This window comes from Salinisphaera sp. Q1T1-3 (genome assembly GCF_003602005.1).
Classification (GTDB): Bacteria; Pseudomonadota; Gammaproteobacteria; order Nevskiales; family Salinisphaeraceae; genus Salinisphaera.
This window is the reverse complement of the sequence record NZ_QZWD01000012.1, coordinates 1-115,343: the sequence shown is the minus strand read 5'-3', so window position 1 is coordinate 115,343 and position 115,343 is coordinate 1. Positions and strand designations below refer to the sequence as shown.

Sequence of the window (115,343 nt, the reverse complement as noted above, 5' to 3'; positions counted from 1 at the left end):
TCGGTCTTTCAGCGCGGCAAGGCGAGCTATTACAGCGATGCGCTGGCCGGGCGACGCACCGCCAGCGGCGAGATCTATCGACCGTCTCGGCTGACAGCCGCCCACAAACGGCTTGCCTTCGGCAGTCGCGTCCGAGTGACCAACCGGCTCAACGGCCGCTCGGTGGTGGTGCGCATCAATGATCGTGGGCCGTTCGCCGGTGGTCGCGTCATCGATCTATCACGTGCGGCCGCGCGGCGGCTGCACATGATCGGCCATGGCGTGGTTCCGACGACGCTCGAACTGGTGCGGACGCCGCCCGCGCGTTGAGACGGCATGGCATCATGGCGTATCGCTTTTTGCAATCAAGCACGTCATGGACGATCAGACCCGTATCGAAGTCGAAGCCGCCGCGTTTCGCGGTCTCGTCAAGCATCTGCAGAAACGCACCGATGTGCAGAACATCGATCTCATGAATCTGGCCGGCTTCTGTCGAAACTGCCTGTCGAAGTGGTATCTCGCCGAGGCCGAGGCCCACGGTGTGGCGATGGACTATGACGAGGCCCGCGAGCGGGTCTACGGCATGCCCTACGACAGCTGGAAACAGGCCTATCAGGACGAGGCCAGCGAAGCACAGAAAGCCCGTTTCGAGGCCAGCCGCGCCGATCACGCGGATACCTCGGCAGGCAATTGAAAGGACGGCCGGCGGCCCGTCGCTGCCGTGTCGGCGACGACGGGCCGGTTCTTCGTCAATTGATGCCGATCCGGCGCAGCGGCTTGCCGGCCATCAGATTTTCTTCGATGCGCTCCAGTGAGATCCCCTTGGTTTCGGGGATGAGCAGGAGTGTGAAAACGATGAACAGGAAATTGAGCGCGGCATAGAGCCCGAAGGTTCCGGCATTGCCGGCGACGTTGAGTAGGGTCAGGAACGTGGCGCCGATGACCATGTTCGAGACCCAGTTCGTGACCGTCGAGCAGGTTACCCCGAAATCCCGGCCCTTGAGCGGCTGAATCTCGGAGCACAGAATCCATACCATCGGCGCGGCCGACATCGCATAGCTGATCACGAACAGGCACAGCAGACCGATGGCGACATACTGGGCCGAGGCGCTGTCCAGGCCGTATTCATAGAGCGTGCCCAGCAACACCATGCAGATGCCCATCACCGAAAACCCGGTGTAGAGCAGCGGCTTGCGCCCCAGGCGGTCGACGAAACCGATGGCGATGAACGTGGCCAGCGTCATCAGCAGGCCGATCAACACCGTGCCCCAGAGCTGTTCTCGAGCACTCGCGTAGCCGGCCAGTTCAAGAATGTGGGGCGCGTAGTAGAGGATGACGTTGGCGCCGGTGAATTGCTGCATGAACTGCAGCAGCATGCCCAGTCCGGTGGAGCGCCGGAAATTCCGGTTGCGTTTGAAAAGCGACCAGCCGGCCTCGGACAGGTTCGCACTCTTGCGGATCAGGTCGATTTCGGCATCGATGCGTCTCGCGTCGTCGCCGCGCAGCTGTGCCAGGACCTGTCGTGCCTCGTGCTCGTGGCCGGAGTCCATCAGCCAGCGCGGGCTGCGCGGCAGGGCGGCCATGCCGATCACCATGGCCAGTGCCGGCAGGGCGATGACGCCGAGCATCAGGCGCCAGCCGCCCAGGTCGACGAATACGGCGTTGACGAGATAGGCCGCGAGAATGCCGCCCATGATCATCAGCTGATAGAACGAGATCAGCCGGCCGCGGATGTATTCCGGTGCGATCTCGGACAGGTAGATCGGCGCGATGTAGGACGACATGCCGACCGCGATCCCGAGCAGGATGCGGGCCCCGACGAGTGCACCGGGCGACCAGGACAGGGCACAGGCGATCGCTCCGAGGGCGAAGACGAGGCCGCTGATGAGCAGGGTGCGACGACGACCGTAGCGCCGCGAAATGGTGCCGCTGCCGGCGGCACCGATGGCCGCGCCCAGCATCATGGCGCTGACGATCATCTCCTGCATGAAATCGCTGATCGCGAACGCGTCCTTGATCAACGGCAGCGCGCCGGAAATGACGCCGATATCCATGCCGAACAGCAGGCCGGCGAGGGCGGCAACGAAGCCGATGGTCCAGATCGTGCCGCGAGCGGCGGGGGTACGCTCCGGCGCAACGGTCTGTGATGTGCTCATGGGTTTCCTCCGTGGACGCAGGGGCGCTGCGCTCGGCGGAAACAATCAACTTATGCGATCAAATGTTCAACATAGACTTTGGGTTGAGACCGGCATGGGCGCGCCGTCCCTCGGGGTCAGTTGGGGGTCAGATCGTGGTGCTCATGCTTGAGGCCGAGCGCATGGCTGGTGCCTTCGAGCACGGCATAGGCCGCGTGAAAGGCGGCCTGCGGCTGACGCATTCGAATGGCCTCCATGAGATCGCGATGGCGTTGGAGGCTGTCATCCGGATCGCGTGCGCTGCTGTTGGATTCCACGACGAGCAGATCGATCGACGGACGCAGGATATGCGACAGCTGAGCCCAGACGATGTTGTGCGTTGCACGGTAGATCGCCACGTGAAAGGCAACGTCGGATTCGCTGTGCAGCCGACGAGCCTCATTCTGGCCGGCACCACGCATGTGCCGGGCCATGCCCTCGAACGCTTCCTCGATGGCGACCAGATCGCGGGCACTGGCGTTGCGTGCGGCCACCATCGCGACCTGGGGCTCGACGGACAGGCGAAACGACAGGATTTCGCGCTGGATCTCCTCGTTCGGGGCCGCGTAGCGCGACAGCCACCGCGTGACGAGCGGATCGAGGATATGCCATTCGGAGACTTCACGGACACGCGAACCGTAGCCGGAGATCCGCTCGATCAGGCCGCCGTCGACCAGCTGGGCCAGATGCCGGCGCACGACCGTGCGACTGAGCCCGGAGGCCTCGCAGATCTGCATTTCCTTGGGGATGAAATCGCCGGGCTGATATCGGCCGGCCAGAATGTCGGACGCGAGCTCTTCGCTGAGATTGCGTTCGGATTGCACGGCGCGTCGGGACATCGGCGAAAACGATTGTGATCAAGACAGTCTGACCGGACATGATATCACCCGCGTGATCGAAGGCCGTCCGCGGGTGATCGGAACCGGTCAACCAGCTCCGACGAAAGTCGGTCTGATGTAAATGTTCAACAAAAAATAGTATATGTCGAATAATTAGCCGAGGAGCGCATCATGACACGTCGATATTCGCGGCTCGCCGGGGCGTCGCGGCAAGCCGCGCGCCCCCTGCGAAGATACGCGTCGTGCAACGGCGCTCGTCTCGGTTGCATGCCCTTGTCTCGATTCGATACGCCTCCGAGCCGCTTAATGCAAGTCGCAGCGGCCGGCTTTATCGACGAGCGCCGGGGTCTGCGGCGCCGCGTTCGGCCTCGGTGCCGGCCCGGCCCGCTGTGTCGGTTGCCGACCGCGAGGCGCGCAACGCGATCCCGGCATGACACGCCGGTCCACTCAATTATCCATGGAGCCCCCTATGCCCTACACCGCACAAGACTGGTTGATTTCGGCCGCGTTGTTGCAATTTCCCGGCACGCTCGACGATGGGCGCCACGTCAACGAGGCCGACGTGGCGCACTGGCGCGATGTATTCGCCGAAGTCCGCGATGCCGGCTTCTCGGATGTCGATCTGTTCGACGGCTGGGTCCGGCCGGGCGATCTGTCGAGCGCACGGCTGACCGCCCTGAAGGAGGCCGCCGACGATGTCGGTGTCGGTCTGCCGGCGATCTCGGTCGTGCGCAGCAGCGTGATCGATGCCGCCAACGGCCAGGCCAATCTGGACTATAGCCATCGCACGCTCGAAGCGGCTGCTGCGCTCGGTTCGCGCGTGGTCTCGGTCGGGCTGCATCAGGCGCTCACACCGGCCCAGAAGGCCCAGCTCTGGTTCTGGACCGTCGAAGGTTACAAGGACCCGGATGAGCGTGAGGCCTGGGATCTGGCGGTGGCTCGTCTGCGTGAACTCGGCAAGCACGCCGAGGAACTCGGGCTGATTCTCTCGCTGGAAATGTACGAGGACACCTATCTCGGCACGGCCGACTCCTCGGTCGCCCTCGTCGAGGCCATCGACCATCCCTGTGTGGGCCTGAATCCGGACATGGGCAACCTGATCCGGTTGCATCGGCCGATCGAGAACTGGGAGGCCATGGCCGAGAAGATCATGCCCTATGCGAACTACTGGCACGTGAAGAACTATCAGCGCGACGAAGACATCGCGCGCGATATGTATGTCGCGATGCCGGCGCCGCTGGAATCCGGCCTGATCAGCTATCGCAAGGCCTTCCAGATCGCCATCGCCAACGGGTTCCAGGGCGTGATCTGCTGCGAGCACTACGGCGGTGACGGTCTGTCCGTCTCGGCTTCGAACCAGCGTTATCTGCGCGAACAGGTGCTGCCACGCAGTGCCGACTATGCACTCGGCGAAAGCCGCGTGCGTCAGAACTGATCCTCACCGACAAGGAGCAATACATGACCGACAAGATCGCTATCATCGGCTCGGGCTACATGGGCGGCGGCATCGCCCAGGTCATGGCCCTGGCCGGCTACGACGTCCACATCGCGGATGTTTCCTTCGATGTCACCAAGGACAATCGCGCGCGGCTCATGAAGGAAACCGCGGATTTCGTCGCTGACGATCTGTTCCCGGCCGACGCCGTCGAGCGCATCGAGGCCCGGTTGACCGCGGCCAAGGACATCGAGACCGCGGTCGCCGACGCCGTGCTCGTCGAGGAGGCGGTGCCCGAGAAGATCGAGATCAAGCACGAGACGCTGCGCCGTATCGCCGCGGCCGCCCCGGGCGACGCCATCATCGCCTCCAATACGTCGACGATCTCGATCGGCGCGCTGGCCGAGGCGGTGACATCGCCCGGCCGGTTCCTGGGCGTGCATTTCTCCAACCCGTCGCCGTTCATTCCGGGTGTGGAAGTCATCCCGCATGCCAGCACCGATCAGGCCACGATCGATCAGGCCTGTGCGTTCGTGCATGAGACCGGCAAGGAGACCGCGGTCGTGCGCGACGTGACAGGCTTCGTGCTCAACCGTCTTCAGTATGCGCTGTTTCATGAGGCGACCCAGCTGCTCGACGAGGGCGTGGCCACCGCCGAGGACATCGATACGCTCGTGCGGACCACCTTCGGTTTTCGGCTGCCGTTCTTCGGGCCGTTCGCGATCGCGGACATGGCCGGACTGGATGTCTACAACTTCTGCTACAAGTCGTTGCAGACCGATTTCCCGGAGCGCTTCGCGACGCCGCGCGTGCTGTCCGAGCTGGTGGAGTCCGGCAAGCTCGGCACCAAGAGCGGCGGCGGCTTCACCGACGTGCCGGCCGAGCGGATTCCGGAGCTGATCGCCTATCGCAACAAGGCCTATGTGAAGCTCAACGAGCTGATGGCCGAGCTGGGGCCGCCGCCGATCGACTAGGGTCTGTTATTAATCCGGCACCAAAACAGCTGACGACGTCAGCTGTTTTCAACGCCATCGAAAGAAACGCCGGCCCTTGTCCGTCTTTTTATTTTCAATGGCTTCACGGCCGTTGGCCGTGGCGCGCGTGCTGTCGCACACGCGCATTATCAACCCGAAAAATCATCTATTTTCATGCCGGGTGAATAACACGTCCCGCGTGCGCCGCGCCGGCGCTCGTTTGGTTGCAAGGCAAGGCATCGGGCGCGTACGGCCGTCCTGTCGGGTTGCGCGTAAAAACCGGCCATGCGCCTTGCGTGGCCGGTTTTTGGGCGGCAACGCGGCCACGCCCGAGGTGTTGACAGGCCCTGGATCACGATGCGACTTCGCGGGCGCGCGGCTGCACGTGCCCGCCCGGCGCCGGGCAGCGGATGCGGCGGATCGATGCCATCGATACGCCCTGCAATCGATCCGCTTGACGGTGGTTTCGGTACTGTTTGCACAGGCGGGCCGCTCGCGAACCCGGCTTGGCGCGGCGTATTCGAGCCGGCCGGGCGTTCAGCCGTGGTCTCGGAAACCGGGCCGCGCGTCGGGCCGATGCGCCCGGCAAGCCGCCGTATCAGCTGTTGGATCGGCTGAAAGCGCCCGCGACGGCGAGCGCCTACGCTGCTCGCTGCTCAGGCCAGCTGGGTGAGCCAGCCGCGCGTATCGGCGCTGTGGCCGTACTGGATGTCCAGAAGCTGGCGCCGCAGTCGCTGGCTGACGTCGTTGTTGGTCTCTGGCGTCTCGATGGTCTCGTCTTCGGTGACCAGCTTGCCGATGCTCGTGATCACGGCAGCCGTGCCGCAGGCAAAGACTTCCACGATCTCGCCGCTGCGCACGCCGTCACGCCACTCGTCGATGCTGATCGGACGTTCCTCCGGAGTCAGATCCAGATCGGCGGCCAGCGTCAGCACGGAATCGCGGGTCACACCTTCCAGAATCGTCCCGCCGGTGGGCGGGGTAACCAGCCGGCCGTCGGCATAGACGAAGAACAGATTCATCCCGCCAAGTTCCTCGACCCATTTGTTCTCCGCCGCGTCGAGGAAGGCAACCTGATCACAGCCGTGGTCGATGGCTTCCTGCTGGGCAACCAGCGACGAAGCATAGTTGCCGCCGGTCTTGGCAAAGCCGGTACCGCCGGGTGCGGCGCGGTTGTAATGCGACGACAGCCAGATCGAGACCGGTTTGCCGGCGCCCTTGAAATAAGAGGCGGCCGGTGAGGCGATCACGTAGTAATCCACCTCCGCGGCCGGTTTCACACCCAGAAATCGCCCGTTGGCGATCATGAACGGCCGTAGATAGAGGCTGCATTCGTCATGCGCATCGCGTGGGGTCGGGACCCAGGCCGAATCCCGGGCGACCAGCGCCCGCAGTGACTCAATGAATGTTTCGTCGTCGAGCTGCGGCAGTGCCAGACGTGCGGCGGAACGACGGAACCGTGCAGCGTTGCGCTCCGGACGGAAACACCAGACCGAACCGTCTGCATGCCGATAGGCTTTCAAGCCCTCGAAGATTTCCTGTGCGTAGTGAAAGACCGGTGCGGCCGGGTCCAGGGCGAGCGGACCATAGGGCACCAGTTCCGCGCCGTGCCAGCCGGCATCGCGCGTCCAGCGCACATGACTCATGTGATCGGTGAAATACTGGCCGAACCCGGGGGCGGCCAGAATCGACTCGCGTAGATTGTCTGACACAGGCGTGGTCGTCGCGCGGATCTCAAAACGGGGGCTGGGCACTGCGTACGTCTCCGATTGCTGGGCATCGCTCATGGGCACCGAGCCACATGATAAACGACGGGTCGGGGTACGTCCGTCGGCGTGGCCGGTCGATATCCTGTGTATTGTGCATCATCGATGGTACCGGAGACGAGCCGCCGATCGTGGCGTGCCACGATCCGGACTGAAAACGCTGCAGGGCAGCCATTGTCGATTGTTCGTGAGCGGCGCGCCCCTTTCGGACAAGCGCCCTGGGAGCAGCAACACGACGGCCATCCAGCGTTCCCGCACGCTGGCACCGAATGACACGCTAGGCGCGCTACGCCCTGTCTTGCCGGCCGTCGTCGATTGCAGTGCGCACGGGGCGCGGACACGCACGGAACATCAACAGGCTCTCGCGTGCCCGTGCCGGCCTGGCTCCGATACCCGGTGGGGCGGCACGTGCCACGGGCCCGGTTTCAGGCGCCCGGCTGGCTGCCGCCGAGCGCGGCCTGCAGGGCGCGCGTCGCCGTACCGAAGGCGGCCGGCCAGGGCGGCAGCCAGGGGACGAGCGCGATCGCCGCGCCTGCCATCAACACGGTGGCGATCGGGCGTCGATAATCGAAAAGCTTGAGTGCGGTACCGAACGAGCGCTTCAGACGCGCACCCTCGAGATCGATCGCAAAGCATTCGTCGAGCAGCAGATGGACGACCATGCCGAGCGCCATGGCGCCACCGTCCAGCCAGGCAGCGCGTGCCGGCTGGGCGAAAAAGCGATAGCTGATCACGCTCGTGGCCACGGTGACCCCGGCGGTTGCGAGCAGCGAGTGCCAGCTCGCCCGGTGGCGGGTCGTCATGCGGAAACCCACGCTCACGCCGTCACGAATCGCGATATAGAGCCCGAGCGCCAGACATAGCACGCCCATCGTCGACAGATAGCCGCGCCCGATCGACAGTGCGATGAACGCGGCCACCACGGCCAGCACGGTGAAGATCAGACGGACCGAATGCGACTTGTCGGCATCGATATCCGGCATGATGCCGCCGAGCGTGGTCAGCAGCACCAGACTCGGCGCGTGCACCAGCGTCCACCATCCGGCATACAGGCCGTAGCTGGTCGCAGCGGCGCCCACACCGGCCGCCACGGTCAAATGAGTGCGAAAGTTCGCCACGGCGTAGGCCGGTGTATAAACGTGCAGTTTAATTCGGAAAAAACCATTTGCCAACAACGCATTGGCGAATCCGGCGTCATGGCGATCGAAAGATCGTCTGCGCTGGCGGCGACCCGAGCGGGCCGGACTGTACCCGCGGGCCGAACAATCCGTGCTCAAGGCCGGCCGCGCCCCGGATTGTCGTCGTCGGGGCAGTCGCCACGTACAATGGCGACAAGCCCCGAACCCGGCGACCCTGATGCCCGGATCACCCGAAAAAAACCGCCACTGGCTCGACCGCTGGGTCTTCACGATCTGGACACCGGTCGTGCTGGCACTCGTGCTGTGCCCGATATTCTGGGCGGCCCGCGGCGGCAACCTGACCGCCGGCTATATCGTGACGATCGCCATCGAGACACTGGGCGCGTTGTTGATCGTCTCGCTCGCGATCAAGATCTGGCGCGACCAGAAATCGCGCTAGGGCCTGTTGATGTGTCGTGCGAGTCCGCGCCAAGTGCGCCCTGAAATTGACGATGGGCGGCAAGACGAGGCATAGCACGCATAGCGTGTCATTCTGCGCCAGCGTGCTAGAACGCTGGATTGCCGTCGTGTTTTTGATTTTGGGGCGCTTGTCCCTTCGGGTTGGGCCGCCCATGAAAAATCGACGATGGGTGCCCGGCGACTCGCGCCTTGCCGGACACACGGCGGTCTCTCGACGAAAGGCGCTCGAACGAAACATCAACAGACCCTAGGATGTTTCGTGTGAGCGCCGCGTTGGCGCTCGCCAGTTGTATTCTGCGATACGCAAGTCGTGGACCCCGGCTTCGTCGGACCACATGATCAGCACCACAAAGCGCCGCTCCGGCCGCCCGGCGTGCCCGTCTGTCGGCTCCGTGAGGCAGTGTTGCGATCCTTGATCCGGCGGGCGCTGCACTGGATGGGCCGTACCATGTGTCGGATACGTCCGCCGAGGCGGCAATGTAGTTACCCTTCGTCAGCGCAACATGCCCCGAGCCCGCCAGCTGGCGGGCTCGGCCATGAAACCATTGAAAAACGGACGACGGGCCGATGCCGAAATGGTCTCGACGGCGCGTACCTTGGTCGCTGCTCGGCTCGTCGAATCGACCGGGCGGGTCGGTGGGTGAACGACTCCGGGCGACGCCGTTGCGCGACACGTGGCATCGGGCCGAGGACGGCACCGAAAGACGGCCGTCGATATGCTGCCGATGGGTGCGGGCTGTGTCCGGTCGGCGTTAGTCGTGCTGTGCGCAGCGTGCCTGCGTGATGACGCTGCCGGGGGCGACGTCGTGTGTCAGCCAGACGTTGCCACCGATCGTCGAGCCAGTGCCGATCGTCACTCGACCGAGGACTGTGGCGCCGGCATAGATCACCACGTCGTCCTCGACCACGGGGTGTCTTGCCTTGCCCTTGACCAGTTGCCCACCGGTGGTCGTCTCGAAGCTCTTGGCACCGAGTGTGACGGCTTGATAGAGCCGGACGCGATCGCCGATGCGCGCGGTCTCGCCGATCACCACGCCCGTGCCGTGATCGATGAAGAATGCACGCCCGATCACCGCGCCGGGATGGATATCGATCCCCGTGGACGAATGCGCGAGTTCAGTGATGATGCGCGCAATGAGCGGTAGGCCCAGTTCGTGCAGGACGTGCGCCACGCGATAATGGAGGAGGGCGTGGATGCCGGGGTAGCACAGCAGGATCTCGTCGACGAATCGCGCGGCGGGATCCCCCGCATAAGCCGCATCGATGTCCTCGTCGAGCGCCAGTCGGATGTCGGCCAGGCGTTCGGCGAATCGTCGAACCCGATCCACGGCCTCGCGGCGATGAGCGTCGCCCCCCGAGCGTTCACGACAGTCGAGTTCCAGGCGTGCTTCCTCGACCAGGCCGGATAGCGCGAGGTCGATGGCATAGCCGACGTAATGATCCTCGGCTTCCCGCTGCAGATCGGCCGGGCCGAGCCGCAGCGGGAACAGCGCGCCGCGCAGTTGCTTGATCAGTCCTTCGATGCGCTCGACGGAGGGAAACTCACGGTCGCCGAGATCGGTCTCGCGATCGACATGGGCCCGCCACTTGCGGCGTGCCTCGCGCAGATCCGCGACCACGGTCGCGACGTCCCAGCGTCGCGGCATCGATTCAGACATCTCGGGAGCGGTGTTCGCCATCGAAAACCTCATCATACATCGTCGGCCGCGTCGCCGATCGACATGTCGAAAAGCCCGCGCCGTCGATTGGGGATGGGCGAAAAAAGCGCCGATCCGAGGTGCATGGTGCGCCCGGTAGGATTCGAACCTACGACACCCGGCTTCGAAGGCCGGTGCTCTATCCAGCTGAGCTACGGGCGCGTGGTGCTGATTCTAGGCCCTGTCGTCGTTTTGTGCGAGCCCTGATCGTCGTTTTCGTCTGGGGATAGTGCCTGGCGGGCATGTTGAAACCCGCGCAACCGCGATCGACGGCCCGCGTCGTCACTTGCGGTTCAGTAACGCTGTGCGGTGATGGCGCGGATTTGATCGAACCGAAGGCGAAAGCTGGCCACCGCGGCCTGGCGGTCACGGTATCTGGCAGAATCTCGCCGGTTCAGAAATACATGCGCAGACCGCCACGAGATCGATCGGTGGCTGCGTCCGTTCCAAAGAGGATGAGATGAACAAGTACACGCAAGCCGCCGCGATTCTTCTGGCCGGCGCGCTGGTTTCGACGACGGCCAGCGCCGGTGCGCTCGACAACCTGAAGAACAGTGCCGATAACGCCGTGAACGGCGCATCGAATACGCACAATGCAGCCGGCGGCAGTGCACTGCTCTCGCAGCTGACCACCGGTTCGCTCAATCTGGGCAACGTGAACAGCGTCGCCGGGGTGCTCGGCTATTGCCAAAAGCAGGGCTTCACCGAGGGCCCGGTGGATCGCGTCAAGAGCCAGCTCATGGGCAAGCTCGGTGGTGATCAGAACGCACAGAACGATGCCGATTACCAGAAGGGGCTGTCGGGCGTGCTCAACAGCAAGCAAGGACACGGTTACTCGTTGACCGGCATGAAGGCAGAGGTCGGCAAGCGAGCCTGTCGCCTGATTGCCAACAAGGCCGCGTCCTCGTTTCTGGGCGGCTAGGTCGAGCTCCGGTCCCGGCCGTTCGGCCGGGACTCACGCACGCATTCGGCCGGTCTCGATGGCAGTCGGCCCTTGAGACCGCGCCGTCCACCGACGCATCCGTTTGTCGGTTTGGCCCATACGATGGAATGAAAGCGAGTCGTCAGGAGATCGGCAGTCCGCCAGCGGCAGGAGGCCGCGTTGCGGTCCGGCGCGCCACGTGCTGTCGCCCGCGCCTGGCCTGATACCACCGTCGCGGTCAGGCCGCTGCCGATCTATTGACGATTTGCGCTGAAAGCCAACCGGATGCCATCGATGCGAAATACCGACGACCGTCGCGCGACCTATCATCAAAGCCGTCAGAAAGCGTTGGCTCAGGCCGACAATCTGCTTGCCGTCGAGGCCGTGCGTCTGCAGGCCGAGGCCGTCGTCGCCGTGACCGGCTGGTCTGAATTTCAGGCGCTGGCCGAGGCCGCGGTCGAGAAACAGCAGTCGTTCGAGTCGGATGAGGCCGCGGCATCACGTCTACCGCCGGTCGATGCGGGCGACGTGAACCACGAATGACACAGACGCCGGGCTGTCGCCAGCCGGCTGAGTCCGCGGATGCGGCACACCGTGCTGCCTGCCATCGATAATCGCACGGTCGCTGAGCGGGCGTCGGCAGTGAGGGCCACGAGCCGGGACATGGCACGGCCGCGTGCACGGCCGGAATCCGAGCCGCTCTTCAGGGCATGAAAACGGCATACTCGAACGAGCAGAGCGGGTTCGTGCCTGCTTTTCGCGCGGCCGCGCATTGCGCGTCGGCCGAATTCATTTCCGGATCCTGGTTGTCATGCCGCATCTCTTCACGAACCGGCCGCGTGTTCCGTCGCGCGAGCCGGATACCGAAACACTTGATCTCAGCTGGCTCTGGGAGACCCGTAACGCACTGCTCTACGAACTCGGCGGGGTGTTGTTCATCGTCGGGAGCGCGCTCTTCCTGCCGCGTTTCGAGGCCTGGCAGGATATCGGGGCCTGGCTGTTCTTCGTGGGCTCGCTGGTCTATCTGGTGGTGCTCATCGATGACCTGCTCGAGACCAGTCATTTCTGGCCCAAGCCGCGGCCGATCTCGATCAGCCGTCTTCTCGAGGTTGCCGCACTGTGGTGCTACATCGTCGGGACGCTCCTGTTCACGGCGGGCAGCCTGTTCTTCCTGTCGTGGTGGGGCTGGCGAACGACGGGCGCCTGGACGTTCGTCATCGGCTCGGCGTTGTTCGTGGTGGGTGCGTGCCTGAACGTGTTGATGATCATTCGGGCCTCGTCGGTGATCACCCTGCAGCTGATGAATCTCATCGCCGTGATGTTCATCGCCGGCTCGCTGTTGTTCCTGGTCGCTTCCGTTCCGTATCTGTGGCAGTTCGAGGCCGAAGCGGACCGACAGGTCGTGCACGGATTTCTGGCCTGGCAGTATCTGGCGGGCAGCGGGTTGTTTCTGATCGGCGGGCTGCTCAACCATTATCGATCGCATCTGGTTCTGAATCATCGTCGTCAGGCGATCGCCCGCGATCCGAAGGCCGATGAGCGTCTGATGTCCTTCCTGCGGGGCGAGATCGACGAATACGAGTTCGAGCATCAACAGCGTGGACCGCGGCCCTGATGGGCTCGACGTACGTGTGTTCGCTCGGCCGTTGGCGAGCGGCCGGCGCGGCGTGGCCGGCTTGACAAACCGATACAGCTATCGGGGGCTGTCCGGTATCTGAACAACTCACAGAAGCTGTGGATAAGCCGGTGGGCGGATTGGTTCTTTGCCTGCAAGCACCTCGCTCCGAGCGGAATGGTCAAAAATTCGTCATCCCCGCGCTGACGGTCGCGATCCGCGGGCGGTGCCGGGCTGGGCAGTCCTATCGACGACGAGACGCGTTTCGGGCGGTTTTCGCGTCGCCGCAAGCCGGTACGTCCATCAATCGGCCCGCGACACCGGGGCGATCAGGCCGGTGCGTCGTCGTCGCCCGCGTGGTCGCGGTCCCGCGCCTCGGCTTCGAGCTGGGCGTTGAATTCGGCTCCCATCAGAACGGTGACCACGGTGACGTAGGTCAGCGTCAGCAACAGCACCACGCCGGACAGGGAACCATAGACCGCGGTATAGGAATCCGAATAAGCCAGAAAGACCGAGAACAGTATCGAGGCAATGGCCCAGAACAGCACGACCACGCCGGCGCTCAGCCGCACCCAGCGCCAGCGCGGCGGGTGCGTGCGATCCGGAATGAACCGATACAGCAACGCCAGTCCGAAGAACAGGACCAGGCCGCCGAGGGTCATGCCGATCGCCCGGGCCATTTCCGAGAACCAGATCGGTTTGCCGAGCGACTGGGCAATGACCGGCGCCCCGATCGCCAGCATCGAAACGAGCAGCAACCCGGCGATCACGGCCAGCGCCAGACCGAGCGAGCGCAGGACATGACCCCAGGTGCCGACGTCCGGCCGTCGTTCATAGGCCGCGTTGAAGGCGATCATCAGCGCGCCTACGCCCTGTTGGGCGCACCACAGCGCAATGATCGCACTGAAGAAACCGGCCACCCAGAGCGTGCGTGTCGCACGGGTGGCCACGTCGTGCATCTGGCCGATGAGATTGACGACCACATCGGCCGGCACGAAGCCGGACAGGGCACGCATGTCCGCAACCACCACGCCCGGATCGGCGAACAGGCCATAGAACGCCACGAAGGCAGAAATCGCCGAGAAGATCGCGAACAGGGCAAGGAAAGAAATCGCCGCGGCATCCACGCTGACTTCGTGACGGGCCAGGGCCCGCATCACGCTGCGCAGGATCGACCACCACCCGGTCGCAGGGATGTCGCGCGGCCAGACGGATGCGCCGTCTCGTCGTGTGAATTCGTCACGGCGCATTGAATCGGGCCGGGGGCAGTCATGGGCGGATGCCCATCATGCCTGAGCGGCCGCCGGGCGGGCCACGCCGCCCGGCGGTCTCGGCTCAGTGGGAGGCCGATTCAGGATAGGGATGATCGATCGCGTGGGCGTCCGGTCGGTGAAACAGCAGTGTCAGCACTACCGACGAGGCCGCCAGTGCGGCCAGCACGATGAAAGCCTCGGCGAAGCTGTCCTGCCGGCCGACCACCCAGCCGGTGACGGCCGGGGCCAGAAAGCCGGCGATGGCGAATCCGAAGTCCATCACGCCCAGTGCCGTGGCCGATCGGTCCGGGGCGATGTCGACGTTGATCGCGTAATAAGCCGAATTGGCGCCCATCGAGGCCGCCAGTGCGATCGTGATCAGGACCAGCGACAGCGTCAGACTGGGCGAGAAGGCCACGGGCACGATGGCGATGGCCGCGACAGCCTGCGTGCCCGCGATGAGATAGGTCCGTGCCACGCGCAGACGGTGCGTGCGCGCCAGCAGCGCGTCCGAGACATGGCCCAGACAGAACAGGACAACGGCGGCCGCGGCCCAAGGCACGACCGAGAACCAGCCGATCTGCTTGACGCTGAGATGGAACAGCGACTCGAGATAGCCGGGCAGCCACGTCATGAAGAAGAACAGGAAATAGCCGAACACGAAGAACGCCCAGTAATTGGCCAGCAGGGTCGGATTGGTCGCCAGACGTTTCCAGGACGAATGTATCGCGCCGTCGCTGCGGGCAGGCCGGCGACGACGATTCGCGCCGGCGGTGCCGGCCTCGTCCGCCGATTCTCGATCAGCGATGCGGGCCAGTTCTCCGGCGTTGACGAAGCGCGACTGGCGCGGTTCGTCACGAAACAGGAACCACCACAGCGGCAGCCATAGGAAACTGATCAGCGCCAGCACGTAGAATGTGCCGCGCCAGCCGAAGGCCGCGATCAGCGTGGAGATGATCGGCGCGCCGATGGCCAGCGAGACCGGCACAGCGGTCAACGACGATCCCATGGCCTTGCCGCGCTCGCGCGGCGACAGCCAGCGGCTGATCGCCCCTGTCATGCCGGGGAACATCGGGCCTTCGGCGAGACCCAGTGCCGCCCGGGCGACCAGTGCCAGCGCGAAGCCTTGCACGAGGCCGGTCACGCCGATCGAGACCACCCACAGGGCCACCGAGAACGCCAGCACGATACGGGCGCCGAAACGGTCGACCAGGATGCCGCCCAGAAACGTCGTCAGCGCATATCCGATGCCGAATGCCCCGAGTACCAGACCGCGCTGGGCGTCATCGAAGCCGAGATCGCGCGCCATCGGCCCGATGGCATAGGAAATCGCGGAACGATCGATGTAATTGATGACGATGATCGCGAACAGCAGCGCGACGACGACCCAGCGATACCGGGTCGGATTCGAACGCGCCGGGCTCGAGGCGTGCGATGTGCGGGCCATGCGGGAAGCTTCCTGGAATGGTTGAATCATGCAGACAATAGCACCCGCCGCCAGCCCGTCTGGCGGTTGATCCCGCTGAAGTGCCGTGTCCGGCGCAGACAAACGGGCGTCATCGCCGGCCCTTCGGGTGGCCCCGTCGGGGGCGCCACGCCGCGTTTCGCTGATCGGGCCCCACGGTCAAGGCCTGCAATACCGCATGGCGCGCCCACCGGTGCGAGGCCTTGTCTCACGACGACAGACCCTAGCGACGTCGCCCCGTCGCCCCGTCGCCACCGTCATTCTTTATGTCCGAGGACGATAATCGACGGTCGCGGGCCATATCACAGTGGTTTAACATTAGCCATACAACGAACGGCAAATGCGTGGTTGGGTCCACACCGCGCCGTGCCGCTATCCGGGCCGGGGGAGTTCGGCTCGATCCAGAACGGTCGTCAGGGAGTTTCGACCATGCCGCAAGCCATAAAACCGTCCAGACTGGGCGCCGTCGTGCTGGGTCTCAGCGCGCTCGCCGGTCTGATCATCGCGTTGTACGCCTATCTGGCGCCGTTGACCGGTGTGACCGGCACCCTCGGCGCACTGCTCGTGATCGGCGTCAGCGCACTGCTCATCGTCATGGCGCTCGTGCTGATGGCGTTGTCGGCCGGCGGCGGCCGCATCGCCTGGCGCGTGCTGATTCTCATCGCGCTCGCCGGCAACGCCTTTGCCGCGGCGCTGCTGCACGAGTGGTGGCTCTGTATCGCGATGGGCGTCGGGCTGATCGGCCTGATCATCGACATGTGCTCGCCCGCCCGGGCCCAGGGAGTCTGAAATCATGACGCAACGTCACGCTTCTCTCGTCCGCCGTTTCCGACATCTCGCCGTGGCCGCCGCGCTCGTCGGCGCGAGCGCGCCAGTGATCGCGGCCGGCAATGACAGCGCCGATGCCGTCGGCAGCTCGATCAATACCGACCAGCCGGTCTGGAATAGTTTCCACGGTCAGCTCAACGCCCAGAAATACAGTCCGCTGAAACAGATCACCGCCGACAACGTCGGCCAGCTGGAAAAAGTCTGGAGCTACCATACCGGCGACGTGTCGGACGGCAGCGGGGATGTGCCGGCCACGGTCTGGTCGGCCACGCCGGTGTTCGCCAACGACACGCTCTACATCGGCACGCCGTTCTATCGGCTGATCGCCCTGGATCCGGCGACCGGCAAGAAGAAATGGTCGTTCGATACGCATACGCCGAAAAAGGCGCTCACGCAGCCGGTGCTGAAGAATCGCGGCGTCGCCTATTGGGCCGCGGATGATCCGGTGCCCGGCAAGCCCTGTCAGAAGATCGTCTACATGGGCACGATGGATGCCCGGCTGTTCGCGATCGATGCCGATACCGGCAAGAAATGTCAGGGTTTCGCCGACAACGGCGTGCTCGACGTGAATCAGTGGAACACCACGCACGACAAGTGGCCGTTGTCGCTGCTGCAGCCGCCGACCGTGGTCGGCGACCATCTGCTGCTCGGCTGGGCCGGCAAGGACTGGGCGTTCGAGCAGGCCCCGCCGGGCACGATCTGGTCGATCAATGCCCGTACCGGCAAGCGCGAGTGGACCTTCCAGGCCCTGTCCGACGAAATGCGCGAAAAGAGCGGCACGGCCAACGTGTGGACTCAGATGTCCGCCGATCCGAAGCTCGGTCTGGTCTATCTGCCGGTCTCCTCGCCGTCGCCGAACTACTGGGGCGGCAACCGGACCGAGAAGGCCCCGCTGGCGACTTCGACGACCGCGCTCGACATCGAGACCGGAAAGGTGGTCTGGTCGCGTCAATGGGTTCATCACGATGTCTGGGACTACGACATCAACGCCGCGCCGACGCTGATGGATATCACCGTCGACGGCAAGAAGATTCCGGCGTTGGTCCAGGCCACGAAGATGGGCTTTCTGTTCGTGGTCAATCGCAAGACCGGCAAGGATGTCTGGCCGATCGAGGAACGCCCGGTGCCCGGCGGTGACGGCTCGGTCAAGGGCGAGAAGCTCGCGCCGACTCAGCCGTTTCCCACCAAGCCGGCGCCGCTGCTCGACCAGTCGAAAAAGCCCGATGTCTGGAAGCTCGCCGATATTGTCGGCGGCGGTCAGTGCTCGCGTCTCTGGAACAAGCTCGAATACCGCGGCATGTACACGCCGCCGACCACCCGTGGCGAAGGGACGATGGCCTTCCCCGACAGTGCCGGGGCGGTCCAGTGGGGCGGTGTCGCCTTCGATCCGGCCAGTGAGACCGCGATCGTCAACACCTCGCGCATCGTGCAGTACATCAAGCTCTACGATCGGGCTGCCTACGACAAGGCGAACAAGAGCTCGGGCAACGAGTCCGGGTTTTCGCCCCAGACCGGTGCGCCGTACGGCATGCGCCTGAAGGTCGCGCGGAACTGGCTCGGCATGCCGTGCTGGAAACCGCCCTACGGCGAGATCGTGGCGATCGACATGCACACCGGTGACGTCAAGTGGCGGCATCCGGTCGGTGCGTCGCAACAGTACGGTTTCTTCATGCCGGAAAGCTGGGGGTCGCCCACGATCGGCGGGCCGGCGGTCACGGCCGGCGGGGTGATCTTCATTGGCGCATCGATGGATGCCAAGGTACGGGCGTACTCGCTGGCCACGGGCAAGGAACTCTGGTCCGATCAGGCCGAGGCGCCGGCGGTGGCCAATCCGGCGGTGTATGAATACAAGGGCCGGGAATACGTGGCCTTCGTGGCCGGTGGCAACACGATCCTCAAGGATCAGGTCGGCGATCAGGTGGTCGTCTACGCCTTGCCGAAGAAGCAGTGATCGAGCCCGGCCTCGGACCGCGCAGGCGGGCCGGGGCCGCGACGCGCAAGAGGGCCGGGGACGTGTCGTCAGCCGATCGGCAGCCGCGCCCCGGCGGACCCCGGACGGCGGCACCACAGGCCATCGCGAGTGCGGCCTGGTAGAGGCGCTAGGTGAACGCGCGATAACGCCGGCTTGCCGGCGCTTGGCCGCCCTTGGCTCCCCGGGTTATTCCCGCCGGCAGCGCCATGCTGCGACACCCCGCGGGGGCAATGCGGCGCGCTTTGTCCTGACGACGCGCCCCAGGGCTTGTTAATACGTCTTGCGTGCGCCGCGCCGGCGCTCGTTTTTTTGCAAGATCAAGGCATCGGGTGCGTACGGCCGTCATTCTGGCCTAGCGAACGACAACGCCGGATTGCCGTCGTGTTTTTGATTTTGGGGCGCTTGTCCCTTCGGGTTGGGCCGCGAATCCCGTCCGGCGGCGTTGCGAGCCTTGATCGTGGCACGCCACGATCAAGGCTCGCGTCTTGCCGGACACACTGCGGTCTCTCGACGAAAAGGCGCTCGAAGGAAACCTCAACAGGCCCTAGAAGACGATCGCGGCCAGACAGACGGCCGTCAGATATTGCGCCACTGCGAAGATCAGATGGCCGATCAGCATGTTGCGGATCGCGGTCTTCTGATCCGCCAGCCCGGCGCCGGCCACGCCGGCGCCCAGCCCCGGCAGAAAGATGAACAGGCCGGCCAGCGTGGCAATGATCACGCCCACGATCAGCGGCGGTATGAGCGTCGGATGCACCGCAAACGCCGCGCCAGCGATGAGAAACAGGAAAAAGCCGTAGACGATGCCGACGCCGTAGTGGAACAGCCACCCGACGGTCCGGTCGGTCGCACTCGGCGCCGCGGTGCCATCCCGCAGCACCCATTCGCCGCGGCTCAGCCCGCGTACCCAGCGCCCGGCCGTGCCCCAATCCGGTGCCGGTACGCCCGCCACGCGTTGCTGGATCTGTGCCCAGATATCCAGAACCAGCGTCGATACGATGCCGATGATCAGCGAAAAGACGATTATCGTGGCCAAGAGGATTCCTTTGAACGGGGCATGAATCAAGTGGGTCGCCGAGTGTAGCAGCCGTCGTTCGGTGCGCCGCGGCAAGGCCGGGCAACTGGGGCGACCCGGAACCGTCGTGCCGAACGGTCTGCCCGCGGCCGTCGATTGTCTGTTACAACGACAGAAGTCCGACGCGCGCGCAGGAGACATCGTGACCGAACGCATGAACGCGCTGGCCAGCCGCGACAGCCTGGCGCCCTTGATGCCCGTACTCTACGTCGCCTGGGCCGACGGCGAGCTCGTGGTTTCCGAAGGCGAACGCATCCGCGAGATCGCCGACGGGATCCCGACGCTCGACGCGGCTGATCGTAGGGTGCTGGATGCATGGCTCGATCCCGGCAGCGCCCCGGGCCCGCGCGAGATGTCGCGCCTGCGACGCTGTATTCGCGAGCGTGTGGCGCACCGACAGGGGTCGCTGGCGGATCTGAGTGCTCGCCTGGAGACGGCCGAAGGCGCCGGTTCGGGGATTGCACCAGCCGTGGCGGCCTATGCGCGCGAGCGCGGCATCAGCGGCGTCGGCGTCTCGGCGGAGATCTTTCAGGACGCCGGCGCGCCGGTGTGCATGACGTTCGACGAGTCGCCGACCGGATTCAATCCGCGCGCGGTCCAGGCCGTGCTCGAAGGCGACTATGCAGGCCAGTGGGCGGATGTTCGTGCGGTGCTGGCCGACGATGTGTTTGCCTTTGCCTACGACGAAACCGGTGAACAGCAGCGTGCGCGTGTCCTGGGCTGGCTTCAGCATATCGCCGCCCATCGCGGGATGGCGCTGGAAGCGCTGCCGGAAAGCGTGGGCGGGCGTGGCGACATGGCCGGCTTCATCCATGTGTTCACCGCACTGGCGATGTTCGATCTGTCGCTCGTGGTCAAGTTCGGCGTGCAATACGGGCTGTTCGGCGGCAGCATCATGTTTCTCGGCAATGAGACGCACCACCAGCGTTATCTGCCCGATATCGCCTCGCTCGATCTGCTCGGTGGTTTCGCGATGACCGAATCCGGGCACGGCTCGAACGTCCAGGAGCTCGAGACCACGGCCACCTACGATGCCGAAGCCGGGGAGTTCGTGGTCGATACGCCGAGTCTTTCGGCCCGCAAGGAATGGATCGGCAACGCCGCACGTGACGGTCATGCGGTGACCGTGTTCGCTCAGCTACGTACCGCCGGCGAGAGTTTTGGCGTACATGCGTTCGTGGTGCCGATTCGCGATGCCGCCGGACGGCCGATGCCGGGCGTGCGCATCGAGGACTGCGGCCCGAAGATGGGCCTCAACGGCGTGGACAACGGGCGACTCTATTTCGACCACGTGCGCATCCCACGTGAGAACCTGCTGGATCGCTACGGTCAGGTCGCGCCGGACGGGACCTACGAAAGTCCGATCGCCAGCGACAACAAACGCTTCTTCGTCACGCTCGGTACGCTGGTCGGCGGTCGCATCAGTGTCGCTTCGGCCTGCGTGACCGCGGCGAAGAAAGCGTTGTCGATCGCGACCCGCTATGGCGCGCTGCGGCGTCAGTTCGGCGGTGCGGATGGCGGCGAGCTGTGCGTGCTCGATTACGTCACGCATCAGATGCGCCTGTTTCCGAAGCTCGCGCATACCTATGCGCTGCATTTCGCCGTCGAGGATCTGATCGATCGGTTCAAGCACCGGACCGAGGAGACGGCGCGCGAGGTCGAGACACTCGCGGCCGGTCTCAAGGCGATGGCCTCTTGGCATGCGATCGACGCCAGTCAGCAGGCACGCGAATGCTGCGGTGGCCTCGGATTCCTGTCCGAGAACCAGATCGCCACGATCCGGCGCGACATCGATGTCTTTGCGACTTTCGAGGGCGATAACATCGTGCTGCTGAACCTGCTGGCCAAGAATCGGCTGGCCCGCTACGCCCGGGGTTTCGAGCAGAATCTGGTGATGACCGTCGCCCGCGAGCTTGCCCGACAGGCGCGCGATCAGTTCAAGGAGCTCAATCCGGTCACGGGCCGGCGTACCGACGAGGCCCATCTGCGCAGCGCCGATTTTCATCTCGAGGTCCTGGCGCTTCGTGCTCACAACCTGCTGGTCTCGGCCGCGCGTCGGCTACGCAAGCGCATCACCGACGGCATGGATCCATACATCGCGTTCACCGCGATTCAGGATCATCTCATGGCCTATGCCCGCGCCGAGATGGATCATCACATCGCAAGCTGTTTCGCGAGTGCGGTTGCCAGCCAGCCGGAAGGCCCGGTTCGGGACGCGCTGGAGCGCATGCGCCAGCTCGCCGTGATCGACACGCTCGTCGAGGATGGCGGCTGGTATCTTGAAAACGGCTATTTCGCCCCGGCCAAGACCAAGGCGCTGCGCAAGCTGCGAATCCGATTGCTCGGCGAGATCCGTCCGGACGCGCTGGGTTACTGCGAGGCATTCGCCATTCCGGAGGGTTGTCTATCGGCGCCGATCGCCTTCGAACACTACATCGGTCGCGAACCGCTGAAAAAAGACGCGACCGAGGCGGCCGGTGCGGCGGGCATCGACTGACGGGATGCCCGCACGCCGGCTACCGGCGTCAGCCGGCCGGGCCGGGCAGACGTTTCTCGATGGCCTCGAAGAGCTGCGCCGCGATGTTGATGTCGAACTGCGCCTCGAGTTCGCGCACGCAGGTCGGGCTGGTGACGTTGATCTCGGTCAGTTTGTCGCCAATCACGTCCAGGCCGACGAACAACAGGCCCTTGTCACGTACGTAGGGCCCGACTTCGCGCGCGATACGCAGATCGTCCTCGGTCAGTTCGCGGCCGACGCCGCGCCCGCCGGCCGCCAGATTGCCGCGCAGCTCGCCCTGGGCAGGCACCCGCGCCAGCGCATAGCCGACCGGCTCGCCGTCGACCAGCAGCACGCGCTTGTCGCCGTCGGTGATCGCCGGCAGATAGGCCTGGGCCATCGCATAGTTGCTGCCGTGCTCGGTCAGCACTTCGAGAATCACGCTCGTGTTGTCGTTGCCTTCGGTGACCCGGAAGATGCGCGAGCCGCCCATGCCGTCAAGCGGTTTGAGGACCACGTCCTTGTGTTCGGCGATGAAGCGCTTGAAGGCATCGGCACGACGGGCGACCAGCGTCGGCCCGCACAGATGAGCGAAACGATTGATCGCCATCTTTTCGTTGACATCGCGCAGTGCATCGCAGCGGTTGACCACCAGCGTGCCTTCGTTTTCGGCCAGCTCGAGGATATAGGTCGCATAGATGTATTCGGTGTCGAAGGGCGGGTCCTTGCGCATGAGGATCACGTCCAGCGCCGACAATGGGATCGTGTGCGACTCGCCGGTGTAATCGAACCAGTGATCGTTGTCGTCGGCGACCGCAATGGGGCGTGTGGTGCCGTAGCCGACGCCGTCGGCGACGAACAGATCGCTCATGGTGAAGTAATGGATCGTGTAGCCACGCCGCTGTGCTTCCAGCAACAGGGCCAGAGTGGTGTCCTTATAGGGGGTGATGTCCTCGATCGGATCCATCACCACGCCGAGCGAATAGCCCATAACCGTCATCCCTTGGCGGTCGCTGCCGCCGATGCTTGCATATTGTCGCGCATGGTAGGCCTTGTCGTGCATCGGCACGAGAGTGCCGGCGCCCGCCGCGGGGCGGAGCGCTTATCAGACGACAAGATCGCCCCACTGCGTCTGGAGCGCGGCCAGCGCGGCCATGCCGGCCGTCTCGGTGCGCAGCACGCGCGGCCCGAGCGTGATGCCTTGCCAGCCGGCGGCCGCGGCGCGGACGATCTCGTCGTCGGCCAGGCCGGATTCGGGGCCGATCAGCAGGGCCGCCCGGGTGCATCGCCCGTGCGCGGATAGCGGCTGCCCGGCGTCCGGGGCCAGCATCAACGCGCGTTCGACGTGCATCGGCAGATCGAGCACCTCGGCCAGGTCGGCGGCGGTATCCACGCACGGGCAGACGAGTCGGCCGGACTGCTCCGCGGCCGAAACCACGACCCGCTGCCAGTGAACCTGTTTCTTGGCCAGCCGCTCGCCGGCCAGCTTGACCTGGCCGCGCGCGGTGAACACCGGCTGGATACGGGTCACACCCAGCTCGACCGCCTTGGCAAGGGCGAAATCCATGCGATCACCGCGGGCGATCGCCTGGACCAGCGTGACATCCAGGGGGGATTCGCGCCCCGGTGTCTCGGCGGCAGTGATCTCGATCTCGGCCCGCTTGCGATCGGCGTGGACGAGCGTGGCCGTGAATTCGCAGTCGGTATCGTTGAACAAGATGAGCGGATCACCCGCGCGCAGACGCAGTACGGTGGCCAGATGATGACGTTTGTCGTCGGGCAGGGGCACCCGCTGGCCGACGGCCAGGGGCTCGGGCAGGTGGACGCGTGGGATGTGTCGGGCACGTGCCATGGCTCAGGCGTTGTCAGCGAGCGGTTTGATGAAGACGGTCGAATTGCGCTGGTAGTTGTAGAGCGCGCGCTTGGCCAGCGGCAGATCCTCGATCGTCGCGGCCGAGAATCCGTGTTCAATGAACCAGTGCGGGGCCTTGGTGGTCAGCACGAACAGCCGGTCGAGCCCGGCCGCCCGGGCCCGTCGCTCGGCCTCGCCGAGCAGGGCGCCGGCACGATGCTGACCGCGATAGGACGGGTGCACGGCCACGCACGCCAGCTCACCGATCGCCTCGTCGGCGTAGGGAATCAACGCACAACAGGCCGTGATCAGCCCGTCGCGGGCCATGACGATGTAATGGCCGATGTCCAGCTCGATGGCCTCGCGCGAGCGTGGTACCAGCAATCCGGCCGCGGCCAGCGGTTCGATCAGGGCCAGTACGCCGCCCAGATCCTCCGGATTGGCCGTGCGCAGGGCATCGTAGGAATCGGCGGCGACCATGGTGCCGATGCCGTCGCGCGAATACAGCTCGCGCAGCAGCGCGCCGTCGGTTTCGAACGAGACCAGATGGGTGCGATCAACGCCGGCCTGGCAGGCAGCAATGGCGGCCGCCAGGCGCGCACGGTCGGCGCCCGAGAGCCGGTCATCGTCCGTGGCGAGCAGGCGCCGCGCGGCTTCGATCGACAGGCCGGGGGCGGTATCGCTGAAACGGGCGTGCATGGCCGCACCGGGGTGCAGCAGCACGAACTTGTCGGCGGCCAGCGCCGTGGCACTGGCCGCCGCCACGTCCTCGGCGACGAGATTGAAGATCTCGCCGGACGGCGAATAACCGATGCACGAAAGCAGCACGATATGGCCGCGCGCCAGATGCGCGTTCAGGCTGGCCGTGTCGATCCGACGGACCTCACCGGTATGGCCGTGATCGACGCCGCCGGCCACGCCGACCGGTCGGGCGGTGACGAGATTGCCGGAGACCGTGGCAATGCGCGCGCCGCCCATCGGCGTGCTCGCCAGGCTGGTCGACAGATGCGCCTCCAGCGTCATCAACAGGCTGCCGACCGACTGGCGCACGCAGGCCAGGGCCGCCGAATCGGTGACACGCACGCCCTCGATGAAGCGGGTGGGGACATCGTCGGCAGCAAGCGCGGCATCGATCTGGGGGCGGGCGCCGGCCACCAGGACCAGACGCACGCCCAGGCTGTGCAGCAGGGCGATGTCGTAGATCAGGTCGGCGAAGCGCGGTGAGGCGGCGGCCTCGCCCGGGATATGGATGACGAACGTCCGGCCCCGATGGGCGTGCACGTAGGGGGCCGAGGCACGCAGGGCGGCCACCAGGCCGGTATCGTCGGAATCCGTAGCGGGCGCGGGTGTCCAGGCCATGGCAATATCAGTGGGTGCGAAAAACGGCGGTGCGGCGGCCGGATCGTTTCGGCCAGCCGCCGATCATACCGGGTTGCGACAGAATCGATCGATGAGCCCGTGCAATATTCGCTGCGTCGGGGGGATGCGGTCGAGCGCCAGATATTCGTCCGGCTGGTGCGCGAGTGCGATGTCGCCGGGCCCGAGGACGATGCTTTCCATGCCCATGGCGTTGTAGAAGGCGCCTTCGGTGGCGAAATCGACCGCCGCGGCGGTCTGCCCGGTCAGTGTTTCGCAGGCGGCGACGATCGGCGAATCGGCCGGTGTCTCGAACGCCGGTGTGCCGGGAAACAGCGGTGTGAAACGGACCTGACAGTCGCTGCCGGCCAAGGCGCGGTTCACGCGCGAGCGCAGTTCGTCGCGTAGCTCGTCGATTGCCATGCCAGGCAGAAAACGCAGATCGATGTCCAGACGGCAGCGCGCCGGAATACGGTTGGCCGCGTCGCCGCCGCGGATCGCGCCGGCGTTGAGCGTGCTATGGGCCACTGGAAAGCCGGCCGCCTCACCTCGTGCGCGCAGCGCATCACGAAACGAGAGCACCGCGCCGAGCGCCTGATGCATGGCTTCGATCGCATTCGCGCCATGCGCCGGATTGCTCGAATGGCCGGCGGCACCCAGCGTTTCGATGGTCTCCATGAAGATACCCTTGTGCTGGCGAATCGGCACGAGCGAGGTCGGCTCGCCGATCACACAGAAGCGCGCCGGGGCGGCCGTCTCGGCAAGCAGACGGGCGCCGTCCATGCCGCATTCCTCGTCGGCCGAGACCACGATCGACAACGGCGCGGCCAGGGGCGTTGTCGCATATTCGCCGGCTGTGGCCGCGGCCAGCGCGATGAAACCTTTCATGTCGGTGGTGCCCAACCCGTAGAGTCGGCCGTCGCGTTCGGTCAAGCGGAACGGATCGCTCGTCCAGCCATCGATATCGTAGGGCACCGTATCGATATGACCGGCCAGGGCCAGCCCGCCGGGCGATCTCTCGTATTCGTCGCCGCCCAGCGTCGCAACCAGATTGACCTTGTCATCACGTCCGGGCAGCGGCGTGAGACGACAAGTGAAACCGGCGTCGGCCAGTTGGTCGGCCAGCGATTCGACCGCGGTCCGATTACCGCAGTCCAGCGCCGGGTCGTCGCTGCTGATCGTGCGATGAGCGATCATTCGTTCGAGCAGGTCTCGCCAGTGCAGGGCCGTCATGGCATCGTGATTCGATAAAGACGTGGCGTTCATGATACGCGTGCCGCGCCGGTCGAGGGCGCAGTCCGTGCTATAAGACGTACGTTACGAACGGACAATCGGAGCGAGGCCCGTGATGCAGCGACAAGGCTATCGATGGCTCGGCATGGCCGCAGCGGCGCTCGGGCTGCTGATGGTCGGATGTGCACATGCCGAGGGGCAGGCCAGCCAGCAGCGGATCTATCTCGATCCGGCGACCGGCGACGTGATCGACGCGCCCGGCGAGGCCCACGGATCCGCGCAGCGCGCCACGCGCACGAACGATGGCGATTCGCCCTACAAGGCCTGGCAGACCGAGGACGGCACGAAGATGCTGTCGGTGGCGCCGGGTGGCGGTGCAGCCGAAACCGTCGTGCATTGCCCCGATGGCAGCCTGCGCATGGGCCATGCCGGCGATGGGTCTGACGAGGCCGATCGCAAAGCGCTTTGTCGCGCCGGCGGTGCGCAATCCGGCGACTGACGCCGGCATCCACACGCAGCCGGCCGAGATGAACGGCCGGTGGCCGGTCATGTCGAGCGGCCATTGCAAGGCGGGCCGAGTCCGCCCACGAAAATCAAGATAGAGCGGTCCGCGCCGCTCCGAGGGATGAACAATGAGGCGAGGGGGAAGCCGTATCGCGCTGGCGATCGGTCTGTTGGGGCTGGCCACCGGCGCGGCGGCAGCGGATTTCAACATCACGAGTCCGGACGTCGGCACAATGCGCGGATTCGACAGCACGCGCAGCGTCTCGCCGGTCGGTGGCAACGATGCCAAAACGCTTGGCGCCCAGCGACGCAATGCGCTGACCTATGCCGCCAGCATCGTGCTGAGCCGGCTATCCAGCCCGGTACCGATCAATATCGAGGCCACCTTCGACACGCGCAACGACAGCGATCTGTCCTGCCGCCGGAATTCGGCCACGCTGGGTTACGGCGGGCCGACGAACTATGTCTATGGCTTCCGCGATGCGCCGCAGGCCGATGTGCTCTATCCGTTGGCGCTGGCCAATGCTCTGGCGGGTCGCCGACTCGCCGATCGCCGTACCACGCCCGACATCCAGCTGATGTTCAATTCGCGGTTGGATGCCGGTCGCGACAGCTGTCTCCAGGGTACGCGCTGGTATTACGGCCTCGACGGCAAGCCCGGTGCCGACCAGCTTGATTTCGTGGCCACCGCCGTGCACGAAATCATCCACGGCCTGGGCTTTGAGTCGCTGGTCGCGCTCACCGCACGCGATGATGCGCGGCCGGGCCAGTTTCCCTTGTTGCCGGACGGCGCGCGCTATCCGGATGTCTTCAGTACCTTCATCCAGGATCTCTCGCTGGACGGCCAGCCCCGCTGGCCCCGGCTCAGCGACGACCAGCGCGCAGCCTCGCTCACACACGGTCCGGACGTGGTCTGGGATTCGGCGACGACCAGCAACGCCGCATACGGTTATCTCTCGGCCGGGCTCAATCAAGGGCGCGTTGAGATGTTCGCGCCGTCGCCTCTGGTCGAGGGCAGCTCGATCTCGCACTGGGCGAGCACGCTGTCGCCGGACCAGATCATGGCGCCCTACGAGTCGCCGGACACGAGCGTGTTGTCCGGCATCGGCATGGCGGCCTGCGCGCTCCAGGATCTCGGCTGGCGGCTGGCCGGGGGGGCGCGCTGTCCAGACATCGAGACGCCGCCCCTGGCCGGTGACGTGGCCGGTGGCTTCGTCGCCGACGCCGACGACTGGTCGCGCGGCGATCCGGACAACCTCTCGAGCGGCGATGACGACAACGACAACGACGGCGGCGGCGGCGGGGGCTGTACTCTCGACCCGCAGGCGCGTTTCGACCCGATCTGGCTGATGCTGCTCGGCCTGTCCGTCGGCGTGGTGCTGATCCGGCGCCGATATCGACACGCATCGAGGCCGTAGACGCGATCGTCCCGGCCGGGCCTGTCTCGCGCTTGGTCGGCTGGGCTACACTGCAGGGAATCGACGTGTCGCGCCTCGCTCGACGCGGCGAGACGCCGACACGTACCGACAATACATCCAAGGCCTCGGTCTGCGGGGCCTGCGATCCACAAGAGCCCCATGAGCCAAACCGATATTTTTGCTGCCCTGAAGACCGGCCTCACGCAGGCCGGCTCGGTGCAGACGCCCGGCGAGACGCACGGCACGCTCACCGGCATGCTCTGCATGGATAACGAAGCGGCGCCGGCTGCAGCTGTCGACGACGTGACGGCCCCGTCGCTGACCTCCGCGCTCGATGCGCTGCGCGAGATCACGCTGGAAGGCCTGTTCGATCCCGATCTGTCGTTCCGGCCCTTGCTGCCGGATGACGAGACGCCGCTTGAGACGCGGGTCGCGGCACTCGCCCGATGGTGCGGCGGTTTCCTCTACGGCTTGAGCTTTTTCGGTGACTTCAACCCGGCCCGGTTGTCCGCCGAAATCCGCGAGGTCGTCTCCGATCTGACCGAACTGTCCAAGGCAGAGCTGTCGGCCGACCAGGACGACGAGTCAGCCGAGACGGATTATGCCGAACTGGTCGAATACGTGCGCGTCGGCGTCCAGATGATCTTTCTGGAATGTCAGCCGAAGCGTGAAGGTCCCGAAACCCGAGAGACGCTCCATTGATTTCCGACGTATCGCATCTAGACCACGCCGATGATCTGGCCGGCCCGGCACGTCGCCGGGCCGCACTCGCCGCTGTGCTGGGCCGTGACGGCATCGCCGTGCTGGCGGCCACGCCCGAGCGCAATCGCAACAACGACGTGGACTATCCGTACCGGGCGAACAGCGACTTCCGCTATCTCACCGGCTTCGTCGAGCCCTCGGCAATTGCGGTCCTGGCGCCGGGCGCCGAGATCGGAGAGTACATCGTGTTCTGTCGCGAGCGGGATCCGGCGGCCGAGACCTGGATCGGCAAGCGGGCCGGCACCGAAGGTGTCGCGCGGGAGTACGGCGCGGACGCGGCCTTTCCGATCGATGAATTCGAGGCACGCATCGGCGATCTGCTGGCGCGCCGCAAGACGCTCTATACCACGCAGGGCATCAACCCGGAATTCGAGACACAGCTGCTGGCACGGCTCAACGGTCTGCGCGCGCGAGGTCGCCATGCGGAGCCGCCGGAAACGATCGTTTCACTCAACAGCGTTGTCCACGAGATGCGTCTGATCAAGGACGCCGACGAGATCGCGCTGATGCGCCAGGCCGCGGCCACATCAGCCGCCGGCCACATCGCCGCGATGCAGGCGGCAGAGCCGGGCGTCATGGAATATCAGCTCGAGGCCACGCTGCATTACGTCTACGGCCTGGCCGGCATGCACTGGGCCTATCCGACGATCGTCGGCGCCGGGGCCAACGGCTGTATCCTCCATTACATCGAGAATGCCGCGCCGCTGGCCGACGGGGATCTCGTGCTCATCGATTCCGGCGCCGAGTATCGCGGCTACGCCGGCGATATCACCCGCACGTTCCCGGCCAACGGTCGCTTCTCGGACGTGCAGCGCCGACTCTACGATATCGTGCTCGCGGCCAACGAGGCCGGTATCGCGGCCTGTACGGTCGGCGCACCGGCCAGCGCGCCGCACCAGGCTGCGCTCGCGGTTCTGGTCGATGGCCTGATCGCGTTGGGTTTCGTGACCGGTGATCGCCAGACCGTGATCGAGAACGAACGTTACAAGCCGTTCTTCATGCACGGTACCAGCCATTGGCTGGGCATGGACGTGCACGATGTCGGGGCCTACAAGAAAGATGGTGAATGGCGCCCGCTTGCTGCCGGCATGGTGTTGACCATCGAGCCCGGGCTCTACGTGCCGCCGGGCAGCGAAGGCATCGACGAGGCCTACTGGGGCATCGGCATTCGTGTCGAGGATGACGTGGTCATCACCGACGACGGACCGGAGGTGCTCACGGGCGATGTGCCGAAGACGCCGGACCGGATCGAGGCACTGATGGCCTCGAACGCGCGCTCGTGAGCGCGCCCTATGACATCGCCGTTGTCGGCGGCGGTCTGGCCGGGGCCAGCCTGGCCTGTGCGCTGGCCGACAGCGGGTTGTCGATCGCCCTGATCGAGGCAGCGGCCTTCGATGCGCCGACCGACGACAACATGCGTGCCCGTACTACCGCGCTGGCCTGGGGCACGCGGGCGATGTTCGACGACCTCGGGCTATGGGGCGCCATGGCCGACGATGCCGCGGCGATCACCGATCTGCACGTCTCCCAGGCCGGTCATTTCGGCCGCGTGACCGTGGCTGCGAGTGAATACGGTTTGCCGGCGCTCGGCTATGTCGTGCCCAACGTGACGATGATCGAGGCCCTGCGGGCCAGGCTGGCCGAGCTTCATCACGTGGACGTGATCGCGCCGGCCCGCTTCGAATCGCTGGTCACGAACGACGGGACGGTCACGCTGCAGCTGGCGGCGGGCGAGACATCGCGCACGCTGGACACCCGGCTCGTGATCGGGGCCGACGGTACGCACTCGGCGGTCCGCCGGGCGCTGGGTATCGGCGCCCAGGTCGACGATTACGAACAGTCGGCGATCATCACCATCGTCGAGCCGGAGCGGGCGCACGGCGGCCGGGCCTACGAGCGTTTCCTGCCCGACGGGCCGTTGGCGATTCTGCCGCGCACGCCCGATACCTGTGCCGCGGTCTGGGCGGTACCGACGGCGCGGGCCCAGGCGTTGTGCGAGACCGCCGACGAGCGTTTCACACACGAGATCAATGCCGCGTTTGGCCACAGGCTCGGTCGGTTGCGTCTTGCCGGTCCGCGCGGTGCGTATCCGTTGTCGCGCGTCCTGGCCGATCGAGCCGTCGCGCATCGTGCGGCATTGATCGGCAACGCCGGTCATGCGTTGCATCCGGCGGCCGCCCAGGGGTTCAATCTGTCGATCCGGGATGCCCTGGCGCTGGCCGCCACTCTGACCGAACAGCAACAGCTTCGCGGCGCGGCGTTCGACCCGGGCGCGGCCGATGTGCTGGCCGGCTGGGCGGACAAGCGACGCCCGGACCAGCACCGGGTCGCGAATTTCACCGATGGCATCGTGCGGTTGTTCTCCAATCGAATCCCGTTGCTCGGCCATGTCCGTGGCGCCGGCCTGTTCGGTCTGTCGCTGGCGCCCGGTGTGCGAGCTGACATGGCACGCCGCAGCATGGGGCTGGCGCTGCTCGAGGACATGCCGCGCGCCGCGTCGTTGCAGGGCGCCCAATCGAGACAGACACGATGAAAAGAAACGCGCGATACGACGTGGCCATCGTCGGCGGTGGCATGGTGGGGGCCGTGGCGGCCGTCGCCCTCGGGCAGGCCGGTTTCGATGTCGCGCTGGTCGAGGCCAAGGCGCCGGCCGCGTTCGACCCGGCGGCGGATTTCGATCTGCGCCAGTCGGCGATCGCGCCGGGCCCGCGGCGTCTGCTGGATAACCTGGGCCTGTGGGCGCGCGTGGCCGATTCGCGCATCTGTGCCTTCACCGGGATGAAAGTCTGGGACGCCGGGCATGAAGCACGTCTGTTTCTCGAGCACACCGCGATCGGGCTGCCGGAACTCGGCCATATCGTCGAGAACGGACTGGTCGTTGATGCGGCCTGGCAGGCGCTCGATACGGTGGACGTGTTCTGTCCGGCCATGCTTGCCGGTCTGGATATCCACGAGGCATTCGTTACCCTGCATCTCGACGACGAAACCGAGGTCACGGCGTCGCTGGTGGTCGGCGCCGAGGGGGCGAATTCGGCGGTTCGCGATGCCGTGGGCATCGGCACCACTGGCTGGTCCTATGATCAGCGTTGCACGGTGGGGGCCGTGACTACCGAACGACATCATCAGCATATCGCCTGGCAACGTTTCACCGAGACCGGGCCCGTGGCTTTTCTGCCGCTCTCGGACGGTCGTTGTTCGCTGGCCTGGCACGCCGATGATGCACTGGCCGCCGAGCTGGCCGATCTGGATCACGATGCCTTCTGTGCACGGCTGACCGAGGCCAGCGGCGGGGTGCTCGGGCGTATCGAGCGCATGGATACCCGGGCGGCGTTTCCGCTCAAGCTGATGCACGCAGAGCGCTATGTCGAGCCCAGAGTGGCCCTCATCGGCGACGCAGCCCATGTCGTCCACCCGATGGCGGGTCAGGGCGTGAACCTCGGGCTGCTGGATGTGGCCGAGCTGGTCGAAGCCCTGGAAACCGGGCGCGAGGCCGGAGCTGATGCCGGGGCGCTGACGTATCTGCGGCGATATCAGCGCGCCCGCATGAGCGACAATCTGGCCATGCTGGCGGCGACCGACGGACTGAAACGGCTCTACGGCAGTGCCAACCCGGTGCTGCGGCGCCTGCGCGGGCTGGCGATCTCCGGTGCGTCGGCACTATCGCCGGTGCGCCAGATCATGTTGCATCAGGCCGTTGGCCTGTCGGACAGCGGCGCGCGTTTGCTGCGCTGAGACGGCGTGCGCCGGGCCCCAGGGCCGCGCCGTGGCTTGGCGTGGCCGGGTACGCCCGGTATAGTCGTGCCACGATCGCAAGACGCGTGGGAGAGCGCGACGGGCTCGGACCGTCGCCGCCGAAGGCGCAATTCCCGCCCGGAAACGCTCAGGCCCATGGACTGCGTGTCGGCTGCGTGAAGCAGCCACGGTCGACTCTGGAGAGCAATCGCGGGACGCGATTCACCGACGGGGCTAATCTCTCAGGTGCCAGGACAGAGGGGCGGCGGATTCAGGAGCGCGGTTCATTGCAATGCCGTCGCGCCGCCACCGCAACGAGAGTCGATCGCATGGGCAAGCACACGCCGCTTCACGACGAACACAAGACCGCCGGCGCCAAGCTGGTGGATTTCGCCGGCTGGGACATGCCGATCAACTACGGCTCGCAGATCGCTGAGCACAATGCGGTGCGTGAGTCCGCCGGCATGTTCGATGTCTCGCACATGCGACCGGTCGACGTCGAAGGCGCGGACGCGCGCGATTTCCTGCGCCATGTGCTGGCCAACGACGTCGCCAAGATCGATACCGTCGGGCGCGCGCTGTATACCTGCATGCTCAACACGCGCGGCGGCGTCATCGACGATCTGATCGTCTATCACCTCGGCGAGACGTGGTATCGCATCGTGGTCAACGCCGCGACCGCGGACAAGGATCTCGGCTGGCTGCACAGCCTGGCCAGCGATTACGAGGTCACGGTGACCGAATTCGAGGATTCGTCGATCATCGCGGTGCAGGGCCCCGAGGCACGCGAAAAATGCCGGGCCGTACTGGGGGCGGCCGAGGACGAGGTCATGGATCTGGCGCCGTTTCGAGCCCTGGCGGTCGGCAACTGGTCGATCGGACGGACCGGCTATACCGGCGAGGACGGATTCGAGATCGTGCTGCCGGCCGCAGAGGCCGTGGATACCTGGCAGGCGCTCGCTGCTGCCGGTGTGCAGCCCATCGGTCTCGGCGCGCGCGATACGTTGCGCCTGGAAGCCGGGCTCAATCTCTACGGCCACGAGATGGACGAGGATGTGACGCCCCTGGCCTCGGGGCTGGGCTGGACCGTGGCCTTCGAGCCCGCCGCGCGAGATTTCGTCGGTCGTGATGCATTGGAAATGGCGCGCGACGCCGGCAACGCACACAAGCTCGTTGGGCTCGTGCTCGATGCACGCGGTGTGATCCGTGAAGGCGCGGCCGTGCGCCGGGCCGGTGACGAAGCCGGGGCCGAGGAGTCGACAGGCGGCGAGGTCACGAGCGGTAGCTTCGGCCCGACCGTCCAGCGCTCGATCGGCCTGGCCCGGGTGCCGGTCGATTGGGAAGGGGCTGTCGAAGTCTCACTGCGCGGCAAGTGGCGGGCTGCGCATATCGTGTCCTATCCCTTCGTTCGTCACGGCAAGATTCGTATTGCGCTCGACTGAGCGTATGCCGGCTGCCTCAGGCGGCCGACCTGTCCGCAGGAGTCGTTCGGCGACGACCCGCGAGACCGACGCAAACAACCCGCGTTATCAGAGGAAGCAAGACCATGAGCGAAATCCCGAAGGATCTGTCCTATACCAAGACCCACGAATGGGTGTCCAACGACGGCGACGGCACGATCACCATCGGCATCACCGAATACGCCCAGGGCTCGCTCGGCGATCTGGTCTTCGTGGAACTGCCCGAGGCCGGCAGCAAGTTCGCGGCGGGTGACGCGGTGGCGGTCGTGGAATCGGTCAAGGCTGCCTCCGATATCTATGCGCCGGTCGAGGGCGAGATCGTCGAGATCAACGAAGACCTCGAGGAATCGCCCGAGCGCGTGAACGAGGATCCGTTCGGCCAGGGCTGGCTGTTCAAGATGTCGATCGTCGACCCCGAGCATCTGGCTGACCTGCTGGATGCCGAGGCCTATGGCGAGATCGTGGAAGCCGAGCAGGACTGATCGCTTCGCGCCGGGGCGTCCTCGCTCCGGCATGATTTGCCAACGCAGACGTACTACGCCATGCCGTTCATTCCGCACACCGAAGACGATATCAAGCAGATGCTGGCGACCATCGGTGCCGGCTCGATCGACGAGCTGTTCTCCGAAATCGATACCAGCCTGCGCGATGTCGATATTTCCGCCGTGCCGACCCGTGCCTCCGAGCAGGCGATCACGCGTCTGATGCAGGCGCGGGCCCAGCGCGATTCCGGCGGCCTGTGCTTCATCGGCGCCGGCGCCTATGAGCACCATGTGCCCGCCGCGGTCTGGGAGATCACCACGCGCGGTGAGTTCTACAGCGCGTACACGCCGTATCAGCCCGAGGCCAGTCAGGGCACGCTGCAGGTCGTCTACGAATATCAGTCGATGATGACCGGGCTGACCGGCATGGACGTGGCCAACGCCTCGCTCTACGACGGGGCCTCGGCGCTGGCCGAAGCCGTGCTGATGGCCGTGCGCGCCAATCGCAAGTCCAAGTCCGCGCGGATTCTCATGCCGGAGAGCGTGCATCCGTTCTATCGGCAGGTTGCTCATAACATCTGCGCAAACCAGCAGATCGTGTTCGAGACCATCCCCGCGGAGGCGACGAGCGGCCGGATCGATCGTGACGCGCTGGCGGCTTGGGCCGATGAGGATGTGACGGCGCTGGTCATCCCGCAGCCGAATTTCTTCGGCGTGCTCGAGGATGTCGATGCGCTGACCGACTGGGCACAGAACCATGACGCGCTGGCCATCGGTGTGGTCAACCCGTTGTCGCTGGCGCTATTGAAGGCCCCCGGCCAGTGGGGGCACGGTGAGGGCGTCGATATCGTGGTCGGTGAGGGGCAGCCGCTGGGCGCACCGATGGCCGGCGGCGGGCCGTATTTCGGCATCCTGTGCTGTCGCAAGAAGCACGTGCGTCAGATGCCCGGTCGCGTGGTGGGCCGCACCACCGATCTCGACGGACGCGACGGCTACGTGCTCACGCTTCAGCCGCGCGAACAGCACATCCGCCGCTCCAAGGCCACGTCCAATATCTGCACCAACCAGGGTCTGCTGGTCACGGCCGCCACGATTCACATGAGCCTGCTGGGTGCGACCGGGCTGGAGAATGTCGCATCGACCTGTGCCGCGACCACGCGCGATCTGGTCTCGCGCCTGACCGCGATCGACGGCGTCGAGCGTGTGCACGACGCCGTGTTCTTCCACGAGTGCGCCCTGCGCGTGCCGGGCCGCGCGCAGGATGTGCTCGAGGCACTGGCCGCGCGCGACATCTTCGGTGGCGTCGACCTGGGGCGGTTCTACGAGGGCATGGACGATTGCGTGCTCGTCTGCGCGACCGAAACCAAGACCGGCGAGGATCTGCAGGCCTATGCCGACGCTCTGACGGACGTACTCACCGAATCCAGCGAGGCTGCCTGACATGTCTGTGACGATCACGCGACGCGGTACCGAGATGGCCGTGGTCGACGGCTTTCCGGGTGTCGACGAGACGTTGCCGGGGTTGCGTCTGACGGGGCACGACCTCGTCGACGTCGGTCTGGACGATTTCGCCGGGCGCGCCAAGATATTCAATATCTTTCCGAGCCTGGACACGCCGACCTGTGCGCTGTCGGTCAAGCAGTTCAATGCCCGCGTCGAATCACTCGAGGGCGTCACACTGCTTCAGATCTCGGCCGATCTGCCGTTCGCGCACAGCCGTTTCTGTGCGGCCGAAGGACTGACTCACGGCGTCACGCTGTCGATGATGCGCGACAAGACGTTCGCGACCGACTACGGCGTGCTGATCGAGTCCGGGGCGATGGCCGGGCTATGCGCCCGAGCCGTCATCGTCGCCGATGCCGACAACCGCGTGCGGCATGCCGAACTCGTTGCCGAAATTGCCGATGAGCCGGATTACGACGCAGCCATCGCAGCGCTGGCGCGCGCCTGATCCGGCGTTTTCGCCTTTCTTGTTCCGTGCCGTGCCCTGTGCGCGGCGCCACAACTGAACAACGCTCATGACCGAAAAGCTCATCTTCGAACACAGCCGTCCGGGGCGCGCCGCCGCCGCACAGGTGCCGGCCGAGGCCCCGACGATTGATGACCTGCCGGCCGCGATGCGCCGCGATACACCGCTCGGGCTGCCTGAAGTCTCCGAGCTGGACGTGGTGCGACACTACACGCGTCTGTCACAGGCCAACTTCTCGATCGACACGCATTTCTATCCGCTCGGGTCGTGCACGATGAAGTACAACCCGCGGGCCTGTAATACCCTGGCCTCGCTGCCCGGGTTTCTGAATCGTCATCCGCTGGCGCCGGCTTCGCACGGCCAGGGCTACATGGCCTGTCTGTACGAGTTGCAGGAAATGCTCAAGACCGTGACCGGCATGGCCGGTGTGTCGTTGACGCCGATGGCCGGCGCCCAGGGCGAGTTCGCCGGCGTGGCCATGATCAAGGCCTATCACGAGGCCCGCGGTGACACCGAGCGCACCGAGATTCTGGTGCCCGATGCCGCACACGGTACCAACCCGGCCACGGCCGTGATGTGTGGCTGCAAGGTCGTCGAGATCCCCACGGACAGCGACGGTGACGTCGATGTCGACGCACTGGCCGAGAAGATCGGGCCGAAGACCGCCGGCATCATGCTCACGAACCCGTCCACGCTGGGAGTGTTCGAACAGGACATCCTGACGATTTCGAAGATGATTCATGAGACCGGTGGTCTGCTGTACTACGACGGTGCCAACCTCAACGCGATTCTGGGCAAGGTTCGGCCGGGCGACATGGGCTTCGATGTCATCCACATGAACCTGCACAAGACGTTCTCCACGCCGCACGGCGGCGGTGGGCCGGGCTCTGGCGCGGTCGGGGTCTCCAAACGTCTGCTTGATTTCATGCCGATCCCCGTGGTCGGGTGCAGCGGCGGCGGCGACGATCCGCGCTACCACTGGCTCGACGAGACCGATGTACCGCACTCCATCGGCCGGCTGTCGGCGTTCATGGGCAACGCCGGCGTGCTGTTGCGCGCTTATGTCTATGCGCGTCTGCTCGGGCGCGAGGGCATGCAGCGTGTGTCCGAGTTCGCCACACTCAACTCGAACTATCTGATGACGCGCCTCAAGTCGGCGGGTTTCGATCTGGCATTCCCGGATCGCCGGGCCAGCCACGAATTCATCGTGACGCTCAAACGCCAGAAGGCCGAACTCGACGTCAGCGCGACCGATTTCGCCAAGCGGCTGCTCGATTACGGCTATCACGCGCCGACAATCTATTTCCCGCTGCTGGTGCCCGAGTGTTTCCTCATCGAGCCGACCGAGACAGAATCGCGCGAAACGCTCGACGGCTTCGTCGAGGCCATGGTCGCGATCTGGAACGAGGCCAAGAACGATACGGCGACGCTCACCGAGGCGCCGGTCACGCTGCCAGTGCGCCGTCTGGATGAAGTCACCGCGGCCAAGAATCTTGACCTGAAGCATGACGCGGCTGCCCAGGACACGCGCTCGGTCGCCTGACCGGGGGCTGCCCATCGCAGCCTGTCGTGTGTGTGTACCGGGGCGGGCTGCTCGTGGGCCGGTTAGGGCCTGTTAACACGTCCCGCGAGCGCCGCGTTGGCGCCACAAATCGTGTCCGGCAAGGCGCGAGTTGCCGATCGTGGCGTGCCACGATCAAGGCTCGCAACGCCGCCGGGCGCCCATCGTCGATTTTTCATGGGCGGCCCAACCCTTCGGGACAAGTGCCCCCAAAATCAAAAACACGACGGCAATCCAGCGTTCTAGCACGCTGGCGTAGAATGACACGCTATGCGTGCTATGCCTCGTCTTGCCGCCCATCGTCAATTTCAGGGCGCCCTTGGCGCGGACTCGCACGAAACCGCAACACGCCCTGGGCCGGGCATGACGGGCGTTCATCAACACGCATGGGTGGGAGACGAAATGCCGTGGGGGAATGGCGCGCGTGGGCGTCGTGCCTGGTCGCTTTGCCGTGGCTCCTGCCCGGCTTGGCGAGTGCGGCCGGTGACAGTCCGTCGGCCGCGCAGGCCGTCGATGCACCACAGGGCCGATCGTCGGCGGCACCGGACCAGCCCGAGCCGGATGACAGTCCTTATCTGTCGGACTGGTACCACCAGCGCTTCCAGATCATCGGATCGAAGGATATCCGTTATGGCCGCGTCCGGTCGACGACATCTATCTCGAGTACGAATTCTCGGGCACCAAGGGGCCGTTGGATCTCTACGGTTATGTGGACTTCAACAAGAGATTCGGCGTCGGCAGTGATGACGACGTCGGCGTCTGGGACGACGACGGGTCGCCGGTCTTTGCCGAACTGGAACCGCGTCTGTCGATCGATCGGCTGACGGGGCAGGATCTGTCGATCGGGCCGGTCAAGGAATGGTTTCCGGCCAGCGACTATATCCTGGATCTCGGCCACGGGCGTGATAGCCAGCAGAACGTGCTGTATTTCGGCCCTGGCGCGGCGTTCGATACTCATTCGCCGGTCAATTTCGAGGTCAATTTCTTCTTCCGGCGCCAGTTTGCCAACTACGGCGCGGCCAATGCCTATTCCTGGGACGGCTATCGCTTGCAGGGCAACTGGTCGGCGCCGCTCGGCAAGTTCGCGGGCGGCGGTCTGTTGTACGTCAATTTCATCAACTGGGATTTCGATTCCAAACTGGGTCGGACGCCGGAGTCGCCGCGTACCGACTATGCCGTGGTCGACACCAATGTCCTGATTCTGGACTACACCCATCTGCACTATTTCTTCGCTGCCCGATATTTCAAGAACGGCGGTCAGTGGCGCGACGGCGCGGTGGTTGATCTCGGCAACGGCCCCGAACGGCTCGACGAGACCGGCTGAGGCTATTACCTGGCCGTCGGCTGGAATTTCTAGTGTCTACCGTGACGAGAGCAACAACAATCGAAATCCGGGCAGGGATGGTTGTCGCCGGGGCCATGTCGGCATGTGCTTTGCCTGTCGCTTCGAGCGGATGGTGACGCCCGGTTGCGCGACGAGCCGGGCTTGGTCGGCGCTCGGTTCGATCAGCACAGCCGCACATCGCCGGATGGCGGCGGGATCAACGAGAGCACGAGATGAGCGAAAGACCGAATCAAGCAGACGCCGCGGCTAGCCGGCAGTCCGAGAATGTGGAAACCGTCGGTATCCGGCCGATACCGGAGGCCCGGCGCAACATGTCGGCCCTGTCGTTGTTCTCGATCTGGGGGCTGGCTTCGGCGTCGGCGACCACGCCGGTCATCGGTCTGCTGCTCTACGACGTGGGGCTGACCAATTTCTGCATCGCGGTCGTCATTGCGGGCCTGATCGGCATCATCCCGGCCGGCCTGTTCTCCGAGCAGGGTCGCGAGGTGCCGTTGATTTCGCTGGTGACGGCGCGAGCCACGTTCGGCCCCGGGGCCAGTTTTCTGCTCGCGCTTCTGTACACGATCACCGGCGCCGGCTGGTTCGGGCTCAACACCGATGTTGGCGGCCAGATCCTGTCGACGCTGTATCCCGGCCACGGCAATCTCTGGTACTGGCTGCTCGGCATCGGCCAGACCGCGCTCGTGTTCCTGGGCATGAAATGGCTGGAACGTTTCTACAACTGGACCGCGTTCATCTTTATCGCCTCGTATGCCGTGCTCATTTATTACATGGTCAGCCGTTATACGATCGTGTGGCCGGTTGCGCCCAGCGGCGCCGTCCACTGGGGCGCCATCGTGCAGACGATCCTGAGCTTCTCGCTGCTGGCCTGGGCATACGAGTTCTCGACCGTGTCGCGTTTCTGTCCGCCGCGCGCGTCGAGTGAATCGCGACTGCGACGGGCCTCGTATTTCTGTGCCGCGACCGTCGGCGTACTGTTGCCCGTTCTGTTGATGGGCACGCTCGGCCTGGTCGGCAAGGCATCCACGGGCGAGTGGAACATCGCGCTCATCGCCAAGGACCTGCCGTTGACCGGCGCCATTGCGGCGCTCGGCGTGATCCTGGCGATCGCCCATACGAACGCGATGAATCTCTATCCGGCGGTGACCAAGCTTCTGGCGGCCGGCGAGACCTTTCGCACGCCGCGCCGTTACGATCAGCCGCTGGCCTCCTTGGTGCTCGGCGCCATCGCCACGGTTCTGGCGGTGGCCGGTATCCTCAACTTCGTCGAACCGTTCCTGCTGCTGCTCGGCGTGTTTCTGTTCCCGTTCACGTTTCTGATGATGTTCGACTGGGTCGTCGTACAGAAACGGGCGACGCCGGTGGCGGCATTCTTTGAAAAGAAGGGGACAGCGGCCGAGCTGTTCCGTCCCAGTGCATGCATCGCCTTCGTGTTCGGCGTGGTCTTGTCGGCGCTGGGCCACTTCGGCGTGTTGCCCGCGATGCTGACCGAGCACCTGCCGTGGCCGGTCGTGGCCTCGCTCATTGCCTGCGGGCTGTATTGGGGGCTGCTACGCGTGTGCAACGATCCGCCCGTGTATCGAGCGGATGTGGCGGCGCGCTCCGGCCATGAGTGACGTCGTGGACTGGGATCTGCTGGTTGCCCGTGCCGAGGCCGCGCGCGGCAACGCGCACGCGCCGTATTCCGGTTTTTCAGTGGGCAGTGCGCTGTGGGTCGGCGACGGCCAGGTCTTTGCCGGCTGTAACGTCGAGAACGCCGCCTTTCCGAGTGCGCAGTGCGCCGAGGCCAGCGCCATTGGCGTCATGATCTCGGCGGTGGGTGCGGTGCCGATCCGGGCGGTGGTCGTGGCCACGCGCGGCGATACGCTGACCTGGCCGTGCGGCAACTGTCGCCAGAAACTGGCCGAATTCGCGGCTCCCGATGCACTCGTGATGGCGGTGACCGAAACACGCCGGAGTCCGCCGCGTCGACTGACCGATCTGCTGCCGGCCGCGTTCGTCGATTTCGAGGCGCAGCCACGATGACCGGGGCCGGACGACGCGCGATCGTGGTGGTCATGGATTCGGTGGGTATCGGGGCCGCTCACGACGCCGCGCGTTACGACGATCTCGGTGCCGATACGTTCGGGCATATCGAGGCCGCGGCGAGCGCGGCACGTGGCGCGCCGCTGGCCGATGGGTTGGGCGCGAATGCCGAGTCCGGCGCGACACAGGCCTGGGCCGCGCCGCAGGGCTGTCCCAGGGGCAGCACCGGCGGCCACTGGGAAATCGCCGGTGCGCCGATCATGGACGACTGGGGGTATTTCGGCCGGGCGGCGGCGGCGCCGTATCCGGTCGCGCTGCTGGAGGCGCTCGTCGAACGCGCTGCACTGCCCGGCCTGATCGTGGTGGGGCGGGCATCGGGGACGACGGTCATCGCTGAACATGGCAACGCGCATATCGCCAGCGGCCGACCGATAGTCTATACCTCGGCCGACAGCGTCTTCCAGATCGCCGCGCACGAGCGACATTTCGGTATCGAGCGGCTTTACGAGGTCTGTCGCATCGCACGTGAACTCTGCGATGCACATCGTATTGCCCGTGTGATCGCCCGGCCGTTCATCGGCCAGACACCGGACACGTTCGAGCGCACCGCGCGGGGACGTGACTTCGCCATGCCGCCGCCCGAAGATACGCTGCTCGATGTGTTCGAGCGGGCCGGAGTGGCGATCACTACGATCGGCAAGATCGGCGATCTGTTTGCCCGGCCACCGGTCGAGAGATCGAGGTCACCGCGCTGGACGCGGTCTTCGATGCCATGCACGACGAACTGGCCAGCGTGCCGAGCCGGCCGACGTTCATCTTCGTGAACTTCTGCGATTTCGACGCCCAATACGGGCACCGGCGAGACGTGGGCGGCTATGCCGCCGAGCTCGAGCGCTTCGATGCGCGCCTGAGCGCGCTGCGCGCGGCACTGGGCGCCGACGATCTGTTGATCGTCACGGCCGACCACGGCAACGACCCGACATACCCGGGCAGCGACCACACCCGTGAGTACGTACCGGTGCTGGTCTCCGGCCCGGGGATTGCCGCAGGCAGTCATGGCCGACGCGAGAGCTTCGCCGATATCGGCGCGACCGCCGCGGCGCATCTGGGCCTCACGGGAACCGGCGTCGGCCGGGCGCTTCAGGACGACTGAGACCGATGTGTTAGCGGTCTCGGCATGGGGCAGCGCCAGGCTGTCGGTCCGGCCGTCATCGATTATTAATCCGGCACCAAAACAGCTGACGACGTCAGCTGTTTTCAACGCCATCGAAAGAAACGCCGGCACTTGTCCGTCTTTTTATTTTCAATGGCTTCACGTCCGTTGGCCGTGACGCGCGTGCTTTCGCACACGCGTGTCATCAACCCGAAAAATCATCTATTTTTATGCCGGGTTAATAACGCGAACACCGCAGGGCAACCCTCATGAGCAAGATGCGGCAGTATCACATCGGCCTGGCCGCGACCGATATCGACAACGCAGAGCACGTATTGCTGCCGGGAGACCCGGGCCGAGTGCCGGATCTGGCCCGAGGACTGGATCCGGATGCGATCTCGCTCGGCCAGCATCGCGAGCATCATGCCTGGCTGGCTCGTCTCGGCGATCGACGTGTGCTGGTCTGTTCGACCGGCCTGGGCGCGCCGTCGACAGCGGTGGCGGTCGAGGAGCTGGCCAATATCGGTATCCGGCAGTTCATCCGCGTCGGCACGACGGGGGCGATACAGCCATTCATCGACTATGCGGATATCGTCATCAGCAAGGCCGCGGTCCGGCTGGAGGGCACCTCCAGCCACTATGCACCCATGACTTATCCGGCCGTGGCGTCGTTCGAGCTGACGCGCCGCCTGGTCGATGCCGCACGCGAGCTCGCGATCCCGCATCATGTGGGCATCACCGCGTCGTCGGATACCTTCTGGCCGGGCCAGGAACGTTACGACAGCCACGGCGGCTACGTGCGTCGCGCGTTTCAGGGCTCGCTGGCGGAATGGCGGCAGCTCGGGGTGATGAATTTCGAGATGGAAGCCGCGGCTCTGTTCACGGTCTGCTCGACGCTCGGCCTGGAGGCAGGCTGTCTGTGCGGCGTGATCGCGCGTCGGGTCGAATCCGAATCGGTCGCGCACGAGGCCTACGGGCTTGCCGCCGAACGTTGGCAGGCGATCCTGGCACGGGCACTGGCCGCATGACGGGCGCGATACAGCGCCTCCGGGGATGTACCCGGCGGCCTGACGCATGGCGCAGGATGCTGCCCCGGAAAAAAACACGCGGTAACTGTGGCACCATGGCGGACTTTGCCGGCCCGTGCGGCCGGATTGCTCAGGTTTGACTAGGGAAGTGCTATGTCCGCTCTGATCTGCGGTTCCATCGCGTTTGACACCATCATGGTGTATTCCGGGCAGTTCAAGAACGAGATTCTGCCGGACCAGGTTCACATGCTGAATGTGTCGTTCCTCGTGCCGGATATGCGGCGCGAATTCGGCGGATGCGCCGGCAATATCGGCTACTCGCTCTCGCTTCTGGGCGGCGAGGGACAGATCATGGCGACCGTTGGCAAGGACTTCGATGTCTACGGCGAGTGGATGGACTCGCACGGCATCGATCGCCAGTACGTCAAGGTGATCGACGAGGCTTACACGGCCCAGGCCTATATCACGACCGATCTGGACGACAACCAGATCACTGCCTTCCACCCGGGGGCGATGAATCATGCCCACGAACAGACGATACCTGCCGATGCCGGCATTACGCTGGGCGTGGTGTCGCCGGACGGCAAGGACGGGATGGTCGCCCACGCCGAGCAGTTTGCCGAGGCCGGTATCGATTTCATGTTCGATCCGGGGCAGGGATTGCCGATGTTCAACGGCGACGAGCTCAAGGACATCATCGGCAAGGCGGCCTATCTCGCGGTCAACGACTATGAATCAAAGCTCGTTCAGGACCGCACGGGCCTGTCCGAGCAGGAAATCGCCGATCAACTCAAGGCCCTGATCGTCACCCGCGGCGGCAATGGTTCGGTGATCTATGCCGATGGCCAGGTTCATCGTATCCCGGCTGGCAGCCCGTCTGCGCTGGCCGATCCCACCGGCTGTGGCGATGCGTTCCGGGCAGGCCTGATCTACGGCCTGCAGCAGGGCCACGATTGGGAAACCACCGGTCGTATCGCCTCGCTGCTCGGCACGATCAAGATCGAACGCCCGGGCACCCAGAATCATCATTTCACGATGGACGAGTTCAAGACGCGCTTCGCGCGTGAATTCGGCCACGAACTGGGCTGATCTCGTGCGCCGGTTCGCGACCGGCCGGCCGGTTTCGTGATGATCACGATGCCGGCCACGCTGCGTACGGCGCGCCTGCATCTGCGCGCGCCGTGCGCCGAGGATGCGCCCGGGGTGCTGGCCTATGTAGGCGATGCCAGAGCCATGCGTTACATGGTCTGGCCGATGGCCGAAACCATCGAGGATGTCTACAACCTGCTCGATGACATGGCCTGGGGATGGCATGACGGCGATGATTTCGCCTATGCCATTACGGCGACCCACGAACAGGCGCTCGTGGGCATGATTTCCTGTCAGTTCTCCGACGATGGTGCCGAGCTCGGATTCATCCTGCATCCCGATCACTGGGGGCGCGGGCTGGCCCGGGAAGCAGGCGCGGCCGTCATGGCTGCGGCCTGCGAGATTGATGATCTCTACCGAATCTGGGCCTGTTGCGATGTCGATAACACGGCCTCGATGCGCGTGCTCGAGCATCTCGGCATGCAGCGTGAAGGCGTGTTGCGTCGTCGCTCGAAACGTCCGAATCTGTCCGCCGCCGACGAACCGCGTGATGATGCGGTCTTTGCCTGGGTCCGCTAAAGAGACCGTTCGCCGGTACAAGCGCCGGTAACGCGTCCGTCCTGTCCTACTGCTAGAATCCGCTGCCATGTTCGTACGCCCCGATTTCGACCCGGTCGCCTTTTCGGTCGGTCCGCTGGCCGTGCACTGGTACGGTCTGATGTATCTGCTGTCCTTTCTCATCGGCTGGGGGCTGGGTGCGTTGCGTACGCGCCTGGCGCACGTCCACTGGAAGAGCGAGGAGGTGGGCGATCTGCTGTTCTACGTCGTGCTTGGCGTCGTGCTCGGCGGTCGCCTGGGGTATGTCCTGCTCTACCAGCCGGGCTATTTCCTGGCCAACCCGCTGCAGATATTTGCGATCTGGGACGGGGGCATGTCGTTTCATGGCGGCATGATCGGCGTGTTTCTGGCCTCGGCCTGGTTCGCACGCAAGACGCGTCGCACCTTCTTTCAGATCACCGACTTCGTGGCGCCCATCGTGCCGGTTGGGCTGTTCTTCGGGCGGATCGCCAATTTCATCAACGGCGAGCTGGTCGGCCGGGTCACCGATGTCCCCTGGGCGATGGTCTATCCGCATATCGGCCCGCAACCGCGACATCCCTCGGAACTCTACGAGGCAACCCTCGAAGGGCTCGTGCTGTTCGCGATCCTTTGGGTCTATGCCGCCCGGCCGCGCCCGCGCGCGGCGGTCTCGGGATTGTTCCTGCTCGGCTACGGCACGTTCCGCTTCTTCTGTGAGTTCTTCCGGCAACCGGATGCGTTCGCCGGCTTTGTCGCGTTCGGCTGGATGACGCTCGGCCAACTCTATTCCGCGCCGATGATCATCGCGGGTGTGATCATGCTGATCTGGGCATACGTGCGGACCGACCCCAATCAGCAGGACACAGGCAGCGCAGAATGAACACGTGCCGGTTTTGGTCGCAGGCGATGCCTATCGCGCATCACCTCGTGTTTTCTGCAAGCCATGGCAGGGCAGGCCGTTGATGACCGATTCCCAACCGCTGGAACAGCCGTATCTCGAGTTGATGCGGGAGGTGCGCGATCACGGCGTGACCAAGGCCGACCGCACCGGCGTCGGCACGAAATCGGTCTTCGGCCGGCAGATGCGTTTCAATCTGCAACACGGCTTCCCGGTGCTGACGACCAAGCGCTTGCATCTGCGTTCGATCATCCACGAATTGCTCTGGTTCATCGCCGGCGATACCAACATTGCCTATCTCAAGCAGAACAAGGTCCGCATCTGGGACGAGTGGGCAGACGAGAACGGCGATCTCGGCCCGGTCTACGGCTATCAGTGGCGCAGCTGGCCGGCACCGGACGGCCGATCGATCGATCAGCTCGCCCGAGTCATCGATGCGATCAGGCACAACCCGGATTCACGCCGTCATCTCGTGACTGCCTGGAATCCGGCGCAGGTCGAGGATATGGCCCTGCCGCCGTGTCATGCGCTGTTCCAGTTCTATGTCGCCGAGGGGCGACTATCCTGTCAGTTGTACCAGCGCAGCGGCGATATCTTTCTGGGCGTGCCCTTCAACATCGCCTCCTATGCGCTGCTGACACACATGATCGCCCAGGCGTGCGGTCTGGCAGTCGGCGAGTTCGTTCACACCCTCGGGGACGCGCATCTGTATCTGAACCATCTCGATCAGGTGGCGACACAGCTTGCGCGGACTCCCTTCGCCGCCCCCCGGCTGTGGCTGAATCCGGAGAAGAAGAATGTCTTCGATTTCACCGCCGACGATATCGAATTGGTTGATTATGAATATCATCCCGCGATCAAGGCGCCCGTGGCGGTCTGAACGTCGCACCGCGTTCCTTCGTTCAGCGGCTGTTTGTGGACGTCTTGGGCTCGGCTTGCGCTAGACTTCACGGCATGGCGTCTAAACCCTAGTACGCGCGGTGGAAAACAGAAAAGTCTCGATTCGTGTTCTCGTCGTCGAGGATGAGGAGCTGGACCGCGAGCGGGTGGTACGACTGCTCGGCGGGATCCCCGATACGGCCTATGCGTTGACGTTCGCGCACGACAGCGTTGAAGCTGAAGCAGAGCTCGCGCGGGCAAGCCACGATATCTGCCTGCTCGATTATCGACTCGGCGCCGCCACCGGGCTGGATGTGCTCAAAAGTGCCGCGTGTCAGTTGTTCGCCGGCCCGGTCGTTGTCTTGACCGGGAACGACGACCGGGCGATCGATCTGGCCGTCATGCATGCCGGTGCCACCGATTTCGTTTCCAAGGATGCGCTGACGAGCGTGAGGCTCGAGCGCGTCATCCGGTATGCGCTGGCCCATTGTGCGAGCCAGCGACGCTTCGAGTATCTGGCCGACCATGATCAGGTCACGGGGCTTTTGAACCGGCGTGCCATCGAGCAGCACATCGCAAAGCGGGTGAGCGCGGGCTCGAACGCGGCGTTGACGGCAAAGCCATTCACCGTCGTCTATCTGGATCTCGACGGTTTCAAGGGCATCAACGATTCGCTCGGCCACGCCGTGGGTGACCGTGCTCTGGTCATCGCCGCTCAGCGGCTGCGGGCGGGTTTCGGCGAGCGGGCGGTTCTGGGGCGGGTTGGTGGCGATGAGTTTCTCGCCGTTCTCGATGAAACCGATCGACTGGCCGTGGATTCGATGCTCGCGCGCACGCTATCGCGCATTCGCGAGCCGATGGCCATCGCTGCGCATCGGGTTCAGCTCAGCAGTTCGATCGGGGTGGCGCGCCACCCCGAAGATGCCGGCGATGGCAGCCATCTCATCGCCCATGCCGATGCGGCGATGTACGCGGCCAAGCGGGCAGGGCGCGACCGTTATCGCTGGTTCGCCAGCAGTACTCAGGCCCAGGCCGGGGCCGAATCCTTGACGCTTGGTAACGAGCTGCGGCGCGCTTTGGCACGCGAAGAGCTTTATCTCGTCTATCAACCGCAGTTCGCGCTTGGTACCGGACGGATCGTCGGCCTCGAGGCGCTGGTCCGCTGGCAGCATCCGAGGCTCGGGGCGCTGGCGCCGACGCGATTCATCGCGTTGGCCGCGGCCCGGGGGTTTCTCGGTCTTCTCAGCGATTGGGTGCTCGAAGCCGCCTGTCGTCAATATCAGGCATGGCGCGATTACGGCCTGATCGAGCCGGATGTCGTGCTGGGCGTCAATATGCCCTCGGAGCTGATCACGGGCGGTACTCTGGTGGATAGCGTCCAGCGCGTGGTCACCAGGCGTGGTATTCCGCGTTCGTGTCTCGCGCTCGAGTTTCGCCAGGCGGCGGTCGCCCCGGGCAATCCGGCTTTCGACAGTGCAGCGAGTGCACTCCAGGCGCTCGGCGTGGGTGTGGTGATCGACAATGTCTGTTGTGGTGATTCATCGCTGACAGCGCTGCACGGGCGTCCCGCGGATGCGCTCAAGATCGATCTCGGATGTCTGCGCGGCCTGGATCAGGATCCGCGCGATCAGGCCATGGCCCGATCAGTGATTTCGCTGGGGACCAGATTGGGCATGCGCGTAGTCGCCAACGGTGTCGAAAATGCGTGCCAGGCACGGTTTCTGGCAGACAATCACTGCGATTTCGCCCAGGGATTCCTCTACGCGCCCGGTCTCGCCACGCCGGACATGACCGAGCTGTTGGCCGGTGATATGCCGAATCCTCTGCAAGCGCGCAACGGGCATGTCTGTCTCGCCCGCTGATGGTCACCGAGCAGCACAAAGACAACGCCGACGAGGCCGTCACCGGCCGTGCGCCCGCGGAGACGAACGACGGATTTGCCCGGCGTGCGCTCAAGCGCCTGCTGGCCGACGAAGCGGCGGTGGCCCTGTGCGGCCTGGCGCTCGACGGGCGTATCCGGATCTGGCATGAAAGCGCCGAGCGACTGCTCGGCCATCCGGCGCACGATGTCGAAGGTCGCCGGCTCGATCATCTGGCGCCAGCCAGCGATCGACGCCTGCAGGCGTTGCCGCGTGCGTTGTTCGCGGCCTCGGCCGCCGACGGTGCATCGCTGGATCTGGCACTAATCGGGCGCGACGGACGTCTGACGAGCTGTCGTCTCGAGATCAGCGCACAGGATGAGCACTGTCCGGGCTTTACGGTACTCATTCGGGATATAGGCCACCAGGTTGACGGACTGTCCACGCCGCCCGGCGCCGAGACGCGGGCCGCGCATCGCGCGAATCTGGCGCTGATCGGCGGCGAACCGGGCTGGATCGGGCTGAGCCTGGAGGCCGAGATTCAGCACATCAGCCCGCACGGCGCCGCCGCGTTGCAGATCCAGGCGCGCGAATGGATCGCCTGCGAGATCAGCGAGCTTCTCGTGCCCACCGACGCGCCGGACTGGCACACGCTGTTGCATCGTGCGGTCCGGACAGCGCGGCCGCAGACCGTGCAGATCGCGCGCGTGGATGCCGGTGAAGCCGCCCTGGCATGGTCGGCGACGGTGGTCGCATTGGTCGATGAACAGACGGGGGAGCCGGTTGGTTTCACGCTCGCCTTCGCCAGTCGCACGTCACATGCCGACCGGCGCACGGCGCCTGCGGCCGGCGATACGCTGTCGCCGGAACGTGCGTGGTTCAATGCTGCCGTCCACGATCTGCGCGAGCCGTTGCGGCGAATGCGCGACTATGTCGATATGCTGCGCGATTTCTCGGCCGAACCCGGACTCGGTGAGTATCTGTCGCGTATCGACGGGCTGGCCGAGCGCATGCAGCATAATGTCACAGGCGTGTTGCGACTGGCGCGGGTCGACCGAACGAGTTTCCTGCCCGAGCGTGTCGATCTGGACGCGCTCATCGCGGGCGTCCGGGACGATCTGGCCGTGCTCGTCGGTGAAAACGATGCCATCATCAACACCCAGACGCTGGGCAGCGTCACCGGCGACGAGGCCCAGCTGCGGATACTGTTCCGCAATCTGATCGATAACAGCATCCGTTATCGGCGTGCCGAGACCGCCCCGCAAATCGAGATTCGCGCGGTGGCAGCAGATCAGACGTCGGACAACGCCGACCTCGTATTGCGGTATCGCGATAACGGGCGCGGGTTCGCGGAATCCCGAAACGCGCCGACCGACGCCCGGGCGGTGAGCATCGAGGGCAGTGGCATCGGACTCGATCTGGCACGTCGCATCGCGCGACGGCATCGCGGTGATCTGGTGCTGTCGGACACCGGGCCGCAGGGCACGACGTTCCTCATTTCATTGTGCGATGCCGCCGCCGACAGCACACCGACCGAAAGTGACGCCGAGACATGACGAGACCCCGCCTGACACTGATCGCCGCCATCGCCGACAACGGTGTGATCGGGGCCGATGGCGGCATGCCGTGGCACATTCCCGGTGATCTGCCACGATTCAAGCGCCTGACGCTCGATAAGCCCGTGCTCATGGGGCGGCGAACCCACGAGTCGATCGGCAAGGCCTTGCCGCGACGCCATAATATCGTGATGTCGCGTCGTCCAAGGCCGCCCGAGTCGAACGGCGTGACCTGGGTGAGCGATCTCGACCGGGCGATGGTCGCGGCCGGGCCGGTGCCCGAGATCATGGTCATGGGCGGGGCGGAGATCTATGCCCAGGCCCTGCCGTACGCCGATCGCATGGAGTTGACGCATATCGCGGCCGAGTACGACGGTGATACGCGGTTCCCGGACGTGGACTGGTCGGTGTGGGAGGCGATCGCGACCGAAGCCGTGGCCGCCACCGAGCAGGCCCCGGCCCATCGTTTTGTGACGTGGACGCGCGGCGGCCGGTAGACTGCGAAACGGCGCGATCGACCGGTCATCGCGTCCCGGTTTGACTGATAATGAACAAGGAGCATCAGATGGCCGATCTCAAGGCGGACTTCGAACAGGCGCAGACGGATGTCGAGACGCTGAGCAAGCGTCCGAGCAACGACGACCTCCTGGCGCTCTACGCGCACTACAAACAGGCCAACGAAGGCGACGTCAGCGGCAAACGCCCCGGTATGACGGATTTCAAGGGTCGCGCCAAGTACGATGCCTGGGCCAAGCTCAAGGGCATGAGCCGGGATACCGCCATGCAAGGCTATATCGACAAGGTCAATCAGCTCCGCGACGCCGACGCTTAATCGAAACGCCGGCACGCGCCATCGTGATTTCGCGACCGGGGCGCCTTGCCGTGACGAGACATCGAACAGGCGCGCCGCGGCGCGACCGTGCATCGCCCGCGGCGGATGCGTCGTATGTTCAGCACGTTCTGAAGGCGCTTCTGCCCGCAATCCCTATGCCGCCAATCCCCGATAACGCCATCGAATGCATTGGCGCCGGCGTCGAATCGATCTCGTCCGGGCCGGTGAGGACATGTCGACACGTCATGTGGCTCGTCGTCGCGCCGGGCTCTAAAACGGCGGCTTTTGCGGCGCTGGATCCGGCATGAACGGTTGTCTCTCGGAAGCGACCGATCCGCTCGATACGCCGCACGATGTTGCGATGGTCCGGGCGTTCATCGCCTCGCACCGACGTCTTTTCGTCTTGACCGGGGCCGGCCTGAGCACGGGATCCGGCATCCCCGACTATCGCGATCGTCAGGGCGGCTGGAAAGGCGCCAGTCCGATTCAGCATCAGGCATTTGTCCAGCAGCTCGCCAAGCGGCGACGTTACTGGGCGCGCAGCATGGCGGGCTGGCCGCCGGTGGCGCGGGCCAGGCCGAATATCGGTCATCGTGCGCTGGCACGGCTGGGCCATGCCGGGCGTATCGGGCTGTTGGTGACCCAGAACGTGGACGGCCTGCATCAGGCCGCCGGCAGCACCAGCGTGGTCGATCTGCATGGCAGACTCGATCGCGTCGTGTGCCTGGATTGCGGTACACGGGTGCATCGCAACGAGGTGCAGTCCACACTCATCGAGACCAACGCCGGCTGGCTGACCGATGCCGAAGCGATTCGGCCAGACGGCGACATCGAGCTCGGCGACGTGGACTACGACCGTTTTTCGGTGCCGCCATGTCCGATGTGCGGTGGCGTCCTCAAGCCGGACGTGGTCTTTTTCGGCGGGGCGGTGCCACGGTCGCGGGTCGAACGGGCATGGGCCGGCCTGGCGGCCTCGGATGCGGTCCTGGTCGCCGGTTCCTCGTTGATGGTCTGGTCCGGTTTTCGTTTCGTGCGCGAGGCAGCGGCCCGAGGGCTGCCGGTCATGGCGATCAATCGCGGCCATACACGGGCGGATGGGCTGCTCAGTGCCAAGATCGACAACGATTGCACCCAGGTGCTCGATCAGGCGATCGATTGATTCGACGCCGCGAATCACCCGCCGTTTCGGTTTTTCCGGGTTGTGCTAGAGTCCATGGGACACTGGTTCCAACGGAGCTGAAATGGCAGACAAGAATTCGGACAAGGGCTATATCGCGCTTCTCGGCTGGGCGATGGGGGCCATCGAGGCCGCCGCGAAATTCGACCGCCGCTATGTAGTGGTGGCGCCCGAATGGGCCGAGGACTACTGCAAGGAACACGATATCCCCTATGTGCCGTGGAATTTCGAGCGGCTCAACGATCGGTCGATGGAAATCGCCGAGACCCTGCGCGAGATGGGGGTGGATGCCGCCGTGCCGCTGTTCGAGGAAGTCGTCGAATGGGCCGGGGCGATCAACGCTGTGCTCATGGACAACCCGCGGCTGCACGGCCAGGCCGTCCTGTTCCGCGACAAGGCACTGATGAAGCGTCGGGCGCAGCTCGGCGGCATTCGTGTCGGTATCTTCGAGGAAGCACACGAAAAGGACGACGTGTATCGTTTCTTCAAGCGCGTCAACCAGACGTTGCTGAAGCTCGACGGTGACGTGGACGATCCGATTCATCTCAAGGCTTTCGACAAGGCCGGATGCCTCGGACATCGCATGATCCGTTCGGCCGAAGAGATCGAACAGATCCCGGACTCCGAATATCCGCTGTTGATGGAAAGCCATCTTGACGGCTGGGAATTCGCTGTCGAAGCCTGGATCTGGAACGGCAAGATCCAGTTCCTGAACATCTCCGAATACGTCACGCTCGGCTATTCGGTGTTCGTGCCGGCCACGCCGGAGCTGGAATCCTGGCGCAATCTGATCACCAAGCAGATCGAACTGTTGATCAAGACATTCGATATCCAGTTCGGTCAGATCCATCCGGAATACTTCGTGACCTCGGACGGCACGATGTACTTCGGTGAAGTGGCCTATCGGCCGCCGGGGTTCAAGGCCTTCGAACTCATCGAGCGGGCCTATGGCTTCAACGCGTATCAGGCCTCGATGCTGGTCTTCGACCCGAAGACGACGCAGGCGGAAGTCGACGCGTTCTTCCCCGAGGAAGTCACCGGTGCCAAGGGATATGCCGGCTGCTTCGGTGTCTATCCGCGCAAGCGAGTCGTCTCCAAGCTCGAGATGCCGACCGAAGTCACGGAACATCCGTACTTCGATTTTCACGAGCTGACCGCGCCGCTGCAGGAGACCGTGACCAAGCGCAACGCCTTTGGTACGCACTGGGGGCTGGTGTTCTTCTTCGGCGACGATCCGCACAAGATGCGCGATCTGCTCAAGCACCAGGAAGAGCTGGACTATTACGTGTAGCCCCAGGCCGTCTGCCCGACGCCGCACCGGCGTCGGGCAGACACCCGGGTCAACGGGCCGGCATCAGTCGGTCAGGCCGAATCGCTGGCCCCAGCCGGCGGCAATCAGACGACGAACCGCCGTCACGTCCCGGTCGGGCACCTCGGCCAGTGTGCCGATTTCCTCTGCCCGATAATGAAAGACGTAGATGCGCGCAGCGAACTGTGCGAAGGGCAGGGATGATTCACCCTCGAACTCGTCGGCGTCGTGTGTGGATGTCAGGATGTCCTGGCCCCAGTTCTGGGCCTTGTCCTGGTTGGGATTGAAGAAATAGACCCGCCAGTCGCCGTCGGGACCGCGCGCCACGCGCTGGATCGCCACGGCGTGCCAGCCGACCCATTGTCCGGTATGTGTCGTCGAGGCAATGCCGCAGGGCTGGGCATAGACCAGTTCGCGCCCGCCGTTGTAAGCCGGATGATAGGCGGCATGGAAGCGACGAATGAACGTCTCGCAATCGGTGATGAGGCCGCCGGCCGGCAGTTCGATCAGTTCGGCGAAGTCCGGCAGCACCCACCAGCCGTGCAGTTCGCGATTCACCCATCGATGCCCGTCGCCGACCCGGCCGACGGTGCGACGTCCCATTTCGACGTAGATGCGGTCGATGTGTGGCGTGAGCAGTCGTGAGATCGGATCGAGCTCGGGATGCAGTTCGCGGGCCATGCCGGCTGCAAGATCCGATGCGCGAAGGCTTTGTCCCTCGAAATCCATGACGAGATCGTTGTCGCGCGCCGCGCGTGCGATGAGATCGAGTAGATATCCCGGATCGTTCTGTGCCCACAGGCTGATGGCGCGCGCCGACTGGCAGGTCGGGTTGTGGCCCTGATCGATACCGCGGGGCTGGCCGAGCACCGACAGAGTGCCGGCAAGCAGGCGCGTAGTCGGCGCGACGTCTGCGGCATCAACCGACGGCGGGTTGCCTTGGCCGAGCACCGCGACACTTTCAGGATGCAGCGTGATGCGCATGAGACGCTGCAGACCGGCCAGAATCGGACGGTCGAACAGGAGACCGGCGTTGAGCAGGCGCGACAGGCCGTAGATCGCGCGTGCCGTGGCCGGCGTGATCGCCGCGATGATGATCGGGGTCAGGCGCTCGCCGTGGGCAGCGAGACTTGCACGACCGACCTCGTCGAGGCCCAGCGCCAGCGGTAGCAGTGCCGGCGCTGTCGCGGTCAGATGATGAATCAGCTGCGCGTGGGCCGGACTGACCAGACCGGTCTCGTTCATGGCAGCGCCGAATACGCCGGCCTCGGCGGTCAGCTGGTCGTGATCGCAATCGGCCAGCGCGGCGGCGTAATCGGCTTCGGCATGGGCCTGGGCGAGCGCGCTCGGGCCCTTCAAGGCGGCAAGCCAGTGTCGGGCGATGCCCTGGATGGCGACATCCGCGATACCCGCGGCCAACGCCTGATCGGCGGCTCGCAAGAGCGCGTCGGCGCGCTGGGCACGCACCGGACGCTCGGTCATCACCCGGCTGACCTCGTCGAGCAGGTCACCGATGATCGCGCCGGCGCCCAGCCGCGCCAGTAGAAAATCGAACAGCACGCGAATGCGCTCGGCATCGATCGCTGCGCGTTCCCGCTCCTGTTCGGTTGCAACAGGAAAGGCCAGATCGAGATTGGCTGCCAGCACCTGGCGCAGGAACGCCCGGGCCTCCTCGGCTGTCAGGACGGCAGCCGCGTCGCGGCCGTCGGCGATCGCCAGCATGCGCAGCTCGCTCAGGCATTCGAGGACTGCCGTGTCGCCGCCGGCGCGTAGGGTGGGGCCGACCAGCCCGGGCACCAGGCCGGCCGGATCTGCCCAGTCGCTGCCGTCGAAGACACCGGCCGGCCCCAGGCGTTCGGCATGACGATAAAGCGCGGTGATGCCGGCTTCGCTCTTGAGCAGTCGGGCGGCATGGCCGAGCAGCTGCATGACGTGTGTGAACTTCGAGAACGCCGGCGCCTGCTCGAGTCGGTGGAGTGTCCGCTCGAAATCATCGATGAATCGATCGATGTGTGCGGCACCGGGGGACGAGGCATGGGACAAGGACGACTCCGGCGGCGATGTCGCGGGACAAATATCTACGGATGAGGCTAACACGGGCCGACGCCCGCGGACGCTGTCGTCGCATCGGCCGTGGGGTCTGTTGACCCGACCCGCGCGGATCGGGTCAACAGACCCTAGACTGGCATGGGCCGGCGATCGGCGAACGCGACGATGCCCCGCACGAAACGATAGAAGCACCAGATCCAGAGCACGAAATAGCCGAGCAACCCGATCCCGATGGGCGAGAGGATCAGACAGACCGCGCTCCAGAGCATCGTGAACCAGAAGGTACGCATCTGCCAGCGATGATGGGTCCAGGGCCCGCCGTGGCGGCGCAGCTCGCCAAGCTTGATGTGATTGACGATCACCCCGGCCACCGCCGTGATGAAGAAGAAACAGCCGAGCCCGTAGAGCACGTAGGTAACGAGCAATACGTTACGTTCGCTGTCGCTGCCGGCATCGTCGGACATCGCGTCGTCGTCGGTTCGGTCCAGTTCCTGGCTCATGGCGTATCTCTCGTCTGTTGTCGCGCTGCGTTTGCTAAGCTTTTCGGCCTGTTTCCGTCGTCATCCGGATCGTCATGCTCAAGCTGTTCACGCATCACCGCAGCGTTTCGGCGCACCGCGTACGCATCGCCCTCAATTGTAAAGGTGTGGCCTACGAATCGATTTTCACGGGGCTGGACGGTGCCGCTGCGGATCGTCAGTCATTTCGCCGAATCAACCCGGAAGGGCTGATCCCGGCGTTGTGGGTCGATGACGATCTGGTGATCTCACAGTCCTCGGCGATCCTGGAATATCTCGAAGAACGTTATCCGGAGCGGCCGCTCCTGCACGGCGATATCGGCCAGCGCGCCCGGATCCGGTCGTTCGCCCAGATCGCCATCGCCGATACCCATCCGCTCAACAATCTGCGGGTGCTGCGTTACCTGCGCGACGAGATGGACGTGGCCTACGATCATCGCCGTGCCTGGTTCGAGCACTGGCTGCATGCCGCCTTCGGGCCGATGGAATCACTGCTGGCCGACCAGCCGGCGGGCGAACATTCGTTCTGTTTCTCGGCGCGACCGAGTCTCGCCGATGTGTGCCTGGTGCCGCAGATCTCCATGGCCGAGCGGTACGGCGTGCGGCTGGATGCCTACCCGACGCTGCGCCGCGTGTATCGGGCCTGCCTGTCGCTGGCGGCATTCCAGGCCGCGGCCCCGGATACACAGAGCGACAGTCATAACGACTGACCATCTTTGGTCGATAACCGGACGGCGTGTCTTGTTTCGCGCACGGGCCCGGCGTAACGTCGCCGCAGAGCCCGATCGTTGTCCGTGATGAACACCCAGACCGCTGCCGTGATCGCCCAGGTACGAGCGCTCGTGAGCGAAGACGAGACCCTCGCCGATCGTCAGGCGATGAGCGATTTTGTCGAGACCTGCCTCGACGGTGTGCCGGCCGAGGCACTCCGTGTGCGTTCGGTCGAGCGTCTCTATGCAGCGCTGCGAGCCCACTACGAACTGCTGGTCGAGCCACGCCCGAGCGGCACGCGACGAGTCGCCCTTGAAGCCATCGACGACCCGACCTCGGCCTGCGATACAGCCCTGCTGACGGTCGCCGACGACATGGCGTTTCTCGTCGATACGGTCGCACTGGCCGTGCGTGAAACCGGTGCCGAGATCGACTGGATCATGCATCCGGTGCTGCGTATCGCCCGCGACGACGAGGCACGGCCCGTTCGGATCGGGCCGGCCGGGGCCGAACGCGCGGCCGGCAACGAAGAATCGTTGATCCGGCTCGAATTCGCCGCACCGGCGGGGCTGGACCACGAAGCGTTGATTGCGCAGGTGGAATCCAGCCTGGCCGATCTGGCTTGCGTGGTCGCCGATTGGCATCCGATGCGGCGCAAGCTCCAGACCGTCATCGACGAACTCGAACACGCGGCCAGCGGGATCGATCGCGAAGAACGCGTCGAGACCCAGGCGTTCATCTCCTGGCTGGCCGACGACCATTTCACGCTGCTCGGTTATCGCGGCCGCGAGATCGAAGCCGACGACACCGGCGAGGCGATGATCGATGTGCCCGGCACAAGCCTCGGGTTGCTGCGCGACGACCGCCCCGGACTCGACCCGGACGGCTATGTGGCCCCGGCTGGCGTACTCGACGAATACACCCAGTCCTCGCGTCTTCTGGTCATCACCAAGGCGAACCGGCATTCGTGGATACACCATCCGGAGACCATGGATGTCGTGGCGATCAAGCGGCTCGACGCCACGGGCAACGTGATCGGCGCCCATCGGTTTCTCGGGCTGTTCTCGGGCGAGGCGTACCGGGCGAGCCCGCGGGACATCCCGGTGCTGCGGCGCAAGATCGGCCACGTCATGGCACGCGCAGCGCTGCGGCCGCGCTCGCATGCGGCCAAGAGCCTGCGTTACATCCTCGAGACCTTCCCGCGCGACGAGCTGCTCCAGGCCAGTGACAACGAGCTCTACGACACGGTGCTCGGCGTGCTCAACATGCGCGAGACCGAGCGGCTCCGGCTGTTTCTGCGCCGTGACCGGTACCGCCGTTTCTATTCGGCGATCGTCTATATTCCGCGCGAGCGCTATACGGTGTCGTTGCGCATGCAGATCGAGCAGGCACTCGAACGCCAGCTCGACGGCCGCGTTCAGGACGCCGACGCTGATTTCCTGCGGGGCGCGGTCGTCCGTCTGCTGTTCCAGATCGCCACGGACGAGACCGCCGATTCGGTCGATGTCGATGCCGTCGAGGCGGCGCTGGTGGCCACGACCCGTGCCTGGCCCGATCGATTCGCCGCCGCCGCCCGCGCGGCGGGAACCTCCATGCCGGCCTATGCCAATGCCTTCGAGGCCGCCTATCGTGATCGCACGTCGGCGGATGCCGCCGTGGCCGATGCACAGCTGCTCGCCGGGCTGGATGCCGAGTCGGTGCCGGTGCTGGCGGCGATGCCGCCCTCCGAGGCCGGGGCATTGACGCTCAAGCTGTACGGCAGCGGCCCGGAACCGGCGTTGTCGCAGGTGCTGCCGGTGTTCGAGCATTTCGGCCTGTCGGTGATCAACCAGCATCCGTTCTCGATCAATCGCCCGGGTTTCGCGCCGCAGTGGATACACGAATTCGAGGCACGCCACGATCAGGCCGCCATGCTGGCCGAGCCGGCCCGGCGCGAGGCGCTGGCTGCCACGTTCGCTGACATCATGGCCGGACGTGCCGAGGACGACACGCTGAGCCGGCTGGTCATCGATGCCGGATTCTCGCCCCGGCAGGTCGTGCTGGTCCGGACCATCACGCGCTATCTGCTGCAGACCGAACTGCCGTTCTCACCGGTATATATCGGCGATCGTCTGGCCGAGCAGGCGCCGCTTGTCGGACGTCTGGTCCAGTTGTTCGAGCTGCGCTTCGACCCGGACCAGGCCCGTTCGCAGGCGGGCGAAAACGCGGCCCATGAAGCCATCGCCCACGAACTCGACGCGATCGCCAGCCTGGATACCGATCGTGTACTGCGTGCGTTCTATGCCGTGGTTCGGGCCATACTCCGGACCAACTACTTTCAGCGTGACGCACAGGGGCGGCCGAAGCCCTACGTCTCGATCAAGCTCGATTCCAGTGCCCTGCTGGAATTGCCCGAGCCGCGGCCCTGGGTCGAAACGTTCGTCTATGGACCGGACGTCGAAGGCGTGCACCTGCGCGGCGGACCCGTGGCACGCGGCGGTCTGCGCTGGTCCGATCGACGCGAGGATTTCCGCACCGAAGTGCTGGGACTCATGAAGGCCCAGATGGTCAAGAATGCCGTCATCGTCCCGGTGGGGGCCAAGGGCGGCTTCGTGTTGAAGAACCTGCCGGCCGATATCGACCGCGAAACGCGTGCCACACGCGGCATCGCCGGCTATCGCGTCTTCATCCGTGGTTTGCTGGATATCACCGACAACCGCGTCGGCGATGCCGTTGTCACACCGGACCGGGTGGTCGCCCACGACGGTGAGGATCCATACCTGGTGGTGGCCGCGGACAAGGGCACCGCGACCTTTTCCGACATCGCCAATGCCCTGTCCGCGGAATACGATTTCTGGCTCGACGATGCATTCGCCTCGGGCGGTTCGGCCGGCTATGACCACAAGGCGATGGGCATCACCGCGCGCGGCGCCTGGGAGGGGGTGAAACGACATTTCCGCGAGCTGGGGCGGGATGTCCAGAGCGAGCCGTTCTCGGTGGTCGCGGTCGGCGACATGGGCGGCGATGTGTTCGGTAACGGCATGCTCGCCTCGGAGCAGATCCGGCTGGTCGCTGCATTCAATCATCTGCATATCTTCATCGATCCGGATCCCGATCCGGGGGCCAGCTACGCCGAGCGACAGCGATTGTTCAAGGGCCCGGCCTCGAGCTGGCGGGATTACGACACCCAGCTCATTTCGCGCGGCGGCGGCGTGTACGATCGCAGCGCCAAGACCATCGAGTTGTCCGCCGAAGCCCGTGCCGCGCTCGGCATCACGGCCGATCGGTTGAGCCCCAACGCGTTGATCAGCGCGATCCTGGCGGCCCCGGTCGACCTGCTGTGGAACGGCGGGATCGGCACCTACGTCAAGGCCAGCCACGAGTCGCACGCCCAGGTCGGAGACCGGGCGAATGACGCATTGCGTATCGACGGGCGCGATCTGCGCGCCCAGGTGGTCGGCGAGGGCGGCAATCTGGGGCTCACGCAGGCCGGGCGCATTGAGTATGCCCTGGCCGGTGGCCGCATCAACACCGATGCGATCGACAACTCGGGCGGGGTGGATTCCTCCGATCTGGAAGTCAATATCAAGATCGCACTGGGCACGGCCGAGGCCGCCGGGCGTATCGATCGGGCCTCGCGCAATACACTGCTGGCCGAGATGACGCCGGACGTGATCTCGCTCGTATTACGCACCAATTATCTGCAGACCCAGCAGATCAGCCTCATGGAGGCCGAGACCGTCGCGCGCTTCGACGAGCAGGTCAGTTTCCTGCGGGCACTGGAGCGTGACGGGCGCCTGGATCGGCGCCTTGAGAATCTGCCGGACGACGAGACGATCGAGCTGCGCACGCGCGAGCGCGTCGGCCTGACCCGGCCGGAGATCGCGGTGCTGATCTCCTACAACAAGATCGCGCTGGCCGATGCCGCGCTCGATGCCGGCGTGGCCGACGATCCCGGGCTCGAGCAATGGTTGCTGGACGGTCTGCCGGACCAGCTCGTCGCGCGTTTTCCCGAGGCGGTCAAATCCCATCGGCTGCGCCGCGAGCTCATTGCGACACTGGTGACCAATCAGATGGTCGACCGGCTGGGCATTGCCAGCGCACACCGGTTGCCCGCGGGCTTCGGCACGCGCATGGAGGCTGCCGTGCGGGGTTATGTGCTGGCCGACGGCTGGCTCGACGGCGAATCGCTGTTCAGTACGATCGATGCGTTGGACAACCGGATTCCGACGGAGGCGCAGTATCGCGCGCATCGCATCGTCATCGCGCTGCTCAAGCATGCCATGAACTGGTGGTTGTCGACGCCCGGCATCGACGGCGACATCGGCACGCTGCTGGCGCGTTATCAGGCCGGCGCCCGTGGTTTGCTCGCCGATCTGCCGGACTATCTGGCCGGTGCCTATCGTGAGCGCTGGGAGCAGAGTGTCGAGACCTGGCAGGCAATCGGCGTCGAAAGCCCGGTCGCCCGGCGAATCGCCGCGGCCGATGTCGGCGGCGGCATCATGGACATCGTCTCGCTGGCCGAGGAACGCGGCGTGGCGGCCACTGACGTCGCCTCGATCTTCTACCAGCTTGGCGATGAACTCGGTGTGCCGTGGCTGCAGGAGGCGATCCATCAGCTGCCGGCCAACAGCCGCTGGCCGGCACTGGCCCGCATGAGCCTGCGCGGCGACAGCTATCGGATTCATCAGCGGATCGTCGATCAGGTCCTGTCCGAGGGCGGGCCGCGACCACTCGATACCTGGCGTGAGACCAATCGCCAGACCTACGATTTCATTCAAGCCCGGCTTGCCGAACTACAGGCGATCGCCAACCCCGGGCACGAACATCTGGCCGTCGTGGTCCGGGATCTGGCGCGCCTGACCCAATCCGGGCGTACCAGCCTCAGCGGCGCTGCCCAGACTTGACTCGACGGGGCTGCGTCGGCCTCATGATGGCGACGGGCGATGCCGAAGACGCATCGCAATCGCCTGGAGGCCGCGCAGTGCCAGCACGGCGATGAACGGCTCGATCGCGAAACGGAATCGCTGGTTCTCGTCGATCTCGAAGGCATTGCCGACCACGCTCACGTAGAGTACGTTGAGCCAGCAGAACAACAACAGGGCATCGCCTTGCGACAGATGCCGCTCTCGCAGACAGCGGATGGCCACGAGGGCACCGAAACCGACCGCCAGCAGGTAACCGGCCATGATGAACCAGCCGACATGGCCGATCCGGAGCGCGAACGTCGCAGTCTGCGGATAGATCGGCTGTCCCGCGATCAGCTTGCCGTAGAGCCGGTTCCACGGGGCGAGATGTGTGCGGTTTTCGCCAAGCAGCGGATAATCGCTGGCCGGTCGGAAGAACATCAGCCAGGCTGTGCCGACACTGCGGGCGAAGATGCCGGGATGGGCTCGAATCGTGGCCAGCGCATCCCGCGTGGCGATATCGGCGCGTTGTGCAAAACGCGCATAGTTGTAATTGACCGCACCCGTGGATTTATAGAGCGTATCCAGCACCGGGCTGCCGGTCTGCGGTGGGCCGCCCAGCACGTCGATATCGGCCGCGCGTAGGCCGTAGGCGCGGTCATCGCGGGCCAGCGGCGACAGCCGGCCCTGGCGTATGAGCGTCTCGCGTGTCTGCGGCGAGAGCTTGAGCGTGGTCATCTTGGCCAGACTCAGTCCCAGCCAGTCGGACGTGGAGAACTGGCCGACAAGCACCACGTTCTTGGCATACAGCGCAAGGATCAGTACCAGCGGGACAAGAGCCGCCAACCCGACGCGTCGCCTGGCGCCAGGTGAGGCCAGGATCACGAAGACGGCGAGCACGATGAACCATTCGATCTGGAACAGCGATCGCGTATAGATCAGCCCCGTCATGGCCAGGAACAGCAGCAGGCCACGACCGTAGCCGGGCCGGGCCAGACAACGGTCGAGACAGCACGCGATCAGCACGAGCCAGGCCAGTACCATCAGAGTGTAGTAGGGCATCGCCTCGTAGAGCACGAACGCCGGCGAACAGATGAAGATCGCCATCACGATCAGCGCGGTGCGCTGCTCCACTCGGGCGCGATGGAGAAGGTCGTGGCTCAGGGCGATGGCCACAAGCGCGAGAGCGCCGTAGAAAACACGGAAGATCCAGGTCAGGCCAACCGGCCCGACGGCCAGCGCGTCGCCCAGCTTGAGCAGCGCCCCGATCGCCAGATTGTACAGGGGCGGCTGGCCGGGCATGTGTAGCACACCGGCCAACAGATCATGGCGCAGCACCTCGGGATCCAGCAGCTGCCAGGCGGTATTCAGGGTGTCGAGATGAAACGCCACGCCCGCCTGCCAGGCCAGCGCGCGCGACACGAGATAGATCAGGCCGAGCAGGGCCAGATCGCCGGCGCGTCCGGCCGCTCGCCATCGGGCGCGCAGGCGAGCGATCACAGCTTCGTGCGGTGGAACACCGGGCGCGGCACCATCCGGATGATGGCCATGATCAGCCGCCAGAAGCCTGGCGTGTAGATCTCGGCACGACGCTTGTCCATGGCGGTTACGATGTCGCGTCCGACGCGCTCGGCGTCGGCGAACAGCGGGCCCTTGTCGATCTCGGCGGTCATCGGTGTGTCGACCAGCCCGGGCTTGATCGTCAGGATATCGATATCGGTATCGGCCAGACGATGACGCAGGCCGTCGAGAAAGGCCGCCAGTCCGGCCTTGGCGCTGCCGTAGACATAATTGCTGGCCCGCCCGCGATCACCGGCCACCGAGCCGATCACCGCGATCAGCCCGTGGCCCTGGGCCTCGAGTCGATTCGCGATCGCGGTGACCAGTGCGATCGGCGATACGGCATTGGTATGCCAGGCCGCGACGGCGCTCGCCGGATCGGCCTCGCAGGCCTGTTGGTCGGGCAGTGTGCCGTAGGCCACCAGAACCTGGTCAATCACGCCCAGAGCGTCGACCGCGGCATCGAGCATCGCGCCGTGCGCGTCCAGGTCGTCGGCGTCCATGGTGTGGGTGCCGGCCTGCGATGCGCCCCGAACCTTCAGGTCTTCGGCGATCGGGGCAAGCTTGTCGGCCCGTCGGGCGACCAGATACAGGGCATCGCCGCGTTCGGCGAAGCGACGAGCCGCACGCTCGGCGATGGCCGAGGTCGCGCCGATGATGACGATATTGCTCATGCATGCTCTCCGGCGATGCGGCGCCAGAACGTCGAGGAGAAGGCAGGATCGATCTGGTCCGCGAATTGAGGCCAGCGCGGGAAGAACTGGCGAAAGGCTTCGGGCGCCATGCGGGCGTCCTTGGCCGGGTAGACGGCGCCGTCGGCAGCACGCACGACGCTGTCCAGTGCATCGAGCAGCTGCGTGGTCTCGGCGCCGCGATTGGGGAAATCCAGGGCCAGCGTGGCCCCGGGGCGCGGAAACGACAGCAGCCCCGGCGACGGGATGTCGCCGAAGATCTTGAGGACCGACAGGAATGACCCCTGGCCGGCCGCGGCGATGCGCTCGAGCAGTTCGGCAATGACGGCCGGCGCGTCGCCGGGCGGGACCACGCACTGGTACTGATAGAAACCGCGCGGCCCGTAGACCCGGTTCCAGTGACGAACGGCATCCAGCGGATAGAAATAAGGCTGGTAATGCGAGGCCGCACGATCGCGTCGTCGAGCGCGTCGATGGAAATACAGACTGTTCAAGGGCCCGAGCGTGGCGCGGTTCACCAAGGAAAATGGCGGCGTGGCGAACACGCTCGGCCCGGGCCCGCGCGGGCGTTGTCGCGGCTGGGCCAGTCCGGACAGATGGTTGGCCCGCATGAACCAGCCGCGGCCGAGCCGATTGCCGCGGGCGCTGCAGTCTACCCAGGCGACAGTGTACTCATGGCTGTCGGCCGAGTTTGCCGAGAGCGCGAAGAAATCCGCCAGTGTCTCGAAACGAATCGTCTCGACGTCCATGAACGGCCCGGGGATGCGCTTGAGCCGCAGTTGCACGCGCGTGATCAGGCCGGTCAGGCCGAGTCCGCCGATGGTGGCAGCGAACAGGTCGCGATGTGCATTGTCGGCGCGGCAGTGAATCTCGCCGACATCGCTTCGCCAGAGATCGAACGCGGCGACATGCGCCCCGAACGTGCCGGCCACGTGATGATTCTTGCCATGCACATCATTGGCCAGCGCGCCGGCGATGGTAACGAACTGCGTGCCGGGTGTGACCGGCAGGAACCAGCCGGCCGGCACCCCAAGACGCAGAATATCGCCGAGTTGCACGCCGGGTTCGCATTCGATGACGCCGGTTCCGGCGTCGAAGGCGATGAACCGGTCGAGGGCAGCGGTATCGATCAGGCCGCCGCCGTCGTTACGTGGCACATCGCCGTAGCTGCGACCACAACCGTAGGCCAGCCACGAGACATCGCGGGCCTCCGGCCGTGCATCGGCCCGCTGTGCGGGCCGCAAGACACGGGCCGGTCCCTCGTGGCCCGGCAGGCGACCCCAGCTGGAATAGGCAGCGTCGGTCATAGGGCGGCGATCATGATCAGTCCGCCGAGCAGAATACAGATCTGGCTGGCGCGATCCCGGGCAGCGAAGACGATCGGGTCATCGGTCATGCGTCCGCGCATCGTCATGAGCCAGATCCGGCTGATCCAGTACAGCACGACCGGGCACAGCAGCCAGACCCGCGCGGGATGATCGTACTGCTCCGTGATGTCCGGGCTGTTGATGTAGAGGGCAAGAATCACCACAGCGGCATAGCCGGCCGCTGTGCCCAGGGTCTTGAGTGTTTCGATATCCGCTTCACGATAACCGCGGCCGAGGGAGGCCGTATGGCCGGAGCGCACCAGCAACAGCTCGGTGCAACGCTTGGCCATGGCCAGGCTCAGGAACATCGACATCGACAGCGCAAGCAGCCAGAACGACAGATGGATGCCGGTCGCCACGCCGCCGGCGATCAGCCGCAGCGTATAGAGCGCGGCCAGCGTGACCACGTCGATCAACGCCACACGCTTGAGCACCATCGAATAGGCGAGTGTGAGCACGTAATACATGCCCAGTACCGCCCCGAACAGCGGCGGCAGGAACAGGGCAATGAGCGCGGCGGTGGCCATGAGCACCGGAATGGCGATGATGCCGTGCAACAACGGCAGGGCACCGCTGGCCAGGGGACGGAATCGCTTGTTGGGATGCTGGCGATCATCGGACAGATCGACGAGATCGTTGAGCAGATAAACGCTCGAGGCCAGCAGACCATAGGCCAGAAACGCCATGCAGGCCGCCGCCAGCGTGTCGATGCCCACGAGCGAGTGCGTGGCCATCAGCGGGACGAAGATCAGGATGTTCTTTGCCCACTGATACAGCCGCATGGCACGCAGCCATGTCGCAATGCCACGATGGGGACGATCGAAGCTCTCGGTCACGTGAACGTTGCGTTCGGCCCAGTCGCGTGTCCCGTTGTCGGCGCCAACCAGCAGCGTGCCCTGTGCCGATGCCCAGATCACGCGATCGTCGCTGTGATCGGCGGCGTACTCGAAGGGGGTGTCGTCGCCGAGATAGGCTCGTATCGCGGCCAGCTTGCGCTCGCCCGACAGATTCGTTGTCTCGTCGCTGGCCAGGACGGCCTCGAACAGCGACAGATGCGCAGCCACGGCCTCGGCATATCGTCGATCGGCGGCCGTGGCCAGCACGATACGCCGGCCGGCGGCGTGTTCGGTCTCCAGATACGCGATGAATGCGCGATTGTAGGGCAGGCGGCCGACATCGAGCGCCGCGCGGCTGGCGATCTCGTGTTTGAGCGTGGCCTTGCCGGCACACAGCCACGCCGGCATCTTGAGCAGGCTCCGAGGGCGCTCGCGTGCCAACACGAATGCTGATTCGATCAGCAGATCCGTGTGAACCAGCGTGCCGTCGAGATCGACGACCAGCGCAGCGTCGGAAGCACTAGCTTGCGTCATGTGGAAGGTCTCCCGTGGGCAGGCAGCCAGCGGTGTTCGATTTCCAGTGCCACGAGACAGCACAAACCGAGCAGTACCGCGAACCAGAGTGTCGCCAGGCGGGCGATGAGTACGACGGTCAACGCGGCGGTACTTGCGATGCCGGTCAGTTTCAGCAGAATGGTCATGGCGGCTTCCGTACTGCCGAGCCCGCCCGGCACGAACGACAGCGCCCCGATCAGCATGCTCGTGGCATAGATACCCACCGCCATGGTCACGCCGAGCGAGATATCCAGCCGGTCGGCGATCAGATACAGCGCCACACCCTCGGCTGCCCAGGCCAGGCAACCGATCAAAAAGCCCCCGATCAACGGTCGCCACGACAACAGCACGAACGCCCGCTCCCAGGCGTGGACGAAGACATGCGCCACGCCGGCGATCATGCCATCGGCGCCTTCGACCCGGCGTTGGACATATTTTAGCAGCCGACGGTTGTGCATCGCCGCGAGCAGGCCCGCGATCACGGCCAGTGGGGCGATCACCCAGACGGCGTAGCCGCTGAACGACAGGATCGCCAGACAGGACAGGGCGATGATCGCCAGTAGATCCAGCAGGCGCTCGGCGAACATCGCGGCCACGCTGTGCGCATAAGGAATGCGACGACGCGCCAGATAGACCGCTCGCACGCCTTCGCCGGCCTTGCCCGGCGTGGTGGTCAGCGCGAAACCTGCCAGATAGACCAACAGATGCCGCACGAGCGGCACCCGATGCCCCAGCCAGCGCATGTAACCGTGCCAGCGGACGAATCGAAGACCGTAGTTGGCGAGCGACAGACCGAATATGCCGAGCCAGCCGGCAGGATCCATGCGCTGTATGGCCGCGAGCGTTCGCTGCCCGTCGATACCGGCGACGAGCGAAAAATAGAGTAGAACGCCGATCGCCAGCGAAGCGACGACGGTGGTCAGGCGCGGCAAGCGAGTTTCACCGTCATGCCGTACAGGTCGTCGGGAAGCGCCCGACATGGTGCAGCTTGAGCGCAGTTTATTGGCATACGATCCGTACCTGAGTCAGGCCCCGATTCCCCTCGTGCCAATCGTGAATATGTCGATCGGCGCGAAGGCTAGCAAACCGTAAAGCGCCCGCAAGCTGAACGGGAACGATTTCATCGGCCTGCGTGAACCGGTCCGTATCCGGGGCCATCCGGGCGGATCGATCGGGCCTGGCCAACGATCACGCCGGATGCGGCTCGCGGCTACTCGTCGGGCTGGAGTGTCGCCCGCAGGGCGAGCTTGCTGAACTTGCCGGTGGCCGTGCGCGGGATCTCGTCGACGAAGACATAGGCCTCCGGCACCATCCACTTCGGCAGCCGGGCGAGTAGATGCGTCCGGATATCGGCGTCGGTGAGCGTTTGCCCGGCGCGCGTGACGATCGCGGCCAGCGGTCGTTCACCCCAGGTCTCGTCGGGCTGGGCGATGACCGCTGCCTCGGCCACGCCGGGATGGCCCATGATCTCGTTTTCGAGATGGACCGAGGAAATCCATTCGCCGCCGGATTTGATGACATCCTTGGTGCGGTCGGTGATGTCGACATAACCGTCGGCGTCGATCGTGGCGATATCCCCGGTTCGCAGCCAGCCGTCCGTGGTGAACTTGTCGCGGTCGTTGTCCAGGTGATAATAGCTGCCGGCAATCCACGGGCCGCGGATCTGCAGCTCGCCCATCGTCCGGCCGTCGCGCGGGGCGAGCCGGCCAGACTCGTCGACGATACGTGTCTGGGTGAGGGCGACCGTGGTGCCGACCGTGGCCCGGCGGGCGTAACGTGCGTCCTCGTCGAGTTCGGCCACCGCGGGCTTGATCCCGCCGCTCGTGCCCATCGGCGAGGTTTCCGTCATGCCCCAGGCCTGGACCAGTGTCAGGCCGTGGCCGTCGAAGCGTCGCAGCATCGATTCCGGTGCGGCCGAGCCGCCGACGACCATGCGCAGATCCGCGCGCAGATCCCAGCGATCGGGTTCGGCGTCCAGCGCGTTGAGAATCCCCATCCAGATGGTCGGCACGCCGGCCGAGATATTGACGCGCTCGGCGGCGTACAGATCGAGCAGACTGGCGGCGTCCAGATGTGGACCGGGCAGGACCTGTTTCGCGCCCGTCAATGCAGCCGAGTAGGGCAGACCCCAGGCATTGACGTGGAACATCGGCACCACCGGCAGCACGGTGTCGTTGTAGGACAGATCGAGATTGTCCGGCAGTGAGGAGGTCAGCGCATGCAGTACCGTCGAGCGGTGTGAATACAGCACGCCCTTCGGACGCCCCGTGGTGCCCGAGGTGTAGCACATGCCGCAGGCATCGTCTTCGTGTTTTGCGGGCAAGACGAAGTCGGCCGGCGCATCGGCGAGCAGGGTTTCGTAATCGGTGTAGGCCGGATCAACCGACTCGCCGGTCAACGGTACGACGATGATCCGTTCGACATTGATGGCATCGGCGAATCGTGCATAGAGCGGCAACAGTACATCGTCGACGATCAGGATCCGGTCCTCGGCGTGATTGATGATCCAGGCGATGTCCTCCGGCGCGAGCCGGATATTGACCATGTGACAGACGCCGCCCATCGCCGGGATACCGAAATAGGCCTCGAGATGGGCGTAGGTGTTCCAGCCCAGCGTGGCGACCCGGTCGCCGGGCTGGATGCCTGCGGCGTGGAGCGCGCCGGCCAGCCGCCGCGCGCGCTCGGCCATGTCGCCGTAGGTCTGGCGATGCAGACGCTTGTCCGGCAGTTGCGTGACAATCTCGTGATCGGCGAATTCCGTGGCCGCACGTACGAGAATATCGTCGATCAGCAGGGGGCAGTCCATCATGGACGATCGCATGGGCGTCTCCGTGGCCGGTATCAACATCGTCAGGCCGCCGCCCGCCGGCCCGATGGCATCCGGCAGAGCGACCGTGCGAAACGCTCAACGTGCCCGCCCGCCCGGCGATCGTCCACGCATCTTTCGGCGTATACGGACGCCGGATCAATGGTAGCGATGCGTTGTCAGTGTCGGTGGGCGGTACCGATGTACTCGGCCGTGCTCATCTCGTGAAGCCGGCTCGCGGTACGCTCGAACTCGAAGGTGAGGGCTGTGCCGGCATACAGATCGTCGGGGCCGGCGTCGGCGGAGACGAAGAGATTGACACGCCGATCATAGAATTCGTCCACGGCGTTGATGAAACGACGCGCCGCGTTCTCGTCACGATCGGTGAGTATCGGGATGTCCGAAATCATCACGACGGGATATTCCCGGGCGATCTCGATGTAGTCGCCGGCCGAGCGGGCGCTGCGGCACAGCGCGTCGAAGTCGAACCAGACGGCGTTGTCGGCCCGATAACGCGTGGCGATCTTGCGGCCGGTGATCTCCACGTTGCCGGCGTGGACGACGCGCCCGGCGGCCAGGCGGTCGAAACTCTCGCCGAGCCGAGCATCCGCTTCCGGGCCGCTCGGGGTCTGATAGGTATCCGACTCCTCGATGTGGTCGAGTCGATAATCCGTACCGTCGGCCAGATGCATGACACGACAGTGTGTCTTGATGCGCTCGATCGCCGGCAGAAAGTTCTCGCGCTTGAGGCCATCGGAATACAGATCGTCCGGATCCACGTTGGATGTGGCGACCAGCGTGACGCCGCGTTCGAAAAGCGCGCCGGTCAGACGCGACAGAATCATGGCATCCGCGATGTCGGAGACGAAGAATTCGTCGAAGCAGAGCACCCGGTCGGCGGCCCATTCCTCGGCGATCTTCACCAACGGATCCTGCTGGTTGGCGTAGCGCTTGCGCGCGGCATGCACCTTGGCCATGAAACGATGGAAGTGCAGCCGCGTCTTGTCCTCGAACGGCAGGCTGTCGAAGAAACAGTCCATCAGATAGGTCTTGCCGCGCCCGACGCCGCCCCACAGATACAGCCCGGCGACGGGCTCGCGTTTCTTGCGGCGTCCGAACAGCCCGTGGCTGGTGGTGCGCTGTGCCACCAGTGCCTGGTGAATGTCCTCGAGTGCGGCAACCGCTTCGGCCTGTGCCGGGTCACGCGCGAAATCGGCGCGTTCGAGATCGGCCTCGTAGCGTTGCTGCGGGGAGAGCGGAGTCGGTCGGGACATGGAAAACCGGGGCCTGGCTGGCTCGACAAAGCCAAACATTATACGCTCGCGTGATGGCTGCCATCGACGCTATCGAACCCGCTGTCGTCGACGTGATCGAGCGTTTTCTCGACGGTCTCTGGGCCGAACGCGGCCTGTCCGACGCGACACTGGCGGCCTACCGTACCGATCTGGCGCGTTTTGCCGGCACGAGCCAGTGTCCGTCGGCGGGTCTGCTGGCCGCGACGGCCAGCGATATTCAGGCCTATCTGGCGACCGTGAACAAACCCGGCAGCAGCCCGCGCAGTGCTGCCCGGCTTCTGTCGAGTCTGCGTCAGTTCTATCGCTACCAGCAGCGGGCCGGCGCCATCGAGAGCGACCCGACCGCGCTGATCGACATGCCAAGCCAGGGCCGGCGCTTGCCCAAGACGTTGACCGAGGCCGATGTCGAGGCCCTGTTGAAGACGCCGGACGCCCAGACCGATCTCGGGCTGCGCGACCGGGCGATGCTGGAACTGATGTACGCCGCCGGGTTGCGTGTTTCCGAACTGGTCGGTGCCACGCTGGCTCAGGTCAACACGCGCCAGGGTGTGATCCGCGTCATCGGCAAGGGCCAGCGCGAACGGCTCGTGCCACTTGGTGACGTGGCCGGCGAATGGATCGCGCGGTACACGGCCACGGCGCGTTCCGTGCTGCTCGGCGCCCGGCGCTGCGATGCGTTGTTCGTCACCGGCCGCGGGCAGGGAATGACAAGACAGAACGTCTGGCACCGCATACGGGGCTATGCCCAGCAGGCCGGGGTATCAGCCCACGTTTCGCCACACGGTCTGCGCCATGCCTTCGCCACGCATCTGCTCAATCACGGTGCGGATCTGCGTGCGGTCCAGATGCTGCTCGGCCATGCCGATCTCTCCACGACCCAGATCTATACACACGTCGCCCGTGCCCGTCTGAAGGCCCTGCACGGCGCCCATCATCCGCGCGGCTGAGACGACGCGCCACGTGGCACGCAATATTGAAATCAAGGCCCGGATCGCGGATCGCGCGACGTTTGCCCGGCGGGTTGTTGCGCTGGCCGGCGATCGGATCGCGACGATGACCCAGACGGACTGGTTCTTCGGCTGCGCCAATGGGCGTCTGAAACTGCGTGATTTCGGCGATGGCCACGGCGAACTCATTGCCTACCGTCGCCCGGACGAGACGGCGGCTTCCATCTCGTCTTACACGCGAACACCGACCGATGATCCAGACGGTCTGCGCCGGGCGTTGGCCGATGCGCTTGGTGTGCACGGCCGGGTTCACAAGACCCGCTGGCTCTATCGTGTCGGACGTACGCGAATCCATGTGGACCGCGTGGCCGGGCTCGGCGATTTCATGGAACTTGAGGTAGTGCTGGCGGATTCGGCCGCCGTGGCAGACGGTGAGGCCGAAGCCACCGATATCGCCCGCCGACTCGCGATTGATGCCGCCGACCGATGTTCGTCGGCCTACGTCGATATGCTGTCGCAGGTTGCCGCCGCCGATTGTGACGAGGATGACCAGGCAATCTCATCATCGTGGCGTCGGTAGTGCCGCCCACGGCCGTCTTCTGGACAGGCGTATGCCACGTGTCGTGCCGGCAGGCGGCGGCGACGCCGACCGGCCCTTGGGCCTGTTGAGGTTTCGTTCGAGCGCCTTTTCGTCGAGAGACCACAGTGTGTTCTGCAAGGCGCGAGTCGCCGATCGCGGTGTGCCACGATTCAGGCTCGCAACGCCGCCGGGCGGGATTTGTGGCCCAACCCTTCGGGACAAGCGCCCCAAAAATCAAGAACACGACGGCAATCCAGCGTTGTCGCCCGCTGGTGCAGAATCACGGCACGGCGCGCACTACGCCTCGTCTTGCCGCCCATCGTCAATGTCAGGGCGCGCTTGGCGCGGACTCGCACGAAACCTCAACAGGCCCTAGCGTTCCAGCAGCTCGCGCTTGTTCGGCTTGTCGGCCCACTCGTCGGCATCGTCCGGCGGTGTCTTGACCTCGGTGATCACAGGCCATTTGCTGGCCAGCTCTGCGTTGAGCGCCAGGAAATCGGCCTGGTCCTCGGGCAAATCATCTTCGGAGACGATTGCCTCGACCGGGCATTCCGGTTCGCAGAGGGTGCAATCGATGCACTCCTCGGGATCGATGGCCAGAAAATTCGGGCCTTCATGGAAGCAGTCCACCGGGCAGACTTCCACGCAATCGGTGTATTTGCACTTGATGCAGTTTTCGGTGACAACGAAGGTCATTGCGTCAGCCTCGTCCCTCGGAAATCGACAGATGGTTGAATGGCAAACGGCGGCAGTCTACCAGCAGGCGCCGGTTTCGGAAGGCCACAGGGCGCGATCGACGCCGTATTATTAATCCGGCACCAAAACAGCTGACGACGTCAGCTGTTTTCGACGCCATCGAAAAGAAACGCCGGCGGCTATCCGTCGTTCATTTTCAATGCCTTCGCAGCCGCTGTCTGCGGCGCGGTTAATAACGAAGCCGAAAAGACGTTGCCGGCTCGAGCATGACCTGCCGTGCTCAGGCCGGATCGCGGGCCAGATGCATCGCGTTCCAGTCCTGGGCATCCAGTCGCTCGACGTGCAGCCCGTTGTGGCCACGGCGTCGGTCATCGACATAGCGCTCAAGCGTGCGATGAATCGTCGGAAAGGCCAGTTGCGCCCAATCGATCGCGGCCGGATCGACGAAGGCGACTTCGCTGCTTTCCGGACCGGCCGGCATGCGTTCACCGATCAGCGTGGCGGTGAAGAACATATGGACCTGGCCGATGTGCGGCACGTCCAGCATCGAGAACAACTGCGGGTCGGTCACGGTGACGCCGGTTTCCTCGAACGTCTCGCGCACCGCGCCCTCGGCGGTGGTCTCGTCGAGCTCGAGAAACCCTGCCGGCAGTGTCCAGAAATCCCGCCGTGGTTCGATGGCGCGTCGACACATCAGGATCGCACCGTCGTACTCGACGATGCAGCCAACGACATTGCGCGGATTGTCGTAGAAGATCTCACCCGTGGCGGTACAGACATTGCGCTTGCGATCATCGCCTTCGGGAATGCGGTATTCGGTGGGCGCGCCGCAGTTCGGGCAGAAGCGCATTGGTCGAGGCATGGCACAACACACGCAGATCCTGGAAACCGGCATCCTACCGCAGCGTGGTCTTTGCGACAGGCCCGACGAGGCGATGACTGCAGATTCGACCCGAAACGCTGCTATCCTCGGTCCCAGGGAAAACGATTCCAGAACCAATCGAATATGAATCCAGCGATCAACGAAAAGCATCCCGCCACCGGCTCGGCCGACCAGGCTGCGGCCGATCGCGAACTGCGTGCTCAGGTCCGACGCGCCGGCGCGCTGCTGGGCGACGTGCTGCAGTCTCAGGCGCGCTCGGAAGTCTTCGATACGGTCGAGGCGCTGCGGCGCGGCTTCATCGGCCTGCGCGAGAATGACGACGCCGAGGAACGCGCCCGTCTGATGGCGCTGATCGACGAGCTGCCCGCCGAAACCATGACCGAGGTCACCCGGGCGTTCGCGATCTACTTCAATCTGGCCAATCTGCTGGAAGAGCTGCATGCCCATCGCACGCGACGCCAGCTCGCCGCCGACGGCGACCCGCGCTGGCTGGGCTCGTTCAATCGCACGTTCGCCGACATGGCCGCCGACGGGGTGTCGCTCGACGATCTTCTGGGGCGTCTCGAGAAGCTGTCCTTCATTCCGGTATTCACCGCGCACCCGACCGAGGCCAAGCCGCGCGCGGTACTCGACTCGCTGCGACGTATCTTCGAGTGGTTCCAGGAACTCACCTTCGGCAACCCTGACGAGCTCAAGCGTGCCGAGATCGAAGAACACATCCGCCAGAACATCCAGGTGCTCTGGAAGACCGAGGAGCTGCGTCGCTCGCGGCCGACGGTCGAGGACGAGATCCGCAACGGCCTGTATTACTTCCGGGCTTCGTTGTTCGCCAGTGTTCCGCAGATCTACAACAACCTGGAAAAGGCGCTGGCCAAGGCCTACGGTGTCAAGGCAGTGGATGCGCCGCCGGTGCTGACCTTCGGTTCCTGGATCGGGGGCGATCGCGACGGCAACCCGTACGTGACTGCACGCGAGACACGCTACGCGCTGCGTCTGCAATCGCGCGAGATTCTTCAGGAATACGAACGACGGATCGACGAGCTGTCGAGCCGGCTGTCCTTTTCGGCGCGCTGGTGTGCGCCCAGTGATGCCTTTCTCGCCTCGCTCGAGGCGGACGAACAGCGTATCGCTGCCCATACCGGCGTGCGTCCCGAGCGCTATGCCGCTGAGCCGTATCGGCGCAAGCTCTATCTGATGCGGCGCCGCATCTCGGCGATGATCGATCAGATCCAGACCGAGCTGCGACTGCGCGCCGAGCGCAGCGAACGGCCGCCGCTGGCCTATCATGCCGCCGACGACCTGCTCGAAGACATCCGTATCATGCGTGAATCGTTGATCGGCCACGGCGACGAGGCCATCGCCAACGACCGCATCAAGGATCTCCAGCGTCTGGTCGAGACCTTCGGTTTCCATCTTGCCCGTCTGGATCTGCGCGAGGAGTCCACCCGTCACACGCAGTGCGTGCACGAACTCATGGCCGCGCTCGAGATCGAGCCCGACTACGACTCGCTCGACGAGGACGGGCGCGTGGCGGTGCTCAACCGCGAGCTGGGCCGTGACGAACTGCCGGCCATCGGGCGGGTAGACGTGTCTTCCGACGTCGAGGACACGCTGGAATCGCTGGACGTGGTCTGCGAATTCACGCGCACGCTGGGCCATGCGGCCTTCGGCAGCTACGTGATCTCCATGACCCACAGCGCCTCCGACGTGCTGGCACTCGTCTGGCTGATGCGCATGACCGGCGTTTACGACCCGGCCGGCGATGTCCGACCGCCGCTCGGCATCGCGCCGCTGTTCGAGACCGTGGCCGATCTCGAGCACATCGAGCCGGTACTCGACAAGCTGCTCGAGAATCCGCACTACCGGGCTTTTCTGGAAGCCGGCGAAACCGACGGCACGAAGCGTCAGGAGGTCATGCTCGGCTATTCGGATTCGTGCAAGGACGGCGGCATCATGACCTCACGCTGGCAGCTCTATCGCGCCCAGCAGGAGGCGGTCGCGCTGTGTGAGCGGCACGGCATCGACTGCACGCTGTTCCACGGTCGGGGCGGCACCGTCGGTCGCGGCGGCGGGCCGACGCATCAGGCCATCATGAGCCAGCCGCCGGGCACGGTGCGCTCGCGCATCAAGTTCACCGAGCAGGGCGAGATGATCTTCGCCAAGTACTCGAATCCGGAAACGGCGGTCAACGAGCTCACGCTCGGCGTCACCGGCACGCTCAAGGCCAGCGCATCGCGCCCCTCGGATGCGGACTATTCGGATGTCGCGGCCCGGCTCGCGGATGCGGGGGAGCGCTTCTATCGCGATCTCACCGAGAACACCGAAGGCTTTTTCGATTACTTCAAGGCGGCCACACCGACGACCGAGATCGGGGCGCTCAACATCGGGTCACGGCCGAGTTCGCGCCCGTCGCGGGCCAAGCTCGACAAGGGCTCGATCCGGGCCATCTCCTGGGTGTTCGCCTGGGCACAGTCGCGGCACACGCTCCCAGGCTGGCTCGGTCTCGGCACGGCACTGACCGAAGCCGGAGTCGAGGCCGAGACACTGCAGCGTCTCTATCAGGACTGGCCGTATTTCCGGACCATCATCGATAACGTGCAGATGTCGCTGGCCAAGGCCGACATGCCGATCGCGACCGAATACGCCCGTCTGGCTGCCGATCATGCCCATGTCTTCGATGCGATTCGCGCCGAGTATGACCGCGCGGTCAGCGGCGTGCTGAGGATCACCGGCGAAAAGCAGATCCTGGACGACGATCCGGTACTCCAGACCTCGCTGGACCGGCGCCGGCCGTATCTCGATCCGCTCAACCATATCCAGACCGCGGCTCTGACCCGTTATCGCGAAAACGGCGATCGCGTCTGGCTGGATCCGGTACTGCGCTCGATCAACGCGATCGCGGCCGGCATGCGCAACACCGGCTGACGGCTGTGTCGGTGCGTATCCGTGGCGATGGGCATCGGCGAAGCGGTGCGTTTCACCAGAGCGTGCTGCTGCGGCTGGCATATCGACTCGTGCTCGCCGCGGCTCTGGCCGGCGCGATGTCGGTGTGCGGAATGGGTTCGGCCATCGCGGCCGAGCCGACGGCTGCGACCACATCCGCGCAGTCGCCCGGTAGCGCGACGCAACGACCGTTGTACCTGGAGATCGTGCCCGCCGAGACGGCGGGCGATGATCGTATCCTGCCGGCGGATCTGGTCGAGGCGATGGCCCGCGAGACGCTCTCCGGCCTGAAACGTGCCGTCATCACGCTCGACGTCGGCCAAACGCCGCCGGACCGGGTTCAGGTGCTGCGTATCATGGTGCTCACCAGCCGGCATCAGGACGAGACCGGCAGCGTCTACACCGCGGCGGCCACGACGAGCCTGTTCACCACGCCCAGGCGTGGCCAGGCCGTCGATGCGCTTCGTTACCAGGGCATGCAACAGGAACTTGTCACTTCGGGTAACGCCGATGATGCCCGGCGTCGGCTGCGTGAACACTTCAAGACCGATCTCGCGCGTCGTGTCTCCGATGCCATGGCCGCATTGCCGGGCGACTGATTCATCGCACCTCGGCTGCGGCTGTTATCCTTCGCCGCGTTCAATCCATTGCCACAAGGAAGAGACGTCATGGCCGAGAACATGCCGGAAATCAAGATCGATGCCGACAACATGTATCGCGAGGAATCCTTCACGGATCTCAAGGTCGGCAGTATCCGCAAACTGACGCCGGTCACCGCCACCGGCGAGGACGACACGAGCCGGGACGTGCATTACGAAGGCTCGGCCAGCCTGATGACGCCGGCAGGCAACCTGCCGTTGTCGTTCGATCTCGAAGCCAGCGATCTGGCCGAGGCCATCGAGAAGTTTCCGGAGGCCGTCAACGCCGCCGCCGAGCGCGCGATCGACGAGCTCAAGGAAATGCAGCGTCAGCAGAGTCAGCGTATCCAGGTGCCGGGCCAGGGCGGCGACGGTGGTTACGGCGGCGGCCAGGGCGGCGGTCGTATCCAGTTCTAGGGCGTGTTAACCCTTTGGGTGCAACCCGACGGGACGGCGGTCCTTTTCCGCAATCCGGCGTTGCCGTTCGCGACGCCAGAATGACGGCCGTACGCGCCCGATGCCTTGGCTTGCAAAAAATGCGCGCCAGCGCGGCGCACGCGGGACGTGTTAACAGGCCTGGGGCCTGTTGATGTTTCGTGGGAGTCTGCGCGAAGTTCGCCCTGAAGTTGACGATGGGCGGCAAGACGAGGCGTCGCGGGCGCCGCGCAGTCATGCGGCGCCTGCGTGCTGGAACGCGGGATTGCCGTCGTGTTTTTGATTTCGGGGTACTTGCCCCTTTCGGGTGGGCCGCCCATGAAAAATCGACGATGGGCGCCCTGCGGCGTTGCGAGTCTGGATCGTGGCACGCCACGATCGGCGACTCGCGCCTTGCCGGACACACAGCGGTCTCTCGACGAAAAGGCGCTCGAACGAAACATCAACAGGCCCTAGTAGTGCGGCGGCGGCGCGTCGTCGACCGGGGCGTCGGATTTCGTTTCGCGTAGCTGCTCGATCTGTTGTTCAAGCTGGCGACAGCGCTCGCCCAGGCGGTCGAGCATCTGGCTTTGACGATAGATCTGTGTGCTGAGCTGCTCGATCGTATCGTCCTGATAAGCGATGCGGACCTCGAGTTCGGCGAGAGTCGGCTCAGCCACGGGCAGACTCGATCCGGCTCAGGCGCAGTGCTTGGCTCAGGTCGGTGATCAGCCGCTCCAGTGTCTCGGCGTCATAGGCCGGGCCGCTGCCGGGCAGATGGCCCCAGACCGGTTTCGGCCAGCAGACATCGTCGTATTGGCGCGCCACCACATGGATGTGCAACTGCGCGACTTCATTGCCGATCGCGGCAACGTTCATCTTGTCGGCCTCGAACCAGTCGCAGGCGAACGCGCTCAGCTGGCGCAGCTGGAGGGCGATGCGCTCGTATTCCGCATCGTCGAGTTCCTGCCAGTCCGTCGCATCGGTATCGGGCACGAGAAGCAACCAACCGATGGCCGCATGGCGGTGCAGCAGCACGGTCGCGCGCTCGAGACGGCCGATGACATGGCAGTCGGCGACCAGCCGCGGATGCAGGCGGGCAATGGGGTCGGAGGCGGCTTGTCGAGCCGCGGTCGGGGCAACAGAGCTCACGGAGACTACTTGGCCTTTGTCGTCGAGTGACATGCGTGGATATTTCGAGTCCTGCGCATGATACAAGTTCCGTTCGGCAGGGCCATGACAGCGCCATCGTCGCGTCGGAACCGAGAGGCGAGCGTCATGTCATCTGCGCAAGCCAGTATTGCATCCGTTGTCGCGAGCGGCGATTCGTCAGGCGGGATGTGGCGACGGTCTCCGGCCGTACGCGCAGGGCCTCATTGTCGTCGCGGCGGATGAGAAAACGACGTGCAAAACCGAGCGCACGCGCATCCGGCCCGTAGTTGATGATGGCGGTCACATCGACCGACTGCAGATCCTGCGTCTGCAGGATGGTGCGATCGGGGTCGATGAGGCCATGGTCCCGCGCGGCCTTGTCGATCAGTGAATCGAACCGGCCGATCCGCATGGCGTGACCGGACAGTAACGGGCCCTGACGCGTCACCGAGGTCCCGCTGTCGTCCATGCCACGAGCGCTCTCGGCGCGATCGAGGTCGGTGATCGACGATGTGTAGCGGGCCTCGCCGGTGTTCAGTGCCAGCACGAGACACTGGATATAGACCGGTTCGTGACTCATGTTGCTGACCAGACACACAGAGGCGCAATCGTCGCCGTAGCACTGGTTGATGAGCACGCGCGCCACGCGCTGACGCCGGAAACTGTGCGTGAGCAGCTGGGCATAGAAAAACCACAGTGCCACGGTGACCAGACCGGAGACGGCCGAAAGTGCCGATGCATTGTCTTGGATCCAGGACCACATAATATCTCGTCTTTTTGGGGCGGATGGCCGTTATCGGAGGCGGGCGGGCGACGTGCGATGGTCATCGCCGGTCAGGGATGTCGATTCAGCGGTGGTCTTCCGATTTCGGGCAGGCACCGCGAGTGTCCGGGCCAATCGCCGTGCCGGCTTGCACGCGATGCACGGTTCCTGGGGGCGGGGTGTTGGTCGTTATGCTAAGGAACCTCTGATCTATTCATCTACGGTCGCGCCGGTGTCTTTTGCGCGCGTCTGACAAGACGCCGCGAGCGCCGTTTGCTGAATGCAAATGAGCGAGCGGCAACGCCGCTCAGGCGCGCGCAAAAGCCCGGCCGCCAAGCGGTTTGGCCCAAAAGGCCGCGCTACGGCGTTATGTGCACGACGGTCAATACATGGAAGGTCTTCGCGCATCTGGCACGGTCTGCGGCGGCGACCGCCGAGACGCCGGAGGCGATTTCAGTGGCGATGCGATGAAACGGCTCGACACATGCTGCCGTCCGTCATCGGGATCGTGGTGCCCGGGGCGAGACTCGAACTCGCACTCTGTCACCAGAATCGGATTTTGAGTCCGACGCGTCTACCAGTTCCGCCACCCGGGCCACGACGCCGCGCAGTATAACGACGTCGGCGCGCCGGGTGAAGAAAAATTCGCGGCAATCCGAATCTGCCTGTGCTCGAACACGACCTGTGGCGGTGTTGTGGCGCAACCAGCCGTCGACCGTTCGGCTCGTATCGCGACGATGTCATGCACCATGCGTCAGTAGTTCGCCAGGATGTTCTCCAGATCGTGCTGATACGCGGTCACCGTCTGTTGATAGCTCAGCGCCGGATCCTGCCTGGTGCCGTTGATCACGATGCCGAAGGCCGCAAAGCTGCCGTCGGACAGCCGCATGTAGCCGGCCAGGGCCCGCACGGTGACCGGTTCGGACAGGGTGCCTGTCTTGGCAACGATACGAGTCTGGAAGTCGAAATCGCCTTGCTTGAGCGTGCGTGAAGGTGCCGACAAGGGCACGGGAATAGCGCCGTAGAACGACGGGAAGAGGGCGTTCTGATGAAACATGTAGTCGAGTAGCGAGACCAGATCGCGCGCCGAGAGGTTGTTGCCGAGCGACAACCCGCTGCCGCTGGTGAAGTCGGCGCCGCCGCGCTTGAGCTGTGGATAGGCGAACTGGTTGGCACGTTCGGAAAGTGCTTCGAGCGATTGTGCGGCGCGGGGCAGCGTGAGCGGCAGGTTGTAGCCACTGTCGGCGGCAACGTCCAGCGTCAACGCATCGGCCATGTAGTTGTTGGAATAGGCCAGCATCGGGATCAGCTGCTCGGCGAGCGAGCTGCTTTCCACGGTGGCGAGCGTCGCCCCCTCGCTGTCGACGTCACTGGATCGCGTGCGAACACGGCCCTGGACGTGTACGCCGGCATTGGCCAGTAGTGCCGAGAGCACGCGGGCGGTCTCGTCCGCGGCGCCGGTGACCGCACGTTGCAGATCGTATGGCCCGTAGCCGACCGGCAGCGTGCCGCGCAGATGGAGCGTCGAGCGGCCGTTGGCATAGGTGCGCCAGGCCATGACGCCCGCCTTGCCGTCGCGGGAGACGGTTCGAACCTGGTTGTCGATGTCGTAACCGGGCAGGTCGGCCGGATGCAGAGCCACCTGTACCGTCGCGCCGCTGTGTGCGCCCGGATAGAGGCTGGCGGTGACGGTGCCGAAGTTCACGCCGGCCGAGGACAGCGGGGCGCTGTAGGCATGCGAGGCGCGGGTCTTGGCGTTGCAGCGATCCTGGGTGAGACAGGGCACGGTGCCCCAGAGCCCGTCGTCGACGATCAGATCACCCGTGACGCTGTGTACGCCGCGGGCCTGCAACCGGGCGACGAGTTCGCGTAGATGCTTGTTGTCCAGTGACGGGTCCCCGCCGCCGACGAACACCAGGTCACCGTCGAGCGTATTGCCGCGGACCAGGCCGTGGCTGGCGAATCGGGAAGTGAATCGATGATCCGGGCCAAGCTGCTGCAGTGCGGCCGAGGCCGAGAACAGCTTGCTCACCGAGGCCGGCGTTAGTCGCTGATCGGGGTTGAGCGACGCGATGGTCGCCCTGTCGGACAACCGAACCACCATGGCCGAGACCTGGGCATGCGAGGCGAGATTGCGCAGGTTGGACAGATCCGCCGGCGCTGCAACTGCGCCGAAACTGGCGAGCCATAGAACGAACAGCGGGCCAAGCCGCGCAGAGCCGCGGGTTGTCTGGCGCCACAACGACTTCGCGAGCACGACGGCGGTCATGTTGGGTTTCCTTGGGAGCGATCGGCGCCAGTCTAGGCACAGACTTGCAGGCGAAACAATCGCCCGTGATCGACGCCTGTCCGCGCGGCGACTAAACTGCGCGCCATGACGATCTACGAACCGCTATCGCGCGCCGGCGAGGCCCGGCGTGGTCGTGTCCATCTGCCGCACGGTACCGTCGAGACCCCGGCTTTCATGCCCGTCGGCACCTACGGCACCGTCAAGGGCATGACGCCGCCGGAGCTCGAGGGGCTGGGGGCCGAGATCGTGCTCGGCAACACTTACCATCTGATGCTGCGTCCCGGCACCGAAATCGTCGAAGCTCACGGCGGGCTCCACGAGTTCATGCAGTGGGAGCGCCCGATTCTGACCGACTCCGGCGGCTTCCAGGTGTGGAGCCTGGCCGAGATGCGCAAGCTCAGCGAGGACGGAGTGGCCTTCCGCTCGCCGCTCGACGGAGCCAAGTGGTTCCTCACGCCCGAACGCTCGATCGCCGTGCAGCATTCGCTGAATTCCGACATTGTCATGTGTCTCGACGAATGCACGGACTTCCCGGTCGCCAAGACTGCGGCCGCCGAGTCGATGCGGCTGTCGATGCGCTGGGCCGCACGCTGTCGCCAGGCCCACGGTGATTCACCGAACAAACTGTTCGGCATCAATCAGGGCAGCGTCTATTCCGATCTGCGGGCCGAGTCGATGGCCGCTCTCGTGGATATCGGGTTCGATGGTTATGCCATCGGCGGCGTATCGGTCGGTGAGGGATGGGACGACAAGGCCGCCGTTCTCGACAATATCCTGCCGCTGACGCCGGCCGAGGCACCGCGTTATCTCATGGGGGTCGGCACGCCGTCCGATCTGGTTGCCGCCGTGGGCTACGGCATCGACATGTTCGACTGCGTGATGCCCACACGAAACGCCCGCAACGGTTATCTGTTCACCCACGACGGCATCGTCAAGATCAAGAACGCCGTGCACAAGCACGATACCGGCCCGCTCGATCCGGCCTGTGATTGTTACACCTGTCGCCACTACAGCCGGGCGTATCTGCATCATCTGCATCGCTGTGGCGAGATTCTCGCGGCCCGTCTGAACACCTGGCACAACCTGGCTTATTACCAGGGGCTGATGCGTCGCATCCGCGAGGCCATCGAAGCCGGTGACTATGCTGCCTTCCAGCGTGCTTTCTTCACGTCGGCCGAGGGGGCCGGGACGCCACAGGCCGCACACGGCGGTTACGGCACGGCCTGACCCGACTGTGGCGCTCGCCTTGGTGCCCGGCGCGGGCCTTGTGGCGGCATTGTTTCGATGGCCGTCGGCGGCCGGTGTGTCATACGAAACGCGATAGACCCTATGGCATACTGTGGCGCTCGATTTGCCCGCCCGGTGGTTTGCGTCGGCGGGTCTCGTTCATTCTTCGAGGGCAGAACAAGATGGATTTTCTGATTCCGGCCGCCTATGCACAGAGTGGCGGCGCCGAGGGCGGCAGCATCATCCCGACCGTGCTGATGGTCGTCGTGTTCTTCGTGTTCATGTATTTCATGATCATTCGGCCGCAGATGAAGCGCCAGAAGGAACACAAGCAGCTGCTGGAAAGCCTGGACAAGGGGAGCGAGATCGTCACGGCCGGCGGCCTGGCGGGCCGTATCCGTCAGGTCGGCGAGAATTTCCTTGTCGTCGAAGTCGCCGACGGCATCGAAGTGCGCGTTCAGAAATCCTCCGTGACCAGCGTCGTGCCCAAGGGCACGATCGAGTCGCTCTGATCGACGCGTTGTTCGTGCCTGCTTTCTGTCCACCCATCGGGGCGTTATGAATCGTTATCCGATCTGGAAATATGCGTTGTTGCTCGTCGTCCTCGCGGTTGGCGTGTTGTACGCCTTGCCCAACCTCTACGGCGAGCAGCCGGCGGTTCAGGTCTCGCGTGCCGATGGCGGCGGCGCCAGCCAGCAGCTGGTCCAGCGTGTCGACACGATTCTGTCCAATCAGCAGATGGGCGCGGAGAGCGTGTCGCTCACCGATGGCCGTCTGCTGGCGCGCTATGCCAGTACCGATGCCCAGCTCAAGGCGGCCGGCGTACTCAAGCGCCAACTCGGCGACGATTACACGGTCGCGCTGAACCTGGCACCGTCCACGCCGGCCTGGCTGCGGGCGATCGGTGCTCAGCCCATGTCGCTTGGTCTGGATCTGCGCGGCGGCGTGCATTTCCTGCTCCAGGTCGACATGGACACGGTCTACAACAACACGTATCAGCGCTATTCGCGCGACGTGCCGGCCTATCTGCGCGACAACAACATCCGCTACAGCCGCGCCTATCAGGACGGCCGTTCGGTACGTGTGGTCTTCCCGAACCAGCAGTCTTTACAGGCGGCACAGAATGCGCTGCCCGGCCAGTTCTCCAATCTGGAGTTCAGCCCGGCGCCCCAGGCCGACAACACGCTGGTTGCCAAGCTCACGGACAAGCGGGCCACGGATATCCGGACGTTCGCGCTCGAGCAGAACCTCACCACGCTGCGCAACCGCGTCAACGAGCTCGGCGTGGCCGAGCCGCTGGTCCAGCGTCAAGGCCAGGATCGGATCGTGGTCGAGCTGCCGGGCGTACAGGACACGGCTCAGGCCAAGCGCCTGCTGGGCAAGACGGCGACGCTGGAGTACCGACTGGTCGACCAGTCGCACGACGCCCAGCAGGCCGAGCGCACCGGCAACGTGCCCAGCGGCTCGGAGCTGTATCACACCAAGAACGGCCAACCGATCCTGCTCAAGGATGACGTCATCGCCTCGGGTGACCAGCTCGTTGATGCCTCGTCGGGTTTCGACCAGCAGACCAGCCAGCCGGCGGTGTTCGTCACGCTGGACGGGCAGGCGGCGAGCAAGATGTTCAACGTCACTTCGGCGCACGTCGGCGATCCGATGGCGGTGCTCTACACCGAGACCCGCTTCGAGACGAATTACGTCGACGGCAAGAAGGTCACCAAACCGGTCACCGATCAGCGCGTGATCAGCGTGGCCAACATCCAGAGTGCGTTCGGCAAGCGTTTCCAGACCACCGGGCTGGAGCGCGGCGAAGCGCATGATCTGGCGCTGTTGCTGCGTGCCGGCGCATTGGCCGCGCCGGTCAACATCGTTCAGGAGCGCACGATCGGGCCGAGCCTCGGTGCCGACAACATCGCCGAAGGGCGTAACGCGGTCATCGTCGGCTTTCTGGTCGTGGTCTTCTTCATGGCCATCTATTACCGGGTGTTCGGTCTGATCGCGGATGCCGCGCTGTTCATGAATCTCGTGCTCGTGGTCGCCGCGCTATCGTTGATGCAGGCCACACTCACGCTGCCCGGCATCGCGGGCATCGTGCTGACGATCGGCATGGCCGTTGATGCCAACGTGCTCATATTCGAACGCATACGCGAGGAGCTGGATGCCGGCAGTCCACCGCAGTCGGCGATCAAGATCGGTTATGACAAGGCGTTCACCTCGATCTTCGATGCGAACATCACGACGCTGATTGCGGCCGTCATGCTGTTCGGTTTCGGCAGCGGGCCGATCAAGGGCTTCGCGGTCACCCTGTGCCTGGGCATCGTTACATCGATGTTCACTGCGATCCTCGGGACCCGTGCGGTGGTCAATCTCATCTACGGTCGCAAGGCGCGGCTGAAGAAGATCTCGATCTAGGTTGTTGTTATGCGTCTGATCAAGAACACATCGATCGATTTCGTCAGCTTCGGCCGCTATGCGGTCATCATCTCGGCCGTCCTGTTGCTGGCCTCGGCTGCATCGCTTGCGATCGGCAAGCTCACGTTCGGTATCGACTTCACCGGCGGTGTGGTCGTGCATGTCCAGTATCCGAACGAGGTCAGCCTGCCCGACGTGCGCAACGCGCTGGACAAGGCCGGGTACGACGATCGTACGGTCCAGCACTTCGGCAGTGCCGATACCGCGCTCATCCGGCTGCCCGCGGTGGACGGCGAAAAGAGTGCGACCGTCGGCGACAACGTCATGAACGCGTTGCAGAAGTCCGGCCCGTCGGGCGCCAGCCTGCAGAGCGTGGAATTCATCGGTCCGCAGGTCGGACAGGATCTGGTCAACAAGGGCGGTCTGGCGCTGCTCTACACCGTGATGGCGATCCTGATTTACGTCATCTTCCGCTTCCACTGGAAGCTGGCGGCCGGGGCCGTGGCCGCACTCGTGCACGATATCCTGATCACCCTGGGCGTATTTTCCTTCACGCACATGGATTTCGATCTGACCGTGCTGGCCGCGCTGTTGGCGGTGCTGGGTTACTCGCTCAACGACACCATCGTGGTGTTCGATCGTATTCGCGAGAACTTCCGCCGCATGCGCAAGGCCACGCCGACCGAAGTGATCAATGCCTCGGTCAACCAGACGCTGGCACGAACGCTCATGACCTCGGGCACGACCATCATGACGTTGCTGGCCCTTTTCTTCCTGGGTGGGCCGGTCATCCACGGGTTCGCGGCTGCGCTGCTCGTCGGGATTCTCACCGGGACGTACTCGTCGATCTTCGTGGCAAGCGCGCTGGCGTTGGCACTGAAGATCAACGCCCACGATCTGTTCCCGCCGAAGGAAGAAGACGCCGAGAAGGCGGCCAAGGCGACACGCTGAGCGGCAGTTGCCCGGCGCCGATTCGGTGTCTGGCCACGAAAAAGGCCGCCCATCGGGCGGCCTTTTTTTATGGATGGCTGATCGACCGGCCCGCGTGGCACGCGCCGCGCGTGCCGGTCATGGCACTGCGGGTCAGCCCTTCGGGGTCTTGGCGATCTTGTCGAGCAGCTGCGGGTAGATCTTGGCGTTGGCTGCCAGGATGTTGCCGGTCTCCAGCGGGTTGGCGTCGTTGTCGGCCGCGTCGCTGGCGATGCCGCCGGCCGCGCGTACCATCAGCACGCCAGCGGCCATGTCCCAGGGGCCCAGGCCGTATTCCCAGTAGGCGTCGTGTCGGCCGGCGGCGACATAGGCCAGGCCGAGCGCGGCCGAGCCGAGACAGCGCATGCCGCCGCTCGCGCAGAGCAGACGATTGTAGAGCGGCAGACGCGTGGTGATGTCTTCGTAGCGCGCGTAGGTGAAGCCGGTGGCCAGCACCGCGTCGCGCAGGCGCGGCCGCGTCGAGACGCGGACCCGACGGCCATCGAGAATCGTGCCGACGCCGCGATCAGCGGTGAACAGTTCGTCCTTGATCGGGTCGTAGATCACCGCGTGTTCGATAACGCCCTTGATCCGGCAGGCGATCGAGACACAGAAATGCGGAATGCCGCGGATGAAGTTCGAAGTGCCGTCGATCGGGTCGATGATCCAGACCGCCTCGGCGGTGTCCGGATCGCCGGACTCGCCGGATTCCTCGGCGATGAAGGCATGATCGGGATAGCTGCGACGGATGGTGTCGATGATCACGCGTTCGGCTTGATGATCGGCATCGGTGACGAAATCGTTCTCGTTCTTCTGCGACACCTGGCCGGTCTCGCCGCGACGGTAGTACGACAGAATCACGTCGCCGGCACGCCGGGCGGCGTTGACCGCGATGCTCGTCAGGGGGTGAACGTTGGCCATGGCTTCGGGTCTGGTTCTTTGAAAGCGCAGGCGAGTATATTGCATCGCCCCGATCATTCCGACTCGTTGCCACGGATTTCCATGCAGGACACCGCTTTCGCCCGCCTTCGCATCGTTCTCGTCGGTGCCCAGCACCCCGGCAACATCGGCGCTGCCGCGCGCGCCATGAAGGTCATGGGGTTGTCGGATCTCGTGCTCGTTGCCCCCGAACGCTATCCCGATCCCGAGGCCAGCGCGCGCGCGTCCGGCGCCGAGGATATTCTGGAGGCCGCCCGCGTGGTCGGGAATCTGGACGAGGCGCTGGCCGACTGCGTACTGGCAGTCGGCACCAGTGCCCGCACCCGACGGACCGAATGGCCGTTGGTCAACCCGCGCGTGGCTGCAGAGCGTGCGGTGGCCGCCGCGACCGAAGGCCCCGTGGCGATCGTGTTCGGGCGCGAACGTGCCGGCCTGGACAATGCCGAGCTCGACCGCTGTCAGCTGCATCTCCAGATTCCGGCCAATCCCGATTACAGCTCGCTCAACCTGGCCGCCGCGGTCCAGGTCGTGGCCTACGAGCTGCGCATGGCGGCCGGGGCCGATGTCGTCGGCACGCTCGCGCATGAGCCGGTTTCCGGCGCGGACATGGAAGGCCTGTTCTCGCACTGGCAGTCGGTGCTCGAAGCGTCCGGGTTTCTCGATCCGGCCGAGCCGATGCTGCTGATGCGGCGTCTGCGACGCCTGTTCTATCGCGCGGCTCCCGATCGCGTGGAGGTCAATATCCTGCGCGGCGCGCTGCGCTCGCTGGACCCGCGCGGCGGTGCCAACCGCGGCTCGCGAGGCCAGTGAGTCGGTTGCGGTGTGCCGGCTGCCCGGACTTGCCGGCTTGTGTAGGCTGAGCGATACCAGAATCACGGTCGATCCGTCTGTCGGGCTTGATCCGGCGATATCCGGCCCGACATAGGCAACACCCACACCGGGCCCGACCCTCGGATCGGCCGCCACGGCACCGCAGGGCGGTGCGTTGGAAACCATATGCTCGCACGGCTCAAAGAGGATCTGGACGCGATATTCGAGCGCGACCCGGCCGCGCGCAGTGTCTGGGAAGTGATCTTCACCTATCCCGGACTGCACGCCTTGTGGTGGCACCGTCTCGCGCACTGGTGCTGGCACCACGGCCTGCCATGGCCGGCGCGTCTGATCGCGCATCTGGCACGCTGGCTGACGGGCATCGAGATTCATCCCGGGGCCCGTATCGGGCGGCGTTTCTTCATCGATCACGGCTTTGGTGTGACGATCGGCGAAACCACCGAGATTGGCGACGACTGCACGATCTATCAGGGTGTGACGCTCGGTGGCACGAGCTGGAACGAGGGCAAGCGCCACCCGACGCTGGAAGACGACGTTGTGGTCGGCGCCGGGGCGCAGGTGCTCGGACCGTTCACGGTCGGCCGCGGTGCCCGCATCGGTTCCAATGCTGTCGTGGTCAAGGAAGTGCCCGCCGGCTGCACGGCCGTGGGCGTGCCAGCCAAGCTCGTCAAATGCCGTGACGCGACGCCGTCGGATCGACGGCAGGAAACGGCTGATCGTATCGGCTTCTCGCTGTACGGCGTGACACAGGACATGCCGGACCCGGTCTCGCGGGGCATCGATGCCATGCTCGATCATATCGATGCTCTGGAGCGGCGCCAGGATGCGCTCGAAAAACGCGTGCAGGCGCAGTCGGCGGACGGCGCGGATGCCCAACACGTCGACAGACCGGACTGAGACGGTCGTCATGGACGCCGATATTTATCTCGATCATGCGGCGACCACGCCGCTGGGCGCGGCCGGGCGTGCCGCGATGCTCGCGGTCTTCGACGATGCCAGTGCCAATCCATCGGCGCTGCACCGTCCGGGAGAGCGGGCTGCCGCACACATCGCGACCGCTGAACAGGCCCTGGCCTCGGCCATCAATGCGCCCGCGGGCTCGCTGGTCTGGACCTCCGGGGCGACCGAGGCAACGAATCTGGCGATCCGTGGTGTCATCGAATTCGCGGCCCGCGGTCGGGATATCGCTCAGCGCCCGCTGCATATCGTGTCCTGCGAGACCGAGCACGCCGCCACACGCGATCTGTTGCGGCATCTGTCCGGACGGGCGGATGTGACCGTGACCTGGCTCGGCGTGGACGGCGACGGGATGCTGGCGCCGGGCGCGCTCGACACGGCACTGGCGGCCGGCGCCGATCTGGTCAGCCTCATGCACGTCAATAACGAGACCGGCGCGATCCACGATATTCCGGCGATTGCCGCACGCTGCGCCGAGGCCGGTGTGCCGCTCCATGTGGATGCGGCCCAGAGCCTCGGGCGATTGCCGATCGACGTGACGGCCACGCCGATCGCGTTGATGTCGATGTCGGCGCACAAGCTGGGCGGGCCGCCCGGTATCGGCGCGCTCTATGTTCGAAAGCGACCGCGGGTCGGGCTGGCACCGCAGATCCTGGGCGGCGGGCAGCAGAACGGTCGACGCGCCGGCACATTGCCGACGCATCAGATTGCTGCCTTCGGGGCGGCGGTCGCGGCGACCCAGGCCGAAAGCGCCGCCGGACAGGCCTCGCTTGGCCGGCTTCGTGACCGGTTGTGGGCAGCGTTGTCGGCTCTTGACGGCGTGACGCGCAACGGGCCGACCGATACCCGTGTTGCCGCGCCGTTTCTCAATGTGTCGGTCGAGGGCGTGCACGGCGAGGCGCTGCGTACGGGCCTCGCCCATGGGTCGCCGGCGGTGGCGGTGTCCGGCGGCGCGGCGTGCAGCGCGGCCCGGGGCCAGTCGTCTTATGTTCTGCGCGCGATGGGCTGTGCGCCCCGGGATGCCGCGGCCAGCGTGCGGTTCTCGCTGGGTATGGATACCGACGAGGCGGGTGTCGATGCAGCCGCAGCCCGCTTTATCGCGGAAGTCGTGCGCCTGCGCCGGCTGGCGGCGGCACTATGACCGGCCGGTCGCCCGTCATGGCGCACTTTCTGGCGCCGGCCCATGCCCGCTGCGATGTTGACAGCGACCAGTGGCATGCCGATGCTGTGATCGAAACGCCCGGTGCGGATGCACGGGGCCGGCTTTTTCTCCGCGTGGACGATCAGGGTCGATTGACGGCTGCTTTCGCCGCTTACGGGCCCCCGGTCGTGATTGCAGTGCTCGACGGGCTCTGCGCGCGGGTTTCCGGCCAGACCGTGGCATCGGCACAGTCTCTGATGCCGAACGATATCGAGCAGGCCTTTTGTCTTTCCGCAACACAGCGTTATGCCGCAGTCATGGCAATCGATGTGTTGGCCAAGGCCTTGTCGAATCTGGGACGATAGAAGCTATGAGCGAAACCACCGAAGACATCGCGAGCCAGACTGCGGGGCTGTCGATCACGACAGCGGCCGCCGAACGGATCCGTCATCAGCTGGAAAAGCGCGGACATGGCCTCGGCCTGCGCCTGGGCGTGCGCAAGTCCGGCTGTTCCGGCTATATGTACACCATGGACTACGCCGACGAAGTCGAGGCCGAGGATGATGTCTTCGAGCACGACGGCGCCAAGGTGGTCGTTGCGCACAAGCATATGGACGTTCTGGCAGGCACGACGGTCGATTTTCGTTCGGAAGGGCTGAATCGCATGTTCCGATTCGACAATCCGCGTGCCAAGAACGCCTGTGGCTGCGGTGAGTCGTTCATGGTCTGAAGCCTGAAGACCGGCAGGCGGGGCGGTCATCGCGCGATGACCGCCTGATACGGGACAACCGCCTGTGTCGTGCTGTCCTGCTTCAGGCCGAACGTCCCGACGATGGGGTGTGTCCATGCGCCCGGTTACACCCACGCCTCAGCCGCGATACAATAGGCGTTTGACATCGCGTGCACGCCGCGGCACGCGATCTATCGCAACCGCAAGTTCCGTAGGAGATCCCATGGCCGCAGAGCGCACCCTGTCCATCATCAAGCCCGATGCCGTCGCCAAGAACAAGATCGGCGAGATCTATCGTCGTTTCGAAGACGCCGGCCTGGCCATTGTGGGCGCGCGCATGATCCACCTGTCGCGCGAGCAGGCCGAGCAGTTCTATGCCGTGCACGCCGAGCGTGGTTTCTTCAACGATCTCGTGTCGTTCATGATTTCCGGCCCGGTCATGGTTCAGGTCCTGGAAGGCGAGGACGCCATTGCCAAGAACCGTGATCTGATGGGGGCCACCAATCCGAAGGAAGCCGAGGCGGGCACCATTCGCGGCGATTTCGCCGAATCGATCGACGCCAATGCCGTCCACGGTTCGGATGCGCCCGAAACCGCGGCCGACGAGATCGAGTTCTTTTTCGGCCAGGGCGGTCTCTGCCCGCGCTAGACAGCCCGGCCCACGCTGAGGCGATGCCATGAGCGACGTTGTATCCGAACCCAGACAGTCTCGAGCGACGCGGCGACCCGCGCGCGTGAACCTGTTCGGCCTGGATCGCGAGGCCATGGCGTCGTTCTTCAAGCGGCACGGCGAGTCGGCCTTTCGGGCCAAGCAGGTCATGCAGTGGATCTATGCCCGCGGCGTGACCGACTTCAGCGAAATGACCGATCTGTCGAAGAAGCTGCGCGAGCGGCTGCCGGAGATCGCCGAGATCTGTCCGCCCACGCGCATTCGAGAGCAGTCCAGCCGTGATGGCACGCGCAAATGGTTGTTGGCGGTCACCCAGGATCTGGACCCCGATAACGCCATTGAGGCGGTCTATATTCCCGAAGCCGATCGCGCGACACTGTGCATCTCGTCGCAGATCGGCTGTGCGCTGGACTGTTCCTTCTGTGCCACTGGCAAGCAGGGGCTCAATCGCAACCTGACCACGGCCGAGATCATCGGCCAGGTCTGGATGGCCGAGCACGACCTGCGGGCCCAGGGCGCGGTTCATGGGACACGGGCACTCACGAACATCGTGTTCATGGGCATGGGCGAGCCGCTGGCCAATTACCGCGAAGTGATTCCGGCCATTCGCATCCTGCTCGACGATTATGGCTTCGGCCTGTCCAAGCGTCGTGTGACCGTCTCGACGAGCGGACTCGTGCCTTTCATGGACCGGCTGCGCGAAGAAGTCGACGTGGCGCTGGCTGTCTCGTTGCATGCCCCCAACGACGATCTGCGCGATGAGTTGGTGCCCATCAACCGCAAGTATCCGTTGTCCGAGTTGATGTCGGCATGCGATCGCTACATCGAGGGCAAGGAACGACGTGCGCACGTCGTCTACGAATATGTCCTGCTGGCTGGGGTCAACGACCAGCCCGAGCATGCCCGTGAACTCGTGCGTCTGCTGGGCAATCGGCCGGCCAAGATCAACCTGATTCCGTTCAACCCGTTCGAGGGGTCGGGCTATGACCGCCCCGCGGAGTCGGTGATCCGGGCATTTCAGGATCTGTTGCACGCCCGCGGTCTGCGCACGACGGTGCGTCGCACGCGTGGCGACGATATCGATGCGGCCTGCGGTCAGCTGGTCGGCCGCGTGGCCAGCCGTCAGAAACGACACTTCCGGGACGTGCCGATCCGCGTCGAGGGCGCTGCCAAGCCCGCGTCCGGCGTATGAAGGCAATCGGTGCGGGCGGCATCGCCGTGGCAGCGCTCTGGGCGCTGTCGCTCACCGGCTGTGCCACCGATGCCGGGGTCGACAAGCCACAGGCAGCGGCCGCCAATGCCAACGTCGGCGCCGAATATCTGCGCAAGAACGATAACGAACGGGCAGCCCAGGCCTTCCAGCGGGCGCTGCACTACGAAAGCGATGATTTCACCGCGAACTGGGGAATGGCTGTCGTCAGTGATCGACGTAACGCCCCGGCCGATGCGCGGCGCTATTTCGAAAAGGCCCTGGCAGCGCGCCAGTCCCCGGCGGTCTACAACAGCTTTGCTGCGTTTTTGTGCAAGCACGGTGACACGCAGGCCGGTCTGGCCAACTTCCAGAAAGCGCTGTCGGCGCCGAATGTGACCGATCGCGCGGATACGCTGGCCAACGCCGGGCTGTGTCTGGCGCGGGCCGACCAGACCGCCAGGGCTGCCGACTATTTCGAACAGGCACTGGCGATCGATGCGCGTCAGCCGACGGCCCTGACGCAGCTGGCCGATATCGCATACCATGCGCAGGATTACATGAAGGCACGGGCGTATATCGAGCGTGCCGATTCAGCCACGACACTGGATGCCGAGCAGCTGCGTCTGGCGGCGGATATCGAATCCGCGATGAACGATCGCGCAGCCGCCGAGTCCTATCTGAAGCGCTACCACAACGCGAACCAGCCCGCGGCGAGCTCATCGCCGGGCCAACGGGAGCCATCGCGGCAATGACTGCACCGCACGACGACCACATCGAAGAAGATCCCGCGACGACCGGCCTGTCACATAACAAGGCCGATGGTGTCTCGCCGGGCGAGATTCTGCGCGAAGCCCGTCTGGCGCACGAATATTCGATCGATGATCTGTGTGCGCAGACCAAACTGTCGCCCAAGACCGTCGCGGCCCTGGAGGACAACGATTTTCAGGCGTTGTCGCAGCCCGTGTTCGCGCGCGGCTACTATCGCCAGTGTGCCAAGGTTCTGGATATCGACCTGGATCGCATGATGCGGGCGTATTCGGCCTGGGCCGGGCCGACAGCCGGGGCGCACACGGCCTCGCCGAGCCATGTCAACGTCATCCCGCAGGACGTGACCCCCAGCGGATCGCGCTTTGGCCGGCTTTTCCTGTTACTGGCCATCGTGGTCGTGGCGATTCTCGTCGCGTTGTATTTCGTCCCTTCCAATCCGGTGACCTCGGGAGCGAGCGACAGTAACGAGGAAACGACCGTCCAGACCGAAGCGGACACCCAGCCAGACACCACGGGCCAGCAATCCAGCGCCGCTGAGAACACGCCGGCCGAGAGCGGCGCCGACGACGGCATCGCCGGCGGTAACACGCCCGATGTGGTGGGCAGTGGCAACAATCAGCCGCGGACCGGTCAGACCACCGGCGGGCGCAACGTCAACCAGACGCTCGGCATCCAGCCGCCGGGCGGCGACAATTCGTCAGGCCCGGACGAGAACGGCGGCAATACCCAGCAGACGACGCCGTCCGTGCCACCGAATCGTCTGGTGCTGAATTTCAACAAGCGATCCTGGGTTCGGGTCACCGATGCCAACGGCAATCGGCTGGCCTCCGGCATCTTCGAATCCGGGCAGACCCAGACCTTCAACGGCGAACCGCCGTATGAAGTGCGACTCGGCTTTGCGCCCGGCGTGAAGGTCACCATCGGCGGCCAGCCGGTCGACGTGGCCTCCCAGACCAACGGCTCGAGCGTGGCCACACTCAGCGTGGCCGCACCGTCGGGTGCCGCCGGCGACAGCAGCAACGACTAACAAGGAATTCCGGCCGATGAGCCAGCGTATTCAGTCCATCCGTGGCATGCATGATGTCCTGCCCGCGGAAAACGCGCTCTGGCACACACTCGAGCGCGTCGCGCAGGAAGTGTTCGCTGCCTACGGTTATGAGCAGATCCGGGTGCCGATCATGGAGCACACCGGGCTGTTCGAACGCGGCGTGGGCGATACCACCGACATCGTGGAAAAAGAGCTCTATACCTTCGAGGACCGCGGCGGCGAGCGTATGTCGCTGCGCCCGGAGGGCACGGCAAGCGTGGTGCGTGCCGGAGTACAGCACGGTCTGTTGCACAACGCCACGCAGCGGCTCTGGTACGTCGGGCCGATGTTCCGCTACGAGCGACCGCAGAAAGGCCGACAGCGCCAGTTCCACCAGTTCGGTGTGGAGACCTTCGGCCAGACCGGGCCGGACGTGGATGTCGAACAGATCGCCTTGTCGGCGCGCCTGTTCGCACGGCTTGGCATTCGCGGTCTGCGTCTGGAGATCAACACGCTCGGCACACCGGCCGAGAGACAGATCTATCGCGATGCCCTGCATGCCTACTTCAGCAATCATTTCGACGCGCTGGATGCCGACAGTCAGCGACGTCTGGATCGCAACCCGTTGCGTATTCTCGACAGCAAGAATCCCGATCTTGCCGCGCTGATCGCCGGGGCGCCGACGCTGACCGATTATCTCGGTGAGGAATCCGCCGCCCATTTTCAGGGGCTGTGCGACGGCATCAAGGCGCTCGGCATCGAATACACGGTCAACCCGAGACTCGTGCGCGGGCTGGACTACTACACGCGAACCGTCTTCGAGTGGCTGACCGACGACCTCGGCGCGCAGAACGCCGTATGCTCCGGCGGCCGCTTCGACGGCCTCGTCGAACAGCTGGGCGGCAGCGCGACGCCGGCCACGGGCTTCGCCATGGGCGTGGAGCGGGTGGTTGCCCTCATGGCGGCGCAGGGCGTGGCCATCGACGATGTCGGCCCGCATGCCTATCTCGTCCACCAGGGTGATACGGCCACCGGCCGGGTGACAGCGGTCGCCGAAGGCCTGCGCGATGCGCTGCCGTGGCTGCGTCTGCGCGTGCACGCCGGCGGCGGCAGTTTCAAGTCGCAGTTCAAGAAGGCCGATCGCAGCGGGGCCCGTCTGGCCCTGGTGTTCGGGGATGACGAGGCGGCAGCAGATACCATTCAGATCAAACCGTTGACCGACGACCGGGAACAGGAAGTCGTGGCACGTGACGACGCGCCGACGCGTATCGCGGCGCTGCTTTCGCATACGGACTGATCAACCGACACCGAGACCGCCACCGAGGCGGCGTGCCTGATTCAAGGGGATTGCATGGCCCAACTGGAAAACGAAGAGTTCGATACCGCCCGACGCTGGTGGCGCAAGAACGGCACGGCGGCCATCGTCGGCATCGTCATCGGTGTCGTGGTGCTCGCCGGTTGGTACGGCTGGCACTGGTATCAGGCACGCCAGAACAACCAGGCGGCCGACATGTACGCCCAGGTCTCCAATGGCATCGGGCAGGGCAATGTCACCGGCGGCATGGTCAATCTCGTCAACACGCTCCAGAGCGACTATGCCGGCACGCCATATGCCGGCGCAGCTGCGCTGGCGCTGGGCGGTTATTACGTCGACCAGGGGCAGCTGGACAAGGCCGCGCCGCGCCTCGACTGGGCTGCGAACAACGCGCAGGACAAGGGCATGCGGGCCATCGCCACGGTGCGTGATGCCCGGATTCGCTGGGCGCAGAACAAGCCTGATGCAGCACTGAAACTGCTCGACGGCGATCATCCGCCGGCTTTCGATGCGCTGTTTGCCGAGCTGGCCGGCGATATCCATCTGGCCCAGGGCGATCGGCAGGCCGCCCACGCGGCTTTCCGGAAAGCACTCGACCGGTTGCCTTCCGACGTGCCGCGACAGCCCTTGACCGAAAAACTCCAGTCGAGCGCGCCGGCTGGCGCGACGTCGTCCGATGCGGATTCTGCCTCGGACTCGGCCTCCAACAACGCTTCCGACGCATCATGAGAAATCTTCGACACGCGTTCGCTCCGCTGGCGCTGCTCCTGGCAGTGTCCACGCTCGGTTTGACGGGCTGCGGTGGCGGCAAGAGCATTGCCCAGCCGAAACCGCTGACCGATCTGCCGGCACCGACCTATCGCATGCAGGTCGTCTGGCACAGCAACGGCGGCAAGGGCCAGGGCAAGTACGAGGACGGCTTCGTGCCCGCGGTTTCCGGCAACCGGGTCTATACCGCGAATCGCGACGGTGAGGTCGCGGCCTTCAACCTGGCCAACGGCCGGCGTCTGTGGCATACGCGTCTCGATGCCACGCTGGCCTCGGGCCCGACGACGGTCGACGACCGGCTGCTCGTCGGCACGCGGGACGGCCAGGTCATCGCCGTCTCGGCCGATGACGGGGCCAAGCAGTGGCAGACCGATCTGTCCAGCGAAGTGATCGCGCCGCCGGCCGGTGCCGACGGTATCGCGGTCGCGCGGACGGTCGATGGACACGTCGCTGCCATGGATCTGGCATCCGGCAAGCGGCTGTGGACGATCGAGGGCACGGTGCCCAACCTGACCATGCGCGGGACATCGACGCCGAAGATCCGCAACCAGACCGTCTACATCGGCATGGACAGCGGCAAGATGCTGGCGCTGGACCTGCAGACCGGCGAACAGAAATGGTCGCAGACCGTGGCACTGCCGGACGGTCGCTCGGAGCTGGACCGCATCGTCGATGTCGACGCCGCGCCGCTGCTCGATGGCGACACGATCTTCGCGGCCAGCACGGGCGATGTCGTGGCCGCGCTATCGCGCAACACCGGCCAGATCCGCTGGAAACACGCGATCGCCTCCGGCCTGAACATGGCGCTGGACAATGGCCAGCTCTATGTCACCGGGCTGGACGGCGTGGTATGGGGCGTCTCGGCGGCCAACGGCGAACCGGCTTGGAAGAACGACAGCTTCCAGTACCGCAAGGTCTCGGCGCCGACGGTCCTGGACGGCAATGTCCTGGTCGGCGATTACAAAGGCTATCTGCACTGGTTGTCGCGCGATGACGGGCACGAGATCGCCCGCGGCCGGCCGTTCGGGCAAGCGATTCGCGCCCAACCGGTCGTCGTCGATGGCAACCAGGCCATCGTGCTCGGTGCGGACGGCGAACTGGCGCGTGTGCGCTTCGTGCCGAACGGGCAGTAGGGCCTTTTCATGTCCGAACTCGGGGCCGCGCTGCCGGTCGTCGCACTCGTCGGTCGGCCGAACGTCGGCAAGTCCACGCTGTTCAACCGGCTGACGCGCTCGCGCGATGCGCTGGTTGCCGACCAGCCTGGCGTCACGCGTGACCGGCACTATGGCTATGCCGTGCACGCCGGTCAGCGCTATATCGTGGTGGATACCGGCGGGATCGGTCAGGACGACGAGGATATTGACGCCCGCGCACTCGCCCAGACCAACGCCGCGCTGGAAGAAGCCGACGTCGTTCTGCTCGTGGTGGATTATCGCCAGGGCATCATGAGCGGCGACGAGGCGATCGCAGCGCAGCTGCGTCGTCAGGGCGCGCGGGTGATCATCACCGTCAACAAGAGCGAAGGCCAGACCACCGTGGGTGCGTCGGCCGAATTCCACGCCCTGGGGCTGGGCGATCCGTGGGCGATCTCGGCCGAACACGGCGATCGCGTCAATCTGCTGCTCGATGATGTCTTCGCCGATCTGCCGTCGCCGCGCGCCGCGGTTCGGGCCCATCGCTCGGATGCCGTCCGCCTGGCGGTGCTCGGCCGCCCGAATGCCGGCAAGTCGACGCTCGTCAATCGTTTGATTGGCGACGATCGCATGCTCACCCAGGACGCGCCCGGCACCACGCGCGATGCTGTGGCCAGCGAATTCACGTTCGACGACAAGCCCTACGTGATCGTGGATACCGCCGGCGTGCGGCGTCGGGCACGAATCGACGACGCGCTGGAAAAAATCAGCGTCATCAAGGCCATGCAGGCGGCTGAGCAGGCGCAGGTGGTATTGCTCGTCATCGACGGGGCCGCTGGGCTATCCACACAGGACATCCGCCTGCTCAATCTGGTGGTCGAGCGTGGGCGGGCCGCGGTCATCGCGGTGAACAAATGGGACGGGCTCGATGCCCGGTATCGCGAGCGCCTGCACGCGGATCTGGTCGAGCGGATGGGCGTTTTCGATTTTCTGCCGCTGGTCTTCATCTCGGCGTTGCACGGCTCTGGCCTGCGCAATCTGCTGGACGCGGTCCAGGCATCGCATCGCGCTCTGTTTGCCGAGCTGTCCACGCCGCAGCTCTCCCGCGCGCTGGAGGCGGCGGTGGAAGCCCATGCGCCACCGGCGATTCACGGGCGTCGGATCAAGCTCCGGTTCGCGCATCAGGGTGGCCAGAACCCGCCCAAGATCGTGGTCCACGGCAACCAGACGCAGCGTCTGTCCGCCGAGTACAAGCGCTATCTGGTCCGGCGTTTCCGTGAACACTTCGATCTGTTCGGCACGCCGATCCATCTGGTGTTCAAGAACAGCGAGAATCCGTACGCGGACAAGGCGAAGGCCAGACCCAGGCCGCGCCGGCGCTGATTCGGTGCACAGCGGCCATCGTCGGCCCCGACCCTCGGTTCATGCAGACCGCGGATGGTTCGCCGGGGGGCGGCCAGGATATCGGCCAAGCCATGGATGCGCGTCGCGGGCAGCGGGCCCGGTACGGCGGCATCGGTTTCGATGATCGGGTGGCCGTGCGTCTTGCGCGTCGCGCCCACGCCGGGCCAAGCCTGACTCGAGGCGCGGCGCCGATCGAAACGGTGGTTCTCAGAGCCCGGTCATATTCACCGACATCGCTACAGGGCGGTTGTCGGCACCCGGAATCGGCCGCCTGCCGCTGATGCAGTCGGTTCGATATGTTCGGTGTCGGTGGGCCAGGGCCGGACGGTCAGTGCCGGCCACAGGCTGGACCAGCGACGAGTCTTGGCCTGGTAGATTTTCGGTCACGCGCGTCGCGGGTTCGGGCGCAGCGTCATGGCGAACAGGTCATGAAAGCCGAGCGGCGCATAGACTTCGTGCTCGTCTCCGAGACGGCGCACGCCGAAACAGGGCGACTGGTTCAGAAAGTGGTCGATACCGTCGCAGCTGCTTGTCAGGGGCGCACAGGCTTGGCCGAATTTCTCGGCATACCAGCGATGCACCCGTGCCTGATTGCGAACCTGGATATCGATCGGCAGATCGGCGAACAGACGCTCCGCCGTACGGATCACCGCGTCTTCGGCTTCCCAGCCGGTATCCGCGTCGTCGAAATAGAAGAGGTCATGATCGAGGATGCCGCGTTCCGGTGCGTGGCCGCATTGCAGATTCCAGAGCGTCTGGAGCAGGCAGCCGGACACAAGCCAGCCGACGGTCAATGCGAGTTGCGGCAGCCGGTCGAGAATCGTCGCATTAAGCGGGTTCCGTCGGATTCAATATAGGCATCGGACCTCGGGCGCTGGTTCATGCATACGGTCGCCCATTGACGACACAGTCGCGTCAGGCTGCGGGCCCGGTCTCTACCGTCCCCGCAGCCTGTCTGCGACGCGGCCTACTGCTTCTTGAGCAGGAAGTCGGCGACCCAGCCTTTCTTGCCATCCGCGAACTGGACATAGCTCCATTTGTTCTCGGACTTCACGATCTCGACCGTATCGCCTTTCTTCGCCTGCCTGAGCACATCCGACTTGGTCGTCGGCTTGCTGCGAATATTGACGACGTTGCCGGTGATGGTCGCCTTCGGCAGTTCCGGCTTCGGCGGTTCGGCCGGTTTGGGCTCGCTGGGCGCCGGCGCCGGTTGGGCCGGCTTCGCGCTGGCGGTGTCTTCAGCCGGTGCCGGTGCCGGTTTCGGCGCCGGACACTGGTGGAACAGCCGTTTGAACCAGTTGCAGTTGTCTGCCTGCTTACCCGATTCGTCAGCCTTGCCGGCACTGCCGCCGCCCTTGTAGGACGACGCTGTTTCGGCGTTATAGGGCTCGGTATGGCCGTCGTTGAATACCAGATGCGGGTACATCTTCTGTGGTTCGACGACGAGTTTACCGACGTTGATGCTGCTGTCGCGGGCGTCCGGCATCGATGTGGGTTTCTTGCCGTCCACATAGAACTGCCAGAGTTCGGTATGCAGGGTGTTGCCTTCGCGTTTCCAGCCGAGCACCACGCCCTGGTTGTTGTAGGTGTAGTACAGGCGCCGGATCTGCATCCAGATCATGGCATCGTCCATGTTCTCGAAGTGGCGCTCACCCTCTTCATAGCGCAACTTCGTGATGCCGTTGGCGTTGTCCCAGACCTTGGGCGTGCCATCGTAGGTCAGCCCGTTGGTCTTGCCGCCGGCGAACGACGACGCGCGCGGGTCGACGATAGCGCCGCGACGCAGCCCGTCCCAGTCGAACACGCGACGCAGACCGGGGCCGGCCTCGATCTTCATCTTGCCGGCGGCCGTATTGGCCACGACCTGCTGGCCGTCCTTGAGAACGACGTGTGCGCTCGAAGGCACATTCGGCCCGGCGTCGGGAATGGGCGGCGGATCAGGTGTCACCAGGCGGGGACCACCGGTGACACAGCCGGTCAGGGCAATTGCCGAAGCCAGTGCCGAAGCAGTGGCCAGGCGTCGCATCGTGATTGCGTGCGGCGAACTCGTCATGATCGAAAGTCAAACCCCTTGCAGATGTCGCGGCGATCGCTGTGCGCACGACGATGTGATTCAGTCAGTCCGTCTCGGGTCCCCTGCGTGATTGCACCTCGCAATCCAGCCGCCCTCGTGCCAGATCGATCGCGATGTGATCGCCCGGGGACACGGCTTCGGCCGTGCGAATGACCCGACCGTCGACATCGCGAGCTATAGCATACCCGCGCGCCACCGTTTGCAAAGGGCTGACCCCGTGCAGGGCGCGCACGACACCGCGTACCCGTGTCTCGGCCTGGCGATATCGCTGCAGGCCCGCTCGATCAAGCCGTTGCGCGAGCCCGGCGACGTGACGCTGCTGCCGCGCGACCCGCGTGGCAGGGCGGCTGCGCTGCAATCGGTCTTCGACTAATTGCAGAGAGCGACGCGCCGCCGCCAGGCGTGTGTTGGCGATGCGCTGCAGCCGCATTTCCGCCTCGTCGAGCCGTTGCGCGGCGGTTTCGAGACGGCGGCGCGGGCGTTGTCGATCCAGTCGCTGATGCAGCGCGGCGAGCCGGCGCTGGTTTTCGACCAGACGGCCGATCATGCGCTGGGCCAGACGTTGTTCCATCTGGGGCAGGCGGGCACGGGTGGCCGACAGATCCGGGCAGACGAGTTCCGCGGCCGCCGACGGCGTGGCGGCACGCACGTCGGCGGCCAGGTCCGCGATGGTGACATCCACCTCGTGGCCGACGCCGGAGACCACGGGCACGGGGCAGGCCACCACAGCGCGGGCGACGCGTTCATCGTTGAAGGCCCACAGATCCTCGAGCGAGCCGCCGCCACGCACCAGAAGCAGCACATCGCAATCGGCCCGTTCGCCGGCTCGCGTCACGGCCTGGCTGATCGCAGGGGCCGCGGCCTCGCCCTGAACCGGAACGGGGTAGACACGCACCGCACCGAGCGGGTAACGACGCGACACCACGGACAGCACGTCACGAATCGCCGCGCCGGTGGCCGACGTGATCACGCCGATGCGCGCCGGGCTGGCGGGCAGGGTGCGCTTGCGCTCGGCAGCGAACAGCCCTTCGGCATCCAGCCGGGCTCGTAGTTCTTCGAAGGCCCGTTGCAGTGCGCCGGCGCCGGCGTCCTCGGCATGCTCGACGATGAGCTGGTAGTCACCACGGGCGGCATACAGGCTCACCCGCGCCCGCACCCGGATCTGGGTGCCGTTGTCGAGGGCGACACGCAGTAGCCGGGCCTTGTTGCGAAACAGCGCACAGCGCACCTGCGCCTCGCCGTCCTTCAGCGAGAAATACACGTGTCCGGAGCGCGGCCGGGCCAGGTTGGAGATCTCGCCCTCGACCCAGAGCAGGCCGAAACTGTGTTCGAGCAGATCGCGCACGGCGTGATTGAGCTCGGTCACGGAAAAGACAGTGGGCGTTTCGCCTGGGCGCATGCAGTTCTCGCGGGCCGGTGCGATGCGACGAGCGCACGGCCGGATGATGTTTCGGGCGTGATCGCAACCCGGCTTGCCTGTATAATCCGCAGTCTTTGCGGCGTCGCTTGCGCGTAGATGGTCACGCAAAGCAGCGTCGCTCACACCGCGCGAGCCTATGACCCTGAGAATCAACGAGCAAGCCCTGACGTTCGACGATGTGCTGCTCCAGCCTGCGTACTCGGACGTGCTGCCCCGCAACGTGGACCTGTCCACGCGGCTGACGCGCGGCATCACGCTGAACATACCGCTGGTCTCGGCGGCCATGGATACCGTCACCGAGGCCGCGCTGGCCATTGCGCTGGCCCAGGAAGGCGGCATCGGCATCATTCACAAGTCGATGTCGGCCGAGGCCCAGGCGCGCCATGTGCGCCAGGTCAAGAAATACGAATCCGGTGTCATCTCGGACCCGATCACCGTGCGCTCCGATGCCACGATTCGCGAAGTCCTGGAACTGACCCGCCAGCACGGCATCTCCGGCGTGCCGGTTGTCGACAACGGCCAGCCGATCGGCATCGTCACGAGTCGCGATCTGCGTTTCGAGACCCGCTTCGACGCGACCGTCACCAATGTGATGACCCCGCGCGAGCAGCTGGTCACCGTGCGCGAAGGGGCGCCGCGCGACGAGATCCTGTCGTTGTTCCATGCCCATCGCATCGAAAAGGTCCTGGTCGTCAACGACGACTTTGCGTTGCGCGGCATGATCACGGTCAAGGACATCCAGAAGTCCACCGACTTTCCCAACGCCTGCAAGGACGCCAACGGCAGCCTGCGCGTCGGCGCGGCTGTGGGCCCCGGTCCGGATGCCACCGACCGCGTGGCCGCCCTTGTGGAGGCGGGCGTGGATGTCGTGGTTGTCGATACCGCGCACGGCCATTCCTCGGGCGTACTCGCCACCATCAAGGAACTCAAGACGCGGCATCCCGAGCTGCAGATCATCGGCGGCAACGTCGGCACGGCCGAAGGCGCACGTGCCTTGGTCGAGGCCGGCGTGGACGCGGTCAAGGTCGGCATCGGGCCCGGCTCGATCTGTACGACGCGCATCGTCGCCGGTATCGGCGTGCCGCAGATCTCGGCGGTGGCCAACGTGGCCGACGCGCTGGCCGATACCGACGTACCGGTGATTGCCGACGGCGGCATCCGATTCTCGGGTGATCTGGCCAAGGCACTGGTCGCCGGCGCGCACGCCACCATGATCGGCGGCATGTTTGCCGGCACCGAGGAAGCCCCGGGCGAGATCGAGCTCTATCAGGGGCGTTCCTTCAAGGCCTATCGCGGCATGGGCTCGCTGGGCGCCATGAGCGGCAGCCAGGGTAGTGCGGACCGCTATTTCCAGGACCCGTCCGAGGAAATCCAGAAGCTCGTGCCCGAGGGCATCGAAGGCCGGGTGGCTTACAAGGGCCCGCTCGGCGGCATCGTGCACCAGCTCATCGGCGGCCTGCGTGCGGCCATGGGTTATACCGGCTGCCACGACATCAGCGAGATGCGCACCAAACCGACGTTTGTGCAGATCACATCGGCCGGCATGAAGGAAAGCCATGTCCACGACGTGAACATCACCAAGGAAGCGCCGAACTACCGCGTCGACTAGCGGGCGTTCGGCGTTTCGAGTACAGCCGGCGCAGGTCGTTCGCGATCTGCGCCTTCTTGTTTGGGGCCGGCGTTGCACCGGCCGGACCGACCGCAAGCCACGGGAATAGCGATGACCCAGGATATCCACGCCGAAAAGATCCTCATCCTCGACTTCGGCAGCCAGTACACCCAGCTCATCGCCCGCCGCGTGCGCGAGGCCAATGTCTACTGCGAGATCTATGCCTGGGATGTGGCCGATCACCACGTTCGAGATTTCGCACCGAACGGCATCATCCTCTCCGGCGGGCCGGAATCGGTGACCGCCGAAACCGGCCCGCGCGCACCGGCCGCCGTGTTCGAACTCGGCGTACCGATTCTCGGCATCTGCTACGGCATGCAGACCCTGGCCGCCCAGCTCGGCGGCGAGGTCGAGACGTCGGAACAAAAGGAGTTCGGCTATGCCCGGGTCCGGGCCCGCGGTCATTCGAAGCTGTTTGCCGATATCCAGGACCACGTCAACGACGAAGGCCACGGCCTGCTCGATGTCTGGATGAGCCACGGCGACCGCGTGAAAGAGTTGCCCGACGGTTTCAAGCGCATCGCCAATACCGACAGCGCGCCGCTGGCCGGCATGGCCGACGAGGATCGCGGCTACTACGGCATCCAGTTCCACCCGGAAGTCACCCATACGCCGCAAGGCAAGCGCATCCTGGCCCGCTTCGTCCATGACATTTGTGGCTGTGGCGAGCTCTGGACCAGCGAACACATCATCGAAGATCTGGTCGCCCGTATCCGCGAACAGGTCGGCGACCAGCGCGTATTGCTCGGTCTGTCCGGCGGGGTGGATAGCTCCGTCACTGCCGCGCTCATCCACGAAGCCATCGGCGAAAACCTCGTTTGCGTGTTCGTCGACAACGGCCTGCTGCGCCTTAACGAAGGCGACGAAGTCATGGCCACCTTCGCGGAGCACAAGGGCCTCAACGTCATCCGGGCGGATGCCGAAGGCGAATTCATGGCCAAACTCGAAGGCGTCACCGACCCGGAAGCCAAGCGCAAGATCATCGGCAACACCTTCATCGAAGTCTTCGACGCCCACGCCGCCGAACTCACCAATATCGACTGGCTCGCCCAGGGCACCATCTATCCGGACGTCATCGAATCCGCCGGCTCGGCCACCGGCAAGGCCCACGTCATCAAGAGCCACCACAACGTCGGCGGCCTGCCGGAAGACATGACCCTCGGCCTGGTCGAGCCGCTACGCGAACTGTTCAAGGACGAAGTCCGCGAACTGGGCCTGGCCCTTGGCCTGCCGCGCGACATGCTCATGCGCCACCCGTTCCCCGGCCCGGGCCTGGGCGTGCGCATCCTCGGCGAGGTCAAGAAGGAATACGCCGACAAACTCCGCGCTGCCGACGCCATCTTCATCCACGAACTACGCCAATCCGGCTGGTACGACCAGGTCAGCCAGGCCTTCGCCGTCTACCTACCGGTTTCCAGCGTGGGTGTCACCGGCGACGGCCGCCGCTACGAGCACGTCATCGCCCTGCGTGCCGTCGAGACCATCGACTTCATGACCGCCCGCTGGGCGCACTTGCCCTACGAGCTGCTCGAACACGTCTCCTCAAGGATCGTGAACGAGGTCAGCGGGATTTCTCGGGTGGTTTACGACGTGACCGGGAAGCCGCCGGGGACGATTGAGTGGGAGTAGGGCAGGCCCTGCTGTTCTAAAGCAAACCGCATCTCTACTGAAGTGACTTTTCTTCCCGCCGCCAAAAATACGAAATCGGGCGTTTGGGCGTTCTGCACCGTGCGGTATCGAGCTGCGGCCCGTACCGTGTTTTACCCCGCCACCAAAAAGCCGTACAGTTTATTTAAATAAGCCGTACGGTATTGGCGATGGCGATAGAAACATCCAAGCTCACCATTCGTTTGCCCGTGGAGGACGTGGACTTCGTTAAACGGTATGCAAAAGCGAACGGCCTGAGCGTGACCGAAGTCATCGATCGCTATCTGCGGCGTATGCGCCTGCTGGATAACGAAGCGCCGCCAGCTGCGCTGGATGAAATCACGGGTCTGCTACCAGCCGATATGGATGCCGAGGCCGAAATGCGTGAGCGTCAGTCCACCAAGCACGGCCAGTGATTCTTATCGATCTGAACGTCGTTCTCGACGTGGTCCAGAAAAGAGAACCGCACTACAGCGCGTCGGCGGCCGTGATGGGGCGAGTGACGGATGGCCGCGTTGCCGCGTGCCTGCCGGCTCACGCTTTCACCACGCTTCATTATCTGGTGTCACGACACCAAACCGCAGCGATCGCCAACCGCGTAGTGGATTGGCTGCTCAGATATTTCGAGGTCGCCGGTATTACCGATAGTGAGTTGAAAAGAGCAAGAATTTTGGATTGGCCGGATTTCGAAGACGCGGTCGTCGCAGCTGCGGCCGAATCGCATTCGTGTACGCATATCGTGACACGTAACGTCCGAGATTTTCGCGACTCACTGATGCCGGCTTTGACGCCGGAAGAATACCTTTTTGATATCCGATAGTGCGGGGTTGGCACGCTTCAAATCGTTGTCTATTAAGAATAATTTCCGAAATCAACCGTAACCCATTCATATAATTTAAAACCAAATTTTATGACCAGCACCGAACAATTCGATGAACTCAAGCGTCGTATCTGGCAGATCGCCAACGAGGTGCGCGGTACGGTGGACGGCTGGGATTTCAAGCAGTACGTGCTCGGGGCGCTGTTCTACCGTTTTATCAGCGAAAACTTCTCCCGCTACATCGAGGGCGGGGATGACAGCGTGGACTACGCCAAGCTTAGCGACGACTTCATCACCGATGACATCAAGGACGACGCCGTCAAAACCAAGGGGTATTTCATCTACCCCAGCCAGCTGTTCGAAAACTTGGTAGCCGGGGCCAACACCAACGAGAACCTTAACACCGACCTCAAGGCCATCTTCACCGCTATCGAAGGCTCCGCGCTGGGCTACGACTCAGAAGAAGACATCAAAGGCCTGTTTGATGACTTCGACACCACCAGCAACCGCCTGGGCAAAACCGTCAAAGACAAGAACGCCCGCCTGGCCGCTGTGCTCAAAGGCGTCAATGCGCTGGAGTTCGGGCGCTTTGAAGACAGCGAGATCGATGTCTTCGGCGATGCCTACGAATACCTAATCGGCAATTATGCGGCTAATGCCGGCAAATCCGGCGGCGAGTTTTTCACGCCGCAGCATGTATCCAAGCTTATCGCCCAGCTGGCCATTCACGGGCAGGCCAGCATCAATAAGATCTATGACCCCGCAGCCGGCTCCGGTGCGCTGCTGCTGCGGGCAAAAAAATACATGGCTGACCACCTCATCGAGGACGGCTTCTTTGGGCAGGAGATAAACCACACCACCTACAACTTGGCGCGGATGAACATGTTCCTGCACACCGTGAACTACGACAAGTTCAACATCCAGCTGGGCAATACCCTCACCGATCCGCATTTTCGGAGCGATAAACCCTTCGATGCCATCGTCTCCAATCCGCCGTATTCCGTGAAATGGATCGGCAGCGATGACCCCACGCTGATCAACGACGATCGCTTTGCCCCAGCCAGCGTCTTGCCGCCCAAGTCCAAAGCGGATTTCGGGTTTGTGCTGCATTGCCTCAACTACCTGTCGGCCAAGGGACGAGCCGCCATCGTTTGCTTTCCCGGTATTTTCTACCGCGGCGGCGCAGAGAAGACTATTCGGCAATACCTGGTGGACAACAACTTTGTCGAAACGGTCATCTCACTAGCGCCCAACCTGTTCTACGGCACCACCATCGCCGTGAACATCTTGGTGCTCTCCAAACACAAGCACGATACGAGCGTGCAATTCATTGATGCCTCGGGCGAAGAGTTTTTCAGAAAAGGCACCAACACCAACCTGATGACCGACTGTCATGTCGATAAGGTTCTCGAGCTGTTTGACCGCAAGGAAGACGTCGCCCACGTCGCCCAATCCGTGCGCATGGAGATGATTGCGCAGAAGGACTACAACCTGTCCGTCAGCTCTTACGTGGAAGCCAAAGACACCCGCGAGATCATCAATATTGCCGAGTTGAATCGGGAGATTGCTGCCACCGTGCGCAAGATCGACGGGCTACGACACGATATTGATGCGATTGTGACGGAGATTGAGGGATGAGCGAGTTGCAAGACGCTGCAGCCACCGCACGAGTGCCGGCTTTCTTGGAGCGGCTGCTTGATGGCGCAGACGTGGAATGGGTGCCGTTAGGGAACGATCAGTTTTTTGAAATCGCCAATCGAGGCCGACGACCTGTGAATGCATCTCTGCGCGTTCCAGGTGAAACCCCGTATTACGGCGCCAACAACGTGCAAGATTACGTTGAAGGCTATACTCATGACGGCGAGTTCGTTCTTATTGCGGAAGATGGCTCCGCAAGCTTGGAGAATTATTCGATCCAGTACGCGGAAGGGAGGTTTTGGGCAAACAATCACGTGCACGTAGTGGGTGGAAAGGATGAAGTCAGCACCAGATTCCTATACCACATTTTGTCCACAGTAAATTTTTTGCCCTTCTTATCCGGGGGCGACCGTGCCAAGCTCACGAAGGCAAAACTGCAGATAATACCCGTACCAATTCCCTGCCCAGACAACCCCGAAAAATCGCTGTCGATTCAGACACAGATCGGCCGCATACTGGATCGTTTCACCGAGCTGACCGCCGAGCTAACCACAGAGCTGACCGCCCGCAAAAAACAATACGCCTACTACCGCGATCAGCTCCTCACCTTTGAGGAGGGCGATGTGGAGTGGAAGACGTTGGGTGATGTCTGCTTGAATTCCTATTCTGGCGCAACACCGAAGGCTGGTAACGCAAAATACTATGATGGTGGTGAGATACCTTGGCTGCGTACCCAAGAAGTTACCTTTGCCGAAATTCACGAAACTGCGGTAAAAATCACTCAGGCGGCCGTAGAAGAGACCGCCGCTAAATGGATTCCTGAAAATTGCGTTATTGTTGCAATTTCTGGCGCAACCGCAGGCCGGTCGGGGATCAATAAAATCCCTCTTACAACCAATCAGCACTGTTGCTGTTTAGAAATTGACTCTGAGAAAGCACTTTATCGTTACGTGTTTCACTGGGTCAGTAAAAATTATGAAAAATTGAGGGATATGGGGCAAGGCGCCCGAGGCGACCTAAACTCCGGGATCATCAAAGGATTCCGCATCCCAATACCATTCCCGGAAGACCCCGAAGAATCCTTCGCCGAACAAGCGCGCATCGTCGCCATTCTTGATAAGTTCCACATCCTCACACATTCCATCAGCGAAGGGCTGCCGCGTGAAATCGAACTGCGCCAAAAACAATACGAGTACTACCGCGACCTGTTGCTGAGCTTCCCGAAGCCCGATTTCCCCGATGAGGCGGTGGCCTGAGATGAGCCAGAGCCTGCGAGACATAGCCAAGCAACTCCGGGCGAGTGACAAGAAAGTACAGCTGATCTATGCCTTCAACGGCAGTGGTAAGACGCGTCTTTCTCGTGAGTTCAAGACGCTAGTCGCACCCAAGCTTGGTAGCGAACTTGAAGACGACGAAGAGGTGGAAGCCGTTTCGTCGCCTCTGAAGATTTTGTACTACAACGCGTTCACTGAGGATCTCTTCTATTGGGACAACGACCTGGCCGAAGACTTAGCGCCCAAGTTGATGATCCAGCCTAATGCTTTCACGAAGTGGGCGCTGGTCGAGCAAGGGCAGGATCAGAACGCGATAGAGCATTTTCAGCATTACAGCAGCGACAAGCTCAACGCAGTTTTCAATCCGGACTTCTCCGAGGTTAGCTTTTCGTTTGAGCGCGGGAACGAGGCGCGACAACCCAACGTCAAGCTCTCAAAAGGTGAGGAAAGCACGTTTATTTGGAGCGTGTTCCACACGATGTTGGACTTGGTGGTGGAAACGCTCAATGTTGCCGAAGAGGGTGAGCGCGACACTGATCAGTTTAACGCCTTGCAGTATGTGTTTATTGATGACCCGGTCAGCTCGCTGGATGACAATCACCTGATAGAGCTAGCGGTGGATATTGCCGGCATTATCAAGCGCAGTGAGAGTGCCCTAAAGTTCATCATCACCACGCACAACCCGCTGTTCTACAACGTGTTGCACAACGAATTCGGGAATGCAAGTAAGTATCTGCTTCAAAAGGCGGAAGACGGTAGTCACACCTTGAAGAATCAAACGAGTGATTCGCCATTCTCCTACCACTTGTACCTAAAGCGGGAACTCGAAACGGCCATTGCAACCGGTCAAGTTCGCAAGTACCACTTCAACTTTTTGAGAAACCTTCTCGAAAAGACGTCCACCTTTTTGGGCTACGAGAAATGGGCAGATTTGCTGCCCACGACCTCGGACGGGAGAACAAACCCCTACGAATCCAGAATGATCAATCTGTTCAGCCACTCAAAGCATTCAGCGGCAGAGGTGACGGAGCTTAGGGACGACGACAAACGCATGCTGGCGTTTTTGGTAAGCAAGATCAATGAGACCTACCGCTTCAAATCGGCGCCCGGCACGCCCGCTGCAAACGCGGAGCACGGGGCATGAGCGAACAAAAAACCATAGCCGAGACCAGTCAGTTCATTGTCCTCGACCGCTTCCAGCGCGGTCACGAGGTAAGGGAGCAGTATCAGAGCGAGGATGCTCTCGAACATGAGTTCATCCGTGATCTGGAGAATCAAGGCTACACCTACGCCCGTGACATTCGTTCGATGCAGGCGATGCTGGCCAATGTGCGTGGACAGCTGCAGCGGCTGAACGATGTGCAGTTCAACGATGACGAATGGCAGCGCTTCGTTGACCAATACCTGGACCCGGCTAGCGAAAAGAGCACGGACAAAGCCCGCAAAATTCATGAGGACTACATCCATGATTTTGTGTTCGACGATGGGCACATCGAAAACATCTACCTGTTGGACAAACGCAATGCGTTGAATAACCGGCTGCAGGTGATCAAACAGTTCGAGCAAACCGGCAGCTTTGCGAACCGCTACGACGTGACCGTTCTGGTCAACGGCCTGCCGCTGGTGCAGGTGGAGCTCAAGAAGCGCGGCGTGGCCATCCGCGAAGCCTTCAACCAGGTGCATCGCTATAGCAAGGAGAGCTTCAACTCTGACAACTCGCTGTACAAGTACCTGCAGCTTTTCGTGATCTCCAACGGTACAGACACCCGCTACTTTGCCAATACAACCAAGCGCGATAAGAACAGCTTCGACTTCACCATGCACTGGGCGAAGTCGGACAACGCGCTTATCAAGGATCTGGAGGACTTCACCGCGACGTTCTTCCAGAAGCACACGCTACTGGAAGTGCTTTTGAAGTATTCCGTGTTCGACGTGGGCAATACGCTGCTGGTGATGCGGCCGTACCAGATTGCCGCCACTGAGCGCATTCTGTGGAAGATCAAGAGCGCGTATCAGGCCAAGCAGTGGAGCTCGACTGAGGGCGGCGGCTTCATCTGGCACACCACCGGCTCCGGCAAAACGCTGACGAGCTTTAAGGCGGCGCGGCTGGCAACCGAGCTGGAATTTGTCGACAAGGTGTTTTTCGTCGTGGATCGAAAGGACCTCGATTACCAAACGATGAAGGAGTACCAGCGCTTTTCGCCCGACAGCGTGAACGGCTCGGACAGCACCGCCGGGCTAAAGCGCAACTTGGACAAGGACGACAACAAAATCATCGTCACCACCATTCAGAAGCTGAACAACCTGATGCGCGGTGATGACGAGCTGCCGGTGTACAGGCAGCAAGTGGTATTCATTTTTGATGAGTGCCACCGGAGCCAGTTCGGTGAGGCGCAGAAGAACCTGCAACGTAAGTTCAAGCGCTATTACCAGTTTGGCTTTACCGGTACGCCGATCTTTCCGCAGAACGCCTTGGGCGCGGAGACCACGAGCAGCGTGTTTGGGCGCGAGTTGCATTCGTATGTGATCACCGACGCCATCCGCGATGAGAAAGTGTTGAAGTTCAAGGTGGACTACAACGATGTGCGGCCGCAGTTTAAGGCGATTGAAACCGAGCAGGATGAGCAGAAGCTCTCTGCCGCCGAGAACAAGTTGGCGCTGCTGCACCCGGAGCGTATTCGCGAGATCACCGGTTACATCCTCGAGAACTTTCGCCTGAAGACGCACCGCGCCCACATGGGTAGCGGGGAAGTAAACGGCGGCTTCAACGCGATCTTTGCCGTGAGCAGCGTGGATGCTGCCAAGGCGTATTACGAGGCATTCGGCGAGGCGCAGGCGGGCGTAGAGGACAACAAGCGTCTGAAGATCGCGACGATCTTTTCATTCGCCGCAAACGAAGCGCAAGACGCGATCGGCGACATTGCCGACGAAAGCTTTGAGGTGACTGCCATGAACAGCAGCGCCAAGGAGTTTCTGAGTAAGGCCATTGGCGACTACAACGCCGCGTTCAAGACCAACTTTGGGGTCGACAGCAAAGGCTTCCAGAACTATTACCGAGATCTAGCCCTCCGGGTTAAGGGCGAAGACAGCGTCGGGCGCAGGCTCGAACCAGGAGAACAAATCGACCTGGTCATTGTAGTGGGAATGTTTCTGACGGGCTTTGATGCGCCGCGTCTCAATACGCTGTTCGTCGACAAGAACCTGCGTTACCACGGGCTGTTGCAGGCGTTTTCCCGTACCAACCGCATCTTTGACGCCACCAAGACCTTCGGCAATATCGTGACCTTTCGTGACCTGGAACAGAACACGATTGATGCGATCACCCTGTTTGGCAACGCCAATACCAAGAATGTAGTCCTGGAGAAGAGCTACCGGGAATACATGGAGGGGTTTACCGACATTGCCACAGGCAAAACCAGCCGTGGCTACGTGGACGTGGTCGAGGAGCTGCAAAGCCGATTCCCGAACCCGGCCGATATCGTCAAAGAGCAAGATAAGAAAGACTTCGTAAAGCTGTTTGGCGAGTACCTCCGGGTAGAAAACGTACTGCGCAATTATGACGAATTCACCAGCCTGCAAGCCCTGCAAACGCTAGACGTGAACGACGCAGACGCAGTTGAGGCGTTCAAGGCCAAGCATTACCTCAGCGACATCGACTTGGAGTCGATGCAGAAGATCAAGGTGCCGTCCGAGCGCCTTATTCAGGATTATCGATCAACCTACAACGACACACGGGACTGGCTACGACGGCAGAAGGACGGAGAGCAGAAAGACGAATCCACCCTGGATTGGGATGATGTGGTCTTTGAGGTAGACCTGTTGAAGTCCCAGGAGATCAACCTGGACTATATCCTTGAACTGATCTTTGAGCACAACAAAAAGACCAAGAACAAAGAAGATCTGATCGACGAAGTCCGACGGCTAATTCGGGCCAGTATTGGCAACCGGGCAAAAGAAAGCCTGATCGTGGATTTCATTCATCAGACTGATCTTGACGACATTAGCGATAAAGCCAGCATCATTGATGCCTTCTTTAACTTCGCCCAAGCTGAGCAGAAGCGAGAAGCACACACGCTGATCCAGTCCGAGGGGCTGAACGAGGCTGAGGCTCGCCGCTACATCAAGGTGTCGCTGAAGCGTGAATATGCCACTGAGAACGGTACGGCGCTCAATGCCACCCTGCCGAAAATGAGCCCGCTCAACCCGCAGTACAAGACCAAGAAGCAGACCGTATTAGATAAGATTTCGGCTTTTGTTGAGAAGTTCAAAGGGGTAGGTGGGCAGATTTAGTGAATCGCACTGGGATTTCCCGTGGCTCCAACACTTGAGAGACTGGAGCCATGAAACAGAACAGACGGTATTCTCTGGAAGAGATATAGAGATATAGAGATATAGGGGACGGACCCTGAGGGTTCCCCACAAATCAGGTCGATGTTGGATAGCAATAGAGATCGGCCTTAAGAGCTTGCCAGGGCGGTTTTTTGACGTTGGGTATGCGCTGCATGGTTTGTCGTAACAGCGCCCATCCCCGACTCAGCAACGCGATCCGGAATCGTGTCTCGTGCTCTGATCGTGTGGCCAGAGCCGCCA

99 protein-coding genes, 2 tRNA genes, 1 pseudogene and 2 riboswitches (1 of these 104 running past the window's edge) are annotated in these 115,343 nt (G+C 64.3%); of the genes and pseudogenes, 69 read left to right on the top strand and 33 right to left on the bottom strand.

Annotated features, from left to right (window positions below; translation table 11 throughout):
• Together D3260_RS17935 and D3260_RS12230 are read left to right on the top strand one after the other, a co-directional pair.
• Window positions 1–309, top strand: the 3' portion of a protein-coding gene (locus tag D3260_RS17935) for a septal ring lytic transglycosylase RlpA family protein (protein WP_199671491.1). 129 nt of this gene lie to the left of the window's left edge; only the last 309 of its 438 coding nucleotides appear in the window; its start codon lies off the left edge, out of view; the stop codon is at window positions 307–309.
• 46 nt (window positions 310–355) lie between these two features.
• Window positions 356–673 (top strand): DUF1244 domain-containing protein, encoded by a 318-nt coding sequence (locus D3260_RS12230; protein ID WP_120098884.1) that lies wholly within the window; start codon window positions 356–358, stop codon window positions 671–673.
• A gap of 55 nt (window positions 674–728) precedes the next feature.
• On the opposite strand, the gene D3260_RS12225 is transcribed toward D3260_RS12230, so the two are convergent.
• Both D3260_RS12225 and D3260_RS12220 read right to left on the bottom strand, forming a co-directional pair.
• Window positions 729–2,135, bottom strand: coding sequence for a sugar porter family MFS transporter (locus tag D3260_RS12225; protein ID WP_120098883.1), 1,407 nt, complete (start codon window positions 2,133–2,135; stop codon window positions 729–731).
• Between the two features lie 116 nt (window positions 2,136–2,251).
• Complete coding sequence (locus tag D3260_RS12220; RefSeq protein ID WP_120098882.1) at window positions 2,252–2,992, bottom strand: FadR/GntR family transcriptional regulator; 741 nt, start codon at window positions 2,990–2,992, stop codon at window positions 2,252–2,254.
• 469 nt (window positions 2,993–3,461) lie between these two features.
• Here D3260_RS12220 and D3260_RS12215 point away from each other — a divergent pair, with 469 nt between their 5' ends.
• Both D3260_RS12215 and D3260_RS12210 read left to right on the top strand, forming a co-directional pair.
• Window positions 3,462–4,427 (top strand): sugar phosphate isomerase/epimerase, encoded by a 966-nt coding sequence (locus D3260_RS12215; RefSeq protein ID WP_120098881.1) that lies wholly within the window; start codon window positions 3,462–3,464, stop codon window positions 4,425–4,427.
• 23 nt (window positions 4,428–4,450) lie between these two features.
• Window positions 4,451–5,401: a 3-hydroxyacyl-CoA dehydrogenase family protein gene (locus tag D3260_RS12210; protein ID WP_120098880.1), complete on the top strand. Its 951-nt coding sequence runs from the start codon at window positions 4,451–4,453 to the stop codon at window positions 5,399–5,401.
• Window positions 5,402–6,057: 656 nt separating this feature from the next.
• Here D3260_RS12210 and D3260_RS12205 read toward each other — a convergent pair.
• Window positions 6,058–7,188, bottom strand: coding sequence for a branched-chain amino acid aminotransferase (locus tag D3260_RS12205; RefSeq protein WP_120098879.1), 1,131 nt, complete (start codon window positions 7,186–7,188; stop codon window positions 6,058–6,060).
• 404 nt (window positions 7,189–7,592) lie between these two features.
• Complete coding sequence (locus D3260_RS12200; RefSeq protein WP_120098904.1) at window positions 7,593–8,285, bottom strand: metal-dependent hydrolase; 693 nt, start codon at window positions 8,283–8,285, stop codon at window positions 7,593–7,595.
• A gap of 238 nt (window positions 8,286–8,523) precedes the next feature.
• On the opposite strand from D3260_RS12200, the gene D3260_RS17310 reads away from it, so the two are divergent.
• Window positions 8,524–8,745 (top strand): hypothetical protein, encoded by a 222-nt coding sequence (locus tag D3260_RS17310; protein WP_147418186.1) that lies wholly within the window; start codon window positions 8,524–8,526, stop codon window positions 8,743–8,745.
• A gap of 772 nt (window positions 8,746–9,517) precedes the next feature.
• On the opposite strand, the gene epsC is transcribed toward D3260_RS17310, so the two are convergent.
• Both epsC and D3260_RS12185 read right to left on the bottom strand, forming a co-directional pair.
• Complete coding sequence (gene epsC / locus D3260_RS12190; RefSeq protein WP_158583522.1) at window positions 9,518–10,423, bottom strand: serine O-acetyltransferase EpsC; 906 nt, start codon at window positions 10,421–10,423, stop codon at window positions 9,518–9,520.
• Window positions 10,424–10,547: 124 nt separating this feature from the next.
• Window positions 10,548–10,624, bottom strand: a tRNA-Arg gene (locus D3260_RS12185).
• 298 nt (window positions 10,625–10,922) lie between these two features.
• On the opposite strand from D3260_RS12185, the gene D3260_RS12180 reads away from it, so the two are divergent.
• From D3260_RS12180 to D3260_RS12170, 3 genes are all read left to right on the top strand, one after another.
• Entirely contained in the window at window positions 10,923–11,384 is a 462-nt protein-coding gene (locus D3260_RS12180; protein ID WP_120098876.1) for a DUF2501 domain-containing protein, read from the top strand.
• A 294-nt stretch (window positions 11,385–11,678) separates the two neighbouring features.
• Window positions 11,679–11,927: a hypothetical protein gene (locus D3260_RS12175; protein WP_120098875.1), complete on the top strand. Its 249-nt coding sequence runs from the start codon at window positions 11,679–11,681 to the stop codon at window positions 11,925–11,927.
• A 268-nt stretch (window positions 11,928–12,195) separates the two neighbouring features.
• The gene (locus D3260_RS12170; protein WP_120098874.1) at window positions 12,196–12,999 is read left to right on the top strand and encodes a YrhK family protein; all 804 of its coding nucleotides are present in this window, start codon (window positions 12,196–12,198) and stop codon (window positions 12,997–12,999) included.
• 329 nt (window positions 13,000–13,328) lie between these two features.
• Here D3260_RS12170 and D3260_RS12165 read toward each other — a convergent pair whose 3' ends face one another.
• Together D3260_RS12165 and D3260_RS12160 are read right to left on the bottom strand one after the other, a co-directional pair.
• Window positions 13,329–14,249, bottom strand: coding sequence for a YihY/virulence factor BrkB family protein (locus D3260_RS12165; protein ID WP_120098873.1), 921 nt, complete (start codon window positions 14,247–14,249; stop codon window positions 13,329–13,331).
• Window positions 14,250–14,334: 85 nt separating this feature from the next.
• Complete coding sequence (locus tag D3260_RS12160) at window positions 14,335–15,699, bottom strand: MFS transporter (RefSeq protein ID WP_120098872.1); 1,365 nt, start codon at window positions 15,697–15,699, stop codon at window positions 14,335–14,337.
• Between the two features lie 447 nt (window positions 15,700–16,146).
• On the opposite strand from D3260_RS12160, the gene D3260_RS12155 reads away from it, so the two are divergent.
• On the top strand, window positions 16,147–16,506 hold the full coding sequence (locus D3260_RS12155; RefSeq protein ID WP_120098871.1) for a hypothetical protein: 360 nt from the start codon (window positions 16,147–16,149) through the stop codon (window positions 16,504–16,506).
• 4 nt (window positions 16,507–16,510) lie between these two features.
• Window positions 16,511–18,496: a pyrroloquinoline quinone-dependent dehydrogenase gene (locus D3260_RS12150; RefSeq protein ID WP_120098870.1), complete on the top strand. Its 1,986-nt coding sequence runs from the start codon at window positions 16,511–16,513 to the stop codon at window positions 18,494–18,496.
• A 565-nt stretch (window positions 18,497–19,061) separates the two neighbouring features.
• On the opposite strand, the gene D3260_RS12145 is transcribed toward D3260_RS12150, so the two are convergent.
• Window positions 19,062–19,553: a DUF2938 family protein gene (locus tag D3260_RS12145; protein ID WP_158583521.1), complete on the bottom strand. Its 492-nt coding sequence runs from the start codon at window positions 19,551–19,553 to the stop codon at window positions 19,062–19,064.
• Between the two features lie 181 nt (window positions 19,554–19,734).
• Between D3260_RS12145 and D3260_RS12140 the strand changes: the two genes are divergently transcribed.
• Window positions 19,735–22,089, top strand: a complete 2,355-nt coding sequence (locus D3260_RS12140; protein WP_233544057.1) for an acyl-CoA dehydrogenase — start codon at window positions 19,735–19,737, stop codon at window positions 22,087–22,089.
• Window positions 22,090–22,117: 28 nt separating this feature from the next.
• Here the strand turns inward: D3260_RS12140 and gshB are convergent, their stop codons facing one another.
• The 4 genes from gshB to argE all read right to left on the bottom strand — a co-directional run bounded on the left by gshB (window position 22,118) and on the right by argE (window position 26,563).
• Window positions 22,118–23,080: a glutathione synthase gene (gene gshB / locus D3260_RS12135; protein WP_120098903.1), complete on the bottom strand. Its 963-nt coding sequence runs from the start codon at window positions 23,078–23,080 to the stop codon at window positions 22,118–22,120.
• 114 nt (window positions 23,081–23,194) lie between these two features.
• Entirely contained in the window at window positions 23,195–23,941 is a 747-nt protein-coding gene (locus D3260_RS12130; RefSeq protein ID WP_120098867.1) for a 16S rRNA (uracil(1498)-N(3))-methyltransferase, read from the bottom strand.
• 3 nt (window positions 23,942–23,944) lie between these two features.
• Window positions 23,945–25,300, bottom strand: a complete 1,356-nt coding sequence (gene argA / locus D3260_RS12125) for an amino-acid N-acetyltransferase (protein ID WP_120098866.1) — start codon at window positions 25,298–25,300, stop codon at window positions 23,945–23,947.
• A 63-nt stretch (window positions 25,301–25,363) separates the two neighbouring features.
• Complete coding sequence (gene argE / locus D3260_RS12120) at window positions 25,364–26,563, bottom strand: acetylornithine deacetylase (protein WP_199671490.1); 1,200 nt, start codon at window positions 26,561–26,563, stop codon at window positions 25,364–25,366.
• 79 nt (window positions 26,564–26,642) lie between these two features.
• On the opposite strand from argE, the gene D3260_RS12115 reads away from it, so the two are divergent.
• From D3260_RS12115 to D3260_RS11990, 26 genes and pseudogenes are all read left to right on the top strand, one after another.
• Window positions 26,643–27,029 carry a hypothetical protein gene (locus tag D3260_RS12115; protein ID WP_147418185.1) on the top strand — a complete coding sequence of 129 codons (387 nt, stop codon included), beginning with the start codon at window positions 26,643–26,645 and terminating at the stop codon, window positions 27,027–27,029.
• A 133-nt stretch (window positions 27,030–27,162) separates the two neighbouring features.
• Entirely contained in the window at window positions 27,163–28,452 is a 1,290-nt protein-coding gene (locus D3260_RS12110) for a JDVT-CTERM domain-containing protein (protein WP_120098863.1), read from the top strand.
• A 159-nt stretch (window positions 28,453–28,611) separates the two neighbouring features.
• On the top strand, window positions 28,612–29,154 hold the full coding sequence (locus D3260_RS12105) for a UPF0149 family protein (RefSeq protein ID WP_120098862.1): 543 nt from the start codon (window positions 28,612–28,614) through the stop codon (window positions 29,152–29,154).
• Window positions 29,151–30,497: an aminopeptidase P N-terminal domain-containing protein gene (locus D3260_RS12100; RefSeq protein ID WP_233544056.1), complete on the top strand. Its 1,347-nt coding sequence runs from the start codon at window positions 29,151–29,153 to the stop codon at window positions 30,495–30,497. Before D3260_RS12105 ends, D3260_RS12100 begins: the two co-directional genes overlap by 4 nt.
• A complete protein-coding gene (gene ubiH, locus D3260_RS12095) occupies window positions 30,494–31,747 on the top strand; it encodes a 2-octaprenyl-6-methoxyphenyl hydroxylase (RefSeq protein WP_120098861.1) in 1,254 nt (417 codons plus the stop codon). The genes D3260_RS12100 and ubiH overlap by 4 nt, the downstream gene beginning before the upstream one ends.
• Entirely contained in the window at window positions 31,744–32,946 is a 1,203-nt protein-coding gene (locus tag D3260_RS12090; RefSeq protein ID WP_120098860.1) for a UbiH/UbiF/VisC/COQ6 family ubiquinone biosynthesis hydroxylase, read from the top strand. The genes ubiH and D3260_RS12090 overlap by 4 nt, the downstream gene beginning before the upstream one ends.
• A 77-nt stretch (window positions 32,947–33,023) precedes the next feature.
• Window positions 33,024–33,120, top strand: a riboswitch (glycine riboswitch).
• A gap of 13 nt (window positions 33,121–33,133) precedes the next feature.
• A riboswitch (glycine riboswitch) is annotated at window positions 33,134–33,214 on the top strand.
• Between the two features lie 61 nt (window positions 33,215–33,275).
• Window positions 33,276–34,388, top strand: coding sequence for a glycine cleavage system aminomethyltransferase GcvT (gcvT, locus tag D3260_RS12085; protein ID WP_120098859.1), 1,113 nt, complete (start codon window positions 33,276–33,278; stop codon window positions 34,386–34,388).
• Window positions 34,389–34,492: 104 nt separating this feature from the next.
• Window positions 34,493–34,888, top strand: coding sequence for a glycine cleavage system protein GcvH (gene gcvH / locus D3260_RS12080; RefSeq protein ID WP_120098858.1), 396 nt, complete (start codon window positions 34,493–34,495; stop codon window positions 34,886–34,888).
• A gap of 60 nt (window positions 34,889–34,948) precedes the next feature.
• Window positions 34,949–36,328: an aminomethyl-transferring glycine dehydrogenase subunit GcvPA gene (gene gcvPA, locus D3260_RS12075; RefSeq protein ID WP_120098857.1), complete on the top strand. Its 1,380-nt coding sequence runs from the start codon at window positions 34,949–34,951 to the stop codon at window positions 36,326–36,328.
• Between the two features lies 1 nt (window position 36,329).
• Window positions 36,330–36,839 (top strand): thiol peroxidase, encoded by a 510-nt coding sequence (gene tpx, locus D3260_RS12070; RefSeq protein WP_120098856.1) that lies wholly within the window; start codon window positions 36,330–36,332, stop codon window positions 36,837–36,839.
• A 67-nt stretch (window positions 36,840–36,906) separates the two neighbouring features.
• Window positions 36,907–38,400, top strand: a complete 1,494-nt coding sequence (gene gcvPB / locus D3260_RS12065; RefSeq protein ID WP_120098855.1) for an aminomethyl-transferring glycine dehydrogenase subunit GcvPB — start codon at window positions 36,907–36,909, stop codon at window positions 38,398–38,400.
• 709 nt (window positions 38,401–39,109) lie between these two features.
• Window positions 39,110–39,742 carry an outer membrane protein OmpK gene (locus tag D3260_RS12060; RefSeq protein WP_233544055.1) on the top strand — a complete coding sequence of 211 codons (633 nt, stop codon included), beginning with the start codon at window positions 39,110–39,112 and terminating at the stop codon, window positions 39,740–39,742.
• A 233-nt stretch (window positions 39,743–39,975) separates the two neighbouring features.
• On the top strand, window positions 39,976–41,379 hold the full coding sequence (locus D3260_RS12055) for a cytosine permease (RefSeq protein ID WP_120098853.1): 1,404 nt from the start codon (window positions 39,976–39,978) through the stop codon (window positions 41,377–41,379).
• Window positions 41,372–41,788, top strand: a complete 417-nt coding sequence (locus tag D3260_RS12050; RefSeq protein ID WP_120098901.1) for a cytidine deaminase — start codon at window positions 41,372–41,374, stop codon at window positions 41,786–41,788. Before D3260_RS12055 ends, D3260_RS12050 begins: the two co-directional genes overlap by 8 nt.
• A pseudogene (locus D3260_RS12045) lies at window positions 41,785–42,941 on the top strand (phosphopentomutase). Before D3260_RS12050 ends, D3260_RS12045 begins: the two are co-directional and overlap by 4 nt.
• A 269-nt stretch (window positions 42,942–43,210) precedes the next feature.
• A complete protein-coding gene (udp, locus tag D3260_RS12040) occupies window positions 43,211–43,969 on the top strand; it encodes a uridine phosphorylase (protein ID WP_120098852.1) in 759 nt (252 codons plus the stop codon).
• 153 nt (window positions 43,970–44,122) lie between these two features.
• A complete protein-coding gene (locus D3260_RS12035; RefSeq protein WP_120098851.1) occupies window positions 44,123–45,058 on the top strand; it encodes a carbohydrate kinase family protein in 936 nt (311 codons plus the stop codon).
• A gap of 39 nt (window positions 45,059–45,097) precedes the next feature.
• Window positions 45,098–45,637 carry a GNAT family N-acetyltransferase gene (locus tag D3260_RS12030; protein ID WP_120098850.1) on the top strand — a complete coding sequence of 180 codons (540 nt, stop codon included), beginning with the start codon at window positions 45,098–45,100 and terminating at the stop codon, window positions 45,635–45,637.
• A gap of 67 nt (window positions 45,638–45,704) precedes the next feature.
• A complete protein-coding gene (gene lgt / locus D3260_RS12025; RefSeq protein WP_120098849.1) occupies window positions 45,705–46,517 on the top strand; it encodes a prolipoprotein diacylglyceryl transferase in 813 nt (270 codons plus the stop codon).
• A gap of 82 nt (window positions 46,518–46,599) precedes the next feature.
• Complete coding sequence (locus D3260_RS12020; RefSeq protein ID WP_120098848.1) at window positions 46,600–47,415, top strand: thymidylate synthase; 816 nt, start codon at window positions 46,600–46,602, stop codon at window positions 47,413–47,415.
• Between the two features lie 100 nt (window positions 47,416–47,515).
• The gene (locus tag D3260_RS12015) at window positions 47,516–49,276 is read left to right on the top strand and encodes a bifunctional diguanylate cyclase/phosphodiesterase (protein ID WP_120098847.1); all 1,761 of its coding nucleotides are present in this window, start codon (window positions 47,516–47,518) and stop codon (window positions 49,274–49,276) included.
• Window positions 49,276–50,829: an ATP-binding protein gene (locus tag D3260_RS12010; protein WP_120098846.1), complete on the top strand. Its 1,554-nt coding sequence runs from the start codon at window positions 49,276–49,278 to the stop codon at window positions 50,827–50,829. Before D3260_RS12015 ends, D3260_RS12010 begins: the two co-directional genes overlap by 1 nt.
• On the top strand, window positions 50,826–51,326 hold the full coding sequence (locus tag D3260_RS12005; RefSeq protein ID WP_120098845.1) for a dihydrofolate reductase: 501 nt from the start codon (window positions 50,826–50,828) through the stop codon (window positions 51,324–51,326). Before D3260_RS12010 ends, D3260_RS12005 begins: the two co-directional genes overlap by 4 nt.
• Before the next feature lie 68 nt (window positions 51,327–51,394).
• Complete coding sequence (locus D3260_RS12000) at window positions 51,395–51,661, top strand: acyl-CoA-binding protein (RefSeq protein ID WP_120098900.1); 267 nt, start codon at window positions 51,395–51,397, stop codon at window positions 51,659–51,661.
• Between the two features lie 304 nt (window positions 51,662–51,965).
• Window positions 51,966–52,820, top strand: a complete 855-nt coding sequence (locus tag D3260_RS11995) for an NAD-dependent protein deacetylase (RefSeq protein WP_120098844.1) — start codon at window positions 51,966–51,968, stop codon at window positions 52,818–52,820.
• Window positions 52,821–52,902: 82 nt separating this feature from the next.
• Window positions 52,903–54,129, top strand: coding sequence for an acetyl-CoA carboxylase biotin carboxylase subunit family protein (locus tag D3260_RS11990; RefSeq protein ID WP_120098843.1), 1,227 nt, complete (start codon window positions 52,903–52,905; stop codon window positions 54,127–54,129).
• 63 nt (window positions 54,130–54,192) lie between these two features.
• Here the strand turns inward: D3260_RS11990 and D3260_RS17525 are convergent, their stop codons facing one another.
• Both D3260_RS17525 and D3260_RS11980 read right to left on the bottom strand, forming a co-directional pair.
• On the bottom strand, window positions 54,193–56,190 hold the full coding sequence (locus D3260_RS17525) for a hypothetical protein (RefSeq protein ID WP_158583520.1): 1,998 nt from the start codon (window positions 56,188–56,190) through the stop codon (window positions 54,193–54,195).
• Between the two features lie 134 nt (window positions 56,191–56,324).
• Window positions 56,325–56,696: a hypothetical protein gene (locus D3260_RS11980; protein ID WP_120098842.1), complete on the bottom strand. Its 372-nt coding sequence runs from the start codon at window positions 56,694–56,696 to the stop codon at window positions 56,325–56,327.
• A 74-nt stretch (window positions 56,697–56,770) separates the two neighbouring features.
• Between D3260_RS11980 and maiA the strand changes: the two genes are divergently transcribed.
• Entirely contained in the window at window positions 56,771–57,424 is a 654-nt protein-coding gene (gene maiA, locus D3260_RS11975; RefSeq protein WP_120098841.1) for a maleylacetoacetate isomerase, read from the top strand.
• A gap of 87 nt (window positions 57,425–57,511) precedes the next feature.
• Window positions 57,512–62,311, top strand: coding sequence for an NAD-glutamate dehydrogenase (locus D3260_RS11970; RefSeq protein WP_120098840.1), 4,800 nt, complete (start codon window positions 57,512–57,514; stop codon window positions 62,309–62,311).
• 21 nt (window positions 62,312–62,332) lie between these two features.
• Here the strand turns inward: D3260_RS11970 and D3260_RS11965 are convergent, their stop codons facing one another.
• The 7 genes from D3260_RS11965 to zapE form a co-directional block, all read right to left on the bottom strand.
• Window positions 62,333–63,811, bottom strand: coding sequence for a hypothetical protein (locus D3260_RS11965; RefSeq protein ID WP_120098839.1), 1,479 nt, complete (start codon window positions 63,809–63,811; stop codon window positions 62,333–62,335).
• Window positions 63,808–64,545: an SDR family oxidoreductase gene (locus D3260_RS11960; RefSeq protein WP_120098838.1), complete on the bottom strand. Its 738-nt coding sequence runs from the start codon at window positions 64,543–64,545 to the stop codon at window positions 63,808–63,810. The genes D3260_RS11965 and D3260_RS11960 overlap by 4 nt, the downstream gene beginning before the upstream one ends.
• Window positions 64,542–65,870, bottom strand: coding sequence for an FAD-binding oxidoreductase (locus D3260_RS11955; protein ID WP_120098837.1), 1,329 nt, complete (start codon window positions 65,868–65,870; stop codon window positions 64,542–64,544). Before D3260_RS11955 ends, D3260_RS11960 begins: the two co-directional genes overlap by 4 nt.
• Window positions 65,867–67,300: a UbiA family prenyltransferase gene (locus D3260_RS11950; protein WP_120098836.1), complete on the bottom strand. Its 1,434-nt coding sequence runs from the start codon at window positions 67,298–67,300 to the stop codon at window positions 65,867–65,869. Before D3260_RS11950 ends, D3260_RS11955 begins: the two co-directional genes overlap by 4 nt.
• Window positions 67,297–68,253, bottom strand: coding sequence for a lysylphosphatidylglycerol synthase transmembrane domain-containing protein (locus tag D3260_RS11945; protein WP_158583519.1), 957 nt, complete (start codon window positions 68,251–68,253; stop codon window positions 67,297–67,299). The genes D3260_RS11950 and D3260_RS11945 overlap by 4 nt, the downstream gene beginning before the upstream one ends.
• Window positions 68,254–68,531: 278 nt before the next feature.
• Window positions 68,532–70,142 carry a long-chain fatty acid--CoA ligase gene (locus D3260_RS11940; protein WP_120098898.1) on the bottom strand — a complete coding sequence of 537 codons (1,611 nt, stop codon included), beginning with the start codon at window positions 70,140–70,142 and terminating at the stop codon, window positions 68,532–68,534.
• Between the two features lie 164 nt (window positions 70,143–70,306).
• Window positions 70,307–71,401 (bottom strand): cell division protein ZapE, encoded by a 1,095-nt coding sequence (zapE, locus tag D3260_RS11935; RefSeq protein WP_120098834.1) that lies wholly within the window; start codon window positions 71,399–71,401, stop codon window positions 70,307–70,309.
• Window positions 71,402–71,454: 53 nt separating this feature from the next.
• Here zapE and xerD point away from each other — a divergent pair, with 53 nt between their 5' ends.
• On the top strand, window positions 71,455–72,369 hold the full coding sequence (gene xerD, locus D3260_RS11930; RefSeq protein ID WP_120098833.1) for a site-specific tyrosine recombinase XerD: 915 nt from the start codon (window positions 71,455–71,457) through the stop codon (window positions 72,367–72,369).
• A 13-nt stretch (window positions 72,370–72,382) separates the two neighbouring features.
• Window positions 72,383–72,949, top strand: coding sequence for a class IV adenylate cyclase (locus D3260_RS11925; protein ID WP_120098832.1), 567 nt, complete (start codon window positions 72,383–72,385; stop codon window positions 72,947–72,949).
• A 372-nt stretch (window positions 72,950–73,321) separates the two neighbouring features.
• Here D3260_RS11925 and fdxA read toward each other — a convergent pair whose 3' ends face one another.
• Complete coding sequence (gene fdxA / locus D3260_RS11920) at window positions 73,322–73,645, bottom strand: ferredoxin FdxA (protein ID WP_120098831.1); 324 nt, start codon at window positions 73,643–73,645, stop codon at window positions 73,322–73,324.
• Between the two features lie 280 nt (window positions 73,646–73,925).
• A complete protein-coding gene (locus D3260_RS11915) occupies window positions 73,926–74,507 on the bottom strand; it encodes an NUDIX hydrolase (protein ID WP_233544054.1) in 582 nt (193 codons plus the stop codon).
• A 144-nt stretch (window positions 74,508–74,651) separates the two neighbouring features.
• Between D3260_RS11915 and ppc the strand changes: the two genes are divergently transcribed.
• The 3 genes from ppc (at window position 74,652) to D3260_RS11900 (ending at window position 78,526) form a co-directional block, all read left to right on the top strand.
• Window positions 74,652–77,453 (top strand): phosphoenolpyruvate carboxylase, encoded by a 2,802-nt coding sequence (gene ppc, locus D3260_RS11910; RefSeq protein WP_120098829.1) that lies wholly within the window; start codon window positions 74,652–74,654, stop codon window positions 77,451–77,453.
• Between the two features lie 5 nt (window positions 77,454–77,458).
• A complete protein-coding gene (locus D3260_RS11905) occupies window positions 77,459–78,070 on the top strand; it encodes a hypothetical protein (RefSeq protein WP_120098828.1) in 612 nt (203 codons plus the stop codon).
• Between the two features lie 69 nt (window positions 78,071–78,139).
• Complete coding sequence (locus D3260_RS11900) at window positions 78,140–78,526, top strand: hypothetical protein (RefSeq protein WP_120098827.1); 387 nt, start codon at window positions 78,140–78,142, stop codon at window positions 78,524–78,526.
• 470 nt (window positions 78,527–78,996) lie between these two features.
• Here the strand turns inward: D3260_RS11900 and D3260_RS11895 are convergent, their stop codons facing one another.
• From D3260_RS11895 to dacB, 5 genes are all read right to left on the bottom strand, one after another.
• Window positions 78,997–79,203: a SlyX family protein gene (locus D3260_RS11895; protein ID WP_199671487.1), complete on the bottom strand. Its 207-nt coding sequence runs from the start codon at window positions 79,201–79,203 to the stop codon at window positions 78,997–78,999.
• Window positions 79,196–79,675 carry an HIT family protein gene (locus D3260_RS17930; protein WP_158583517.1) on the bottom strand — a complete coding sequence of 160 codons (480 nt, stop codon included), beginning with the start codon at window positions 79,673–79,675 and terminating at the stop codon, window positions 79,196–79,198. Before D3260_RS17930 ends, D3260_RS11895 begins: the two co-directional genes overlap by 8 nt.
• A gap of 124 nt (window positions 79,676–79,799) precedes the next feature.
• Window positions 79,800–80,438: a hypothetical protein gene (locus D3260_RS11885; protein WP_120098824.1), complete on the bottom strand. Its 639-nt coding sequence runs from the start codon at window positions 80,436–80,438 to the stop codon at window positions 79,800–79,802.
• A 509-nt stretch (window positions 80,439–80,947) separates the two neighbouring features.
• A tRNA-Leu gene (locus tag D3260_RS11880) sits at window positions 80,948–81,034 on the bottom strand.
• A gap of 158 nt (window positions 81,035–81,192) precedes the next feature.
• Window positions 81,193–82,707 carry a D-alanyl-D-alanine carboxypeptidase/D-alanyl-D-alanine-endopeptidase gene (gene dacB / locus D3260_RS11875; protein WP_120098823.1) on the bottom strand — a complete coding sequence of 505 codons (1,515 nt, stop codon included), beginning with the start codon at window positions 82,705–82,707 and terminating at the stop codon, window positions 81,193–81,195.
• A gap of 105 nt (window positions 82,708–82,812) precedes the next feature.
• On the opposite strand from dacB, the gene tgt reads away from it, so the two are divergent.
• From tgt to secF, 4 genes are all read left to right on the top strand, one after another.
• A complete protein-coding gene (gene tgt / locus D3260_RS11870) occupies window positions 82,813–83,955 on the top strand; it encodes a tRNA guanosine(34) transglycosylase Tgt (protein WP_120098822.1) in 1,143 nt (380 codons plus the stop codon).
• A gap of 182 nt (window positions 83,956–84,137) precedes the next feature.
• Window positions 84,138–84,467 carry a preprotein translocase subunit YajC gene (gene yajC, locus D3260_RS11865; protein ID WP_120098821.1) on the top strand — a complete coding sequence of 110 codons (330 nt, stop codon included), beginning with the start codon at window positions 84,138–84,140 and terminating at the stop codon, window positions 84,465–84,467.
• A 46-nt stretch (window positions 84,468–84,513) separates the two neighbouring features.
• Window positions 84,514–86,367 carry a protein translocase subunit SecD gene (gene secD, locus D3260_RS11860; RefSeq protein WP_120098820.1) on the top strand — a complete coding sequence of 618 codons (1,854 nt, stop codon included), beginning with the start codon at window positions 84,514–84,516 and terminating at the stop codon, window positions 86,365–86,367.
• 9 nt (window positions 86,368–86,376) lie between these two features.
• The gene (secF, locus tag D3260_RS11855) at window positions 86,377–87,318 is read left to right on the top strand and encodes a protein translocase subunit SecF (protein WP_120098819.1); all 942 of its coding nucleotides are present in this window, start codon (window positions 86,377–86,379) and stop codon (window positions 87,316–87,318) included.
• 132 nt (window positions 87,319–87,450) lie between these two features.
• Here the strand turns inward: secF and D3260_RS11850 are convergent, their stop codons facing one another.
• A complete protein-coding gene (locus tag D3260_RS11850) occupies window positions 87,451–88,257 on the bottom strand; it encodes an inositol monophosphatase family protein (RefSeq protein WP_120098818.1) in 807 nt (268 codons plus the stop codon).
• Window positions 88,258–88,338: 81 nt separating this feature from the next.
• Between D3260_RS11850 and D3260_RS11845 the strand changes: the two genes are divergently transcribed.
• From D3260_RS11845 to der, 13 genes are all read left to right on the top strand, one after another.
• On the top strand, window positions 88,339–89,085 hold the full coding sequence (locus D3260_RS11845) for an RNA methyltransferase (RefSeq protein ID WP_120098817.1): 747 nt from the start codon (window positions 88,339–88,341) through the stop codon (window positions 89,083–89,085).
• Window positions 89,086–89,271: 186 nt separating this feature from the next.
• On the top strand, window positions 89,272–90,003 hold the full coding sequence (cysE, locus tag D3260_RS11840) for a serine O-acetyltransferase (RefSeq protein ID WP_120098816.1): 732 nt from the start codon (window positions 89,272–89,274) through the stop codon (window positions 90,001–90,003).
• 10 nt (window positions 90,004–90,013) lie between these two features.
• A complete protein-coding gene (locus D3260_RS11835; protein ID WP_158583516.1) occupies window positions 90,014–91,204 on the top strand; it encodes a cysteine desulfurase family protein in 1,191 nt (396 codons plus the stop codon).
• A gap of 17 nt (window positions 91,205–91,221) precedes the next feature.
• Window positions 91,222–91,569 carry an iron-sulfur cluster assembly scaffold protein gene (locus D3260_RS11830; protein WP_158583515.1) on the top strand — a complete coding sequence of 116 codons (348 nt, stop codon included), beginning with the start codon at window positions 91,222–91,224 and terminating at the stop codon, window positions 91,567–91,569.
• Window positions 91,570–91,574: 5 nt separating this feature from the next.
• Window positions 91,575–91,934, top strand: a complete 360-nt coding sequence (locus tag D3260_RS11825) for an iron-sulfur cluster assembly accessory protein (RefSeq protein ID WP_120098813.1) — start codon at window positions 91,575–91,577, stop codon at window positions 91,932–91,934.
• A 223-nt stretch (window positions 91,935–92,157) separates the two neighbouring features.
• Window positions 92,158–92,583: a nucleoside-diphosphate kinase gene (gene ndk / locus D3260_RS11820; RefSeq protein ID WP_120098812.1), complete on the top strand. Its 426-nt coding sequence runs from the start codon at window positions 92,158–92,160 to the stop codon at window positions 92,581–92,583.
• A 28-nt stretch (window positions 92,584–92,611) separates the two neighbouring features.
• Window positions 92,612–93,796 (top strand): 23S rRNA (adenine(2503)-C(2))-methyltransferase RlmN, encoded by a 1,185-nt coding sequence (gene rlmN, locus D3260_RS11815; protein WP_120098811.1) that lies wholly within the window; start codon window positions 92,612–92,614, stop codon window positions 93,794–93,796.
• Window positions 93,793–94,548, top strand: coding sequence for a hypothetical protein (locus D3260_RS11810; protein WP_120098810.1), 756 nt, complete (start codon window positions 93,793–93,795; stop codon window positions 94,546–94,548). Before rlmN ends, D3260_RS11810 begins: the two co-directional genes overlap by 4 nt.
• Window positions 94,545–95,591: a RodZ domain-containing protein gene (locus D3260_RS11805; RefSeq protein ID WP_120098809.1), complete on the top strand. Its 1,047-nt coding sequence runs from the start codon at window positions 94,545–94,547 to the stop codon at window positions 95,589–95,591. Before D3260_RS11810 ends, D3260_RS11805 begins: the two co-directional genes overlap by 4 nt.
• A gap of 16 nt (window positions 95,592–95,607) precedes the next feature.
• Window positions 95,608–96,888: a histidine--tRNA ligase gene (gene hisS / locus D3260_RS11800; RefSeq protein ID WP_120098808.1), complete on the top strand. Its 1,281-nt coding sequence runs from the start codon at window positions 95,608–95,610 to the stop codon at window positions 96,886–96,888.
• Window positions 96,889–96,942: 54 nt separating this feature from the next.
• Complete coding sequence (locus D3260_RS11795; protein ID WP_120098807.1) at window positions 96,943–97,635, top strand: tetratricopeptide repeat protein; 693 nt, start codon at window positions 96,943–96,945, stop codon at window positions 97,633–97,635.
• A complete protein-coding gene (gene bamB / locus D3260_RS11790; RefSeq protein WP_120098806.1) occupies window positions 97,632–98,807 on the top strand; it encodes an outer membrane protein assembly factor BamB in 1,176 nt (391 codons plus the stop codon). Before D3260_RS11795 ends, bamB begins: the two co-directional genes overlap by 4 nt.
• Window positions 98,808–98,816: 9 nt before the next feature.
• Window positions 98,817–100,190 carry a ribosome biogenesis GTPase Der gene (der, locus tag D3260_RS11785; protein ID WP_120098805.1) on the top strand — a complete coding sequence of 458 codons (1,374 nt, stop codon included), beginning with the start codon at window positions 98,817–98,819 and terminating at the stop codon, window positions 100,188–100,190.
• 404 nt (window positions 100,191–100,594) lie between these two features.
• Here der and D3260_RS17670 read toward each other — a convergent pair whose 3' ends face one another.
• The 3 genes from D3260_RS17670 to xseA form a co-directional block, all read right to left on the bottom strand.
• Entirely contained in the window at window positions 100,595–101,020 is a 426-nt protein-coding gene (locus tag D3260_RS17670; RefSeq protein WP_255415826.1) for a nucleotidyltransferase family protein, read from the bottom strand.
• Window positions 101,021–101,178: 158 nt separating this feature from the next.
• The gene (locus D3260_RS11775) at window positions 101,179–102,264 is read right to left on the bottom strand and encodes an SH3 domain-containing protein (protein ID WP_120098804.1); all 1,086 of its coding nucleotides are present in this window, start codon (window positions 102,262–102,264) and stop codon (window positions 101,179–101,181) included.
• A gap of 64 nt (window positions 102,265–102,328) precedes the next feature.
• Window positions 102,329–103,684, bottom strand: coding sequence for an exodeoxyribonuclease VII large subunit (gene xseA / locus D3260_RS11770; RefSeq protein WP_120098803.1), 1,356 nt, complete (start codon window positions 103,682–103,684; stop codon window positions 102,329–102,331).
• A gap of 157 nt (window positions 103,685–103,841) precedes the next feature.
• On the opposite strand from xseA, the gene guaB reads away from it, so the two are divergent.
• The 8 genes from guaB to D3260_RS11730 all read left to right on the top strand — a co-directional run bounded on the left by guaB (window position 103,842) and on the right by D3260_RS11730 (window position 115,043).
• Window positions 103,842–105,314, top strand: a complete 1,473-nt coding sequence (guaB, locus tag D3260_RS11765) for an IMP dehydrogenase (protein WP_199671485.1) — start codon at window positions 103,842–103,844, stop codon at window positions 105,312–105,314.
• Between the two features lie 111 nt (window positions 105,315–105,425).
• Window positions 105,426–107,003, top strand: coding sequence for a glutamine-hydrolyzing GMP synthase (gene guaA, locus D3260_RS11760; RefSeq protein ID WP_120098802.1), 1,578 nt, complete (start codon window positions 105,426–105,428; stop codon window positions 107,001–107,003).
• A gap of 188 nt (window positions 107,004–107,191) precedes the next feature.
• A complete protein-coding gene (locus D3260_RS11755) occupies window positions 107,192–107,437 on the top strand; it encodes a DUF6364 family protein (protein WP_120098801.1) in 246 nt (81 codons plus the stop codon).
• Window positions 107,434–107,841, top strand: coding sequence for a PIN domain-containing protein (locus D3260_RS11750; protein ID WP_120098800.1), 408 nt, complete (start codon window positions 107,434–107,436; stop codon window positions 107,839–107,841). The genes D3260_RS11755 and D3260_RS11750 overlap by 4 nt, the downstream gene beginning before the upstream one ends.
• Before the next feature lie 90 nt (window positions 107,842–107,931).
• Window positions 107,932–109,479, top strand: coding sequence for a type I restriction-modification system subunit M (locus tag D3260_RS11745; protein ID WP_120098799.1), 1,548 nt, complete (start codon window positions 107,932–107,934; stop codon window positions 109,477–109,479).
• Entirely contained in the window at window positions 109,476–110,735 is a 1,260-nt protein-coding gene (locus D3260_RS11740) for a restriction endonuclease subunit S (protein ID WP_120098798.1), read from the top strand. Before D3260_RS11745 ends, D3260_RS11740 begins: the two co-directional genes overlap by 4 nt.
• 1 nt (window position 110,736) lies before the next feature.
• The gene (locus tag D3260_RS11735) at window positions 110,737–111,897 is read left to right on the top strand and encodes an AAA family ATPase (protein ID WP_120098896.1); all 1,161 of its coding nucleotides are present in this window, start codon (window positions 110,737–110,739) and stop codon (window positions 111,895–111,897) included.
• Window positions 111,894–115,043: a type I restriction endonuclease subunit R gene (locus D3260_RS11730; protein ID WP_120098797.1), complete on the top strand. Its 3,150-nt coding sequence runs from the start codon at window positions 111,894–111,896 to the stop codon at window positions 115,041–115,043. The genes D3260_RS11735 and D3260_RS11730 overlap by 4 nt, the downstream gene beginning before the upstream one ends.
• Window positions 115,044–115,343: the final 300 nt, after the last annotated feature.

Excerpts from the sequence above, each read along its gene's own strand:
- D3260_RS11805 (WP_120098809.1), top strand. The coding sequence starts at position 94,545 with ATGACTGCACCGCACGACGACCACATCGAAGAAGATCCCGCGACGACC.
- D3260_RS11810 (WP_120098810.1), top strand. The coding sequence starts at position 93,793 with ATGAAGGCAATCGGTGCGGGCGGCATCGCCGTGGCAGCGCTCTGGGCG.
- D3260_RS12055 (WP_120098853.1), top strand. The coding sequence starts at position 39,976 with ATGAGCGAAAGACCGAATCAAGCAGACGCCGCGGCTAGCCGGCAGTCC.
- lgt (WP_120098849.1), top strand. The coding sequence starts at position 45,705 with ATGTTCGTACGCCCCGATTTCGACCCGGTCGCCTTTTCGGTCGGTCCG.
- D3260_RS12050 (WP_120098901.1), top strand. The coding sequence starts at position 41,372 with ATGAGTGACGTCGTGGACTGGGATCTGCTGGTTGCCCGTGCCGAGGCC.
- D3260_RS12035 (WP_120098851.1), top strand. The coding sequence starts at position 44,123 with ATGTCCGCTCTGATCTGCGGTTCCATCGCGTTTGACACCATCATGGTG.
- D3260_RS11830 (WP_158583515.1), top strand. The coding sequence starts at position 91,222 with ATGGCGCACTTTCTGGCGCCGGCCCATGCCCGCTGCGATGTTGACAGC.
- D3260_RS12215 (WP_120098881.1), top strand. The coding sequence starts at position 3,462 with ATGCCCTACACCGCACAAGACTGGTTGATTTCGGCCGCGTTGTTGCAA.
- D3260_RS11915 (WP_233544054.1), bottom strand. The coding sequence starts at position 74,507 with ATGCCTCGACCAATGCGCTTCTGCCCGAACTGCGGCGCGCCCACCGAA.
- bamB (WP_120098806.1), top strand. The coding sequence starts at position 97,632 with ATGAGAAATCTTCGACACGCGTTCGCTCCGCTGGCGCTGCTCCTGGCA.
- D3260_RS11960 (WP_120098838.1), bottom strand. The coding sequence starts at position 64,545 with ATGAGCAATATCGTCATCATCGGCGCGACCTCGGCCATCGCCGAGCGT.
- D3260_RS12220 (WP_120098882.1), bottom strand. The coding sequence starts at position 2,992 with ATGTCCCGACGCGCCGTGCAATCCGAACGCAATCTCAGCGAAGAGCTC.
- ppc (WP_120098829.1), top strand. The coding sequence starts at position 74,652 with ATGAATCCAGCGATCAACGAAAAGCATCCCGCCACCGGCTCGGCCGAC.
- xerD (WP_120098833.1), top strand. The coding sequence starts at position 71,455 with ATGGCTGCCATCGACGCTATCGAACCCGCTGTCGTCGACGTGATCGAG.
- D3260_RS12130 (WP_120098867.1), bottom strand. The coding sequence starts at position 23,941 with ATGGCACGTGCCCGACACATCCCACGCGTCCACCTGCCCGAGCCCCTG.
- tpx (WP_120098856.1), top strand. The coding sequence starts at position 36,330 with ATGTCTGTGACGATCACGCGACGCGGTACCGAGATGGCCGTGGTCGAC.
- D3260_RS12105 (WP_120098862.1), top strand. The coding sequence starts at position 28,612 with ATGAGCCAAACCGATATTTTTGCTGCCCTGAAGACCGGCCTCACGCAG.
- D3260_RS12210 (WP_120098880.1), top strand. The coding sequence starts at position 4,451 with ATGACCGACAAGATCGCTATCATCGGCTCGGGCTACATGGGCGGCGGC.
- D3260_RS17310 (WP_147418186.1), top strand. The coding sequence starts at position 8,524 with ATGCCCGGATCACCCGAAAAAAACCGCCACTGGCTCGACCGCTGGGTC.
- D3260_RS12165 (WP_120098873.1), bottom strand. The coding sequence starts at position 14,249 with ATGCGCCGTGACGAATTCACACGACGAGACGGCGCATCCGTCTGGCCG.
- argA (WP_120098866.1), bottom strand. The coding sequence starts at position 25,300 with ATGGCCTGGACACCCGCGCCCGCTACGGATTCCGACGATACCGGCCTG.
- D3260_RS12005 (WP_120098845.1), top strand. The coding sequence starts at position 50,826 with ATGACGAGACCCCGCCTGACACTGATCGCCGCCATCGCCGACAACGGT.
- D3260_RS11740 (WP_120098798.1), top strand. The coding sequence starts at position 109,476 with ATGAGCGAGTTGCAAGACGCTGCAGCCACCGCACGAGTGCCGGCTTTC.
- D3260_RS12160 (WP_120098872.1), bottom strand. The coding sequence starts at position 15,699 with ATGGCCCGCACATCGCACGCCTCGAGCCCGGCGCGTTCGAATCCGACC.
- hisS (WP_120098808.1), top strand. The coding sequence starts at position 95,608 with ATGAGCCAGCGTATTCAGTCCATCCGTGGCATGCATGATGTCCTGCCC.
- der (WP_120098805.1), top strand. The coding sequence starts at position 98,817 with ATGTCCGAACTCGGGGCCGCGCTGCCGGTCGTCGCACTCGTCGGTCGG.
- D3260_RS11835 (WP_158583516.1), top strand. The coding sequence starts at position 90,014 with ATGGACGCCGATATTTATCTCGATCATGCGGCGACCACGCCGCTGGGC.
- epsC (WP_158583522.1), bottom strand. The coding sequence starts at position 10,423 with ATGTCTGAATCGATGCCGCGACGCTGGGACGTCGCGACCGTGGTCGCG.
- D3260_RS11845 (WP_120098817.1), top strand. The coding sequence starts at position 88,339 with ATGCAGGACACCGCTTTCGCCCGCCTTCGCATCGTTCTCGTCGGTGCC.
- fdxA (WP_120098831.1), bottom strand. The coding sequence starts at position 73,645 with ATGACCTTCGTTGTCACCGAAAACTGCATCAAGTGCAAATACACCGAT.
- D3260_RS11730 (WP_120098797.1), top strand. The coding sequence starts at position 111,894 with ATGAGCGAACAAAAAACCATAGCCGAGACCAGTCAGTTCATTGTCCTC.
- D3260_RS12155 (WP_120098871.1), top strand. The coding sequence starts at position 16,147 with ATGCCGCAAGCCATAAAACCGTCCAGACTGGGCGCCGTCGTGCTGGGT.
- tgt (WP_120098822.1), top strand. The coding sequence starts at position 82,813 with ATGACGATCTACGAACCGCTATCGCGCGCCGGCGAGGCCCGGCGTGGT.
- D3260_RS11990 (WP_120098843.1), top strand. The coding sequence starts at position 52,903 with ATGGCAGACAAGAATTCGGACAAGGGCTATATCGCGCTTCTCGGCTGG.
- secD (WP_120098820.1), top strand. The coding sequence starts at position 84,514 with ATGAATCGTTATCCGATCTGGAAATATGCGTTGTTGCTCGTCGTCCTC.
- argE (WP_199671490.1), bottom strand. The coding sequence starts at position 26,563 with ATGAACGCCACGTCTTTATCGAATCACGATGCCATGACGGCCCTGCAC.
- D3260_RS11980 (WP_120098842.1), bottom strand. The coding sequence starts at position 56,696 with ATGAGCCAGGAACTGGACCGAACCGACGACGACGCGATGTCCGACGAT.
- gcvPB (WP_120098855.1), top strand. The coding sequence starts at position 36,907 with ATGACCGAAAAGCTCATCTTCGAACACAGCCGTCCGGGGCGCGCCGCC.
- D3260_RS12170 (WP_120098874.1), top strand. The coding sequence starts at position 12,196 with ATGCCGCATCTCTTCACGAACCGGCCGCGTGTTCCGTCGCGCGAGCCG.
- D3260_RS12230 (WP_120098884.1), top strand. The coding sequence starts at position 356 with ATGGACGATCAGACCCGTATCGAAGTCGAAGCCGCCGCGTTTCGCGGT.
- D3260_RS11755 (WP_120098801.1), top strand. The coding sequence starts at position 107,192 with ATGGCGATAGAAACATCCAAGCTCACCATTCGTTTGCCCGTGGAGGAC.
- dacB (WP_120098823.1), bottom strand. The coding sequence starts at position 82,707 with ATGACCGCCGTCGTGCTCGCGAAGTCGTTGTGGCGCCAGACAACCCGC.
- secF (WP_120098819.1), top strand. The coding sequence starts at position 86,377 with ATGCGTCTGATCAAGAACACATCGATCGATTTCGTCAGCTTCGGCCGC.
- zapE (WP_120098834.1), bottom strand. The coding sequence starts at position 71,401 with ATGTCCCGACCGACTCCGCTCTCCCCGCAGCAACGCTACGAGGCCGAT.
- guaA (WP_120098802.1), top strand. The coding sequence starts at position 105,426 with ATGACCCAGGATATCCACGCCGAAAAGATCCTCATCCTCGACTTCGGC.
- maiA (WP_120098841.1), top strand. The coding sequence starts at position 56,771 with ATGCTCAAGCTGTTCACGCATCACCGCAGCGTTTCGGCGCACCGCGTA.
- D3260_RS11775 (WP_120098804.1), bottom strand. The coding sequence starts at position 102,264 with ATGACGAGTTCGCCGCACGCAATCACGATGCGACGCCTGGCCACTGCT.
- D3260_RS12225 (WP_120098883.1), bottom strand. The coding sequence starts at position 2,135 with ATGAGCACATCACAGACCGTTGCGCCGGAGCGTACCCCCGCCGCTCGC.
- D3260_RS12150 (WP_120098870.1), top strand. The coding sequence starts at position 16,511 with ATGACGCAACGTCACGCTTCTCTCGTCCGCCGTTTCCGACATCTCGCC.
- D3260_RS11850 (WP_120098818.1), bottom strand. The coding sequence starts at position 88,257 with ATGGCCAACGTTCACCCCCTGACGAGCATCGCGGTCAACGCCGCCCGG.
- D3260_RS11900 (WP_120098827.1), top strand. The coding sequence starts at position 78,140 with ATGGCCGAGAACATGCCGGAAATCAAGATCGATGCCGACAACATGTAT.
- xseA (WP_120098803.1), bottom strand. The coding sequence starts at position 103,684 with ATGCGCCCAGGCGAAACGCCCACTGTCTTTTCCGTGACCGAGCTCAAT.
- D3260_RS12000 (WP_120098900.1), top strand. The coding sequence starts at position 51,395 with ATGGCCGATCTCAAGGCGGACTTCGAACAGGCGCAGACGGATGTCGAG.
- D3260_RS12180 (WP_120098876.1), top strand. The coding sequence starts at position 10,923 with ATGAACAAGTACACGCAAGCCGCCGCGATTCTTCTGGCCGGCGCGCTG.
- D3260_RS11825 (WP_120098813.1), top strand. The coding sequence starts at position 91,575 with ATGAGCGAAACCACCGAAGACATCGCGAGCCAGACTGCGGGGCTGTCG.
- D3260_RS11955 (WP_120098837.1), bottom strand. The coding sequence starts at position 65,870 with ATGACCGACGCTGCCTATTCCAGCTGGGGTCGCCTGCCGGGCCACGAG.
- D3260_RS11995 (WP_120098844.1), top strand. The coding sequence starts at position 51,966 with ATGAACGGTTGTCTCTCGGAAGCGACCGATCCGCTCGATACGCCGCAC.
- D3260_RS11735 (WP_120098896.1), top strand. The coding sequence starts at position 110,737 with ATGAGCCAGAGCCTGCGAGACATAGCCAAGCAACTCCGGGCGAGTGAC.
- rlmN (WP_120098811.1), top strand. The coding sequence starts at position 92,612 with ATGAGCGACGTTGTATCCGAACCCAGACAGTCTCGAGCGACGCGGCGA.
- gcvH (WP_120098858.1), top strand. The coding sequence starts at position 34,493 with ATGAGCGAAATCCCGAAGGATCTGTCCTATACCAAGACCCACGAATGG.
- D3260_RS12205 (WP_120098879.1), bottom strand. The coding sequence starts at position 7,188 with ATGAGCGATGCCCAGCAATCGGAGACGTACGCAGTGCCCAGCCCCCGT.
- D3260_RS11885 (WP_120098824.1), bottom strand. The coding sequence starts at position 80,438 with ATGTGGTCCTGGATCCAAGACAATGCATCGGCACTTTCGGCCGTCTCC.
- D3260_RS12030 (WP_120098850.1), top strand. The coding sequence starts at position 45,098 with ATGATCACGATGCCGGCCACGCTGCGTACGGCGCGCCTGCATCTGCGC.
- D3260_RS12110 (WP_120098863.1), top strand. The coding sequence starts at position 27,163 with ATGAGGCGAGGGGGAAGCCGTATCGCGCTGGCGATCGGTCTGTTGGGG.
- D3260_RS12010 (WP_120098846.1), top strand. The coding sequence starts at position 49,276 with ATGGTCACCGAGCAGCACAAAGACAACGCCGACGAGGCCGTCACCGGC.
- udp (WP_120098852.1), top strand. The coding sequence starts at position 43,211 with ATGAGCAAGATGCGGCAGTATCACATCGGCCTGGCCGCGACCGATATC.
- D3260_RS12020 (WP_120098848.1), top strand. The coding sequence starts at position 46,600 with ATGACCGATTCCCAACCGCTGGAACAGCCGTATCTCGAGTTGATGCGG.
- D3260_RS11970 (WP_120098840.1), top strand. The coding sequence starts at position 57,512 with ATGAACACCCAGACCGCTGCCGTGATCGCCCAGGTACGAGCGCTCGTG.
- D3260_RS11795 (WP_120098807.1), top strand. The coding sequence starts at position 96,943 with ATGGCCCAACTGGAAAACGAAGAGTTCGATACCGCCCGACGCTGGTGG.
- D3260_RS12175 (WP_120098875.1), top strand. The coding sequence starts at position 11,679 with ATGCGAAATACCGACGACCGTCGCGCGACCTATCATCAAAGCCGTCAG.
- guaB (WP_199671485.1), top strand. The coding sequence starts at position 103,842 with ATGACCCTGAGAATCAACGAGCAAGCCCTGACGTTCGACGATGTGCTG.
- gshB (WP_120098903.1), bottom strand. The coding sequence starts at position 23,080 with ATGGGCTATTCGCTCGGCGTGGTGATGGATCCGATCGAGGACATCACC.
- gcvT (WP_120098859.1), top strand. The coding sequence starts at position 33,276 with ATGGGCAAGCACACGCCGCTTCACGACGAACACAAGACCGCCGGCGCC.
- cysE (WP_120098816.1), top strand. The coding sequence starts at position 89,272 with ATGCTCGCACGGCTCAAAGAGGATCTGGACGCGATATTCGAGCGCGAC.
- gcvPA (WP_120098857.1), top strand. The coding sequence starts at position 34,949 with ATGCCGTTCATTCCGCACACCGAAGACGATATCAAGCAGATGCTGGCG.
- yajC (WP_120098821.1), top strand. The coding sequence starts at position 84,138 with ATGGATTTTCTGATTCCGGCCGCCTATGCACAGAGTGGCGGCGCCGAG.
- D3260_RS11950 (WP_120098836.1), bottom strand. The coding sequence starts at position 67,300 with ATGACGCAAGCTAGTGCTTCCGACGCTGCGCTGGTCGTCGATCTCGAC.
- D3260_RS11745 (WP_120098799.1), top strand. The coding sequence starts at position 107,932 with ATGACCAGCACCGAACAATTCGATGAACTCAAGCGTCGTATCTGGCAG.
- D3260_RS12090 (WP_120098860.1), top strand. The coding sequence starts at position 31,744 with ATGAAAAGAAACGCGCGATACGACGTGGCCATCGTCGGCGGTGGCATG.
- D3260_RS11940 (WP_120098898.1), bottom strand. The coding sequence starts at position 70,142 with ATGCGATCGTCCATGATGGACTGCCCCCTGCTGATCGACGATATTCTC.
- ndk (WP_120098812.1), top strand. The coding sequence starts at position 92,158 with ATGGCCGCAGAGCGCACCCTGTCCATCATCAAGCCCGATGCCGTCGCC.